The organism is Pseudomonas sp. 3A(2025) (assembly GCF_054589175.1).
Genome location: NZ_BAAILM010000025.1, coordinates 43,674 through 147,873, shown reverse-complemented (window position 1 = coordinate 147,873; position 104,200 = coordinate 43,674). Strand labels below are relative to the sequence as shown.

Annotated in this window: 82 protein-coding genes and 3 pseudogenes; 53 read left to right on the top strand and 32 right to left on the bottom strand. The window is 61.2% G+C overall.

The genetic code is table 11. The features are described from left to right. The 4 genes from ACYP2A_RS09985 to ACYP2A_RS09970 all read left to right on the top strand — a co-directional run. A partial coding sequence (locus ACYP2A_RS09985; RefSeq protein WP_459744811.1) for a GTP cyclohydrolase, FolE2/MptA family occupies positions 1–457 on the top strand: 457 nt, incomplete at its 5' end. Between the two features lie 55 nt (positions 458–512). Continuing rightward, the gene (locus tag ACYP2A_RS09980; RefSeq protein ID WP_459744809.1) at positions 513–1,673 is read left to right on the top strand and encodes a DUF1624 domain-containing protein; all 1,161 of its coding nucleotides are present in this window, start codon (positions 513–515) and stop codon (positions 1,671–1,673) included. Between the two features lie 370 nt (positions 1,674–2,043). Next, entirely contained in the window at positions 2,044–3,564 is a 1,521-nt protein-coding gene (locus ACYP2A_RS09975; protein WP_459744807.1) for a Fic family protein, read from the top strand. Positions 3,565–3,907: 343 nt separating this feature from the next. Beyond that, positions 3,908–4,090, top strand: a complete 183-nt coding sequence (locus ACYP2A_RS09970; protein WP_459744806.1) for a hypothetical protein — start codon at positions 3,908–3,910, stop codon at positions 4,088–4,090. A 23-nt stretch (positions 4,091–4,113) separates the two neighbouring features. Here ACYP2A_RS09970 and ACYP2A_RS09965 read toward each other — a convergent pair whose 3' ends face one another. Further along, the gene (locus ACYP2A_RS09965) at positions 4,114–4,692 is read right to left on the bottom strand and encodes a TetR/AcrR family transcriptional regulator (RefSeq protein WP_459744804.1); all 579 of its coding nucleotides are present in this window, start codon (positions 4,690–4,692) and stop codon (positions 4,114–4,116) included. 118 nt (positions 4,693–4,810) lie between these two features. Here ACYP2A_RS09965 and ACYP2A_RS09960 point away from each other — a divergent pair, with 118 nt between their 5' ends. Beyond that, the gene (locus ACYP2A_RS09960; RefSeq protein WP_459744802.1) at positions 4,811–5,320 is read left to right on the top strand and encodes an HPP family protein; all 510 of its coding nucleotides are present in this window, start codon (positions 4,811–4,813) and stop codon (positions 5,318–5,320) included. 2 nt (positions 5,321–5,322) lie between these two features. On the opposite strand, the gene ACYP2A_RS09955 is transcribed toward ACYP2A_RS09960, so the two are convergent. Continuing rightward, positions 5,323–6,144 carry a hypothetical protein gene (locus ACYP2A_RS09955; protein ID WP_459744800.1) on the bottom strand — a complete coding sequence of 274 codons (822 nt, stop codon included), beginning with the start codon at positions 6,142–6,144 and terminating at the stop codon, positions 5,323–5,325. A gap of 212 nt (positions 6,145–6,356) precedes the next feature. On the opposite strand from ACYP2A_RS09955, the gene ACYP2A_RS09950 reads away from it, so the two are divergent. After that, entirely contained in the window at positions 6,357–6,773 is a 417-nt protein-coding gene (locus ACYP2A_RS09950) for a hypothetical protein (protein WP_459744798.1), read from the top strand. Between the two features lie 6 nt (positions 6,774–6,779). Here the strand turns inward: ACYP2A_RS09950 and ACYP2A_RS09945 are convergent, their stop codons facing one another. From ACYP2A_RS09945 to ACYP2A_RS09925, 5 genes are all read right to left on the bottom strand, one after another. Continuing rightward, complete coding sequence (locus ACYP2A_RS09945; RefSeq protein WP_459744796.1) at positions 6,780–8,069, bottom strand: PQQ-dependent sugar dehydrogenase; 1,290 nt, start codon at positions 8,067–8,069, stop codon at positions 6,780–6,782. Beyond that, the gene (locus ACYP2A_RS09940) at positions 8,066–8,494 is read right to left on the bottom strand and encodes a DUF2231 domain-containing protein (protein ID WP_459744794.1); all 429 of its coding nucleotides are present in this window, start codon (positions 8,492–8,494) and stop codon (positions 8,066–8,068) included. The genes ACYP2A_RS09945 and ACYP2A_RS09940 overlap by 4 nt, the downstream gene beginning before the upstream one ends. Positions 8,495–8,629: 135 nt before the next feature. Beyond that, the gene (locus tag ACYP2A_RS09935; protein ID WP_459744792.1) at positions 8,630–10,066 is read right to left on the bottom strand and encodes an efflux transporter outer membrane subunit; all 1,437 of its coding nucleotides are present in this window, start codon (positions 10,064–10,066) and stop codon (positions 8,630–8,632) included. Continuing rightward, positions 10,063–11,619 (bottom strand): DHA2 family efflux MFS transporter permease subunit, encoded by a 1,557-nt coding sequence (locus tag ACYP2A_RS09930; RefSeq protein ID WP_459744790.1) that lies wholly within the window; start codon positions 11,617–11,619, stop codon positions 10,063–10,065. Before ACYP2A_RS09930 ends, ACYP2A_RS09935 begins: the two co-directional genes overlap by 4 nt. After that, entirely contained in the window at positions 11,612–12,721 is a 1,110-nt protein-coding gene (locus tag ACYP2A_RS09925; protein ID WP_459744788.1) for an HlyD family secretion protein, read from the bottom strand. Before ACYP2A_RS09925 ends, ACYP2A_RS09930 begins: the two co-directional genes overlap by 8 nt. A gap of 102 nt (positions 12,722–12,823) precedes the next feature. Here ACYP2A_RS09925 and ACYP2A_RS09920 point away from each other — a divergent pair, with 102 nt between their 5' ends. Together ACYP2A_RS09920 and ACYP2A_RS09915 are read left to right on the top strand one after the other, a co-directional pair. Next, on the top strand, positions 12,824–13,528 hold the full coding sequence (locus tag ACYP2A_RS09920; RefSeq protein WP_459744786.1) for a CerR family C-terminal domain-containing protein: 705 nt from the start codon (positions 12,824–12,826) through the stop codon (positions 13,526–13,528). Then, a complete protein-coding gene (locus ACYP2A_RS09915; protein ID WP_459744785.1) occupies positions 13,525–13,980 on the top strand; it encodes an Lrp/AsnC family transcriptional regulator in 456 nt (151 codons plus the stop codon). The genes ACYP2A_RS09920 and ACYP2A_RS09915 overlap by 4 nt, the downstream gene beginning before the upstream one ends. A 26-nt stretch (positions 13,981–14,006) precedes the next feature. On the opposite strand, the gene ACYP2A_RS09910 is transcribed toward ACYP2A_RS09915, so the two are convergent. The 3 genes from ACYP2A_RS09910 to ACYP2A_RS09900 all read right to left on the bottom strand — a co-directional run bounded on the left by ACYP2A_RS09910 (position 14,007) and on the right by ACYP2A_RS09900 (position 17,138). Then, entirely contained in the window at positions 14,007–15,233 is a 1,227-nt protein-coding gene (locus ACYP2A_RS09910; RefSeq protein WP_459744784.1) for an aminotransferase class V-fold PLP-dependent enzyme, read from the bottom strand. 165 nt (positions 15,234–15,398) lie between these two features. Further along, positions 15,399–16,193 (bottom strand): hypothetical protein, encoded by a 795-nt coding sequence (locus ACYP2A_RS09905; RefSeq protein WP_459744783.1) that lies wholly within the window; start codon positions 16,191–16,193, stop codon positions 15,399–15,401. 84 nt (positions 16,194–16,277) lie between these two features. After that, positions 16,278–17,138: a LysR substrate-binding domain-containing protein gene (locus ACYP2A_RS09900; RefSeq protein ID WP_459744782.1), complete on the bottom strand. Its 861-nt coding sequence runs from the start codon at positions 17,136–17,138 to the stop codon at positions 16,278–16,280. A 178-nt stretch (positions 17,139–17,316) separates the two neighbouring features. Here ACYP2A_RS09900 and ACYP2A_RS09895 point away from each other — a divergent pair, with 178 nt between their 5' ends. The 12 genes and pseudogenes from ACYP2A_RS09895 to ACYP2A_RS09840 all read left to right on the top strand — a co-directional run bounded on the left by ACYP2A_RS09895 (position 17,317) and on the right by ACYP2A_RS09840 (position 30,446). Beyond that, positions 17,317–18,189 carry a transketolase gene (locus ACYP2A_RS09895; protein ID WP_459744780.1) on the top strand — a complete coding sequence of 291 codons (873 nt, stop codon included), beginning with the start codon at positions 17,317–17,319 and terminating at the stop codon, positions 18,187–18,189. Between the two features lies 1 nt (position 18,190). After that, on the top strand, positions 18,191–19,192 hold the full coding sequence (locus tag ACYP2A_RS09890) for a transketolase family protein (protein ID WP_459744779.1): 1,002 nt from the start codon (positions 18,191–18,193) through the stop codon (positions 19,190–19,192). 10 nt (positions 19,193–19,202) lie between these two features. Next, a complete protein-coding gene (locus ACYP2A_RS09885) occupies positions 19,203–20,045 on the top strand; it encodes an NAD(P)-dependent oxidoreductase (protein ID WP_459744777.1) in 843 nt (280 codons plus the stop codon). 83 nt (positions 20,046–20,128) lie between these two features. Further along, on the top strand, positions 20,129–21,472 hold the full coding sequence (locus ACYP2A_RS09880; protein ID WP_459744776.1) for an MFS transporter: 1,344 nt from the start codon (positions 20,129–20,131) through the stop codon (positions 21,470–21,472). A 148-nt stretch (positions 21,473–21,620) separates the two neighbouring features. Continuing rightward, entirely contained in the window at positions 21,621–22,238 is a 618-nt protein-coding gene (locus ACYP2A_RS09875) for a TetR/AcrR family transcriptional regulator (protein WP_459744774.1), read from the top strand. Between the two features lie 80 nt (positions 22,239–22,318). Then, a complete protein-coding gene (locus ACYP2A_RS09870) occupies positions 22,319–23,419 on the top strand; it encodes an efflux RND transporter periplasmic adaptor subunit (protein WP_459744773.1) in 1,101 nt (366 codons plus the stop codon). Beyond that, entirely contained in the window at positions 23,416–26,469 is a 3,054-nt protein-coding gene (locus ACYP2A_RS09865; RefSeq protein ID WP_459744771.1) for an efflux RND transporter permease subunit, read from the top strand. Before ACYP2A_RS09870 ends, ACYP2A_RS09865 begins: the two co-directional genes overlap by 4 nt. Positions 26,470–26,656: 187 nt before the next feature. Further along, positions 26,657–27,484, top strand: coding sequence for a hypothetical protein (locus ACYP2A_RS09860; RefSeq protein ID WP_459744769.1), 828 nt, complete (start codon positions 26,657–26,659; stop codon positions 27,482–27,484). Beyond that, a complete protein-coding gene (locus ACYP2A_RS09855; protein WP_459744767.1) occupies positions 27,481–28,395 on the top strand; it encodes a hypothetical protein in 915 nt (304 codons plus the stop codon). The genes ACYP2A_RS09860 and ACYP2A_RS09855 overlap by 4 nt, the downstream gene beginning before the upstream one ends. A gap of 51 nt (positions 28,396–28,446) precedes the next feature. Then, positions 28,447–29,007, top strand: a pseudogene (locus ACYP2A_RS09850) (serine hydrolase domain-containing protein); the annotation flags it as partial. 127 nt (positions 29,008–29,134) lie between these two features. Then, a complete protein-coding gene (locus ACYP2A_RS09845) occupies positions 29,135–29,917 on the top strand; it encodes a hypothetical protein (RefSeq protein ID WP_459744766.1) in 783 nt (260 codons plus the stop codon). A 43-nt stretch (positions 29,918–29,960) separates the two neighbouring features. Next, the gene (locus ACYP2A_RS09840) at positions 29,961–30,446 is read left to right on the top strand and encodes a thiol-disulfide oxidoreductase DCC family protein (RefSeq protein ID WP_459744764.1); all 486 of its coding nucleotides are present in this window, start codon (positions 29,961–29,963) and stop codon (positions 30,444–30,446) included. On the opposite strand, the gene ACYP2A_RS09835 is transcribed toward ACYP2A_RS09840, so the two are convergent. The 4 genes from ACYP2A_RS09835 to ACYP2A_RS09820 all read right to left on the bottom strand — a co-directional run bounded on the left by ACYP2A_RS09835 (position 30,406) and on the right by ACYP2A_RS09820 (position 34,982). Beyond that, positions 30,406–31,137, bottom strand: a complete 732-nt coding sequence (locus ACYP2A_RS09835) for a DUF4198 domain-containing protein (RefSeq protein WP_459744762.1) — start codon at positions 31,135–31,137, stop codon at positions 30,406–30,408. The two genes, ACYP2A_RS09840 and ACYP2A_RS09835, sit on opposite strands and share 41 nt — an antisense overlap. Before the next feature lie 158 nt (positions 31,138–31,295). After that, complete coding sequence (locus ACYP2A_RS09830; RefSeq protein WP_459744760.1) at positions 31,296–32,027, bottom strand: DUF4198 domain-containing protein; 732 nt, start codon at positions 32,025–32,027, stop codon at positions 31,296–31,298. Between the two features lie 23 nt (positions 32,028–32,050). Beyond that, a complete protein-coding gene (locus ACYP2A_RS09825) occupies positions 32,051–34,162 on the bottom strand; it encodes a TonB-dependent siderophore receptor (RefSeq protein ID WP_459744758.1) in 2,112 nt (703 codons plus the stop codon). A 76-nt stretch (positions 34,163–34,238) separates the two neighbouring features. Then, positions 34,239–34,982, bottom strand: coding sequence for a GntR family transcriptional regulator (locus tag ACYP2A_RS09820; protein WP_459744756.1), 744 nt, complete (start codon positions 34,980–34,982; stop codon positions 34,239–34,241). 386 nt (positions 34,983–35,368) lie between these two features. Between ACYP2A_RS09820 and ACYP2A_RS09815 the strand changes: the two genes are divergently transcribed. The 5 genes from ACYP2A_RS09815 (at position 35,369) to ACYP2A_RS09795 (ending at position 40,271) form a co-directional block, all read left to right on the top strand. Then, positions 35,369–36,220 (top strand): glycine betaine ABC transporter substrate-binding protein, encoded by an 852-nt coding sequence (locus ACYP2A_RS09815; protein ID WP_459744754.1) that lies wholly within the window; start codon positions 35,369–35,371, stop codon positions 36,218–36,220. A 79-nt stretch (positions 36,221–36,299) separates the two neighbouring features. Further along, positions 36,300–37,418, top strand: coding sequence for a quaternary amine ABC transporter ATP-binding protein (locus ACYP2A_RS09810; protein WP_459744753.1), 1,119 nt, complete (start codon positions 36,300–36,302; stop codon positions 37,416–37,418). Further along, positions 37,415–38,269 carry an ABC transporter permease gene (locus tag ACYP2A_RS09805; protein ID WP_459744751.1) on the top strand — a complete coding sequence of 285 codons (855 nt, stop codon included), beginning with the start codon at positions 37,415–37,417 and terminating at the stop codon, positions 38,267–38,269. Before ACYP2A_RS09810 ends, ACYP2A_RS09805 begins: the two co-directional genes overlap by 4 nt. Further along, positions 38,266–39,117 carry an ABC transporter permease gene (locus tag ACYP2A_RS09800; protein ID WP_459744749.1) on the top strand — a complete coding sequence of 284 codons (852 nt, stop codon included), beginning with the start codon at positions 38,266–38,268 and terminating at the stop codon, positions 39,115–39,117. Before ACYP2A_RS09805 ends, ACYP2A_RS09800 begins: the two co-directional genes overlap by 4 nt. Before the next feature lie 134 nt (positions 39,118–39,251). After that, positions 39,252–40,271, top strand: a complete 1,020-nt coding sequence (locus ACYP2A_RS09795; RefSeq protein WP_459744952.1) for a GlxA family transcriptional regulator — start codon at positions 39,252–39,254, stop codon at positions 40,269–40,271. A 182-nt stretch (positions 40,272–40,453) separates the two neighbouring features. On the opposite strand, the gene fabB is transcribed toward ACYP2A_RS09795, so the two are convergent. The 3 genes from fabB to ACYP2A_RS09780 form a co-directional block, all read right to left on the bottom strand. After that, on the bottom strand, positions 40,454–41,674 hold the full coding sequence (gene fabB / locus ACYP2A_RS09790; RefSeq protein ID WP_459744747.1) for a beta-ketoacyl-ACP synthase I: 1,221 nt from the start codon (positions 41,672–41,674) through the stop codon (positions 40,454–40,456). Between the two features lie 10 nt (positions 41,675–41,684). Continuing rightward, positions 41,685–42,200 carry a 3-hydroxyacyl-[acyl-carrier-protein] dehydratase FabA gene (gene fabA, locus ACYP2A_RS09785; protein WP_056837253.1) on the bottom strand — a complete coding sequence of 172 codons (516 nt, stop codon included), beginning with the start codon at positions 42,198–42,200 and terminating at the stop codon, positions 41,685–41,687. Between the two features lie 234 nt (positions 42,201–42,434). Then, positions 42,435–44,333: a response regulator gene (locus ACYP2A_RS09780; RefSeq protein ID WP_459744745.1), complete on the bottom strand. Its 1,899-nt coding sequence runs from the start codon at positions 44,331–44,333 to the stop codon at positions 42,435–42,437. Positions 44,334–44,591: 258 nt separating this feature from the next. Here ACYP2A_RS09780 and ACYP2A_RS09775 point away from each other — a divergent pair, with 258 nt between their 5' ends. The 8 genes from ACYP2A_RS09775 to ACYP2A_RS09740 all read left to right on the top strand — a co-directional run bounded on the left by ACYP2A_RS09775 (position 44,592) and on the right by ACYP2A_RS09740 (position 50,846). After that, on the top strand, positions 44,592–45,617 hold the full coding sequence (locus tag ACYP2A_RS09775; RefSeq protein WP_459744743.1) for an NAD(P)H-dependent glycerol-3-phosphate dehydrogenase: 1,026 nt from the start codon (positions 44,592–44,594) through the stop codon (positions 45,615–45,617). 86 nt (positions 45,618–45,703) lie between these two features. Then, positions 45,704–45,994: a DUF4389 domain-containing protein gene (locus ACYP2A_RS09770; protein ID WP_459744951.1), complete on the top strand. Its 291-nt coding sequence runs from the start codon at positions 45,704–45,706 to the stop codon at positions 45,992–45,994. Then, positions 45,991–46,446, top strand: coding sequence for a phosphohistidine phosphatase SixA (gene sixA / locus ACYP2A_RS09765; protein WP_459744741.1), 456 nt, complete (start codon positions 45,991–45,993; stop codon positions 46,444–46,446). Before ACYP2A_RS09770 ends, sixA begins: the two co-directional genes overlap by 4 nt. Positions 46,447–46,478: 32 nt before the next feature. After that, on the top strand, positions 46,479–46,922 hold the full coding sequence (locus tag ACYP2A_RS09760) for a hotdog fold thioesterase (RefSeq protein ID WP_459744739.1): 444 nt from the start codon (positions 46,479–46,481) through the stop codon (positions 46,920–46,922). Positions 46,923–47,211: 289 nt separating this feature from the next. Then, positions 47,212–48,003 carry an alpha/beta fold hydrolase gene (locus ACYP2A_RS09755; protein ID WP_459744738.1) on the top strand — a complete coding sequence of 264 codons (792 nt, stop codon included), beginning with the start codon at positions 47,212–47,214 and terminating at the stop codon, positions 48,001–48,003. Continuing rightward, a complete protein-coding gene (locus tag ACYP2A_RS09750) occupies positions 48,000–48,854 on the top strand; it encodes an alpha/beta hydrolase (protein ID WP_459744737.1) in 855 nt (284 codons plus the stop codon). The genes ACYP2A_RS09755 and ACYP2A_RS09750 overlap by 4 nt, the downstream gene beginning before the upstream one ends. A 49-nt stretch (positions 48,855–48,903) precedes the next feature. After that, on the top strand, positions 48,904–49,719 hold the full coding sequence (locus tag ACYP2A_RS09745) for a DUF4892 domain-containing protein (RefSeq protein WP_459744735.1): 816 nt from the start codon (positions 48,904–48,906) through the stop codon (positions 49,717–49,719). Positions 49,720–49,790: 71 nt separating this feature from the next. Then, on the top strand, positions 49,791–50,846 hold the full coding sequence (locus tag ACYP2A_RS09740; protein WP_459744734.1) for an AI-2E family transporter: 1,056 nt from the start codon (positions 49,791–49,793) through the stop codon (positions 50,844–50,846). Here the strand turns inward: ACYP2A_RS09740 and ACYP2A_RS09735 are convergent. From ACYP2A_RS09735 to ACYP2A_RS09715, 5 genes and pseudogenes are all read right to left on the bottom strand, one after another. Beyond that, a pseudogene (locus ACYP2A_RS09735) lies at positions 50,840–50,887 on the bottom strand (hypothetical protein); the annotation flags it as partial. The gene ACYP2A_RS09740 and the pseudogene ACYP2A_RS09735 sit on opposite strands and share 7 nt — an antisense overlap. A gap of 375 nt (positions 50,888–51,262) precedes the next feature. Beyond that, positions 51,263–52,021, bottom strand: coding sequence for a XopAW family type III secretion system calcium-binding effector (xopAW, locus tag ACYP2A_RS09730; protein ID WP_459744733.1), 759 nt, complete (start codon positions 52,019–52,021; stop codon positions 51,263–51,265). Between the two features lie 141 nt (positions 52,022–52,162). Further along, positions 52,163–52,711 carry a hypothetical protein gene (locus ACYP2A_RS09725; RefSeq protein ID WP_459744731.1) on the bottom strand — a complete coding sequence of 183 codons (549 nt, stop codon included), beginning with the start codon at positions 52,709–52,711 and terminating at the stop codon, positions 52,163–52,165. Between the two features lie 140 nt (positions 52,712–52,851). Continuing rightward, the gene (locus ACYP2A_RS09720) at positions 52,852–53,883 is read right to left on the bottom strand and encodes a sensor histidine kinase (protein WP_459744729.1); all 1,032 of its coding nucleotides are present in this window, start codon (positions 53,881–53,883) and stop codon (positions 52,852–52,854) included. Beyond that, positions 53,880–54,629 (bottom strand): response regulator, encoded by a 750-nt coding sequence (locus ACYP2A_RS09715; RefSeq protein ID WP_459744728.1) that lies wholly within the window; start codon positions 54,627–54,629, stop codon positions 53,880–53,882. The genes ACYP2A_RS09720 and ACYP2A_RS09715 overlap by 4 nt, the downstream gene beginning before the upstream one ends. A gap of 319 nt (positions 54,630–54,948) precedes the next feature. On the opposite strand from ACYP2A_RS09715, the gene ACYP2A_RS09710 reads away from it, so the two are divergent. The 3 genes from ACYP2A_RS09710 to ACYP2A_RS09700 all read left to right on the top strand — a co-directional run bounded on the left by ACYP2A_RS09710 (position 54,949) and on the right by ACYP2A_RS09700 (position 61,075). Then, positions 54,949–56,973 carry a hypothetical protein gene (locus ACYP2A_RS09710; protein ID WP_459744726.1) on the top strand — a complete coding sequence of 675 codons (2,025 nt, stop codon included), beginning with the start codon at positions 54,949–54,951 and terminating at the stop codon, positions 56,971–56,973. Positions 56,974–57,247: 274 nt separating this feature from the next. Then, entirely contained in the window at positions 57,248–59,446 is a 2,199-nt protein-coding gene (locus tag ACYP2A_RS09705; RefSeq protein WP_459744724.1) for an autotransporter outer membrane beta-barrel domain-containing protein, read from the top strand. Between the two features lie 156 nt (positions 59,447–59,602). After that, entirely contained in the window at positions 59,603–61,075 is a 1,473-nt protein-coding gene (locus ACYP2A_RS09700; protein WP_459744723.1) for a hypothetical protein, read from the top strand. A gap of 21 nt (positions 61,076–61,096) precedes the next feature. On the opposite strand, the gene ACYP2A_RS09695 is transcribed toward ACYP2A_RS09700, so the two are convergent. From ACYP2A_RS09695 to ACYP2A_RS09675, 5 genes are all read right to left on the bottom strand, one after another. Continuing rightward, on the bottom strand, positions 61,097–62,203 hold the full coding sequence (locus ACYP2A_RS09695) for a fimbrial protein (RefSeq protein WP_459744722.1): 1,107 nt from the start codon (positions 62,201–62,203) through the stop codon (positions 61,097–61,099). Then, the gene (locus tag ACYP2A_RS09690) at positions 62,200–64,758 is read right to left on the bottom strand and encodes a fimbria/pilus outer membrane usher protein (protein WP_459744721.1); all 2,559 of its coding nucleotides are present in this window, start codon (positions 64,756–64,758) and stop codon (positions 62,200–62,202) included. Before ACYP2A_RS09690 ends, ACYP2A_RS09695 begins: the two co-directional genes overlap by 4 nt. A gap of 29 nt (positions 64,759–64,787) precedes the next feature. After that, positions 64,788–65,543, bottom strand: coding sequence for a fimbrial biogenesis chaperone (locus ACYP2A_RS09685; protein WP_459744719.1), 756 nt, complete (start codon positions 65,541–65,543; stop codon positions 64,788–64,790). Positions 65,544–65,622: 79 nt separating this feature from the next. Then, on the bottom strand, positions 65,623–66,174 hold the full coding sequence (locus ACYP2A_RS09680) for a fimbrial protein (protein ID WP_459744717.1): 552 nt from the start codon (positions 66,172–66,174) through the stop codon (positions 65,623–65,625). Positions 66,175–66,427: 253 nt separating this feature from the next. Continuing rightward, positions 66,428–71,470 carry an RHS repeat domain-containing protein gene (locus tag ACYP2A_RS09675; RefSeq protein ID WP_459744716.1) on the bottom strand — a complete coding sequence of 1,681 codons (5,043 nt, stop codon included), beginning with the start codon at positions 71,468–71,470 and terminating at the stop codon, positions 66,428–66,430. Positions 71,471–71,740: 270 nt separating this feature from the next. On the opposite strand from ACYP2A_RS09675, the gene ACYP2A_RS09670 reads away from it, so the two are divergent. The 8 genes and pseudogenes from ACYP2A_RS09670 to ACYP2A_RS09635 all read left to right on the top strand — a co-directional run. Further along, entirely contained in the window at positions 71,741–73,537 is a 1,797-nt protein-coding gene (locus tag ACYP2A_RS09670) for a hypothetical protein (protein WP_459744714.1), read from the top strand. Positions 73,538–73,567: 30 nt separating this feature from the next. Then, on the top strand, positions 73,568–75,964 hold the full coding sequence (locus ACYP2A_RS09665) for a hypothetical protein (RefSeq protein WP_459744712.1): 2,397 nt from the start codon (positions 73,568–73,570) through the stop codon (positions 75,962–75,964). Continuing rightward, on the top strand, positions 75,961–78,348 hold the full coding sequence (locus tag ACYP2A_RS09660; RefSeq protein WP_459744711.1) for a hypothetical protein: 2,388 nt from the start codon (positions 75,961–75,963) through the stop codon (positions 78,346–78,348). The genes ACYP2A_RS09665 and ACYP2A_RS09660 overlap by 4 nt, the downstream gene beginning before the upstream one ends. Positions 78,349–78,373: 25 nt before the next feature. Further along, positions 78,374–80,746, top strand: a complete 2,373-nt coding sequence (locus ACYP2A_RS09655; RefSeq protein ID WP_459744709.1) for a hypothetical protein — start codon at positions 78,374–78,376, stop codon at positions 80,744–80,746. A 62-nt stretch (positions 80,747–80,808) separates the two neighbouring features. Next, a complete protein-coding gene (locus tag ACYP2A_RS09650; protein WP_459744707.1) occupies positions 80,809–83,121 on the top strand; it encodes a hypothetical protein in 2,313 nt (770 codons plus the stop codon). 28 nt (positions 83,122–83,149) lie between these two features. Beyond that, positions 83,150–86,059, top strand: a complete 2,910-nt coding sequence (locus ACYP2A_RS09645; protein WP_459744705.1) for a hypothetical protein — start codon at positions 83,150–83,152, stop codon at positions 86,057–86,059. Positions 86,060–86,131: 72 nt separating this feature from the next. Further along, positions 86,132–90,853, top strand: coding sequence for an RHS repeat-associated core domain-containing protein (locus ACYP2A_RS09640; RefSeq protein ID WP_459744703.1), 4,722 nt, complete (start codon positions 86,132–86,134; stop codon positions 90,851–90,853). A 208-nt stretch (positions 90,854–91,061) separates the two neighbouring features. After that, a pseudogene (locus ACYP2A_RS09635) lies at positions 91,062–91,703 on the top strand (RHS repeat-associated core domain-containing protein); the annotation flags it as partial. Positions 91,704–91,807: 104 nt separating this feature from the next. On the opposite strand, the gene ACYP2A_RS09630 reads toward ACYP2A_RS09635, so the two are convergent. The 3 genes from ACYP2A_RS09630 to hmpA all read right to left on the bottom strand — a co-directional run bounded on the left by ACYP2A_RS09630 (position 91,808) and on the right by hmpA (position 94,038). Next, positions 91,808–92,056, bottom strand: coding sequence for a helix-turn-helix domain-containing protein (locus tag ACYP2A_RS09630; RefSeq protein ID WP_459744950.1), 249 nt, complete (start codon positions 92,054–92,056; stop codon positions 91,808–91,810). A gap of 143 nt (positions 92,057–92,199) precedes the next feature. Further along, complete coding sequence (locus ACYP2A_RS09625; protein WP_459744702.1) at positions 92,200–92,472, bottom strand: DUF6124 family protein; 273 nt, start codon at positions 92,470–92,472, stop codon at positions 92,200–92,202. Positions 92,473–92,856: 384 nt separating this feature from the next. Next, positions 92,857–94,038: an NO-inducible flavohemoprotein gene (gene hmpA / locus ACYP2A_RS09620; RefSeq protein WP_459744701.1), complete on the bottom strand. Its 1,182-nt coding sequence runs from the start codon at positions 94,036–94,038 to the stop codon at positions 92,857–92,859. Between the two features lie 245 nt (positions 94,039–94,283). Between hmpA and ACYP2A_RS09615 the strand changes: the two genes are divergently transcribed. Together ACYP2A_RS09615 and ACYP2A_RS09610 are read left to right on the top strand one after the other, a co-directional pair. Then, positions 94,284–94,982: an RHS repeat-associated core domain-containing protein gene (locus ACYP2A_RS09615; RefSeq protein WP_459744699.1), complete on the top strand. Its 699-nt coding sequence runs from the start codon at positions 94,284–94,286 to the stop codon at positions 94,980–94,982. Between the two features lie 60 nt (positions 94,983–95,042). After that, entirely contained in the window at positions 95,043–95,480 is a 438-nt protein-coding gene (locus ACYP2A_RS09610; RefSeq protein WP_459744697.1) for a YqaA family protein, read from the top strand. A gap of 10 nt (positions 95,481–95,490) precedes the next feature. On the opposite strand, the gene ACYP2A_RS09605 is transcribed toward ACYP2A_RS09610, so the two are convergent. Beyond that, positions 95,491–95,976, bottom strand: a complete 486-nt coding sequence (locus ACYP2A_RS09605) for an Lrp/AsnC family transcriptional regulator (RefSeq protein ID WP_459744695.1) — start codon at positions 95,974–95,976, stop codon at positions 95,491–95,493. 141 nt (positions 95,977–96,117) lie between these two features. On the opposite strand from ACYP2A_RS09605, the gene ACYP2A_RS09600 reads away from it, so the two are divergent. The 6 genes from ACYP2A_RS09600 (at position 96,118) to ACYP2A_RS09575 (ending at position 103,005) form a co-directional block, all read left to right on the top strand. Further along, positions 96,118–97,050: a DMT family transporter gene (locus ACYP2A_RS09600; protein WP_459744694.1), complete on the top strand. Its 933-nt coding sequence runs from the start codon at positions 96,118–96,120 to the stop codon at positions 97,048–97,050. Between the two features lie 99 nt (positions 97,051–97,149). Further along, positions 97,150–97,608: an REP-associated tyrosine transposase gene (locus ACYP2A_RS09595; protein WP_459744693.1), complete on the top strand. Its 459-nt coding sequence runs from the start codon at positions 97,150–97,152 to the stop codon at positions 97,606–97,608. 582 nt (positions 97,609–98,190) lie between these two features. Then, positions 98,191–98,829: a (2Fe-2S)-binding protein gene (locus tag ACYP2A_RS09590; protein ID WP_459744692.1), complete on the top strand. Its 639-nt coding sequence runs from the start codon at positions 98,191–98,193 to the stop codon at positions 98,827–98,829. After that, on the top strand, positions 98,829–99,818 hold the full coding sequence (locus ACYP2A_RS09585) for an FAD binding domain-containing protein (protein WP_459744690.1): 990 nt from the start codon (positions 98,829–98,831) through the stop codon (positions 99,816–99,818). Before ACYP2A_RS09590 ends, ACYP2A_RS09585 begins: the two co-directional genes overlap by 1 nt. After that, positions 99,815–102,031: a xanthine dehydrogenase family protein molybdopterin-binding subunit gene (locus tag ACYP2A_RS09580; protein WP_459744689.1), complete on the top strand. Its 2,217-nt coding sequence runs from the start codon at positions 99,815–99,817 to the stop codon at positions 102,029–102,031. The genes ACYP2A_RS09585 and ACYP2A_RS09580 overlap by 4 nt, the downstream gene beginning before the upstream one ends. A gap of 5 nt (positions 102,032–102,036) precedes the next feature. Further along, positions 102,037–103,005, top strand: coding sequence for an XdhC family protein (locus tag ACYP2A_RS09575; protein WP_459744687.1), 969 nt, complete (start codon positions 102,037–102,039; stop codon positions 103,003–103,005). Here the strand turns inward: ACYP2A_RS09575 and ACYP2A_RS09570 are convergent. Then, entirely contained in the window at positions 102,994–103,593 is a 600-nt protein-coding gene (locus tag ACYP2A_RS09570; protein WP_459744685.1) for a nucleotidyltransferase family protein, read from the bottom strand. The two genes, ACYP2A_RS09575 and ACYP2A_RS09570, sit on opposite strands and share 12 nt — an antisense overlap. A gap of 79 nt (positions 103,594–103,672) precedes the next feature. On the opposite strand from ACYP2A_RS09570, the gene ACYP2A_RS09565 reads away from it, so the two are divergent. After that, the coding region (locus tag ACYP2A_RS09565; protein WP_459744684.1) for a flavin reductase family protein at positions 103,673–104,200 on the top strand (528 nt) is incomplete at its 3' end.

Here is a 104,200-nt window from a genome sequence, read left to right as displayed (position 1 = left end):
TACCTCTTCCTCGACCTGCCCGTGTTCGGCGGCCTTGTCGCGGCAATTGCTCGAGGAGGCGTTTCGCGCGCGCTTTGCCGGGCAAAGCGCGCTGGACCCGGCGCAGGTTGCAGTATGGCTGCGCGAGAACGCCTCGTACGCCACTCCGCACAGCCAGCGCAGCATCGCCAGGGTGCAGGTGCGCATCCCTGAGCAGGCCAGCCGCCTGGAGCTGATGACGCTGATCGACACCACCGAGGCGGCGCTGGGTACCCCGGTGCAGACCGCCGTCAAACGCGCCGATGAACAAGCCTTCGCGCGCCTGAACGGGCAAAACCTGATGTACGTCGAAGATGCCGCGCGCAAGATCCAGTTGGCCCTTGAGGGGCGATTTGCCGCCTCCGGCGTCAGCGTGCGCCACCTGGAAAGTCTGCACCCTCACGACGCCGTGGCCCGGACCTCGAATTACTTGACCTGAAAGCGCCCGTGTAACCGGGCCCATCATTAAACATCGCAACGGACGTTTTCTTTCCATGACCACCGCTGTCACCCCCAAGCCCGCCTCGCGGTTGCGCTCGATCGATGCCCTGCGCGGGCTGATCATCCTTTTCATGCTGCTGGACCACGTGCGTGAAACCTTTTTGCTGCACCGCCAGGTCGGCGATCCGATGGATGTCGCCAACACCGCGCCAGAACTGTTCTTCAGCCGTACCCTGGCGCATTTGTGTGCGCCGTTGTTTGTGTTCCTGACCGGGCTTTCGGCGTTCTTGTATGGCGAAAAACACAGCGGTCGCCGCGATGTGTCGGCGTTTCTGTTCAAACGCGGGCTGTTTCTGGTGTTTCTGGAGTTCACCCTGGTCAGCTTCGCCTGGACGTTCCAGTTCCCGCCGACGGTGATTTATCTGCAAGTCATCTGGGCCATCGGCCTGAGCATGATCGCCCTGTCGGTGCTGGTGTACCTGCCGCGCCCGGCACTGGCTGCCTTGGGCGTGCTGATCGTGGCCGGGCACAACCTGCTCGATAGCCTGCATTTCGGCGTCGAGTCTGCGATGCATATTCCGTGGGCGATCCTGCACGACCGTGGCTGGATCGAGTTCTCGGACAACCTGCGCCTGCGCACGTCCTACCCGCTGCTGCCGTGGATCGGCGTCATCGCGCTGGGCTATGCGGCTGGTCCATGGTTCGGCAGTGCCGCCAGTGCGGCCGCACGACGCACCAAGCTGTGGCTGTCCGGCCTGGGCCTGCTGATCGGTTTTGTGCTGCTGCGTCTGCTCAACGGTTACGGCGAAAAACCCTGGAGCGTTGGCGAGACTGGCGTGCAGACCGTGATGAGCTTTTTCAATATCACCAAATACCCGCCGTCGCTGCTGTTTATCAGCCTGACGCTCGGACTGGGTCTGCTGTTGCTCATCGCCCTGGAACGCTGGCAGGAACGCGCCTGGCTCAAACCGTTGGTGGTCTTCGGTGCGGCGCCGATGTTTTTCTATCTGCTGCACCTGTATGTGCTGAAGTTTTTGTACCTGATCGCGGTGGCTGTGTGGGGCTTGAATCAGGGTAAATACTTCGGTTTCGACGGGGTAGGTGCGGTGTGGCTGTGCTCGGCGGTGCTGGCCGTCGTGTTGTTCCCGGCAGTCAAGTGGTTCGCAGCGCTCAAGGCCCGGCGCCGGGACATTGCCTGGTTGAAGTACCTTTAACGCGGACAATAAAAAACCCGCCGAAGCGGGTTCTTTGTCCCAGACCATTCCAACTCCCTGTCGGCAGTATCCTTTCTCGGTCGATCGTCCTTGATCCTGGTGAGCATCCTGTTCACCAGTGGTTGGATCCAAATATAGGCCTGTGCGGCAGGGCAGGAAATAGCGATCTTGCCCGCCGGCGTGTAAGCCTTTGGCTATAGCGGTGTCAGAAGTGATTCTGGTGTCAAAGACTCGCTGCTGGCCTTTTGACGAGATCAGAAATACTGCTAGTGACTCAAGAAAAAATCGGGATAATCGCTTGGAATCAAGATTTTCCTGGCGCGCTGAAGAAAAAATGCGGTTCGGGACCAAAGACTCAAGGATTTCTGCGATGAATCTCGTTGGATACGCTTGGCTGCAAGCCTCACTGCAGCTTTCAGCTTTTCCTTTGCACCGACCGGCAAAGGTTCAGCCAGTCACACGGATCGAGCGGATCGGAGAGACCTTGGCCGTGCCGCTCAACAGTGCGCCCGCGCCTGACGATTTGTTGGGACATCTACTGTTTGCACTCAAGCATGAAGGCATCAACCTTGCCATCCTGGCTCAAGCGTTGCCGCAAATACCGGCAGCCGTACTGGAAGCTGAATTGCAAAAAGCGCCAAACGGTATTTACATCCGAAAAGCCTGTTTTTTACGCGAAGCTTTTACCGTTGAAGAAATACGTCAGCATTCTCCTGTGCGAGGTGTATTTGTCCCTCTGTTCGACCCTGATCTCTATGTCACCATGCCGGGGGAGCGTAATCCTCGCTGGCGGGTTGAGTTCAATGGTCTCGGAACACTCGCCTATTGCGCCACGGTTGAACGCACACCAGAGATTGCTGCGCTTCTGGCGCACGATATTCTTGCCCGTGCTGAGGACTTTATTCAAAGCCTGCCCTCGGCCATGATGGATCGCGCCATTAACTGGGCTTATCTCCATGAAACTCAGGATTCGTTCGCTATAGAGAAAGAGTCGCCAAGCGAAGACAAGGCACGCAAGTTCATCCAGTTGCTTCGGCAGGCGCATGAACGGATGCCATTGAGCGAGGATTATCTGGTTCATTTACAGAATGCGACGATATCCAATCCTTACGACACGGCTGCGGCATTTCGCCATGAGCAAAACCATCTGGCCAATGGCTTGCAAGGCGCTGCAGGGGTCACTTACGTTCCGCCTGAGCCAGATCTTTGCCGTGAACTGATGGCGCAGTTAATACGCTTGGGGAACGACGCGTCAGAGCGCCTCGACCCACTGGTTGCCGCCGGGATCATTTCATTTGGTTTTGTCTTTCTGCATCCGTTCATGGACGGCAACGGTCGCCTGTCTCGCTTTCTGATTCACCACACATTGTGCCGAGCCGGGGCGCTGGAAAATGGGTTGCTTCTGCCCGTTTCTGTCGCAATGAAGCGCGAAGAACGACTCTATCTTGAAACGTTGCAAATGTTCTCTCGGCCGGCGCGCGAGTTCTGGAGTGTTCAGTGGATTGATCATGGCCGATTTTCATTCGAATTCACTGGTCATCCTGCCATTTACCGATTCTGGGATGCTACGCCTGGCGTCCGTTTCACTCTTGAGATGGCAAAGCGGGCGCTTGAGGTCGAGCTTCGTGAGGAAACGATCTTTCTTGAAAACTATGACAACGTCGTGCGAGCGGTCAATGAGAGGTATGACGTCCGCGGCAGCGATTTGGCCAACCTGGTCATGATGTGTCTGATGAACAATGGAAGCGTTTCCAGGAACCGTCGCAAGCAGTACCAGTATTCGGTTCAGGCTGAGGTATTCGATTACATCGAGCAGGTTGCGCAGGCTTTGCTCAATCAGCAGGAACTGGAAAAACAAGAGGCGCAGGACGAATCAGGGCTGCTGGGTTGACGATGCCCCCGTGCGTTAAACACGAAGCTTACAGGCAATAAAAAACCCGCCGAAGCGGGTTCTTTGTCCCAGACCATTCCAACTCCCTGTCGGCAGTATCCCTTCTCGGTCGATCGTCCTTGATCCTGGTGAGCTTCCTGTTCACCAGTGGTTGGATCCAAATATAGGCCTGTACGGGAGGGCAGAAAATAGCGATCTTGCCCGACGACGTGTAAGCCTTTGGCTATAGCGGTGTCAGAAGGGATGGCCGGATCAACCATTCGTCTAACCCTCTGCACTTGCAGGCTCGTGGCGTTTCCCAGTGGTGTACGCAGATTTTCTGCGTCTGAGCTGGAGAGTGGTCATGGACATAGATGAAAAAGCGCCGGGCAATATTTCCCAGAGTCCGGTCACGCGGTCTACGGACAATGAAACCGGCTTTGACCCCAACGCCTCGAACGAGCCAGACACGGGTAACACCGCACCATTGCCGCCCGACATTCCCCTTGATGAGGATGACGAGCCTTCGCCGGGCAACCGGATTTGAGTCAACCCTCAAGAGCCCGCTGGTTAAGGGGCTCGCTTTTGATCAGGCGTTTTTTTCTTTTCAGTCAGCAGGTTCAGGATCTGCGTTAGAACCGGGTCCACGTACTGGTCGGTCCTGAACATATTGGCATGAATGGTCAGCCCCTCCAGGCACACAAAAATCATCGCTGTCATGCCTGGCACATCGACATCGTCGAGCGATTCCAGGCAACGGGCGATCATGTTCTGGATGGCGATCTTGTGTTCGCGCAGCACGTCGGTGATCGCCGGCACCGTAGTGCTGAACTCCTCCGAAGCCTTGATAAACATGCAGCCATGAAACCCGGGTGAGTTGAACCAGCGGCGGTGCCATTCGAAGATTTCCGTGACCTTTTCGATGCCGCCCTGCACTGCATCGACACTGCCTTGCAGGTCTTCGATGAACAGCCTGTCGCGCAATACCAACACTTCTCTGACCAGCCCGTCCTTGGTGCCGAACTGTTTGTACAGGGTCATTTTTGCGACCCCGGACTCAGCAATGATCCGGTCGATACCGACGCTGCCATAGCCGTACCTGGAAAACAGCGCCAGGGCCACGGCCAGAATCTCTTCGCGCTTGCTCATAATTGATAGCTATTGATTCCAGTAAAACGATAGTGATGGATGATTTGCTGTCATTTTGCAAGCAGGATAAATTTCGCTTGTAGGTAGACAGGTCTGTCTATTTTTTCGGAGATTAGTCATGAATCGACTGTACATCAAGCTGGCAGGCGACCAACCGCTGCCGCCACGTCCCGGCTTGCGGCAGATACTCAATGGTCTGATCGGCGGCACAGTGGGCATCGGCGTGATCGCCTGCCTTACCCAGGTGTTTGGCATGCCGCTGATGATGGCCCCTTTGGGCGCCACGTGCGTATTGTTGTTTGCGCTACCCGATACCCCTCTGGCGCAACCCCGTAACGTGATCGGCGGGCACTTTCTCGCCAGCCTGGTCGGTATTCTGTTCGCCAAATACATCGGCGTCAGCCCGCTGTGCATGGGCCTGGCCGTCGGCCTGGCGATTGCCCTGATGCAACTGACCCGCACCCTGCACGCGCCGGCCGGTGCCAACCCGCTGGTGATCATGACTGCCAGCGCAGTGGGCTGGGATTTTTTGCTGACGCCGGTGCTGGCGGGCTCGGTTATTCTGGTGTCGATTGCGCTGGTGGTGAATAACGCTGATGCCAAACGTAGCTGGCCGCGTTACTGGTAGCGTCAAGTCGCGGACGGCAGTAACGAGTCGGTATTCGATGGCTCGGTGGTCTGCGTTTCACTGGACGATGCCGGACTGGCGAAACGGCCTTCGTCGAACAACTCTTCCACGGTATCCCAAAGGCTCAACAAGACACCCTTCGGCCATTCAGGGGCGTCGTACGTGCTCATGATGATCTTGCTCAGCATCTCGCCTTGATAGTTGGCCGGGTATTGCGCACGCTCGATGGCGGGCAGCGCCCGATAGTGCTCAAGTGTCTGTTTAAGCGTCTCGGTTATCTTGCCAGTGGCGTTGTACTCATCCGTGCCCTGCCTGGAGATCATCTGCCGCCAGGCCTGCTCTTGAGCAGACGCCGCTTCCCAGGCGGCGCGTCGTTCATCGATGGTAAAGGCATCGCTCTCGTCATAAGTAATCAGGGCCAGTTGCTCGCGTGACAAGTCCTTGAACGGATTACTGGCGTTGCCGCTGAGAAAGTCGGTGGCCTGGCGAGCACGTGCCAGGCGCTCGGCGTCATCGCTGTCCGGTACCTGGGCATCGTTCAAGGCTTCATCGACTTTACGGCTGTCGCTGAGCAGTTTGCTGACCAACTCTTTGGCTTTTTGCGTCAACTCCTCTTTATCCAGCGTGTTATCGCGAAGTTCGGCGCGTGCGGCGGCTTCGCTCAACTGACGGGCCAGTGAGGACACAATAGCGGTGGCGGCTGCTCTTCGATGCACCACGTTGTCCGAGCCGTCGCTGTCCGATGCGCGCGAAGAACCGACAGCCGGCGTTGTGGCCACGGCGTTATTGACCGCCACGGTGAAACTGGAAAGAGGACTGAGCATGGGGTTCATCCTTGACGGTGGTAGGTGCATTCCCTTGCGGGCTGGCCCGTATCTCGAGTTTAACGGCAGGAAAACGCGATGCTTGAGCACGCGTCTGACGCCGCCTGACTGTGAGCGCCTTCTCATCCTCGATACGTCCGATGAACCAATGCGCCTATCCAGCAACAAAGCCTCCTGCACATCCCAGTGCCCGTCGATAAGGAATCACGCACATGCTGGAAAAACTGCTGCTGGCGGCTTTGCCGGTCGTCATGACCAATGCCTTTGCCCTTGAACCCCAACAATGGTCTGCCATCGAGCCCGCCGTGAAGGCGGCGGTGGAGTGCCGTCAACCCTTGGCCGTGGACACGCTTAAAGGCATTACCCCGGATTCTCCTGGCAGCTGGACACTGACACCTCCCGGCGCTTTCAGCGTATTTGGCCTGCCGGTGACGCGGGTCGAGGTTTATATCGATCCCGATGGCGAGCTGGGGGCCAGCTATACGGCGGTGATCGAGAAACACAGCCTGCAGAAGGTCCAGCAGCAGGTGAAGGCGGCGGGCAAGAAAGGTCTGGTCGGTGAGTTGGCCGCGGGCCAGGCGCATGGCCCGCAGCAGGTGGAGGTAAACTGTGTGGTGGCCGAGGGCTAGAGCCTCTTAGTTGCGCGTCACGCGCCACACGGTATTGGACAGGTCGTCGGCAATGATTACCGCCCCGCGTGGGTCCACGGTCACACCCACAGGTCGGCCACGGGTCTTGCCTTCGGCGCTGCGAAAGCCGGTCGCGAAGTCTACCGGTTCACCGGCCGGGCGGCCGTTGTCGAACGGTACGAAGATCACCTTGTAGCCCACCGGGTTATCCCGGTTCCAGCTGCCGTGCTCGCCAACGAACACGCCATTGGCGAATTTTTCGCCGATGGCCGTGATCGAGAACGCCACGCCGAGTGCGGCCACGTGCGAGCCGAGGCTGTAGTCCGGCTTGACCGCCGCCGCGACTTTTTCAGGGTTCTGTGGCTGCGCGCGGGTGTCGACGTTCTGCCCCCAATAGCTCCAGGGCCAGCCGTAAAACGCACCTTCACGTACCGATGTCAGGTAGTCGGGCACCAGGTCCGGGCCCAGTTCGTCGCGCTCGTTGACCACCGTCCACAGTTGTCCGGTGCCGGGCTGAATGGCCAGGGCGGTCGGGTTGCGCAGGCCGGTGGCATAGGGTTTATGCGCACCGGTCTGGGCATCGATCTGCCAGACCATGGCGCGGTCGACTTCTACTTCCATGCCGCGTTCGGTGACGTTGCTGTTGGAGCCGATACCGACATACAGGAAACGCCCGTCAGGGCTGATGGTCAGCGCCTTGGTCCAGTGATGGTTAACCTGTGAGGGCAGGTCGGTGATCTTGACGGGTGGCCCACCGGCCTGGGTTTGCCCGGTCTGGTAATCGAAGCGCACCAGCGCATCCTGGTTGGCCACATAGAGCTTGCCATCGGCAAAGGCCAGTCCATAAGGCGCGTTCAGGTTGTCGGCGAACACCGTTTTCAGCTCGTAGACACCATCGCCGTCGGCATCGCGCAGCAGGGTCAAGCGGTTGCCGCCTTTGACCTTGGTATTGCCTTGCGCCTTGATGTAGCTGGCAATCACGTCTTTTGGCTTGAGTTTGGCCGCGCTGCCGCCACGGCCTTCGGACACCAGAATGTCGCCGTTGGGCAAGACCAGGGTCTGGCGCGGGATTTTCAGGTCGGTCGCAATCGCGGTGATGCTGTAACCCTGCGGCACCGTGGGCTTCTGATCGCCCCATTCGGCAGGTTCGGCAATCTTCATGCTTGGCAGCAGACCGCTTTGCGGCGCTGGCAGTTTCGGCTCGGGGCCGCGTGCCTGAGTGCTGTCCGCTTCGCCGCCGCAGGCGCTTAGCAGCACGGCCATGCTCAGGACCGTCAGTGTGCTGGCGTGTCTCATCGTGCACCTCCCGAGCGCAGATTACTAAAGCCTGTCCATGCCGCGACAACGGACAGCAAGGTGACGATCACCGAGAGAGTCAGGCCTGCGGGCATGGCCGCCCAGGCGTCCCTGGCGTGGACAAACGCGTTGATCAGCCCAAGGACCCACGTCACCAGCAGCAACAGCAAATACACCACCGGCCGCCCGGCCTTGGGAGTGGCGCGCAGCAGGTTGGCAATCGCAAACAACCCCGCCAGGCCACAGAACAGCAGCGCGCCGGCAATCAGCCAGGAAGCGAAGTTGCTCCATTGAATCTGGTAAGTGTTGTAGTAGGCGATGTCGTTCAGCAGCGCGCCCAGAAACAGCGCCACGGTTCCGCCAAGCAGAATGGCGTGAAGTGGGCCGGGCACACTTCGGTAAGGGGGATGATCATTCACGGTCACAGCGGCGCTCCTTATCGTTCACGGTCCAGGGCAGACACTGCCCGCGCAGGAAGATGGATCGTGTGATCAGCGCGTTAGTTCAGCGTGATGATGGGGCTGACATATCTTGTAACTCTGATGGGGGATATTGCCTGCTCAACCCTCCCACCCCAACCCCAGCGATTTATGCAGCCCCGCAAAATCCTTCAGCAACTGCGCATCGCCGGCCACCCGGTTCTGCTGCGCCTCGAAGCGGGTCCTTTCGGCGTCTAGCCAGTCCAGGGTGCTGGCGGTGCCAGCGCGGTAGCGTTGGCGGGTGAGAAGGGCTGCGCGTTCGGCGCTGGCCTGGATGTCGCTGAGCATCACCACGTTTTCGCGTTGATGGCCGTAGCGTGCCAGGGCGCTGTCCGCATCGCGCAGGGCACCCAGCACCGTGCCACGGTATTGCGCCAGGGCCAGGTCACGGCCGCCTTCGGCTTCTTCGATGCCGGCTTTTACCCGGCCAAAATCCAAGGCGTTCCAGGTCAGGCGCGGCAAGGCCAGCCAGGTGGCGTTGCTCTTGCGCGCCAGATGGCCGGGGTCGCCGGCGCTGAAACCGAGGTCGCCCATGAGGCTGAGTCTGGGAAACCAGTCGGCGGTCTTCTCGCCGATCTGCGCGGTGGCCGAGGCCAGGTTGCGTTCGGCATTACGGATGTCCGGGCGCGCCTTGAGCAATTGCGCCGGGTTGGCGACCGGTACGTGTTCGGGAATCTGCGGCAAGGGTTGCGTGCTGCTTAGCCGGTTGTCCAGCTCGCCGGGCGGCAGGCCGCACAGCAGGGCGATCTGGTCGAGCGACTCGATGATCTGCGCTTGCAGCGGCAGGCGTTGTGCGCGGGTGGTTTCGCTCTGGGTGAAGACCTGTTCCAGTTGCAGTTCACTGGCCACGCCCTGGCTGCGGCGTTGGCGGGTCAGCTCAAGCACTTGCTGTTCGATATCGACCGAAGCATCGACCAGTGCCAGGCGTGCCTGACGGTCGCGCAGGTCGGCGTAGGCCTGCACCACCTCGGCCACCAGTTGCACCTGAGTATCGGCCAGTTGCGCGGCACTGGCTTCGCTACTGGCATCGGCGGCTTCGATGGCACGGCGGGTGCCGCCGAACAGGTCGACTTCCCAGCTGGCGTCGAAATCCACCAGGTACAGGCTCAGCGGGCCACGGCCGCCGCCACTGCTTTCTCCATCGCTTAGCTGTGACAGGTCGGGCGAGCGCATGCGCAGCATCGTGGCGTTGCTCGACACCTTGGGCCGGGCGGCGGCCTGCTGGCTGCTCAGGCCGGCGCGCGATTGGCGCAGGCGGGCGCGGGCCTGGGCGATGTCGGTGTTATTGGCCAAGGCTTCGCTGACCAGTTGGTCGAGCTGGCGATCATTCAGGCTCAACCACCATTGGGCTACGGCGGGGGTTACCGGCAGGTTGCGGCGGTCGTGGGCCAGGTGCTCGGCAAGGGGCGTGGCCGTCACCTCTGGCGCGCCTTGATAATCGGGGCCGACGGTGCAACCGCCGAGCAGGATCAAGGGCGCCGCGAGGATCAGCGTGGTCAACAAGGTGTTGCGCATCATTTTGCAGCCCCCAATGGCGAGCGGGTTTTAAGCAGCAGGGCCAGCGGCACGCAGGCCGCCAGCGCGAAGGCCAGCACCAGAAAACAGTCGCCGTAGGTCATCACCAGCGCTTGGCGGGCGATGGTGTCGGCCAGTTGTTGCAGGGCCTGGGTTTGCGCGTGGGCCACATCGCCGGTGCTGACGGCAAAGCTGGCGGCGCGCTCGGCCATCTGCTCCTGCACCAGCGTGCTGTTGGCGCTGACCGACTCGCGCAGGGCGGCGTCGTGCAGGTGGTCGCGGCGGTCGATCAATACCCCGATCAGCGCCAGGCCAATCGAGCCACCGAGGTTGCGCGCCATGTTGTAGAGGCCGGCCGCATCACCGGCTTGCTCGTTGCTGACCGCCGACATGGCGGCCTGGTTGAGTGGCATCATCGCCAGCATCTGGGCGAAACCGCGCAGGATCTGCGAGGCATAGAAGTCATGGCCGACACTGTCGGCGGTCAGCGCCACGTCCAGCAGGCAACTGGCGCTGAACATCAGCAGCCCGGCAATCACCATGATCCGCGCCGAATAGCGCGCCAACAATCTGGGCAAAAAAGGAATCAGCAAAAACGCCGGCACCCCGGACAGCAGCATGATGGAACCGGCCTGTTGCGCGTTGTAGCCGGAGACATTGCCGAGAAATTGCGGCAGCAGGTACGACACCCCATACAGGCCCGCGCCGACCACCGAGACAATCAGAATCACGCTGGCATAACGCGGGTTGCGCAGCAGGCTCAGGCGCACGATGGGCTGGCGGGCAGTGAGCTGGCTGAGCGTTACCAGCAGCAGGCCGATCAGTGTCAGGACGCTCAGCCACAGAATCATCGACGACTCGAACCAGCGTTCGCGCTGGCCTTCTTCCAATACCACGGTCAGCGAGCTGAGGCCCACCGACAGGCCGACGATGCCCAGCCAGTCAGCCTTGAAGAAACGCTCCAGATGCGCCTTTTCGGCTTGCAGGCCGACCCACAGCAAGGTCACCAGCGCCACGCTGACCGGCAGATTGAGAAAAAAACACCAGCGCCAACTGGCGTTTTCGGTCAGCCAGCCGCCGACCACCGGCCCCAGAATCGGCCCCAGCAGCACGGTCAGGCCGAACACGCTCATGCCGATCGGCAACTGGTGCGCGGGCAGGCGCGTGCGCACGATGGTCTGCGCCGTGGGAATCATCGCGCCGCCTGCCAGCCCCTGGCCGATGCGGCCGACGATCATCTGCGTCAGGCTGCCAGACAAGCCGCAATAGATCGAAAACAGGGTGAACAGCACCGCCATGCTCATCAGGAAACGGCGCAGGCCAAACACACGGGTCAGCCAGGCGGTCAGCGGAATCATGACGATTTCGGCCATCAGGTAGCCGGTACCGATCCAGGTGCCTTCGGTGCCGGTGGCGCCAATCTGGCCCTGAATCTGCGGCAGTGCCGAGTTGGTGATGGAAATGTCCAGGGTCGCCAGCAGTGCGCCAAGGGAGCCGGCAGCCACGGCGATCCAGTCGCTCAGCGAGGCGTTGGCCGGACGTGCGCTGTCAGCCATGCTGATCGTTTCCGGCGCTGCGGGTGTCGACGTCGACGGTCACCGACAGCCCCGGCATGACCACCGGGCGCAACTCTTCGGGCAAGTCGAGGACGATGCGCACCGGTACCCGCTGCACGATCTTGGTGAAGTTGCCGGTGGCATTGGACGGCGGCAGCAGCGCGAACTGTGCGCCGGTGCCAGGCGACAGGCTGTCGATATGACCGCTCAGTTCATGGCCGGGCAGGGCGTCGATGTGCACCTTGACCGATTGCCCGGCGCGCATCTGGCCGATCTGGGTTTCCTTGAAGTTGGCGACCAGATAAATCGCCTGCAACGGTACGATGGTCATCAGCCGTGTGCCGGGCTGGGCGAACTGGCCGACGCGCACGCTGCGCCCGGCCACACTGCCGGCAATCGGGCTGCGCAACAGCGTGTCGCCCAGGTCGATGTCGGACTGGCGGGCATTGGCCTTCGCTTCGGCCAATTGTGCGCGGGTCTGCTGCAACTGCGCCTTGAGGGTGCCGACCCGCACTTCACTGGCGCGCAATGCCGCCTTTTTTGCGGCCAGAGTGGCCGTGGCGCGGGCCTGTTCGTTGTTGAGGTCGGCCAGCCGTTCTTCGGTTTCCGCACCGGAGCGCGCCAGCGGTGCATAGCGTTTGACCTGGGCTTTGCTGTGGCTCAGGTCGGCCTCGGCACCGGCCACATCGGCACGGTTTTGTGCAATGGTCGCGTCCTGCTGCGCCAGTTCTGCCTCGGCGCGCAACACATCTGCCTCGCGTGCCGCCACGGTGGCAGCGGCTTTCTCGCTCGATACCCGGTAATTGTCAGTGTCGAGCCGCGCCAGTGGCTGGCCGGCTTCGACACGCTGGTTATCGGCCACCAGCACCTCGGCGACATAGCCGCCGATTTTCGGCGATACGGTCATACTGTCGGCCTGCAGGTAGGCGTCGTCGGTGCTTTCGATAAAGCGCCCTTGCAGGTACCAGTGCCCGCCCCATATCAATCCGCCGGCCAGCGCTGCCGCCAGCAGCCCCAGCAATACACGCTTGGGTTTACGCCGATTGGCGGCAGTGGCGGGCGTTGGTGCGGATGACTGATCGGCAGGACGATCGAGGGACATGAATGGTAGGCTCCGGATTTATTCCATGTGGAATAAAATGCGGGGCGAGCAAATTTATGTCAATTGATATAATTTCAAAATGTTTCCATTCAGGACGTGTTCATGGCTCGACACAAACCCACCGCCGAGGGCGGCTACCAGCGCGGTGAAGAGACCCGCGCCCGGCTGATCGACAGCGCCCTGAAACTGTTTGGCGAGCGCGGCTTCGAAGGCGCTTCCACCCGTGATATCGCCACCGATGCCGGCCTCAATGCGCCGGCATTGCAGTACTACTTCGATAACAAGGAAGGCCTTTATCGCGCCTGCGTAGAGCACATCATCGAGCGTGTCTGGGAACGACTGGAATCACCCTTGCGCGCCGCCGAAGTCATTCTGCTGGTTGATAACGTCACCGATGCGCAACTGATCGACGCCTATCTTGAGATCCTGGGGGCATTCATTGCCTTTATCCATGACAGCCCGCGTGCCAGTGAATGGCGCCTGTTCATGGCCCGCGTGCAGGCCGGGCTCGGGCCTGCGGACACGGTGGAGCTGATGAACGAGCGGCTGCACGGGCATATCCGCACGGTGACTTGCGCGATGATCGGCCGCTTGACCGGGGCCGCCGCGGACGACCCGCACACGCTGATCCGCGCCTTGGCGCTCAATAGCCAGGGCATGGTGTTTCGGGTGCTGAGGCATCAGGTCCTGCAAGCCATGGGCTGGGAGCGTATCGATAAGGTGCAGATGGAAATGGTGCGTGACGTATTGCTGGGGCAGACGCGGTTGACATTGCAGGCGCTGGTGGCGCAGAGAGATGCGCCATGACCGATTCAACCCTCGACAGGATGGATGCACGGATCGTTGCCGTGCTCAGAAAAGACGGTCGTATCAGCCATCAACAGCTCTCGACCCAGGTCGGGCTGTCGCCGTCGCAGTGCCTGCGACGGGTCAAGCGGCTGGAGGATGAAGGGATTATTCGTGGCTACACGGCGATCATCGACGAGAGCAAACTGGGCAACGATGTCAGCGCCTGGATTCTGGTAACGCTCGATAAAGCCGCGCGGCCCGGTGCCAGAGAGCGTGTCGCCGTGCTGTTGCAGAACCGGCCGTGGGTGAGGGTGGCGACCGGTGTCACGGGCGATGTGGATTTCATGATCCGCGTGGTGGCGCCCAGAATGGCCGACTTCACCCGGATTCTGGTCGACGAACTCAACGGTCATGCCGATATCAGCAGCACTCAGTCGTTTATTTGTCTGGATGATCTGGTACGGGGCTGATCGGCCAGCCCCGTAGCGTTTTTAACTTACAACGACTCCTCCAGCGCGCCGATCAGCTTTTGAACCTCTTCAGCCGAGGTGTAGTGCACGAACGACAGGCGCAGCACGCCTTCATCGGGATTGACGCCCAGAGCCTCCAGCAGACGCACCGCGTAGAAGTGGCTGGCGCCGGCAATGATGCCCTTGCCGGCCAGCCGTTCGGCGACCGTGCGCGGGCTGGCATTCAGGGTTTGCAACGAGACGGTCGGTGCCCGCTTTGTAGCGTCTGCCGGCCCCAGCAGGCGTACCCGTGAGTCGTTTGCGCAAAACTCCAGCAGCGCTGGCAACCGCTCAAGCTCGGCGTCCCTGAGCAGTTTGCGGACATTGCGCGGCTGCTCTGTGGCGGCGGCATCCGGAAAATGATGCGCATGTATGGCATCGAAATAAGCCGTCACGCCGCTGGCGGCCGCCACCTGTGCATGATCGGGGCCGGCCGGCACAAACCACTTCGCCAGGTGCGCCGAGTTGAAGTAGTGAGCCTGGTTGCCCAGAAAATCCATCAGCGGGCGGCGGATCACCATGGCGCCCAGATGCGGACCAAATGTCTTGTACAGCGAGAACAGGTAGATATCGGCGCCCAGTTCAGCGACGTCCGGCAGGCCGTGACCGGTGTAGGAAACACCGTCGACCACCGCGATGGCCCCGGCGGCATGCACGACCTCGCAGATTTCCCGGACCGGGTTGATTTCACCGAGAATGTTCGAACAATGGGTGAAGGCCACTACTTGGGTGCGTGGTGAGAGCAAGGCTTGCAGCGCGGCGATCTCCAGCGAACCGGTGCTGGCGTTGATCTGCCATTCCCGGATCACGATGCCGCGTTTGGCCAGGCGCCGCCACACGCCGTTATTGGCTTCGTGATCCTGGTTGGTGACGATGATTTCGTCGCCGGCTTGCAGGCGATTGGCAAACGCCTCGGCCAGCACATAGATATTCTGCGACGTCGACGGCCCCAGATGCACTTCTTCAGTCGCAACGCCGAGATAACGGGCGAGTTCGACGTGCGAATGATCCATCTCTTCGCCACCCCGGCGCGACGCCGGGTGCGCGCCGTAAGGCTGCATTTTGGTTTGCCGGTAGAAACGCCCGAGGCGTTCAATCACGTGCTCGCAGACGTACGAGCCACCGGCATTATCGAAAAAAGCCTGATCCTGCAAAGACGCTTCGGAGAAAGCCGGGAACTGGCGGCGGACAAAGGACAGATCGAGTACAGGCATGGTCGAAACTCCGGCGTTGGCGCAAGGATTTGAGGTCTTTTATGCTAATCGCCATGCCGCGCAGGAATTCTGCGAAAACCGTTGGGGCGGCGGGTTTTGTGCAGGAATCTTGTATTTTTTCGGGTGAAAATGAATCAAATCATTCGCCTGGCCGAAACCGACCCCTCAATCCTTGACCCGCACCATCACGTCACTGACCCGCTCGCCATCGATAAAAAACGTATAGCGCAATCGGTCGTCAGGCGTTGGCTGGAGAGTCACTGTGTTCTGCGACTTGTGGTACGGATGGCGGAATAACCATTCATTGTCGGAATAGGCAAAGCTCTTGAAGTGCAGTTCATCACCTTCCCAGCGGACGTTATTGAACAGGTGATGCCAGTTCTCGTCGCCGGCATTGAAGAGGTAATAGCCGCCTTGTGCATCCCGAACGATCTCAAGCAGCATCTGGTTTTCTGCACTCGCCCATTTGCCGACATAGTGGTCCATGCCCGTGTGCGCAGGGATGCTCGGGTCGGCTACGAAGTCGCCGGGTGTGTAAGGCGTGCGCCGGGCCAGCTCGGTAGTCAGGCCAGGGTAGAGCGCGCATAACGGTGCAACCGCGTCGACCCGGGTGTAATCGTATGTCAGCCGGCGGCCGGCCACGTCGCGGCCCAGCTGCATGTGTGAGGGTGTAAGTGCCAGGACCTTGAAGTCGAAGGTGTTCAGCGGCGACGAGAGATGAATCGACTGGCCATCCTCGGCCACCGTGTAGCTGGAAACATCCGCTGGCTGCGGGCGCGGGTCGATGCAATTGAAGGGCTGCAACAGTAACGTGCCGTCAGTGCGGTAGTGAGCGACCGTGGCAGTGCCGTCGTGCAACGGTTGCAGGGCCCAGATGCCGACGATTGCAGGCTCGCTGTGTTGTCGGGCGCAGCCGCTCAGCAGGATGGCGGTCAATACGAGCAGAGGCCTGCCCGACACGCTGTTCATCCATGATCGCACGGTCAATCTCCGCTACTGCGAGCCAGCTCCGGCCCTATCGTAAGCAGTATAGCTATCGTATTGCTACCTCACCCCGATCTCATCCAGCAGCCATTTCTTGAACACCTCCGAAGCCTCGTGTCGGGTGCGGCGCTTGGGGTAGACCAGATAATGGCCGATGTACTGAATCTCGTGGGTCACGCTGCGCAAGGGCGCCACCAATGCGCCGCTTTTCAACTCGCCTTCGGCCAGCAAGGTGGATTCCAGCACCACACCCATGCCGTTTACGGCGGCGGCGATGGCCATGGCGCTGCGGTCGAAGCGCAACCCATAGTGGTGCGGGGCGAACAGGTGGTTGGCTTCGAACCAGCCTTTCCATTGCAGCATCTGCACTTCGCACTGGATCAACGTGTGATGGTGCAGGTCTTGCGGGCTGCGAATGGTCGCGGCGATCTGCGGGCTGCACAGCGGCGTGAGGTGTTCAACCGCGAGCGGGACCTTCTCGTTGAGGCTGCCCTTGGGCTCGCCGTAGACGATGTCGAGGTCGAAATCATCGTTGTCGAAGCGCGCGTATTCGGTGCTTGCCGAGAAGCGCAGGTCGATGTTCGGGTGCGCCGCCACGAAGCGCGCCAGGCGCGGCATCAGCCATTGCGTGGCGAAGCTGGGCGCGGTGTGCAGACGCAGCGGTGGAGGCTCGTCGGCGTTGATCAGAGCAAAGCCACGCTGCATTTCGTCCAGCCCGCGCTGCACATGCTCCAGCAGCAGGCGGCCGCGCACGGTGAGGTTCACCTCGCGGGTGGTGCGCTCGAACAGCACCAGATCGATCGCTTCTTCAAGCTTGCGAATCGAATGGCTGACGGCGCTCGACGACAGGCCCAGCTCTTGCGCGGCCACGGCAAACGAGCCGCTGCGTCCGGCCGCTTCAAAGACCCGCAGCGATGACAACGGGACCTTTCTCAGGCGCGCTATTGCTGAATTTTTCTCATCCATTGCTGTAAAAATGCCCTTTGTAAGCGCTGAATCTCCAGTGATAGCGTGGCTTCACGTTTCGCGCTGATCGTTTGGATGAATATTTAACATCAGTTCAGCACGGGGCCATTTCTATCGCAAGCAGGAAACCATAATGACAATAATTCCTACACGTGCCGCAGCGGCACCCGAGCCGCTCGCGCGCCTGGCGCATCACGCCTGGCGCATTCGTCGCTTCGCCCTGCGCATGGGCGAAGTCCAGGGCCAGGGCTATGTCGGTCAGGCGCTGGGCTGGGCCGATGTGCTGGCCGTCGCCTATTGCCACGCCATGAACATTGATCCCGACAACCCGAGCTGGGAAGGCCGCGACCGCTTTCTGCTGTCGCACGGTCACTACGCGATTGCGCTGTATGCGGCCTTGCTGGAAGCCGGCGTGATTGCCGAAGACGAACTCGACAGCTACGGCGCCGACGACAGCCGGCTGCCGATGTCGGGCATGGCCACTTACACGCCGGGCATGGAAATGTCCGGCGGTTCGCTGGGCCAGGGCCTGGCGATTGGCGTCGGCATGGCGCTGGGCCTGCGCATGAAAGGCAACCCGGCCTGGGTGTTCAATTCCATGTCCGATGGCGAGCTGGACGAAGGCGCGACCTGGGAAGCGGCGATGTCGGCGGCGCACCACAAGCTGGGCAACCTGATCGCGCTGGTCGACCTGAACAAGCAACAGGCCGACGGCAACTCCCACGAAATCCTCGAATTCGAGCCGCTGGTCGATAAGTGGCAAGCGTTTGGCTGGCATGTGCAGCGCATCGACGGCAACGACTTGCCGGCGGTGCTGGCAGCGTTCGACACCGCGATGGCGGTGACCGAAGCCAAACCGCGGGTGATTCTGTTCGACACCTTGATGGGCAAGGGCGTGGACTTTCTTGAGGCGCGTGAGAAAAACCATTTCATCCGTGTCGAGCCGAACGAATGGCAGGCCGCGCTTGCCGTGCTGGATGCCCACTACGACAAGGGAGTGCACTGAAATGGGTAACGAAACCCTGGCAAAACCACGGCTGACCACCTCGGCGATGATTGCCTCTATTGCCAGCGAAGGCCAGCGTACCGAGACCGCGCCGTTTGGCCATGCGCTGGTGGTGGCCGCCCAGCGCGATTCGCGGATTGTCGGCATGAGCGCCGATTTGTCCAAGTACACCGACCTGCACATCTTTGGCCGTGAGTTCCCCGAGCGGCATGTGCAAATGGGCATGGCCGAGCAATTGCTGATGGCCGCGGCCGGCGGGCTGGCCAAGGAAGGCCTGGTGCCGTTCGCGACCACCTACGCGGTGTTCGCCACCCGGCGCGCCTATGACTTCATTCATCAGGTGATCGCCGAAGAAAACCTCAACGTCAAGATTTGCGCGGCGTTGCCTGGCCTGACCACCGGCTATGGCCCCAGCCACCAGGCCACCGACGATCTGGCGCTGATGCGCGCGATTCCGGGGATGACCGTGATCGACCCGTGCGATGCGCTGGACACCGCTCAGGCGGTGCAGGCCATTGCCGACTACAACGGCCCGGTGTACATGCGCCTGTTGCGCGGCAAGGTGCCGATGGTGCTCGACGAGTACGACTATAAATTTGAACTCGGCAAAGCCAGATTGCTGCGCGACGGCAAGGATGTGCTGATCATCGCCAGCGGCATCATGACCATGCGCGCCCTGGAAGTGGCGCAACTGCTGGGCGATGGCAGTGCCGATGTCGCGGTGCTGCATGTGCCGACCATCAAGCCGCTGGACGAGGCGACAATCATCGAGCAATGCCGGCGCAGCGGCCGGCTGGTGATCGTCGCGGAAAACCACAGCACCGTGGGCGGGCTGGGTGAAAGCGTCGCGCTGGCCTTGCTCAAGGCCCGCGTCGCACCGGAGTTTCGCCAGATTGCCTTGCCCGATGCCTTTCTCGATGCCGGTGCGCTGCCGACGTTGCACGATCGCTACGGTATTTCCACGGCCGTGATGGCCGCCAACATTCGCCAATGGCTCGGCTGAGGACATCCCTATGAACGTTGCATTTATCGGCCTGGGCGCGATCGGCTTGCCCATGGCCTTGCAGATCAGCAAGGCCGGCCATCAGGTGATCGGCATCGAGTTGAGCGACGCCGGCCGCGCCCGTGCCCAGGCTCAAGGCATCGAGGCCAGCGCCGACTGGCGTGCGGCGCAGGACGCCAGCGTGGTGGTGGTCATGGTTGCCACGCCAGCGCAGCTTGAGGCGCTGGTCACGCAATTCAGTGACGTTCGCCACGGCCAGAGCTGGGTGATCATGAGCACCGTGGGCCCGGCGGCGGTGCGCGAGCAAGGTGCGCGGCTGACAGCCAAGGGGGTGACCGTGATCGATGCGCCCGTCACCGGCGGCGTGGCGCGCGCGCAGACCGGCAGCCTGCTGATCTTCGCCTCCGGTGCTCAGGCGCATATCGAGGCGGTATTGCCGGTGCTCGGTGCCATGGGCGAGGTCAAGGTCACGGGCCGCGACATCGGTGATGGTCAGGCGATCAAGGTGGTCAACCAGCACCTGTGCTCGGTGCATCTGGTCGCGGCGGCCGAGGCCTTGAACCTGGCGAAATCACTGGGCCTGGACCCTGCACAGGTGCTGGCGCTGGTCGAACGCGGCGCTGGCGGCTCGTGGATGCTCTCCGACCGCGGGCCGCGCATGTTGCAAGGCACCGACACGCAGGTCACCAGCATGGTCGACATCTTCGTCAAGGACAGCGGCCTGGTGGCTGAAGCGGCACGCGCCTGCAAGGCAGCGGTGCCGTTGCTGGACATCGCGCACCAGCGTTTTTCCAGTGCGTCGCAGGCCGGTCTGGGCGCGCGGGACGACAGCCGGGTGATCGAGACCTGGTGATACAGAGCCGGTAATAAAGCACAGGCAACAGGGCAGGCTTCGGTCTGCCTACCCATACAAAAACAATAAAGGCAGGGTTTGTGATGAATCATTCAAGTACGGCGGCGGCCAAGCCGCACGACAAAGCCTCGAAAGTGTCCTTCGCCTCGATGATCGGGTCGGCGGTGGAAAGCTACGACTTCTTTATCTACGGCACGGCGGCGGCCGGCTGGTTCGGTTCGGTGTTCTTTCACACCACCGAACCCATCGTCGGCATCCTCGCTGCGTTCGCGACCATGGCGGTGGGCTTCTTCATGCGCCCGCTGGGCGGCTATCTGGCCGGCCATTATGGCGACCGTATCGGGCGCAAAGCGGTGCTGCTCTGGTCGTTGCTGCTCATGGGCGGCGCCACGGTGCTGATCGGTGCGCTACCGACGTACGAGCAGGCCGGGCTGATCGCGCCGGTGTTGCTGATCTTGCTGCGCATGATCCAGGGCATCGGCTTTGGTGCGGAGTGGGGCGGCGCGGTGTTGATGGCGTGCGAACACGCGCCGCCGCACCGGCGTGGCTTCTTCGGTGCGGTGCCACAGATCGGCATTCCGCTGGGGCTGTTGATGGCCAACGGCGCGTTCCTGCTGTCGGCGGCGTTTCTTGAGGGCGACTGGGTGTGGCGTGCGCCGTTCCTGGCCTCGGTGGTGATGGTCGGCGTTGGCATGTGGATTCGCATGGGCGTCAGCGAATCGCCCGAGTTCGAGAAGATGAAGGCCGAGAACACCCTGATCAAACAACCGGCCCTGACGGTGATTCGCAACGACTGGCGCAAGATCCTGCAAATCGTCGGCTTGCGCCTGGCCGAGACCGGCGGCTATTACCTGGCGACCAGCTTCATGTTGTCCTACGTGCTGTTGGCCGGTGTCGCGACCAAGGAAAACGTGCTGTGGGGTACCATGATCGGCTCGGCGCTGGGGCTGGGCAGCCACCTGTACTTTGGTGCGCTGAGCGACCGTATCGGGCGCAAGAAAGTCTTCCTGATCGGCTCGCTGTTCACCATCGCCTTCGGCATTCCGCTGTTTCTGCTGATCAATACCGGCGTGGTGGCGCTGATCGTGGTGGCCGTGGCCATGTCGCTGCTGCTCAGCCATGACCCGATCTTCGCTGTGGAAGCCAGCTGGTTCACCGAGCAATTCCCGCCCAACGTGCGCTCGTCCGGTATCTCGCTGGGCTACAACGGCGCCTCGCTGGTGGCCGGTGCCTTGCCATTCGTGGCCACCGGGCTGTTCGCAGTGGTGGGCTGGATCGGGCCGGCGCTGCTGTTCAGCGCGTTGGGAGTGATCTCGACCCTGTGCGCCCTGCGCATGCCCGAGACCGCGCCGGCCGTGGTGGGTGAGGAGTGGCTGGACCGGAACGTCAGGAATATGGACAAAGGCATGGCAAAAGCGCTGAACTGATACTCTGCCTAGCCGATTTGCACCCGGCACAGCCTCTGAATGAAAAAATCAGGTGTGCAGGGTGCAATGGCCCTGGCAAGAGTTTGTGACTATATTCAATTATGGTCACTTGTTGTCCATTCAGAACACTGTCGGTAAGCTGCGCAACATGAGCAAAAAAATCCCCCCCGCCGTTTCTGCCCGTGGTCCGGCCGACCATGAGGTGCGCGATCAGATCGTTGCCGCTGCCACCGAGCACTTCAGTCTATACGGCTACGAGAAGACCACCGTTGCCGATCTCGCAAGGTCCATCGCCTTTTCCAAGGCCTATATCTACAAGTTCTTCGAGTCCAAGCAGGCCATCGGCGAGATGATCTGTGCCAATTGCCTTGCCCAGCTTGAAGCCGAGGTGCGGGCGGCGGTGCAGGAGGTCGACCAGCCGCCCGAGAAGCTGCGGCGCCTGTTCAAATCGATTGTCGAGTCCAGCGTGCGGCTGTTTTCCCAGGACCGCAAGCTGTACGAGATCGCCACGTCAGCGGCCACCGAAGGCTGGCCGGCGGCGCTCGCGTATGAGGGACGCATTCGTGAACTGCTCAAGGACATTCTGCTCGAAGGCCGGCAAAGCGCAGATTTCGAGCGCAAGACGCCGCTGGATGAAACGGTCAAGGCGATCTATCTGGTGATCCGCCCTTACGTCAATCCGCTGCTGTTGCAGCATGGCTTCGATTACGTCGATGAGGCGCCGGGTCAGTTGTCGAGCCTGGTGTTGCGTAGCCTGTCGCCCTGAAAATGCAGATTTGTGACTATTGACTAAATTGGTCACTAGACCCAAAGTGAGCGCCATGATCATTCTGGGTGGAAACTCTCATGCCTCGGCGTCGCCTCATTTCATGTGCCTTCCTTTGCACGCTGCCGTTATTGCTGGCCGCGTGCAGCGATAAAACCCCCACCGATCCACGCACTGAAGCGCCGCTGGTGCGGGTTGCCGTGGTTCAGGCAGCGACCTCGGTGCCACGTGCGTTTACCGGCACCGTGGCGGCACGGGTACAAAGCGATCTGGGCTTTCGCGTCGCCGGCAAGGTGCTGGAGCGTCGGGTAGATACCGGGCAAACGGTCAGGCGCGGTCAGGTGCTGATGCGCATCGACCCGGCCGACCTGCAGCTGGCCGCCCGGGCGCAGCGTGAAGCGGTCGCAGCCGCGCGTGCGCGAGCGGCTGTCACCGCTCAGGATGAAGCCCGCTACCACACTTTGCGTGCCAGCGGCGCGGTGTCGGCCTCCACCTACGATCAGGCCAGGGCGGCAGCCGACGCTGCCAAAGCCGACCTCAATGCCGCGCAGGCCCAGGCGCAAGTGGCGTTCAACGCCACCGGTTACGCCGAGTTACTGGCCGATGCCGACGGCACGGTCATGGAAACCCTGGCTGAACCAGGCCAGGTGCTGAGCGCAGGGCAAGTGGCGGTGCGCGTGGCCCATGCCGGGCCGCGCGAGGCCGTGGTCCAGTTGCCGGAAACCCTGCGACCGCCGGTAGGTTCCAGCGCGCAGGCGACCTTGTTCGGCAACTCAGGCATCAGGGTGCCGACCCGTCTGCGCCAATTGTCCGATGTCGCCGACCGCCAGACCCGCACCTTCGAGGCGCGTTATGTGCTGGAGGGTGAGCTGGCTAGCGCGCCACTGGGCACCACCATTACCGTGCAGATTACGGGGGCGGTTGCCGAGACGGGCTTGCAGGTGCCGATTGCCGCCCTGCATGACGCAGGTTCTGGTCCAGGTGTATGGGTGATCGAAGGCGAGCCTGCGAAAGTGCGCTGGCAGCCGGTGCGGGTTCAGCAACTGGACGATGAGTCAGTGCACATTAGCGGCACGCTCAAACCGGGCGAGCGTATCGTCGCGCTGGGCGCACACCTGCTGCACGAGGGCGAGGCTGTACGGTTGGCCGTGCAGACCGCCGTTGCAGGTGCGCAGCCATGAGTGAGAGCCGTTTCAACCTGTCGGCGCTGGCCGTGCGCGAGCGCTCGATCACGCTGTTTTTTGTCTGCCTGATCTCGCTGGCCGGGCTGATCGCGTTCTTCAAGCTGGGCCGCGCCGAAGACCCTTCATTTACCGTCAAGGTGATGACCATCGTCACCGCCTGGCCTGGGGCGACCGCACAAGAGATGCAGGATCAGGTCGCCGAAAAGATCGAAAAACGCCTGCAAGAGTTGCGCTGGTACGATCGCTCCGAGACCTACACCCGGCCAGGGCTGGCCTTCACCACCTTGACCCTGCTCGACAGCACGCCGCCGGCGCAGGTGCCGGAGGAGTTCTACCAGGCGCGCAAGAAGGTCGGTGACGAGGCGCAAACCCTGCCGGCGGGTGTCATCGGGCCGATGGTCAACGATGAATACGCCGATGTCACCTTTGCCTTGTTTGCCCTCAAGGCCAAGGGTGAAGCCCAGCGCCTGCTGGTACGCGATGCCGAGAAACTGCGCCAGCAACTGCTGCATGTGCCGGGGGTGAAGAAGGTCAATATCGTCGGCGAGCAGCCCGAGCGCATCTATGTCGAGTTCTCCCATGAGCGGCTGGCGACGCTGGGCATCGGCCCGCAAGAGGTGTTTGCCGCGCTCAATGACCAGAATGCCCTGACGGCGGCTGGATCGGTAGAAACCCGAGGGCCGCAGGTGTTCATTCGCCTGGACGGCGCCTTCGAGCAATTGCAGAAAATCCGCGACACGCCCATCGTCGCGCAGGGGCGTACGCTGAAACTGTCGGACGTCGCCACCGTCACGCGCGGCTATGAAGACCCGGCGACATTCATGATTCGTAACGGCGGTGAACCGGCCTTGCTGCTGGGCATCGTCATGCGTGATGGCTGGAACGGCCTGGACCTGGGCCGTGCGCTGGACGCCGAGGTCGGGACGATCAACGCCGGCTTGCCGCTGGGCATGAGCCTGAGCAAGGTCACCGATCAGTCGGTGAATATCAGTTCGGCGGTCGATGAGTTCATGGTCAAGTTCTTCGTCGCGCTGCTGGTGGTCATGCTGGTCTGCTTCGCCAGCATGGGCTGGCGGGTGGGCATCGTGGTGGCAGCGGCGGTGCCGTTGACCCTGGCGATCGTGTTTGTAGTGATGGCCGCGACCGGCAAGAATTTTGACCGCATCACCCTGGGCTCGCTGATCCTGGCGCTGGGCCTGCTGGTCGACGATGCAATTATTGCCATCGAGATGATGGTGGTGAAGATGGAGGAGGGCTACAGCCGTATCGCCGCCTCGGCGTATGCCTGGAGCCACACCGCCGCACCGATGCTGTCGGGCACCCTGGTCACTGCCGTGGGCTTCATGCCCAACGGTTTTGCGCGGTCTACGGCGGGTGAGTACACCAGCAATATGTTCTGGATCGTCGGCATTGCGCTGATCGCCTCGTGGCTGGTCGCGGTGCTGTTCACGCCTTACTTCGGCGTCAAACTGCTGCCTGAGGTCAAGCAGGTCGAAGGCGGCCATGAGGCGCTTTACAACACGCCGCGCTACAACCGTTTTCGTCGCCTGCTGGCGCAGGTGATTGCCCACAAATGGCTGGTCACGGGCGCCGTGGTGGGCCTGTTCGTCGCGGCCGTGCTGGGCATGGGCGTGGTCAAGAAGCAGTTCTTTCCAGTCTCCGACCGCCCTGAAGTGCTGGTCGAAGTGCAGATGCCTTACGGCACCTCGATCACCCAGACCAGCGCCGCCTCGGCCGAGATCGAAGCCTGGCTGGCCCAACAACCCGAGGCGCACATCGTCACGGCCTACATCGGCCAGGGCGCGCCACGGTTTTATATGGCGATGGGGCCGGAGCTGCCCGATCCGTCGTTCGCCAAGATCGTGGTACGTACCGACAACGAGCAACAGCGCGAAGTATTGAAGCACCGGCTGCGCGAGGCGATTGCCCAAGGCCTGGCCAGCGAGGCGCGGGTGCGCGTGACCCAATTGGTGTTCGGGCCCTATTCGCCATTCCCGGTGGCTTACCGGGTCACCGGTCCCGACCTGGATACGTTGCGTGAAATTGCCGCGAAGGTGCAGCACGTCATGCAAGCCAGCCCGATGATGCGCACCGTCAACAGCGACTGGGGCACGCGCGTGCCGACCCTGCATTTCAGCTTGCAGCAGGACCGCTTGCAGGCGGTCGGGCTCAGTTCCAGTGCGGTCGCGCAGCAATTGCAGTTTCTATTGAACGGGGTGCCCGTGACCGCCGTGCGCGAGGACATTCGTACCGTGCAGGTCGTCGCCCGTTCGGCCGGCGACCTGCGTCTCGATCCTGCCAGAATCATGGATTTCACCCTGGCCGGCGCCAATGGCCAGCGCATTCCGCTGGCGCAGATCGGCGAGGTCGAGGTGCGCATGGAAGAGCCGGTACTGCGCCGCCGCGACCGGGTGCCGACCCTTACCGTGCGCGGCGACATCGCCGATGGCCTGCAGCCGCCGGACGTGTCGACAGCCATCAGCCGCGAACTACAACCGATCATCGAGCAACTGCCCAGCGGCTATCGCATTGTGCAGGCTGGCTCCATCGAAGAGTCCGGCAAGGCCATGGAGGCGATGCTGCCGCTGTTCCCGATCATGCTGGCGCTGACCCTGATCATCCTGATTTTGCAGGTGCGTTCGATCTCGGCGATGGTCATGGTGTTTCTCACCAGTCCACTGGGGCTGATCGGCGTGGTGCCGACCCTGATCCTGTTCCAGCAGCCCTTCGGCATCAACGCGCTGGTCGGGCTGATCGCGCTGTCCGGGATTCTGATGCGCAACACGCTGATCCTGATCGGCCAGATCCACCATAACGAACAGGCGGGTCTGGATGCGTTCAGTGCCGTGGTAGAGGCCACCGTGCAGCGTGCGCGGCCGGTGATCCTGACCGCACTGGCGGCGATCCTGGCGTTCATTCCGCTGACCCATTCGGTATTCTGGGGCACGCTGGCCTATACGCTGATCGGCGGTACGCTGGCGGGGACGGTGCTGACACTGGTGTTCTTGCCGGCGATGTATTCGATCTGGTTCAGGATCAGGCGCTGAGTTTTTTCACTCAGCGTTACCGTTCGCCTGCTGCTTGGCCACTGGTCGGAGCCCCCCGTGTTTATTGAGGTAAGCACCCACAAGGTCGATGCCTGTGGTGCGCTGTCGACTACATTGATCAAGGTGATTTTCAGCAGTCTCCAGGCTTTCAGGAAAGAGGTGCCGCAATCAAAATCAGGAGGATTTTATGCGCAATCTTCCACTCGTCTGTCTGGCCTGCCTGCTGTTATCTGCCTGCGGCGATACCGGGCAAGCCATCAAAGACATGAACGCCAGTATTGCCAGCGCCAGGCAGGATGCAGCCCGGCAAACAGCAGAGCGTTTAAAACTTCAGCCGGATCTGCTCGCGCAAGGCGATGTGCAGTTGTTTTTGTCCAGCCGGCTGATCGGCGATGCCGCCAGGCTGCTGGAGGGCTTCAAGATACCGGTGCCCGAGCGTGAAGACATAACCGTTGAGGTGACGTCTGTCTCGGTAGAGTTTTCGGCTGGGGTGGCGGGCATCAGGTTGGGACTGCAAGCTGCGAAGGGTGAGCTTCGGCTGGATCTTCTGGGCTTGGCCACGGTGATCCCACAACCGCTTGAGCCGGCGAAGCTGGAGATCACCACCTCAACGATTAGCCTGTTTGGCGTGGCCAGTATTTCCATCCCCGAATTTACCCTTCGCCAGCCAAAGCCCATGCGCCTGAAGGTGTTTGTGTCGCATCTGGCACCGAGTGCAAGCTGGGGCCCATTCAAGACCGATATCAAGGGCTTGGTGGCCGAGATTGCCCAGCTAAAGATCAATGAGGCGTTGAACAAAGCGCTGCCCGACATCCAGATACCGGTTTCAAACATCATCAGGATCGCGCAACCCGCACAAACCAGAGAGTTCCCCATCAAAGAGGGGGCTTACATCGCGACGTTGACAACGCCGCCAGTGTCCTGGGCCGGGACCTTCGACCTGCGTGATGTGCTGATTTTGCCAAGGGGCATGCACCTTATCGGCGATCTGGCCGTCCTGGGAGAGACCCCATGAAATCATCCGTGTCAGGCCTTATTGTGTTAGCGCTGCTGGCCGGTTGCGAGCGTCAGGCTGGCGCACCGGTCGTCGCGGTACCGCCTCTCCCGGCAGAACTTGAAAGCATCCTTGAACGCGCCAATGGGGATGCAGTATGGGACGGTGCCGATATCGGACTGGCGTTGCGTGGCTCGACGCTGGCGAACCTGGTCAGGTCCATCAATCAACTCCCGCCCGAAAGGCGGCGCGTTCTCGTCGAGCTTGTGCGCGAGGTTCGCAAGCTGGAAGACACACCGGATTACTACCTTGAGTTCTATGACCTTGCAGCCAACAAGGCCACTGGCATGATCGAAGAGGTGTATGCCGACTGGACTAACGAGGGCAGGTTGAACGTCGGGGCGCGCCTGGCGGTCAACGCCAACGTCAGGATTCATGGCCACGCCAAGTTGCCCAATGTCGGCGGGCATATTGGCTTGGGCTTGAACGCTGAAACCCTGATAACCGGTCAACTGGTGTTCAAGTCCAGCGAAGCCAGCCTTGTTTCGGCCGCTTTCAGGCTGGAGCCCTCCAGAATCGACTACGGCTTCAAGACGGCTATCGAGGATCAGAAAAAGGTTTGTCCGAGCGCCCATGTTCCCTGTCCCACATGGGGCGAGCCATTACGTTGGTGTTTGAAACAGGCCGATTGCGTGACGCTGTGGGACTACAAGATTCCAATCAATATCAGCGACTCGATTGCGATTGGCGGCTCGATGATTGACCTGCCCGTCGAGCTACAAATCCCAGGTGAATTTCTGGTGGATAGCAACGTTGGCAATGTCCCGTTCAAACGCTCCATTGCGCTGAACACCACGCCGGCCGTTTTCAATGCCGATGCACGTGGCATGTTTCTGAAAGTTGGAGTCAACATTCAGGGTAAGCCGCAATAAAAGACCCATAGCGGTAGGATGTTGTTTTTGATCCTGGGTCTACCACAGACAATGCCGCATATCACCCTTCTGAACGGCAGCTTAATCAGCGCCGATCAGCCCGATCTGATTGTGCCCTGGTGGAGCTTCACCAAGACCGTGTTGGCGGCCGCCGCCTTGACGCTGGTACGCGACGGCTTGCTCGGGCTTTAAGATCCGCTGCTCGAAGGCCCGTTCACGCTGCGTCAATTGCTCCAGCATCAGGCCGGCCTGGCGGACTACAGCGAGCTGGCCGACTATCATGCGGCAGTCCGCGAAGGCGCGCAGCCGTGGCCTGCCGACGAAATGCTGCAACGCCTGGACGCTTACCGGTTGCGCTATGCACCCGGAGCTGGCTGGCGCTATTCCAATGTGGGGTATCTGTGGGTGGGCAGGGTGATCGAACGGCTCGCCGGCTGTGCGCTCGAGCAGGCATTGGCGCAGCGGATTTTTCTGCCTTTGGGCGTGTCTCAGGTACGGCTGGCAACGACCCAGGCGGATTTGCACGATGTCAGTTTCGGCGCGGCCAGCACTTATCATCCCTGCTGGGTCTATCACGGTTTGCTGGTTGGCCCGTTGAGCACGCCGGTGCTGCGGCGACCTGCGCCGTGTTCAGCGAGACGGACGATGAAGGCAAGGTTGAAACGCAGGTGTCGACGCGGCTTTTGGTGGCGGTCGGCCATGAAGCTTGAAGCGCCAACAATGGAGGAAGTGACAGTCGATGGACATTCAGTTTTGCGGCAACCTGACGCGGGATAACCCGGCCGAGGGCATCTGTGACGCGTATCGCCTGAGCGATATCGTCCACATCGATGAGCTGATCGCGGCGCATCGAAAGCTGACTGACGAGCATCCAGGTTGCAGGCTGCTGCTCTCGCTCGATGATGTGCATCAGGCCCGTTACACCTCCGGGCATGCGCGCAACAATCTGGGGCTGGACGATGTGACGCCGCTCGATATCGCCGGGTTGCCGGCCGAGTGCTTCGAAAACGGTGAGTACATCGGCTACATGACCACCAAGGCGGAGTTTCCGATCTGCGTGCGCAACTTCACCGCGCTGGTGGCCACGGTGTCATTTCAGGATGCCTGTGATTTTGGTCTGACCCTTGATGAGGCAGGGCTGCAAGCGTGGATTCGCTACCAGCAAGATCCTGTTTCATTGCTTGAGCAGCCGCTTTCGGCCATCGTCGTGCCGGTTGAAAATGCAGCGTTAGCGCTGGCGGCTTTTCCAAATGGCTATTTCGAGCCCGATCTGGGTCCTGAGCAAAACCATGCTGTGGCGCAGCATTTTGCGCTCAGGCATGGCTATGAGTTGATCGGCGTCGGCGCGTCTTATCTTGGCTTTTTGCGGGCAGAGCCTGCCGACGCATCGGTCGCCCAGGCACTGGCAGATGATCTGTGCGCGCTGTACAACACCACCGATGAGCAACGTGCCTTGCGCGCGGCAACGTTCGCCAGGGCCATCGAAGGTCGTCGTTATCTGTGGCTGCGCTACGTGGAATAAGCTACGTGGAATAATCGGCCATTGTTTTTTCAGGAGCCCGCTTATGGCGACCTCACTCATACGACCCGATCCCGCGCCACTGCTGGCGCCGGGCGAAACCGTGGTGCTGTTCGATGGCGTGTGCAAGTTGTGCAACGGCTGGGCGCGCTTTCTGATTCGCTTCGATCATCGGCGGCGTGTACGACTGGCCACGGTGCAGTCGCCCGAAGGCCAGGCACTGCTGGCCTGGGCCGGTTTGCCAGTGGACCATTTCGACACCATGGCGGTGATCCGCGACCGGCACTATTGGGTGCGTTCGGATGCGTTTTTCGAGGTGGTCCGGCAGCTACCCGCCGCCTGGCCGTTGTTGGGCCTGCTGCGGGTACTTCCACGACCTGTACGTGACTGGTGCTATGACCGGGTGGCGCTTAATCGTTACCGGATTTTCGGCCGGTACGACCAGTGTTTGCTACCCACGCCGGACCATGAAAAACGCTTTCTGAAAGCCATCAATCGTGATGCTCGGCGCCCACAAACGTCAGTGAGGTAAACAGACCGCGCTTGGTGTAATCGGCGTTGTCCTTGACCGGGACGCTGGTCTGGGCGGCGATGACGTTGAGGCCTTCGTTGCGCACCACCACAGTGGCAAGACCGTTGGTGTCGGTTTCGGCGCTGACCTCATCGGGCGCGCTGCGGTAGTCGCCCAGCAGTTTGATACCGGCTGCCGGTTTGCCATCGAGCAGTACCAGAACAGGCAGCGGCTTGCCGACGCCGACTTCCAGCGGATCGGCCTGGGGCACAATCACCAGTTTCAGGCTGTCCAGCGCGGGCAGTTTTACCCCGTGTTCGTAGATGGCCAGGCTGTATTTGCGCGTCTGGATCGACTCGCCGCCACCGGTCACCTTGCTACGGGCTTCGTTGATCCATTTGTTTTCCGGGTTGCGGGTCCAGATGCCCAGGTCCAGTTCGGCGGCCACGGCGGCGGCCGGGCTGGCGGGTTTCAGGCGCGCGTGGTCGGCCAGGCGTTCGATGCTCACCTGTACCGGCTTGCCGGCCTGATCCCAGGCCCAGCCGCCGGTGACTTTTTCCGGCTTGTAGGCGGTGTCTTCGGCGCCTTCGCCGAACACCACTTCAATATTGCCGCGACGCTGTTCGGTCCACAGGCCGTGGGCGCTGGCCTGGTTGGCGAACAGGGCGGTGGCAAGCAGGCTCAGGGCCAGGAAGGAAGGGTTGATGCGCATGGTGATCCTTGTTGTCGATCAAAGGGGGAGGGGTGCTACTGATAATTAGTCGCATTTATCCCGATGAACGGATGCAGGCACAACACTATCTTGCGGCGGGTTTGTAACAGTTTGAGTCGAAGGCGGGCGAGGCATTGCACCCCGCCGCGCCTTGGGGATCAATCGTGGTGTTCGGCACCGACAAATGTCAGCGAGGTAAACAGCCCGCGCGCTTCGATGTCGGCGTTGTCCTTGACCGGCAGGGTGACTTCGGCGGCGATGATGTTCAGGCCGCCGTTGCGCACCACGACACTGGCGCGCCCTTCGGCGTCGGTTTCGGCGCTGACTTCATCGGGTTCACTGCGGTAATCGCCGAACAGCTTGATGCCGGCGGCCGGCTTGCCGTCGATCAGCACCTGCACCGGTAGCGGTTTGCCCGGACCGACTTCCAGCGGGTCGACCTGCGGCACGATGACCATTTTCAGCTTGTCCAGATCGGGCAGTTTTGCGCCGTGCTCGTAGATGGCCAGGCTGTATTTGAAGGTGTGGATCGACTCGGTGCCGCCAGCCACTTTGCTACGGCCTTCGTTGATCCATTTCTTGTCCTTGTTACGCGTCCACATACCGTTGTCCAGCGCCACAGCCATGACGGCTACCGGCTTGATGGGCTTGAGACGTGCGTGGTCATCCAGGCGTTCGACAGTGACCGGCACCTGCTTGCCGGCCAGGTCATAGGCCCAGGCACCGCTGACTTTCTGGGCCTTGAAGGCGTTGTCTTCAGGGCCATGGCCGTAAACCACTTCGATATTGCCGCGCCGTTGCTCGGTCCACAGACCGTGTGCGCTGGCTTGGCCTGCATACAGGGCAGCACCGATGACACCGAGGGCCAGCAAGGTAGAGGTAATGCGCATATTGGATCCTTTGTTTTTATTTATCAGAGGTTTAGGGTGAGGCTGACGGTGAAGTTACGAGGTTCGCCGGGGGCAATCCAGTAGTTGCTGTAAGAGCGCTCGTAATATTTTTCGTCAAAGATATTGTTCAGGTTCAAGCCCACGGTGACGTTGTCGGTGGCCTTGTAATGGGCGAGCAGATCGACGGTGTGGTAGGCCGGCAACTCAAAGCCTGTGCCCGACTCGCCAGAGCGGTCGCCGACGTAGGTGAAGGCCGCACCGAGGTCCGAGCCACGCAGCGGGCCTTCCTGAAACTCGTACACACCCAGCAGGCTGCCGCTGCGCTTGGCCACGCCGAGGATCCGGCTGCCGGTGGGGATCGTACGGTCGCCCTGAGTGACTTCGGCATCGATGTAGGCGAACGCGCCGATGACGCGAACGGCGTCGCTGAGCTGGCCGGTCAGTTGCAGGTCCAGGCCCCGGCTGCGCGCCTCGCCGATGGCGCGGCTGGTGTCGGTGCCCGGATCCAGAGCCAGAACGTTTTCCTTCTCGATATGGAAGGCTGCGAGCGTGGCGCTCAGGCGCTCGTCGAGCAGTTCGGCCTTGATCCCGGCTTCGTAGCCGATGCCTTCTTCGGGGTCGAAGCTTTTACCGGCCGCATCCAGGCCGTTGTTGGGCTTGAACGAGGTCGAGGCATTGGCGAACAGGCCAATCTGATCGGTCAGTTGATAGAGCAGACCGGCGCGCTGGGTGAAGGCATCGTGGCGCTGGGTCTGGCGGCTATTGCCGGCGTAGTTGTCGATCTGCTGGTCGAAGTGCTCGTAGCGGGCGCCGATCATGCCGCGCAGTTTTTCGGTGAAAACAATCTGGTCCTGCAGGTTCAGCGCCCGGCTTTCGACGTGCTCGAAAAAGTCGGTGCCGGAACGCGCGCCATTGGGACGGGCCTGGCCATACACCGGGTTGTAGATGTCGATGGCGTACGGGCTGCCGGCAATCGTGGTGACGCGCTCGTTCTTGCGGTAGTTCTCGTATTCGGTGCCGATCAACACTTCATGCTGCAAGCCTGCGGTATCGAAGAAGCCGCGCAGTTCCAGCTGGGTAGTGCTGTCGTGCCAGTTCATGTCGCGCTCGCGGTAGCGGCGGTTGACGGTATGGCCGTCAGCATTCAAGGGGCGGGATTCGCTGGCAAAGCCCGACAGCTCGCCTTGCTTGTAATGGCTGGCCAGGCGCAGCGACCAGGTGTCGTTGAACCTGTGGTCCAGTGCGGCCTGAATCAGATTGTTGTCGTTGTCGATCTTGTCGTTTGGCTCGCCGAGAAAGGTCGAGCGCGACACGCTGCCCAGACGGTTGTTGGGCGCGACGATGCCACGGTCGAAGATCGAGTCGTGACGCACGAATTCAGTCTGCACCAGCAAGGTGGTGTCGGTGTCCAGTTCCCAGCGCAGCGACGGCGCGACGAATACCCGGTGGCTTTCGACGTGATCGCGAAAGCTGTGGTTGTCTTCCACGGCCAGATTGACCCGCGACAGCAGTTTGCCTTCGGCGTCCAGCGGGGTGTTGACGTCCAGTGCCGTGCGGTAGCGGTCCCAACTGCCGGCGCTGGTCTGCAAGGTGGTGAAGGCTTGTTGTTGCGGTTGTTTGGTGACGATATTTACCGTGCCGCCAGGGTCGCCGCGGCCATACAGGCTGGCAGCCGGGCCTTTGAGCACTTCGATGCGCTCGACATTGGCGGCATCTGGCGTGGCAGGGTAGCCACGGTTAGCGCTGAAGCCGTCCTTATAGAACTCCGAGGTGGTGAAGCCGCGAATGCTGTATTCGTACAGGGTCAGGCCGCCAAAGTTGTTCTGTTTGGACACGCCTCCCGCATAGTCCAGCGCGCGCTCGACCTGCGTGGTGCCCAGGTCCTTGAGCACCGAGGCGGGTACCACGCTGATCGATTGCGGGATGTCCTTGATCGCGGTGTCGGTCTTGGTCGCCGTGGCTGACCGGGTAGCGCGATAGCCTCGCACCGGGCTGCTGGCGGTTTCATATTCGTGATCGGCGGTGACGGTCACGGTGTCCAGCTCGATGGGTGAAGCGGCGTCAGCGGCGTAGGCCGGCGCACCCAGTACGCTCAGGGCGAAACCGGCCAGGGATGCAATTTTGCGGGACGACATGGGAGGGTTCCTGATGGTGATGGTTACAATATAACATCACTATCAGGAATTGTTGCTATTTGTATGCCGCCGCCGCTCAATACACCAATGCCACCTCGACGCCCATGGGGGCTGCGTATTCGGCCATGCGTCGGCGCGACAGCTCGAAGTGCGCGCGCACGACCTCGGCGGCCGTGTCGGGATCGCGGCGTTCGATGGCCTGAATCATCTGGTCGTGCTGGTCGCAGGCGAGTTCAAGGTCGCGCTGCATGTCGCCGGTGGTGGGGTGGCGATAGAAGGTCTTGCCCAGGCGGGCATGGTCGATCAGCAGCCGGCGCAGGCTCGGCATCAGGTAATCGTTGTGCGCCATCTTGCCGATTTCGAGGTGAAAGTCGTCGTTGTAGATGATCCGCTTCTCGACATCCTGATCGACGATGGCCTGGCGGAAATTGCGCTGAATGCCCTTGAGCACTTCGATTTCAGCCGCGCTGGCGTGCAGGGCAGCCAGTTGTGTGGTCGCGATATAGATCAATGGCGCCGACAAAAAGAAGCTGTGCAGCGACTCGTGGCTCATCGAGGCCACGCGCGGTGCGCGGTTGGCTTCCAGGTCGATATAGCCCTCGGCGGCAATCTGGCGCAGCAGCTCGCGCACCGGCGGACGTGACAGTCCGAACTCATCACACAGCGACAACTCATCGACGACAGCGCCGGGTGCCAGTTCCATGCTCAGGATGCGCCGGCGCAGCGTATCGCCCAACACCACTTTGCGATCCAGCGCTGCATCCGTGCCGGGTTGTTCAGTCTCGGACTGGGCCTTCAAGGCGGTTTTTCTACTGGTCATGAGTTTTGTCTACAGTGTGTATAACGAAATAGTGGGAGCTGCCAGACAGTCTGTCTACAGGTATTTCTGCGGCCTATTTCAGCATATTCCTCTCGCCCGTGCCCGACAGCAGAAAAAGCCGGCCAGGCACTCGATAAAAACGACCAGCCCCTTGTCTGTTTGCGACAAGGTCGGTCATGCGGCCTGTCTCATAACCCATTGAAATATAATAATAAAATTATTAAATATAGTATTACCAATGAATTCCGTTGGTATACACAAAGAATACATTTTGATTGACCGCCCCCTGACTGCATGCGAGTCTCGACCCATCAGCCCTTGGCTGAATCAAAAACAGGACTGCACACAAAAAGTCCTGACAACACATGTCTATCAGGGGATTCACCATGAAACGTTTGTTCAAAGCGCTTTGTGCAATGACCATCGTCGGCGTCACGGCGGCGCCCGTTCAGGCTGAAGAAAAAGTCATCAACATGGGCACGATCTCGTACGAGGACGTGACCCCGATCACCGGCATCACCAAGAAGGTGCTCGAAGACTCCGGCTACACCGTCAAGGTCACGACCTTCTCCGAGTGGGGCATTGCCTATGCCGCCTTGAGCAAGGGTGATATCCAGATTCTGGCCTCGCAGATCGACTACGTCGCTCAGGACTACTGGAACAAGAACAAGAACCGCCTGGAGAAAATCTCGCCGGTCTCCCATGGCCTGTATCAGGGCGTAGCCGTTCCCAGCTATGTGCCGGTCGACACGCTGGAGCAACTCAACGACAACGCCGAGAAATTCAACAACCGCATCGTCGGCATCGAGCCAGGTTCAGGCCTGATGAACGAAGCCAGCACGGCGGTGAAGGAATACGGCATCAAGCTGAACCTGGTCGAGGGCAGCAGCGCTGCGATGAGTGCCGCGCTCAAGGCGGCGGTCGACCGCAAGGAGTGGGTGGCCGTGACGGTCTGGGAGCCGTCCTGGATGGCGCAGAAATATGAGCTGAAATTCCTCAAGGACGCCAAAGGCATCTTCGCGCCGCCACAAAGTTACTACTGGATCGGCCGCAAGGGCTTCTCGGCCGAGAACCCGCAAGCGCGTGAAACCCTGGCCGGTATCTATGTGCCGCTGTCGGTGATTACCTCGATCAATGGCGAAGTCAAAGACGGCAAAACCATGGATCAGGCGGTCAACGACTGGACCGCCAAAAACGCTGACCTGATCAAGCGTTGGGAAAACATCAAAAAATATTAATTACGCTTTGCGTCTTGATGCCTCTGCCGAACTCGCTATCAATAAATAGACCAGAAGCTTCTGGTTCGCCGGGTGTGATATGAAAACAGTAAAAAATGACACTGATGAAGCGTTGGTCAGCTGTCAGTCGGTGTGGAAAGTATTCGGTGAACATGCCGATGCTGCCATGCAGGCTTATATAGAGCGTGGCTTGAGCAAGAAACAGATCCTGCAGGACTTTGGCTGTGTCGTCGGTGTCTCCGATGTGAACATGCAACTGCGCCGTGGCGAGATCTTCTGCATCATGGGCTTGTCCGGCAGCGGCAAGTCGACCTTGATCCGCATGCTCAACAAGCTCATCGCACCCACCGCCGGGCAGATTCTGGTCAAGGGCAAGAACCTGGCAAACCTGGACGGTGCCGAACTGCGCGACATTCGTGCCCGGCACATCGGCATGGTGTTCCAGAGCGTGGCCTTGCTGCCGCACCGCACGGTGCTTGAAAACGCAGCGTTCGGCCTGGAGGTGCGTGGCGTCTCCAGGGCCGAGCGGCACAAGGTGGCCGAGCAGGCGCTGGCCAAAGTGGGTTTGTCTGACTGGCTGCAGCGCTATCCGTCCGAGCTGTCGGGCGGCATGCAGCAGCGGGTCGGCCTGGCGCGAGCGATCACCTCCGACCCTGAGGTGATCCTCATGGACGAGCCGTTCAGTGCGCTGGACCCGTTGATCCGCCGCCAGTTGCAGGACGAGTTCCGCGAACTGACCAAGTCGCTGGGAAAGTCGGCCGTCTTCATTACCCATGACCTCGAAGAAGCGATCCGCATCGGTGACCGCATCGCGATCATGAAAGACGGCATGATTATTCAGGAAGGCACTGCCGAAGAAATCATCCTCAACCCGGCCGACGACTATGTGGCTGACTTTGTGGCCGGTATTTCGCGGTTGCACCTGGTCAAGGCCGAGTCGGTCATGACTCCGGTTCAGGTCTGGCGCGCTGCGCATCCGGCGGTGGACATCGCGACCTTGCCGGTGGCCGGCGTCGAGGCAGACCTGGATGCCTTGATCAACCTGCTGATCAGCTCCGGGCATGATGCCTTGGCGGTCCAGGCCGGCGGCGTGGTGCTGGGGGTTATCACCCAGCGCGATCTGTTGCGTGGTGTGCAGGGCACACCGAACGAGTATCAGGCCGCCGCACCGGACGCTGTGCTGGAGCCCACACCATGAACCCCGCCGATTTCGCTTCTGCCTTCGATGCGCGCATCGATGCGACGCTGGAATGGGTCGCCGACAACTGGTCGACGGCCTTCGATGCGCTCAACGACGGGCTCAAGGCCGTTTATCAGTCGGTGTACTGGCTGCTGGGCGTGGCGCCTTTCTATGTCGTTACGCTGCTGATCGGCGCGCTGGCCTGGCGCCTGACGGCCAGCTGGAAGTTTGCCCTGGCGGCGATCGTGGGCCTGACCTGCTGCGAGTTCATGGGCTTGTGGGCTGAAACCATGAGCACCCTGGCGCTGGTGCTGACCGCCACCAGCCTGGCGCTGCTGGTCGGTGTGCCGGCCGGTGTTGCCGCAGGGTTGATGCCGGCGCTGGACCGGGTGACCGAGCCGGTGCTGGACCTGCTGCAAACCCTGCCGCCCTATATTTATCTGCTGCCGGCCATCGCGCTGCTCGGCTACGGTTCCGGCACCGCGTTGGTGGCGACCTTTATCGTCGCCGTGCCGCCGGTCCTGCGCTTGACCTCGCTGGGCATCCGCATGACACCCAGGCAGTTCATCGAGCTGGGCGAGTCCAGCGGCACCACCGGTGTGCAATTGTTCTTCAAGATTCGTCTGCCGTTTGCCCTGCCGAGCATCATGGCCGGGGTCAACCAGAGCCTGATGATGGCGTTCGGCATGGTGGTGATCGCCGGTATCGTCGGTTCCGGCGGGCTTGGCGAGGCCATCTATGGCGCGATCCGTACGCTGGACATTGCCCGTTCGATCGATGCCTCGATTGCCATCGTGGTGCTTACCCTGATTCTTGACCGTCTGGCGCAGAGCCTGACCCGCAGCACTGAAAAAGGAGACCAGTCATGAGTCTCGTCGATTTCAAGTTTTCGCCGGGGCACTACCTGGCGCCCGCCGTCGATTGGTTGAACACCCATCTGCACCCACTGTTTGCGGCCATCAGCCGGGTGATCGAGTTCATTCTCGGCGGCTGCGAAGCGGCATTGCTGGCGGTGCCGGCCTGGTTGCTGATCAGCCTGGTGGTGCTGCTGGCGTACTTTTTCATCAATCTGCGCACGGCCTTGCTGTCGGCCTGCATGCTGGGCTTTTGCCTGATTTCCGGGCTGTGGTCGGCGTCGATGCAGACCATTGCGCTGGTGACGGTGTCGGTGCTGATCTCGGTATCGATTGCCTTCCCGCTGGGTATTCTGGCCGCACGCTACAAGCGCATGGACGCAGCCTTCGGACCATTACTCAACGTGATGCAGACCGTGCCGCCCTGGGTCTATCTGATTCCGGCGGTGATGATCTTCAGCCTGGGCAAGGTACCGGCCATCATCGCCACGATCATTTACGGCATTCCACCGATGATGCGCCTGACCACCCTGGCCTTCAAACAGATCCCCAAGGACCTGCTGGAACTGGGGCAGGCCATGGGCGCGCCGCCACGGGCGATCCTGTTCAAGATCGAGATTCCGGCAGCCACGCCGACCCTGCTGGTCGGGCTTAACCAGTGCATCCTGTTGTCGCTGGCCATGGTCGTATTGGCAGGCCTGGTCGGGGCGGGCGGACTGGGGGCGGAAGTGACGCGCGGCCTGACCCGCATGGAAATGGGCCTGGGCTTGCGTGCGGGCCTGGCGATTGTTGCGGTGGCGTTGTTGCTCGATCGTCTCTCGCGCGACATCTTGAAGCGTGGCAGCGTCATCAAGGCCGGGTAAGCAGATCCTGAGTCTGGCGAGCGGGGTATGATGTCCGGTCACCGGGCCACTGTTCAGTGGTCCGGTTTTCTTCATGAAAACAATAAGCAATGCAGAGGCCGCGTGTGGTCGAAAGAAGACAGTTCAGCACAGGGATGCAAGGGCAAAACCTGCGGTATGTGGGCGAGAAGGGTGACGCACCACGCCAGGCTCGGGTCGGCTTTCTGCTGCTCGAGCATTTTTCGTTGCCGGCCTTTACCCAGGCGCTGGATACCCTGGTCACCGCCAACCTGATTCGCGCAGGCGTGTTTGCGACCCGCACGTTCAGCCTCGATGGCGAGTCGGTGACCAGCGATCTGGGGCTGGTGATTTGCCCCAATTCGGCGCTGGAGCCGCTGCACTTGCAAGACCTCGACCTGTTTGTGGTCTGCGCCGGCCTGCGCACGCCGTTGCGCGCTTCCCCGGCACTGACCCAGTTGCTGCAGGCGGCGGCCGAAAAGGGTATTGCCCTGGCCGGATTGTGGAGCGGGGCGTGGTTTCTGGGGCAGGCCGGGCTGCTCGATGGCTACAAATGCGCCGTGCACCCCGAGCACCGCGCTGCTCTGGCCGAGACCGCGCGCGAGAGTCAGGTGACCAGCGAAAGCTACATGGTCGACCGCGACCGGTTGACCGCCGCCAGCCCCACGGGTGCATTCACCATGGTGCTGGAGTGGATCAACGCCCTGCACGGGCGCAGCCTGGTCGATGCCGTGGTCGATATCCTCGCCTTCGAAGAGTCGCGCTACCGCCGTGCGCGGCCGTCGCTGCATGAAAAGATGAGCGAGCCGCTGCGCGAAGCCATCAACCTGATGAGCGCCAATATCGAAGAACCGTTGAATCAGGATCAACTGTCGGCGTATGTCGGGCGCTCCAAGCGGCAGATCGAGCGCTTGTTCAAGGACCAGCTCGGCACCACACCTGTGCGCTACTACCTTGAACTGCGCATCACCGAAAGCCGGCGCCTGTTGCAGCATTCCGATCTGCCGATCGTCGAAGTCGGCGTGGCCTGCGGCTTTGTCTCGCCCAGCCACTTCAGCAAGTGCTACACCTCGTTCTACGGCTATCCACCGTCGCGTGAAGTGCGCTTCGGCTGCGTCAGCGGCCTGCGCTCGGGACGGCTGCGCGCACCGATATAAACCTGAAGCCACACGCGTCGTAGGAGCGGCTTTAGCCGCGAACAGCATCGGCACCATTCCCGACTAAAGCGGATCGCCGCCCGGTCGGTCCTGCGAACGGTTCGCCGTGCAGCCGGTCTCGCGAAAACAAAAAGGCCAGTCTCAGACTGGCCTTTTTGTTGTTCAGCGAATAGCGGGGCGAATTACTTGCCCTGCCAGCGCTTGAGTACCAGCGTCGCGTTGGTGCCGCCGAAGCCGAAGCTGTTGCTCATGACGGTGTCGATCTTGGCGTTCTCGCGGGTTTCGCGCAGGATCGGCAGGTCGGCCACGGCCGGGTCCAGTTCGTCGATGTTGGCGGAACCTGCGATGAAGTTGCCTTCCATCATCAGGATGCAATAGATCGCTTCGTGAACGCCGGCAGCGCCCAGCGAGTGGCCCGACAGGCTCTTGGTCGAGCTGATGGCCGGAGCCTTGTCGCCGAAGACTTCGCGCACGCCCTTGATTTCCGCGACGTCGCCGACCGGGGTCGAGGTGCCGTGGGTGTTCAGGTAGTCGATTGGTGTATCGACGGTGGACAGCGCCTGCTGCATGCAGCGGATGGCACCTTCACCGCTTGGCGCAACCATGTCGTAGCCGTCGGAAGTCGCACCGTAACCAACGATTTCGGCGTAGATCTTCGCACCACGGGCCAGAGCGTGTTCCAGCTCCTCGACCACCACCATGCCGCCACCGCCGGCGATGACGAAGCCATCACGGTCGTTGTCGTAGGCGCGGGATGCTTTTTCCGGGGTCTCGTTGCGCTTGCTGGACAAGGCGCCCATGGCGTCGAACAGGAACGACTGGCTCCAGTGCTCCTCTTCACCGCCACCGGCGAATACGATGTCCTGCTTGCCCATCTGGATCTGCTCCAGCGCCGTGCCGATGCAGTGCGCGCTGGTGGCGCAGGCCGAGGCGATGGAGTAGTTCAGGCCCTTGATCTTGAACGGGGTGGCCAGACACGCCGACACCGTGCTGCTCATGGTGCGGGTAACACGGTATGGGCCAACGCGCTTGACGCCTTTTTCGCGCAGGATGTCCAGCGCTTCCATCTGGTTCAGGGTCGAGGCGCCGCCGGAGCCAGCGATCAGGCCGGTACGCGGGTTGGACACCTGCTCTTCGGTCAGGCCCGAATCCTTGATGGCATCGGCCATTGCCAGGTAGGCATAGGCGGCGGCGTGGCCGACGAAACGGAACACCTTGCGGTCGATCAGTTCTTCGAGGTTGAGGTCGATGGAGCCGGAAACCTGGCTACGCAGACCCATTTCGGCATATTCCGGGTTGAATCGGATGCCAGGGCGGCTAGCACGCAGGTTGGCGGAGACGGTCTCTTTGTCATTGCCCAAGCACGATACGATGCCCAGACCCGTGATAACGACGCGGCGCATGCGGGTACCCTTAGAAGTTTTCAGTAGAAGTGAACAGGCCGACGCGAAGACCTTCGGCGCTGTAGATTTCGCGACCATCGACGCTGACGGTGCCGTCGGCAATTGCCAGAACCAGCTTGCCGCGCATGGTGCGTTTGATATGAATGTTGTAGGTGACCTTTTTCGCGGTGGGCAGTACCTGGCCGAAGAACTTCACTTCGCCCGAACCCAGCGCACGGCCACGGCCGGGATTACCCTGCCAGCCCAGATAAAAGCCAACCAGCTGCCACATGGCATCCAGACCCAGGCAGCCCGGCATTACCGGGTCGCCTTCGAAGTGACAGGCGAAAAACCACAGGTCAGGGTTGATATCCAGCTCGGCGACCAACTCACCCTTGCCGTACTTGCCGCCCTCTTCACTGATGTGAGTAATGCGATCGACCATCAGCATATTGGGGGCGGGCAGTTGCGCATTTCCTGGGCCGAACAGCTCGCCTCGACTGCAGCGCAGCAGGTCTTCCCGGGTAAAGGCGTGTTGTTTGGTCATGCGAGCTCCTCAAAATATTCTCTTGCGGCGATGGACCTGAGGGTCCCTGCGCCAGTCCTGGCAGACTGATTCGCCAGGACATTGTCCGGCAGCCTAGTCGTAGACTATTGCGTTGTCATGAAAGTCACAGTGCAGGCAAAACGAATGTACACCTGTTCACTGAAAAACGTCGCCCAGCAGCTTTAGCGGTCGGGCGAGCTGACAAGACTGCCGTAATTTAGCATTTCTTGCCAGTCACAGGTGCCTAAAGGCCAGCCAGCGCTGCAGAACCTGCAGCAATTGTTCATGTTTGAATGGCTTGGCCAGGTAATCGTTCATTCCTGCTTGCAGACACGCATCACGGTCGCCCTGCAGTGCATTGGCGGTCAAGGCGATGATCGGCAACTGCTGCAGCCCCTCGATCTGGCGAATGCGCCGCGTGGCTTCGTAACCATCGATGACCGGCAGCCGGCAGTCCATCAGAATCAACGCATGATGACCGGCGCGGGCTTTGTTCACCGCCTCTGCACCGTCTACCGCCACCTCCACGCTCAGGCCCATACTGCTCAGCATGGCCTTGACCACCGTGCGATTGACCGGATTGTCTTCGACCAACAGGACGCAGCGCTGATTGCCTTCAGGATCGATATCGCTCAAGACCGGACTTTGCGCGGCGGGGCGATGAACGGCACGGTGCAGCGGCAGATTAAGGGTAAATACCGAGCCTGTGCCTTCTTCACTGTGTGCATGCAACGTACCGCCCATGCGTTCGGCCAGGGTGCGGGCAATCGGCAGGCCCAGCCCGGTGCCGCCATAGCGGCGTGAAATGGAGCTGTCGGCCTGCTGGAAGGCATCGAACATCGATTCGAGCTGGCCGGGATTGATGCCGATGCCGCTGTCGTGCACGGTGCAGATCATGTGCAACTGATCATCGTCCAGGTCAACCCAGGTGGCTTCGATCCTGACCCCGCCGATTTCGGTGAACTTCAATGCGTTACCGATCAGGTTGACCAGAATCTGGCGGATACGGGTCGGGTCGCCGATGACGTCCAGGTGCTCCATGCCGTCCTGCAACGTCAGGTCCAGTGTCAGGCCACGCAGCTGCGCGGTGGGATTGAAGGCCTGGGTCGAGGCCTGGATCAGCTCGGCCAGATTGAACGCGATACTTTCGATCTGCAGGGCATCGCGCTCGATGCGCGAGAAGTCGAGGATGTCGTTGATGACCTTGAGCAGGTGTTCGGTGGACTCGGTGGCCAGCGCTGCATATTCGGCCTGCTCGGGCGTCATGGGCGTGGTTTCCATCAACTGCAACATACCCAGAACACCATTCATGGGGGTACGCAGCTCATGGCTCATCATCGCCAGAAAGTCCGACTTGGCCTTGTTGGCCTGTTCGGCCTGCTCCCGGGTCTGGATCAGTTGCGCCATCGAGTGCTGTTGCTCGATGCTGGCTTGTTCGAGGTTGGCAGCCAGGTTGTTGATGTGCCGTGCCAGAGCGCCCAGATCGGCATCGTCGGTCACGGGCAGGGGCGTGCGGTAGTCGCCTTTCTGAATGGCCTTGAGCGCTTCGCCCATCTCGCTGATCGGTCGTGACAGGCTCAAGGCCAGGCCGCGCGCCAGCAGAAAGGTGAACAGCAACGCGCCAAACGCCAGCAACCCGGCCTTGAGCAGGATTTCTTGCTGGCGCTGGCTGAAGGTGTCGCTCGACATGCCGACCAGTACACGGCCCAGATAGCCTTCGCTGCTGGCGGTGAACAGATGACCGGCCTGGCTGCTGGCAGCGGGGTAAGAGGCGTTGATCGTGGCCTGGAAAATTTCCAGCTGACGCTTGGGCTGGGTGTTCTCCGGGCTTTGTTCGACATAGGTCAGCAGGCTGTTGCTGCTGTCCTGAATCTCGACATATTGCACGCTGGGCATCGACAGCGTGGCGCGCATCAGCGCCTTCAGCGACTCTTCATCGCCGGTGAGCACGCCGCGTTCGGCGGCGGGCGCCAGCTGGTTGGCGATCAGTTGCCCGGTATGGTTGAGTTCGTCGCGCAGATCCTGCAGGCGCACAAAGGTAAAAAAGGCGGTCAGCAATACCGTCAACAGAAGGGCCGGGCCCAGGCTGATGATCTGGGTACGGGTATGAATGTCCCAAGGCCGCAATGTCATGGCCGGCACCTCTGGCGCAACGGGCAAGGGCCCCGAAAGTCGATTGAAACGTCCATGTGTCTGTGCTCGCGGCAGTCTCCTTTGCCTGTGTCATGTCGTGGCCGATTGTTGCATCGGCCGTGCGATGGAGGCGCATGTTAACCAAGATTCAGCGGATTATCATGGAACTTGTGCGTTGCTGCGTTTGGCGCTGGCCGATGCGCCAGCGCTCCGTATAATGCGTCATTGCCAGATCGATGGCCCTTGATGGATAGGTATATGAGCACACTGCAACCTGTAGCGGTTCTTGGTGGCGGCAGCTTCGGCACCGCCATCGCCAACCTGTTGGCGCAAAACGGTCATCAGGTCCGTCAGTGGATGCGCGACCCCGAGCAAGCCGAGGCGATCCGCGTCAACCGCGAGAACCCGCGCTATTTGAAGGGCATCAAGGTACTGCCCGGTGTCGAGGCGGTCACCGACCTTGGCGCCACCCTCGATGCCTGTGAACTGATCTTCGTCGCCTTGCCCTCCAGCGCGCTGCGTGCGGTGTTGTCCGAACACGTCGAACGCCTGACCGGCAAGATGCTGGTGAGCCTGACCAAGGGTATCGAAGCGCAGACCTTCAAGCTGATGAGCCAGATCCTTGAAGACATCGTGCCCAAGGCGCGTATCGGCGTGCTTTCGGGGCCGAACCTGGCCCGTGAAATCGCCGAACATGCGCTGACCGCCACCGTTGTTGCCAGCGAAGACGAAGCCTTGTGCCAGACCGTTCAGGCCGCGCTGCACGGTGCGACCTTTCGTGTGTATGCCAGCAACGACCGGTTTGGTGTCGAGCTGGGCGGTGCCTTGAAAAACGTTTATGCAATCGTCTCTGGCATGGCCGTGGCGCTGGGCATGGGCGAAAACACCAAAAGTATGCTGATTACCCGTGCACTGGCCGAAATGACCCGCTTTGCGGTCAGCCAGGGTGCCAATCCGATGACCTTTCTGGGACTGGCCGGCGTCGGTGACTTGATCGTCACCTGCTCTTCGCCCAAAAGTCGCAACTATCAGGTCGGTTTCGCCCTGGGTGAGGGGCTGAGCCTGGACGAAGCGGTGGCCCGTCTGGGTGAAGTGGCCGAAGGGGTCAATACCCTCAAGGTGCTCAAGGCCCGCGCCCATGAACTCAACGTCTATATGCCGCTGGTGGCGGGACTGCACGCGATTCTTTTCGAGGGCCGCACCCTTGAACAGGTCATTGGCGCGTTGATGCGGGCCGAGCCCAAGACCGATGTCGATTTTATTTCAACTACCGGCTTCAACTAACGTGAAGCCCATTGCGGGTCAGGGAGAAAATCTTGAACGATTCGAAATCAAAATCCAGTGAGTCCATCGTGCTGCGCATTCTGTGGATGCTGGTGTTTCTGCTGATCTGGCAATTGGCTGAAATCGTCCTGGCCGGCGTGGTGTTGCTGCAACTGGGCTATCGGCTGTTCTACGGCGCGCCCAGTGCCAGCCTGATGAACTTCGGTGACAGCCTTAGCCAGTTCCTGGCGCAGATTGGCCGTTTCGGCACGTTTCATAGCGAGCAAAAGCCTTGGCCGTTTGCCGACTGGCCAACTCCGCGTGCCCCCGAAGGCGAAGCGCCGCACACCATTCCTGCGGCCGCGCATCCCGTGCGTGACGAGGAACCCAAGCTATGAAGCTGTGGGTCCTGCGTCATGGTCAGGCCCACTCGCACGCTGCCAGCGATGCGGCGCGTGAGCTGACCGATGTCGGTCGTCAGGAAGTTTCAAACAGTGCAGCACATCTGCAAGGCCGGCCGCTGCAACGCGTATTGGTCAGCCCCTATGTGCGTGCGCAACAGACTGCCGCCGTGGTGCAGGATGTGCTGCAAGCCGATATAACCCAGTTGACCGTCGACTGGCTGACCCCCGACAGCGACCCGTTCGAGGCACTGCGCCAGCTCAACGCGCTGGGGCTGGACGACGTCCTGCTGGTCAGCCACCAGCCGCTGGTTGGCAGCCTGATCGGCCTGCTGGCCCACGGTAACCTGCAACAGGCGCAACCGATGAACACCGCCAGCCTGGCTGAGCTGGAGGGCGAATTTGTACTGGCTGGCGGGATGCAGTTGCGCGCAATCCGGCATGTCTGACACCACAAAAACCACAAGATCAAGGACTGAATATGACCCTATGGCGTGAAACTCCCCGGCTCGATCTGCTCAACGCTGCCCAGACCAACACCATCGGTGAAGTGCTGGACATCCGCTTCGAGGCGTACACCGAAGACTCGCTGACCGCCAGCATGGCGGTGGATAAACGCACCCATCAGCCATTTGGCCTGTTGCACGGCGGAGCTTCCGTAGTGCTGGCCGAATCGCTGGGCTCGATGGCCAGTTACCTGGTGGTCGACCAGAGCAAATTCTTTTGCGTGGGCCTGGAAGTCAACGCCAACCACGTGCGTGGTGTGCGCAGTGGCCGGGTCACCGGCGTGGTTCGCCCGGTGCACATTGGCCGCACCACCCACGTCTGGGACATCCGCCTGAGCAACGAAGAAGGCAAACTGTCCTGCATCTCGCGCCTGACCGTGGCAGTAGTGCCTCATGGACAGGAACCGCCAGCACGTTAACGCATGACACTGCGCTGTCGCACAGCAAACATTGAACCTGTAGGAGGCAGCTCTGCTGGCGAAAGGGCCAGTGTATCCGACGCCTCTCAGCGTCTGTAATGCCGTCATCGTCGGAGTGCCGCCCACAGCAGAGCTGCCCCCTACAGGTCAGCGTCCGGCGCAACATCGGTGGCTGGATCGCACGTTTTTTGGCCAGAGTGCCGCTGCCGATGGCGCTTTCGTTCATTGCTCCACGGCGGCCCCGGTGAGCACAATCAGCGCTGTTCGCCGGGTCACGGGGTTTGCTTAAATGTCGCAACAGGTGTTTTTCGCTCATGCCAACGGCTTCCCGTCGGCCACCTACGGCAAGCTGTTCGCGGCGCTGGCGCCGGAGTACGGCGTCATGCACCTGGAGCAGCATGCCCATGACCCGCGCTTTCCGGTCAACGACAACTGGCTGAGCCTGGTCGATGAACTGCTGCACCATTTGCGCGAGCAACTGGGGCCGGTCTGGGGAGTAGGGCATTCATTGGGCGGCTTGCTGCACTATCACGCGGCCTTGCGCTGTCCTGAACTCTACCGTGGCGTGGTAATGCTCGACTCGCCGGTGCTGGGCCTGACGGATCAGTGGGTGATCCGTGCGGCCAAGCGCTTTGGCTTTATTGATCGCATCACCCCGGCCGGTCGGACTCTGGGGCGCCGTGAGGCGTTCGACAGTCTTGAGGCGGCGCGCATCTATTTCGCCAGCAAAAGTCTGTTCCGTCGTTTCGATCCCGACTGTTTCGATGCCTACCTGCAACATGGCCTGCGCGTCGACGGCGAGCAACTGCGCCTGCGTTTCGACCCGGCCACGGAAATCAGTATCTACCGCAGCATCCCGCACCTCAGCCCCAGGCCCGTGCAGCCGCTGGATGTGCCGCTGGCAATGGTGCGTGGCCAGCAGAGCCGGGTGGTCATGCCGCGCCACGGCCTGCAGGCCCGGCGCCTGAGGCGCGGCGAATACCTGTCGATGCCGGGCGGGCACATGTTTCCGCTGGAACACCCCGACGAGACCGCACACATGCTCAAGACCCTGTTTACCCGTTGGAGCCAGCCGACATGACGGCGCTGGTCGAAGAAGTCCGCCTGAACCTGGGCCATATCGAACTGGCCGCGCACCTGTTCGGCCCACAAGACGGCCAGCCGGTCATTGCCTTGCACGGCTGGCTCGACAACGCCAACAGCTTTGCCCGTCTGGCCCCGGCCTTGCACGGGCTGCGCATCGTGGCGCTGGACCTCGCAGGCCATGGCCATTCCGGTCACCGCCCGCCGGGCGCAGGTTATGCGCTGGCCGATTATGTTTACGACGTGTTGCAGGTGGCCGGGCAAATGGGCTGGCAGCGTTTTTCGCTGCTCGGCCATTCATTGGGCGCGATCATCTCGGTGCTGCTGGCCGGTGCGGTGCCTGAGCGGGTCGAGCGCCTGGCACTGATCGACGGCCTGGTACCGCTCACCGACGAGGCCGACGCTGCGCCTGAACGGCTGGGCGAGTCTTTGCGGGCGCAACTGGCACTGGCCGACAAGAAAAAACCGGTGTACCACGACCCGGAGCGTGCGGTGCTGGCACGCATGAGCGGGCGTCTGGCGGTCAGCCGCGAGGCGGCAGAATTGCTCGCCCAGCGCGGCCTGATGCCAGTGCCCGGTGGCTACACCTGGCGCAGCGACAGCCGCCTGACCGTGCCGACGGCGGTGCGCTTCACCCCGCAACAGGCCATGGCCTTCGTGCGTCGGCTGGCGTGTCCGGGCCTGCTGGTCGTGGCAGAAGGCGGTCTTCTGGCCACGCGTACAGAGCTGCTGAGCGACCTGCCGATTCAGATCCAGTACCTGCCCGGCGGGCATCATTTGCACCTGGATGACGCGGCGGGTGCCACCTCTGTTGCAGACTGTTTCAATCGCTTCTTCGCCATTTCTTGACTTGCAGCGGGCAACTGTCGAGGCTGGGCGACTTGAGACAGGAGTCAATATGCATTCATTCAACATTCCACTGCTGGTTTTATGCCTGGCGCTGCCGGCTGGTGCATGGGCTGCGGATGTGTCCGGCAGTCGTGATCTTGAGATCGTGCCGCGTCCGCTCGACACTGAAATAGTCGACTACCGGCCTGAAGCCGAGCAAGAGCGCATCTACCCGCTGGGTGCGTTGCGCAAGATCAGCGGCCAGTTGCGCTATGACGGGCAAGTCGCCGCACGTGGCCCGGTGCAGTCGGTGACCTACCAATTGCCGCTCGGCCACAGCGCCGACGACGCCTTTACCGCCGCCCGCGAAGCCTTGCAGGACAAAGGCGCCGAGTTGCTGTTCTGGTGCCAGGCCCGCGATTGTGGCGAAAGCAGCCTGTGGGCCAATCAGGTCTTCGGCAATGCGCGGCTGTATGGCGCCGACGAGCGTCAGGCGTATCTGCTGTTGCGTCTCGCCGAGCCTGCGCAAGACACCCTGGTGGCGCTGTACAGCATCACCCGTGGCAACCGCCGCGCTTACCTGCATGTCGAGCAACTGGCCGCCTCTGCGCCGCTGGGCGACATCCTGCCGACCTCGGCCACACTGGTTCGCCAGCTCAAGACCAGCGGCAAGCTGGTCCTGGCCCGGCTCAAGGGCGAGCCGCAAGACCTTTGGGTCACAGCGCTGGCCCGTGGCCTGAATCTCGACAGCAGCCTGCGCGTCACCGTCTCGGGTGCGCAGGCCGAGGCCTGGCGCGATGCACTGGTCGCCAAAGGCGTGCGCGCCGCGCGTCTGGAGGCCGGCACCTCGGACAAACCGGGGCTTGCCCTTGAGGTCATTCGCTAAATCAAGGCGGCGGGCTGTCATGCCCGCCCGCTATGCTGCACCTTGTCTGAACCTTTCTGGTAAGTGAAACGATGTTCAATAACGACCGTATGCTGGTGCAGATCCTGCTTCTGGCGCTGCTGGGTGCCTGCTTCTGGGTGATGGCGCCGTTCTGGTCGGCGCTGGTCTGGGGCGCCGTGCTGGCCTTTGCCAGCTGGCCGTTGATGCGCCTGCTGACCCGCCTGTTCAAGGGCCGCGAGACCATTGCCGCCTCGGTGATGTGCCTGTGCTGGCTGATCCTGGTCGCCGCACCGCTGGTATGGCTGGGCTTCAACCTGGCCGATCACGTGCGCGATGCCACCAATCTGATTCGCGATGTGCAGGTCGATGGCCTGCCGGACCCACCCGACTGGCTGGCCGGCATTCCGATTGTCGGTGAACGGCTGGTGGGGTTCTGGAACACCATCGACGAGCAAGGCGCGGCGATGATGGCAGCGATCAAGCCCTACCTGGGTCAGGTCGGCAACTGGCTGCTGGCGCGCAGTGCGCAGATCGGCGGCGGCATTCTCGAACTGACCCTGAGCATCGTTTTCGCGTTCTTTTTCTATCGCGATGGTCCGCGTCTGGCGGCCTTCGTGCTCAGCCTGCTGGAGCGGCTGATCGGCGACCGTGCCCAGTATTACCTCGACCTGGTGGCGGGTACTGTGCAGCGGGTGGTCAACGGCGTGATCGGCACCGCCGCCGCCCAGGCCATTCTGGCGTTGATTGGTTTCCTGATTGCCGGCATTCCCGGTGCGCTGGTACTGGGTATTCTGACCTTCCTGTTCAGCCTGATCCCCATGGGCCCGCCGCTGGTTTGGATTCCCGCCACCGCCTGGCTGGTCTGGCAGGGCGAATACGGCATGGCGATTTTTCTCGGCATCTGGGGCATGTTCATCATCAGCGGTGTCGACAACGTGCTCAAACCCTACCTGATCAGCCGCGGCGGCAACCTGCCGCTGGTGATCGTGTTGCTGGGCGTGTTCGGCGGGCTGCTGGCGTTCGGCTTCATTGGCCTGTTCATAGGCCCGACCCTGCTGGCAGTGGCCTACAGCCTGCTGACCGATTGGGTGCAGGAGGGCCGTAGGACCGACCGGACGAGCCCGTAGGACCGACCAGCTCTGCTGGCGATTGAGCGCGAAGCGCTCACGGAAATCTATGAAACGCTGAACATTTACGACTGCTAACGCAGTCGATCGCGAGCAGAGCTCCCTCCTACAGGTTCCATGTTTGCTGCGCGACAGCGCGGCGCCAAGGCGACGGGCGATCTCTCATCAAACATAAAATAACTCATTGATTTTATTCAATTAAAAACACCACCCTGTAGGAGGCAGCTCTGCTGGCGATTGAGCGCGAAGCGCTCACAGAAATCTATGAAACGCTGAACATTTACGACTGCTAACGCAGCCGATCGCGATGGTCCGGCATTCCGGCAGATCGGGACGCCGACCGGCCCCTCCTACATCCAATGTTTGCTGCGCGACAGCGCGGCGCCGTGGCGCCGGCTGATCTCCTACGGGTCAGGTCATGCGGCGGTATCGAGGTGCCTGCCCACCGGGCGGCTGCCTTCGGTGTCGTAACGCTCGCCCAGTGCTGCAATCATCTTGCTCAGCGCCTGGGCGGCGATCTGGTTACTGTTGGTCTGCTCGCTGTTGCTGTCGCTCTGGCTCAACGCCGCCGACAACTCGCTGGCACTGATGGTGCTGTCGCTGTCGGTGTCCAGTGCGCTGAACAGAGCGGCACTGTCGGTCTCGCTGACGGTGGCGGTTTGCGCAGGCGGCGGGCCGGCAGGCGGTTGCTGCGGTTGCAGGCTGGCGGTCAGCTCTTCAAGGCTGACGGTGCCATCCTGGTTGGTGTCCAGTGCACTGAACACCTGGCTGCTGTCGGCGCTGCTGCCGGCATTGGTCAAGCCAACAGTCAACTCATCGCTGCTGATGGTGCCGTCACCGTCGGTGTCCAGCGACGTCAACAGTTCGTCGGCAAGGTCGGTGGCCGGTTGTTGCGGGGGTGGTGGGGGAGGCGTCAGCGCGGCCAGCTCGTCGGCGTCGAGGCTGTCGTCTTCGTCGCTGTCCAGGCTGCTGAAGGCCTGGCTGAGGCTGACCGTGATGCCGTCCTTGCTGTCGCTGCTCAGGGCGGAACTGAGCTCTTCCTTGCTGATGCTACCGTCTTCATCGGTGTCCAGCTTGCTCAGCAAGGCTTCCTGAAAGCGCTGGCTTTGCGTGCTGGAGGTGCTGCTGGTGCTGGTATAGCTCGAATAACTGCTGCTGCCGATTCCACTGATCATCGGACTGACTCCCCTGGTTGGCTGGGTGCCGATGACGGTGCATCGGCCTGTGCAGCCTCAGGGTGCGATTTGTCCTGGGGATGTGGGCTGTGTATCGCAGGCGTTACACCACTGTCGCGCCAACCAGCACAGCCTGGGTTACTAAGGCGCGGGCGATAGCTCCATCCTGACGCACGTCAGCTCGCCATTGACATTGTCGCTGTTGGGTCCCTTTTTCCACATCATCCGGACACCGGCTACCAAAATGTCGCCTGGTTCTTTCTGGTGCGCGGTCTTAAGGTTGTAAGGTTCAAGCATGGTGGTGGGATTGATATAGGTCATCAGCTTGATGATGAAGCTTTCAATATCATTGTTGTCGTCACAGTTTCCTGAGTCATAAAAGGTGATACGCGATGCTGATGGGACATTGGTAAGCTTGAAACCGTAGATTTGATCGTTCATGCAGCCAAACGTATCGGAATCGTTGTCGTTGAGAACGACCGTTCTGGTGGTGAACGGAAACGAGCAATTATACGGCCACACACCATTGTCCTGTGCAGTGTAAAGCGTTACGGTGCCTCCCGGGTCTGCAGTCTTTACACCAGGTGCTGAATCATCAGCCCTCAATGGCCCTGCGCACCCGCCCAGCAACACCCCGGCCATCAGCGCGACAAGCACTGTCCGAAGTTTCAAGTATTCAATTGTCATCATGGCTCCTCCGTGAGCTTTGAGCGTACGAGTAACCTGGCAACCTCCGGATGGCCGGGTCGTCGCAAGAAACTGCCACCTGCGGCGCACGGTGGCAACTATCACAACTACCAGTAGACAAGTAGCGAAAGAGCAGGGCGACCTTATGCCCTGGGCAGGCTGAGCACGGCGGTCAGGCCGCCGCCGGGGGTTTCGCTCAGTTTCAGGTCGCCGCCCATTCGCCACGCCGCTTCGCGGGCAATGGTCATGCCCATGCCGACGCCACCGGAGTTGCGATTGCGCGAACCTTCAAGGCGATAGAAAGGCTCGAACACCGTCTCATGAAACTCCGGGGCAATGCCCGGCCCATTGTCGATGACCGCGATGCGCACCCGGTCGGGCTCGTCGAGGATGTCGACATGCGCGCTGCCGGCATAGCGCAGGGCATTATCGATCAGGTTGTGCAGGCACGAACGCAGGGCCATCGGCTGCGTCTTGAGCGGCCGGCAAATACCCTGATAGGTCACATCGTCGCCATTTTCCTGGGCATTTTCGGCCAGTGACTCGATCAGCGCCTGAATATCGAACTGCTGCATGGCTTCGTTCTGGCGGTTCTGATTGAAGTAGCTGAGGGTCGCGTCGATCATGCCGATCATGTCGTTCAGGTCCTGGCTCATCTGATCGTGCAGACGCTCGTCTTCAATCTGCTCGATGCGCAGTTTCAGCCGCGACAGCGGCGTGCGCAGGTCATGCGACACTGCTGCCAGCATGCGCCCGCGCTGTTGCAACTGCTCGCGGATGCGCTCTTGCATCAGGTTGAAGGTCTGCGCCGCCTTGCGCGCTTCACGCGGGCCGGTAATGGCCAGCGGCGGGCTGTCGAGGTTTTCCGACAAGCGTTCGGCCGCTTCGCTCAGGTTTCGCACCGGACGGCTCAAGGCCTTGGCGCCATACCAGGCCGCGATCACCAGGGTAATCAGCTGAAACACCAGCGGCACCACCGGGCCGCCGATCAGCGGCGGCTTGGGCCGCTGTGGCGGCGCATTGGTCCCTGACTGTGCCGCAGGTGGTTCAGGCCTGGGCGGGGGCGGCGGGCCGTAATGGGTGAACCAGGCAAACGCCAGCAAGTGAGCAAGCAAAATTGCGGCCAGCGCGCCACCAAACAGCCGGGCAAACAGGGTATCGGCAGCGCGGATCAAGCCAGCTCCCGTGCATCGAACAGGTAGCCTTCACCGCGCACGGTCTTGATCAGTTGTGGATTCTTGGGGTCCTCACCGAGCTTCTGACGCAAGCGCGACACCAGCAGGTCGATGCTGCGATCAAAGGCTTCGATAGAGCGGCCACGCGCCGCGTCGAGCAACTGTTCACGGCTCAGCACCCGGTGCGGACGTTCGAGAAACACCCGCAGCAGGCGAAATTCGGCGTTGGACAGCGGCACCACCAGGCCATCGGGGGCGATCAACTGGCGCAGCACGCTGTTCAGGCGCCAGGCGTCGAAGCGAATGGTGGTGCGCTGGTCGTTGCGCTCATCGCGCACCCGGCGCAGCACGGTCTGGATCCGCGCTACCAGCTCACGCGGTTCGAACGGCTTGGCCATGTAATCGTCGGCGCCCAGTTCCAGGCCGATGATGCGGTCGGTGGGTTCGCAACGGGCAGTGAGCATCAGAATCGGAATGTCCGAGGTGCTACGCAACCAGCGGCACAGCGACAGGCCGTCCTCGCCGGGCAGCATCAGGTCGAGCACCACCACATCGAAGGTGTCCTCGGCCAGCGCCTGGCGCATCTGCACGCCGTCGGTAACGCCACGGGCCTGGATATTGAAGCGTGCCAGGTAGTCGCACAGCAGTTCGCGGATCGCGACATCGTCGTCGACGATCAGCGCACGGGTGGTCCAGCGTTGTTCGGGGGTTATGTCGTCGGCGGGCGTGTCGGTGAGTGCTTGCATATGCGTCGGGTGCCTGGAAGTGCCGCCATGACTGGCTGCCGGTGGAGATCAACGGTTCGCCCGGCACAGGGGCAGCGAGCGGTGCGCAAGCTTGCCGTCGGCGATTGTCACGGGCATGTCGCCAATGTATCAGAGCTGACACATGGCGCCACGACCGTCGGCGCAGAGACCACAATTGTGCATTTGTCTACCTAGTAATCCTGAGAGTGTTCCAGCAGCACCAACCGGTGTTCAATCGAACGTCGGCGATCCGGCCAGCAGTCGATGGACCGCCACGCAATGTTCAGGAAGAACAATCAATCGGCAGGAGCATAGACAGATGGCGAATGCAAAGACACAACATGACCTTGAAGAGGCACGCAGGGTACGCGACGAGTACCGGCTGGAGAAAACGCGCAGAGCGGCGCAAAGTCGCGCAGATCTTGCGGATCCGGTCGTGGATAGTGCCTGGGTTCGGGATACAGGGGATGGAACCCTGGATGGCCCGAAAATCAAGGCTGGCGACCTTCCCGTGAATATACCGGAATGGGACCTGCTGCCTACGCTTCCCGGCAAGACCCAGATACTGACCCTGCTGTGGGCCGCCGGTGACAACCCCGCCGACGGTGAGTATGAGCCGGTCGATGAGGCCGATGTGTCAATTGACACCACTTTTCCATTGTTGTTAAGCGTACCTAATGCAGCGCTCAAACCGGATGGCCCCTACCACTTGCGTTACACGGTACTGACCGAAAATGATGTGGAAAGGCCGTCCGGCAAGATTTCCCTGATTTGCGACACGACGCCACCCTGGGACCACCTTGAGCCGGAGGCGATGAGCCTGCCGACCGCCGAACTGACGGAAGAGTACCTGACGGCCAACCCCGGTAATCTGCAGGGCACATTGCCGGCGTACGACAATCCTGCTGTCAGTGACAAGGTCGCGCTGTATTGGTTGGCTACGCCGCTGCCCTCTGACCCTGTGGATCTGCCGGATCCAGTGTATTTTGGTCCGCTGAATGCGAACCGAGTGGTCGATTATCCACGCGCCCTGATCAGTGCGTCTCTGGACAAGGACTACTACGCCTTTTACCTGCTGTTCGACAAGGCCGGTAACCGCTCGCCCATATCGGGTTATGCCCGGATTGATGTCGCTCTGGGCGTCCTGCCCGACAACTTGCAGGACCCTGTCGTGCCCCTTGCCATTGCCCCTGACCTGCTGGACCTGGCCGATGCGCGAGAAGGTGTCACAGTCGATATACGCAGTTTCGATAACCATAAAAGCACCGACCGCATCGAGGTGACCTGGGGTAGCACTGTTCTGGGCTCCGTCGAAGTAGGATCATTACCCAGATTTCCGATCCAGGTACCAGTACCCCGCCTTGTGCTGCGCGATGAATATAACCGCGTGGCCGGTGGTGAGCAGTCCACTAATGTCAGCTATCGCGTGCTGCGTGGTCACAAGCCTTCCGAGGTCAAGTCAACGTCTATACAGGTCGATTTTTCAACGATTGGTCCCGACCCGCAACCCGATCCCGATCCCGACTGGCCCGATCCGGAAACGCCTGAGCTGACGCCTGCCAGGGTCTTTGGCAGAAGCGGCACGCCAGCGCTCAATACACTGGTGCGCGCAGATGGGGGACTGCCCGCCGACCTCAAGTTCGATTTGTATACCCCGCTTAACGAGGGTGAGGTCGTCGATTTTTTCTGGGGGGCTGAAGAAGTCGTTGAAGCGGTTCATATAATCCAGGACACCGATGTTTACCCCGACGAGATCAGCGTTGTAATTCCCTGGAAATATATCGAAGTGGCGGGTAATGACCCGGAAGTGCTCGTGCACTACCGTATTCATGCGCCAGGTTCTGACAATTACCAGCGTCCAGTCTACACAAAGGTCAATGTCGATGCCGTTACCTTTACGCCTGATGCACCCGAGTTTCAAGGGGTTTCACCTCGTGGTTTTCTGAACTGCAACTCGTTGTTTATCGATCCTCTTGTGCCTTTGCGTCAAGAGCCCGCTGTGCGGGTAAGTGTTCCTGATCTGTCGAAGTTTCGGGCTTTGGGAGAAAAAGTTACTCTGGTATGGGTCGCATTAAAGGGGGAGACAGGCGAGGACGTGGTCGCCAGTGCTGGAAAGCGCCAGACCTTCACTCTGGGCACTGATAAGCCATTGACCGGATTTACCTGGTTTGTCGAACCCTACACCACTCATTTACTCCCGACCTATGATGGCCCGCTTAATCCCACCGGGCGGGGGCGTGCGTATTATGAATATGAGGATGCCCAAGGCGAGACGATTACCTCTGAAGTCAAGGAGGCCAGAGTGGGCATGTGGGATGCCGCCGGTACCTGTCCGCTTCCTTGAGCAGTGGATTGAAACGTAACAACTATTTGACAGTTCATGTAACGAAAGTGAATCGCTGGGTATTTATTGAAGAATGATCGGTCGCTCGCCTTGGTGGCTACAGGCAATCAAGACAGGCACTCTTTGTCGGAATAGTCCTGCCTACTATTAGGAATATTCCTACACTGGTAATAGTCTTGAGCATGTAGTATCCCGGCCGCGCTCCAGGGGCGTCAGTTTTAGTGTGTGCATGTGCACCGACTTACTTCAATGTAGTGCTCAGAAGGTTCTCGATATGGTTGTCAAACACGGGGTTATCTTGAATCCCATCGCGCGGGCGTTAAAATTTGCCGTCTGTCTGCCGGTTGTCGTCTGGAGTGCCCAAGTCTGGGCTCTCCAGATCAGAGAGCCTGTGACGGTCGATGCAAATACACTGACGCAGAGTTATCAAATAGACAGCACGGGAACGCTAACGGCCAATAACGCCACGGCCTATGACATCACTACAATCAGCGGCGCCAGGCTCTTGCTCAATGACAGCACTGTCAATGCACTCAGCCGTCGAGCCGTGCAGTTGAATGGCAGCGAGGCTGTTATCACCAACAGTGTGCTCAACGGTCAGACTCATGGTTTGTCGCTAGTTTATAACTCAGACCTGCTGGTGCCCTCCAGGGCGCAAGTCAACGGCGGCACTATTACCGCGATGGGCATTGGGGTCTCGATCAGTTCATTCAGCATCCTGAGCCTGAACGGCACCACAGTGTCGGCCACCGGTCCGCAGGGCATCGGCATGGTAATGAGCGGCACTGCCAAGGCGCAGACGAACGCCAGCAGCATCACCGGCCAGCAGAGCGGTATCCAGATACTCGGCGATGCGGCGCGCCCAGGCTTCAGTGAGCTGGCGCTGGATGCGAGCCACGTCACAGGTATTGAAGGTGCGGCCATTGTCTTTCAAGCCAATACCAACCCCGCCCAGGCCAACCTCCATATCGGCAACGGCTCGACCCTGACCGGTGGCAACGGCAATATCCTCGAGGCCGACAGCGGTTCGACCGTCAACATGACCGTCGATAACAGCCACCTCACCGGTGACGTGCGCGTCGCCGAGGGCGGCAGCGCCAGCCTGACCCTGCAAAACCGTGCCAGCCTGACCGGGCGTCTGGAAAACGTCGCGCAATTGGCGCTGAACAGCCAGGGCCAGTGGAACATGATCGAGAACGGTCAGGTACAAAACCTGAGCATGGACGGTGGCGCCATCCAGTTTGGCGGCGCCACGGACTATTACCGCTTGAGCGTGGCCAATCTGTCCGGCAATGGCATCTTCAAAATGGATGTCGATTTTGGCCAGGCGCAAAACGACTTTCTCGATATCACTGGCAGTGCGACCGGCAACCACACCCTGTTGATCGCCAGTACCGGCAGTGATCCGCTGGTCGACACCCGTCTGCAGGTGGTGCATGCCGCCGCCGGCGATGCCCGCTTCAGCCTGGCCGGCGGCGCGGTCGATCTAGGCACCTGGTCGTACGACCTTGTCGAACAGGAGGACAACAACTGGTACCTGGACACGACCACGCGCACGGTCAGCCCCGGTGCCGCTTCGGTGATCGCCCTGTTCAATACCGCCCCGACCGTCTGGTATGGCGAGCTGAGCACCTTGCGCACGCGCATGGGCGAGCTGCGCCATCACGGCGCCCAGCCTGGGCTGTGGATGCGCTCGTATGCCAACCGCTTCGATGTCGACACCGCCTCGGGGGTGGGCTACCGGCAAAACCAGCAAGGCGTGTCGCTGGGCGCCGACACGGCGTTACCCCTGGGCGACGGGCAATGGCTGGCCGGGATCATGGCCGGCACCAGCCAGTCGAACCTGAATCTGGGGCGCGGTACCTCCGGTGAAGTCGACAGTTATTACACCGGTGCCTACCTCACCTGGCTCGACAGCGCATCGGGTTATTACTTCGATGGCGTGCTCAAGATCAACCGGTTCGACAACGCCTCCGAGGTCAACCTCAGTGACGGCAAACAGACCCATGGCGACTATAAGGCCTGGGGCGGCGGTGCCTCGCTGGAGTTCGGTCGGCACCTGAGCCTGAATCGGGGCTGGTTCGTCGAACCCTATGCGCAGGTGGCGGCACTGGCCGTGCAAGGCAAGACATACACCCTCGATAACGGTCTGAAAGCCCAAGGTGACAGCGCACGCTCCCTGTTGGCCAAGGCGGGCGCGACCCTGGGACGCGATATTGCGCTGGGGCAGGGCAGTACGCTGCAGCCTTACGTGCGTGCAGCGCTTGCCCATGAGTTCGTGAAAACCAATCAAGTGCGTGTCAACGACAACACGTTCAACAACGACCTGTCCGGGTCGCGGGGCGAACTGGGCGCAGGTGTAGCGCTGGCCTTGAACGAGCGTTTATCGCTGCATGTCGACTTCGAGTACAGCCACGGTGAGCGCATCGAACAACCCTGGGGTGCCAATCTGGGACTGCGTTACGACTGGTAGCCGTTAGCCGGCCGCGCTGTGCCAGCCACACAGCGTGGCCGGTCGGCCATACCTGTCAGTACAACCTCGCAGATCTGCCAGTAGCGAGTCTTTGGCTTCGGGTGTGTACTGCCGGGTACAAGCGCAAACACACTTATTCGTCACGGAGGACGACCCATGCACATCTTCACACTGATTGACTGGTTCAAGCGCCGCCTGGCTGGCGGCGACACGTCACTGGACCTGCTTGATCCGCCGACAATCGAGGGGCTGATCGAGGCCATAGACGAGGGCGACCCTGCTTTTTTGCGCCTTGATGCCTGGAACGATTCTCTGCAGGTCGACGTTCCCATGTGGGACAACTCGTCGCCCAGCCTGCAGTATCCTGAGACCCTTACCCTGTTCTGGGGTAATGAGACACCCCTGAGCAAGACCTGGAACGATGAGGTTCAGCCTCAGGATCTGTACTTCATGGTCCCGAAAGCCTACTTGCAAAGGGAAGGTGAGCACGCGTTGTGCTACACCGTGATCACCTCCAATGAAGTGACCACGCCCTCGGAAGTCCTGACGATCATCATCGACAAGACAGGACCCGTCTTGAATGCCAATTCTCAATTGATCTTCGATGCCGAGGTCGTCAGTGGCGGCGTCAGCGACGCCTGGCTCAAACGCAATGGCGAGAAACTGACTGCCCGTGTGCCCGTGTATACCACTCCCCAACCCGGTGATGTGATCACCTTCTACTGGAGTACCCGTATGGACGGCAGGGAAACGGCCGGTACCTGCACGCTGATCGGAGATGACATCGGCAAGCCCATCGACATTGTGTTTCCCGGGCTGTATATCCGTGAAAGCCGGGATGGCAAGCGCTATGCGAGCTATGAAATTACTGATCGTACCGGCAACGCATCAAGCCTTGCGACACCAATAGAACTGACCGCAAGGGTCGCTCCTTTGCAAAGGACACCTCCCAGTATCATGCATGCAGCAGGCAGCGGTGCTTACTGGACCCTGGATCCTGCGACCGCACCCAATGGTGCGACAGTGGTGGTACCGACAGAGGCACTGGACCCTATCGAGCAGGCCTTCGTTCAGTGGGATGAGCCGGGCACGCCGGGCGCTTATTGCAGCGTTGCACCCGAGCCTGCCGGTACGCTCAATTACAAGATTCCCAAAGACAAGCTGGCTTTCCAGCTTGGCAAGACCGTGAAGGTGTATTACGAGATCGTTGACCCCGGCGCACCCACCCCGCCACAGTCTGTCAAGTCGGAGTTGACCGTCTCCGTGCCGGACGGGATGCCAACCTTGCAATGCGACTGCGTGCAAGGCGGCAGCATCAGCCTGGCCTATGTTGCAAGCAAAGGCGGGTATGCCAATTTCACCCTGCCCAGGTGGCCGTTCATGGGCGCAGGGCAGTTTATCAGGGTCACGGTGGAAGGCTATGGTGGCGGGCAGACACACAGGATTCAGGTCGTGGTCTCTCAGGCTGTGGATGGGGCCAGCGCAAGCGTGCCCGCCGGACGCATCGCCGGGACGGAACTGGCGCGCATCGACAGAGGCGAGACGGCGAGTCTGATGGCCGAAGTCAGTTTCGATAACCAGCAGAAGTGGATAAGGTGCCGCATCCCCAAACCCACCATCACGGCCTAGCGCCTGACCTGCCGCTGCCGTTCATTTATAGGTCACCGTGAAACTCAAGGCGCCTTTGGCCAGGCCCGGTCGCAAGTCCCGGGTAGCCGCCGTCTGGTAGAAGCGGGCATTGAAATGCAAGGCCACATTGCCGGGTGTAACAGGCAGGATCGGAACGTCGGTATTCAACGCCACCGGGGTGATGCCATCGGCCTTGAGCACCTGGATGCCCATGCCTGCGGCGATCGAATCGGTGGTCAGGCTGAACACCCCGCTACCGGCCGGACCAACAGGCTGCGAGCCGTTGATGCCGTCCAGGCGAATATGCGCCGTGGCGACATTGCCGCCGCTGGCGTCGGCTTCGCAGTTGCTCAGGGCAATACTGAAGGGTACGGCTGTGGTGGTAAAACCGGGGCCTGTGAAGTCACTGGTATCCCATTCGCCGAGTTGTACCGGGTCGGCGCTGACCGGATTGACGCCAACACTGCACTGCGCCTGGATCACAGTGCCGGTCAGGCCCAGGCCCCAGACCTTGTCAAGGGTCGTGACATACCCGCTGACCAGCTCACTGCCGTCCAGCTGATGAGGGCCGGGGGCAATCGGCCCGGTCTTGATCAGCGTGTACCTGTGGATTGCACCGGCAATCCGCACCGCAACAAGCATATTGGGTAACGGCGGCCGTTCGGCACTGAACGGCACAGTGGGCGTACTGGTCGGAATAAAGGCGTTGGAACCCGAGGTCCCGTCATAGGGGGCGAGCAGTTTGATCCGCACGCCGATCCCCGGAATATTGGTTTGCAGCACCTTGCCGGTCACGTCCTCGCCATTGATCGGTGGCAGGGGCGAGGGAAAAATCGGCGCTGTGGCCCGTGCATGGAATTCCAGAGTCCGGGTGCTGGGCAAAATGTTCCAGCAATGGACTTCGTTGGGCGGGCTGGTAGCACCACCATGCACATCCACTTGGCCGATGATCGCGCCTGGCGCCGCATCGCGTGGCACGTAGACAGTGCCTGTGTTTCTCACCAAAACCATAGGGCCGCCGCCGTAAGCCCAGTGGCAATCGTCAGTAGGGTGCGCCATTACCCACGAAGCCTGGCTGGCCATGGCCACGGCCAGGCAGCGCAGAACAAGGCGTTTGCTTGATTTCATGGATGATTTCCTGGCGTGTTGTCGTTCGTGACGCTGTGAAGCGGGTGGCAGGTCAGTGTTTGCAAGCGATAGCCGTCACGCGGCTGCATGGTCTGCGGGTCGATGTGCAAGCGACACTGCGGGTGTGGGTCATCGCCCCAGCGCGCATCGAGCACCTGGGGCTGGTCGCCGGTGGACAGCATGATCTGTCCGGCTTGCCCGGCCATGCCGAGCACTTGACCCTGTGCATCGCTGATCTGCGCGCCGAAGGGCAGGGCAAGGCCTGTGGCCGTGCGGGCGGTGATCACCAGCCGGTTGACCTTGCGCGCATCGAATGTGGCTTTGACCACGGCGCCACGTCTGGGCACCACCTGGGTAACGCCATTGTCGATCTCGACCTCGGGTCCCAACTGATCGGTGCCCAGCACCAGCGCGTTGCTGCGATAGGGGCGCAGGTTCGGCACCAGGGCAAAGCCTCGGGGGTTGGTCCGGGCACCGATTGCATTGTCCACGCCTATGCCTGCAATGCCGGGTACGTGCACCAGGGCGTTGGTTTCGCCCAGGCTTGAACCCAGTTCCAGGCCGTCGGCATGCAGCAGCAGGGCACCGCTGGCATTGAGCGATGCGCTGCGGTAGTCACTGCCTTGGGTCAGGCCTGCACCGACGCTGGCCAAGGCGCCTTGATAACCCACTGCAAGCGAGGTCGATCGGGTTCTGTTGGCATCATTGTTGACACCGACCTGATAGCTGAGGCGGTTTTCGTCCAGGCTGCCACTGACCCGGGCATGCTGGCTGTAGCGCTCGCCATCGTTGCGCAGGTCGAAGGTGGCGTTGCCGGCGTGCTTCCAGTCCAGTGGCATGGAGAGGCTCAGACCAAATTGCCGGTCAGTGCCGCGTAGCGTGCTTAACGACTGCGAGGCGTAAACGTTGTAAGTCACCTTATTGTGGCGGGTGCTGAAATTGAGCTGGTACTGGCGTTGACGGTAGTCGGTGCGCCAATAGTCCTGCTCGGACAGCGTCAGCCCCAGGTTGCTGGCCTCACCCAGCCGTTGATACACCGAAGCCTCCAGGCGGCTGCGGCGGCTGCCACGGAACCGCTCAGGGTCATCGCGTTGACGTACGGCCTCATCGAAATCCCGATAGCCCTCGGTCGAGTAACGGTAGCCGGCGAAACGCAGGGTGGTGTGGCTGGCAAAGGCCTTGCCGTAACGCAGGGCATAACTCATGCCCTGCTGAGAAGAACTGTTCGCGGTGCCTGTGTCGGCATCGGAGCGGGTGACATCGAACGCCACGGCGCCTATCGAACCCAGGTCGCGGGCCAGCCCCAGGCTGGTGGCGCGATAGAAGTCGCTGGCCAGAAGCCCGCCGTACACGGTCGAGTCCCCGCCCAGCCCCATGGCCAGTGTGGCTTGCCAGAGCAGCGGGTCGGCTGCATCGCTGGCGCCGTTATAACGCCCCAGGGCGGCGCTGTACTGCCAGACACCCTGGCGCAACAGATTGCTGATGGTCGAAAAGGGCTGGGTAAAACGCCGTACCTGGCCATCGTCCTCGGTCAGGACGATTTCCAGTTCACCACTGCCCGAGGTGGCCAGGTCGTTTATTTCATAGGGGCCTGCGCTGACCCAGGTCGAGTAGATCGGGTAGCCGTTTTGCAGGACTTCGAGCCTGGCCCGGCTCAGTGCCACACCCCGCACCACCGGTGCGTAGCCTTGCAGGTTGTCGGCCAGCATGCCGGGGTCCGACCTGATCATCAGGCCCTTGATCGGCAGGCTGCGAAACACCTCGCCGCCGGTGAACGCCTCGCCCACGGTCAGGGCGGCCCGGGTACCGGGCAGATCGCGCCGGGCATACGCATAGGCCCGGCTCCAGGTGCGCTTGTCATATTCGTTCTGGCGCAGCGACTGGTTGCTGCGCAACTGCCAGGCGCCCAGGTTGATGCCGGAATTGAGATACACATCGTCGCTGGTGCGTGTGTCGCCCTTGCGGTTCACGCCTTGCATCGCCGAGACCTGATAATGGATGAACGCCGTATTGATGCCTTCATCCCATTGAGCGGGGTCGACCTGGCCGGCCATAGTGCGGTTCATGTGAATCTGCGGGACGGAAATCGACAACGCCAGTTTGCCGGCATCGAAGTCGACACGGGCCTGGGGCATGCGCAGCGGCAGGTCCAGGCACGGAGCGTTTGGGTCAAGTGGCTCGGCCAGGCTTTGCAGGCGCAGGCCCATTTGTTCCAGCAGCGCAGGCTTCAGGCACGGCAGCAGGTGTTCGTCGTTGTCGCTGTGTTCAAAGTGCAGTTCATGCTCGCCAACGTACTCACGATTGACGGTGATGCGCACCCGATACGGCCCCGGTGCCAGTTCATGGCCGCGGCCCAGGCCACTGAGCGCCTGAATGCCTGCGTTGGGGGCATGGGCGGTGCCCTGGCGCATGAAGCCAGACTGGAATTCGAGTTTTTGCGTGGCCTGCGCCGCTTTCGCTTCGAGCAGCAGCGTGGTCGCACTCAGGCACAGCCAGTGAACCGGGCGCGGCCAGACACGCAGGCGCCGAGGAGCACATCCGAGGAAAAACATCATGAGGTATTCCTGAAGATCGATTGTGTCGATCAGGGGGTGACTTGAATCGGCAAGGTCAAGGGCAGGCTGTAGCCGCCATAGTCATTGATTGCCGTATACACGACGGTAAGCCCGGTGCCGGGGCGGGTCGTCTCGAGCGGGTATGAGCGGGACGTCATGGGCTCGAGCATGTCGGCCGCCTTGAGCCTTTCGTGCTTGCCGTGGCCGGTGACCTCCAGGTGTGAGAACGACACATGAAACGGCGTGGGGTTGTGTGCCACCAGAAGGGTCTGGCCGTTGGTCTTGCGGATCGACCATTGCAGGTCCTTGAGGCGTGCCATCGGGCTGTCCTTGAGCGACACCGGCCGATAGAACAGCTTGATGCGGGTGCGCAGCGCGATGTTCAGAACATTGCCGTCTTCACCATGGGCCTGGGGTATTTCCTGAACATTGAAATAGAACAGCGATTCACGGTCGTCGGGCAGTGCATTGGGCAGGCCGTTGATCTGCACCTGTTGCTCTTTGCCGGGGTCGAGACGAAACAGCGGCGGGGTGGGGATGAACGGCACGGCGGTGGTGTCGTCGTCGGCCTGGGTATTGACCCAGGTCTGTACCGCGAACGGACGGTTGCTGGGGTTGGCGACCACCAGCGAGACGCTGCGTTTGTCGCTGTGGAACACCGCCCGCGTGGCACTGATGGACAAGGCTGCGACGCTGGCAGGCATGTCGGCGACCAGCAGTGCGAAAGACAGGCAGAGGCCGGGCAAAAGCTGACCGCAGGTCAGCAGTCTGGGCTGGGCGAACATAGTGTACGTTCCTTGCAACAGGCAGGATGCCCATGCACAGCGGGCCAGTGGCGCGGTGTACATGGGCGTTGGTCAAGGGTCAGTTGATGGCGACGACGAATTGCACGTCGGCCGATGCTGTGCCGGCACCCACCGAAGCGGTCAGCGAACGGTAGTAAGCGTTGAAAATCATGTCGGTAGTGCCGTTCTCGATCAGGTCATAGGCGGCCGACTGGCTGCCTGGGTCCAGGGACACGCCGGTTTTGTCCTTGATGACGATGGCCACGCCGGTCGCGCCATCGGCCGTTGGAGTAATGGCAAAATACTTGTTGGAAATGTCACTCAGTCCGTTGAAGGTCACCTTGGCCGCACTATTGGCACCGGTCAGGCCGCAGTAGCCATTGTCGGTCACCCGTAAGGCAAAGCTTTTGCCGCTCAGCTCGGTGCCGATGGCGGTGAAACGAGTCACGTCGATCGAACCCATTTTCACCAGGCCGCCAATGGCGCCGTCGCCCGGGTTGACGACTTCGATGGGGCAGGTGCTGCTGGTGATCTGTCCTTCGAAGTTGATGGTGCCCGTATTGGCGAACGCCGAAGTACCGCCCAGCGCAGCGGCCAGACCGAGAGTCAGTGCATGGATATTTTTGATCACGATAAATCCTTGGCAATATGTCTGGTGACATCTGCAAATGATGTAACTATTTATGTTAGTTGGAAGCGTTATCTGTGTTACGTCATGACGGGGCGGGAGTTTAGAGGGCAAGGTTTGGTTGAGATAGGCATTGAATAGCCATGTAAGCCGCCACGCTATGTAGGAATATTCCTATAGTTTCTGTCGGAATGACTGACCCTGCAGGAGAGCGCGCGCCGCCACGGCGCGCGCAGTCGCCAGGTGATCCTGCTTGTTAGCCACGTACGTTGGCTGGATTGGAATGAGAAGTTTTCATCATGTATTTAAACTTCCGAAACACTTTTTCACCGCCTACGGCTGGAAGCATTAGGTCGGTGTTTCTCCATAATCTCAAAGGTCTGGCTCCTATGGCTTGCGTCCACTGTGGTTGCGCTGCAAAACTTGGGACACCAGGTGCCGAGCGCAAATCACGGAGCACACTGGCACTACCCCCTACGTTCATGGGAATTATTACAGTCCGGAGTGAGGAACTCATCGGCTTGGCGTTGGCCGCAACTTCATCGGCAATACCTTTACTCAAACGCTTCATTATCCCTTTGCCAATACCAACGGCCATCGCTGACAATCCAAGCGCCATTGACGCATAGCCCAGATGATCGCCAAACTGCATGAGCTGCCGATTCCTCATGGCCATCCCGGCGGTACTCAACCCGAACGAGGCAACGCCAGCGGCTTCGGAAGCCGCCAGGGAGGCGAACGTGACAACCGCCGCCAGCGTTCCGTACGTTGCCCCCGTGCCCGCAGCCGCTGTTGTTGCACCTATCACCGATGAAACGACTGCGGTTGCCGCTACGCCTGCGGCTGTAGAACCGGTCGCGCTTGCCGTGGCGGCCCCTACCGTCCCGGCGATCGCACCCGACGCATACGGGAAGGCTTCACCGAAGGTGATAATCGTGGCAGCGATCCCCCCCACGGTAATGATCGCCGCGAACCCGATCAGCGCCCACGTCAAGATTCCCCAACCGCCGCCGCCGCCGTAGTTCTCCATATTGCGGTTGTAAAGCACGGCGCTGCCCCCCATGCCCACCCCGCTCAATCGCACGCGTGACCCGGTGACCCGATGCCCGGTCGGGTCGCGCAGGGCAATCGGGTTGCCCAGGCAATAGGTATAAGGGTTGAGCCCGCCGCTGCCGAACGGGCTCAGCGAGTCGGGGCTGTGAAAGCGCATCAGGCCCGGCTCATAAGCCCGGTAGCCCTTGCCCAGCAAATACCAGCCACTGGCCGGGTCCTGCACTTCGCCGTTATAGCCGGTCAGGCTCTGCAAGGGCTGCCTGCTGTAACGCTCGCCATAGGCGCTATAAACGGCCGTGCGCACGGCATCGACCTGCTGTTCGACGCGCACGCTGCCATTGGCATCGCCCATCAACAGCAGGTTTTGCGAATCGTCGCCGACCTGTTGCTGTCCTGCCACCCCTTGTGGGCCGTGCAGCAGACGAACCTGCCGGTCACCCTGCACGGCGCAGCTCAGATCGTTGTCCTGATAAAAACGCAGGGTTGCCGCCGCATTGCCTTGTTGTGACGTCACCAATTGATCGTGACTGTCATAGCCATAGCGGCCCACGGCCTGGCCTTCAGGGCTTTGAATACCGGTCAGCCGGCCCAGAGTGTCATAGCTCAGGGCCTGGCCCTGGCGGTCATTGAGCTGGTTGCCGTTGTCGTCATAGCGGAACAGCGTGTTGCCCTCGGGGCGGGCAGGGCTGTAGCGCACCCCCGTCAACTGGCAAGGCGCCCCGGGCTCGTCATAGTCGAACGAGGTCAGCTCGGGGCGATCGATGCCCTCCAGTGTCGTACCTACCATCAGCAGATTATCCAGCGCATCGAAGTGGAATGCCTGCTGGGTGAATGGCCGGTTCAGTTCGTCCCTGGGTAACTGGCTTCCTGTGCACGTATGGATCTCCAGACGTCCCCGCATGTCGTACTCGAAGGTTTCGCTCAACAGATTCACTGTGCCCTGTAACCACTGCCGACTGTCCAGCAAGCCATCGACGCGCCAGCTTTGCGTCAGGGTTTGCAGAGGGTGATGGGTGCCTTTCAGGGTTCGCTTGATTTCGCGGCCCTGATCGTCATACGTCTGTTCGATCACCACACGGGTATCGGCTGCCAGATCCTGGGTGGTGGTACGCCACACCTGGCCCAGTGTGTTGTACGCCAGCGTGGTTCTCAGGACGTCCTGCTTGACCGTCTCGATCCTGCCGGCCGTGTCGTAGGTGTACTCCGTTTCCAGGCCATTGCTGTCGGGGCGCTTGAGTTCGGTGCGCGTGTGTGGCCGGCCTTGCAGAGAGTTTCCATACAGGGTTTCCCAGCGGTCCCCGGCGGCGTCGATCCAGCGTTCGACGCGCAACTGGTTCTGAATGTCGTAGGTGTATTCGCGCTGGCCCAGAGCATTGTGCGCCGAGGTTATCCGCGCGCTGGTAGGGTCATACTCAAAGCGGGCGCTCGGTGCGTTGTCAGCGATGATGGCCGTCGGTTCGCTGGTCAGTTGCAGGTTGTAGGTGTAATCCAGCACGGTGCCGGCAGCCGTGATGCGCTGGCTGATCGGGTCTTCGCCGGCGTTATAACTGAAGCGCTCGGTGCGCGGGCCGACGCTCAGGCGGGTCACGCGGCCCAACCCGTCGAAGTCCTGCTCGCCCACCGTGATGAGTGTATCGACCGTATCCCCGGCCTCGATCTTGACGGGCAGTTCCTCTGCGCTGTGCAACGCGTAAGTACGACGCACCAGGGTCTGGTCCGGCAGGCGGGTCTCGGTCATGCGTGACCACTCGTCATAGGTGAACCGGGTCACCAGCCTGAGCTCGTCGTGTTGCTCGATGCAGCGCCCCAGGCCGTCATAAATCAGGTCCTCGCGGCTGACTTCGACCTCCACAAGTGCCCGGCTTTGTGCCTCTTCAACACGACTCAGGGCGCGGATTTTAGAGGGTTTGCCAAACAGGTTCATCCAGGTCTCGGTCAGGCTGCTGATCTCGCCCTGTGCCCCCGGGCTTTGTATCCAGGTGCGCTGGATCGGACCGTTTGACCCTGGTGTGCCAGTCGGGTAGGTGACCTTGTGATGGGCGATGCCATCGGGGCCGGTTTCACAGCGCTGTTCGTTCCAGTCGTCGTAGGCAAATTCTGTGTCCAGTGCAAGCGACTGGCCGTCATGCCAGTCGTAGTGGGTCTGTTGTTGCAACTGGCCCAAGGCGTTATACCTCGCTTCGTAGACTGTGCGCATCTGGGTGGAGGCGTCGCTGTCGACCCTGTCGCGGGCTTCAAGCACGGCCCGCCCCAGGCCGTCCAGCACCGTGCGGGTACGGACCTGGCGAGCATTGCGTACGGTTTGCTCGGCCTTTTCGCCGGTGTTGGCGCACAGAAAGTAGCTATAGGTGCGGCTGGCCGCATCCGGAGTTTCAGGGGCGATGGTCTCCTCGATCACCCGACCGAGCGGGTCGTAGCGATAAACGATGTTCACCCCGTCGACCAGGGTCGAGGTTTCCAGCCCGGTCAGGGTAGATTGCTCGCGGACCATAACCTTGCTGGTAGCGTCGAAATCGCAGGTCACCGTCTGCGTGGTCTCTACCCGCGGCTGGCTCAGGTCCGGGTTTGCCAGTTTGCGCCAGCGGTAGTCGCTGAAGGTCGACAACCCGTTCAGCGTCACGGTTTCACGGCTCACCTGGCCGTGGGTAAGCGGATTGTCAGGCGTGTCGCTGTAACTGAAGGCATGGTGTTGCAACCGTTTTTCTTCGCCATCCACGCGCCACTGGCTTTCGCTTTCCCGTGTCAGCCATGAGGGCCGCCGGCTGCCGGTCAGCACCGGTAAAGCCGTGTAGCGGTACCGGGTACACAGCGTCGGTGTGGCTTTTGTGCTGTTTGCCGGGGTTACGGTGGTGCTCTGCCGATAGCGCACGAAGTTGTCAGCGTACGCCGGGCAGCCGTCTTCGCTGCCGTCAGCGGGGTACCAGGTATGGACTTCTTCAATGCCATTGGCTTTCAGCTCGCGGATCAGATTGCCGTGTTCGTCAAACGTGGTGGCCACGATCTCCTCACGAAAGTGCCCCGTATCGTTGCTCAGTTTCCACTGGGTCTTGATCTGCCTGGGCAACTGGCACTGATTTTCCTGGTCACGGAAAAGCGCGTTCGGGTCCATGTGGTACTCGGTTTCAATGGTCTGGATCGTCGTGCCCTGGGTGGTCTCTTGCAGGATCAGCAAATGGAACTGATTGAACGTGCGTTCGATACGGCGTACCTCGGTGTTGTTCTGATACAGACTTTCGGTGCTCTTGTAGAGGTAGACACCCGGCTGTTGATACATGTTGTCCAGGCCGCTGTCGTCCCAGATCACATCCATACCCGACCCCAGGAAGTTATGAGAGCCCGGATAGCTGTAGCGCACCTGCACCGCAGGCTGGTCTGCGCCCGGTGTCAGCACATGACGGGTCACTCTGGGCAATGAAGCACGGCCACTGTTGCGCGGAAACTGATGGCCTTGATCCCCGTTCTCCAGGTAGTAAAGGTCTTCGTGGGCGCCAGTGGGGGTGTCCACCGATGTGATGCACCAGTGCGCCAGCACCTCGCTGTACTGAAAACGCCAGCAGGCCTGGTTTTCCGTGGGCAGCACCAGGTGGGTCACCTGTTGCCTGCCATCGAGGCGCATGACAAAGCTCGCCAGGGGCGTGCCTGCAGGCCCCGCGTAGGGCTGCACTTGCACTTCCACGTCGTATGTGGTGCGCCTTATCCGCAGCACCGTGTTGTCGGCGGCGTCCTTGATCAGATTGAGTAGCGGGTAGCCTGCGTGGCTCGAGTACTCGAGCGTGACCCGGTGGCCAATGGGCGAATGGATTTCCACCGGCACGAACAGGCCATGCTCGTTGTCGCCTCTCATGCCCAACACCTCGACCACCCCCGACTTGTGCACTACCTCGTAGCGGACGGCGTTGATCATGTACAGGCGAAAACTGTCCAGCTTTTGCTCTGGCATCAGCAGCCGGCCGTTATCACCGTCGATGGAGGCCTTGAAGGTTTCGCCGGTGCTCAGCGCGATGACCCGGTTCCTGGGGTCGAACTGCGAGAGTTGCAGATTCCAGCCCACCCCGAAACCGGTGTCGAGCCGGTTGAGCGGGTCGTAGCCCAGTGCCAGCGGCACATGAGGGCCGCGCAAGTCATTGGTGGCCAGCTCCGGCAGCTTGATTGAAACCGTGTACTGACCGGTGCGCGGGTCAACGGCATTGTCCAGCAGGCTCATGAAGTTCAGCGCATTGGAGTGGACAGAGGTGGAGGCAGTCATGGAAGAAACCCTTGCTTGAGTGGGGCGCGCCTGCGCAGGCCAGCAACTGTTGCCGGCTACAGGCCTGCCATCACGACTCAATAGGACGGGGAGCCATGCCGCTGGCGCCGGCACGTGTGTAGATCCACACCATACCCGCCCCCCGCCCCCCGGAAACCTAGCGTTTGTACTAGTACCCCAGGCGGCCTCTCAGGCGTACAACTCTGCTTCTCTGCCCCTGACGCATCAGTGGGGGCCATGCATGACACCATTGAAAAAGGAGGCTTCCCCATGCCTTTACCTGCCCCGACCGTCATCGGTCTTGAACCGGAAAACTGGATTGACCTGGACAAGCTGGGCACCGAGGCACTGGTGACCTGGATCAAATATCCCGGCCTGGACCAATACAGCGAATTCTGGCCCAACTGGCGCGGCTGCAGTGCGCTGGGTGAGGCGCTCGATTTTGCCGACAGCAAGCATACCGTGGAGGATCCTGTCAGCCCCAATGGCGAGCGCATCGAGATCGGCAATGACCTGCTTCGACGACTCGATCAGGGATGGGTGTTTTATTCGTACCTGATACCGGACGTGGCCGACCCGAATCTCCCCGGTGAAGAGTCGGAGCGGCTTTTTTTCTATGTCGGCAAGCGCGATGTGCCCAACCCGCCCGACCCGACCGGTGGGCTGGGGGTTGCCCAGTTCAAGGAGTCCCATGACCTGCAGATTGCGCTGAACCAGATTGTCGGCCATGCCACCGTGGTCGCCCCGGCGTACGCGGCCATGTCCGTAGGTGACAAGGTGACGCTGCGGCTCGAGTTTTCATACGACGAGAACAGTGACCCGGGATATGAGCATGAATATGTCCTCACCCTGGAGGCCCACCACCTGAACAGGCCTCTGGAGTGGAAAATGCCGAAAGGCCAATTTGTAATCTTTGACGGCGGTCTGGTTGATGCCCGCTACAGCATTGTCTATGCCAAGCCCACCGTCCCAACCACAAGCCCGGTACAACGTTTGAGGATCGTAAAAGACGTCACCGGCCAGTTGCCGCCCCTGGCCATCAAGGACTTCCCCGATCCGGTGCTGGACCCTGAGCGCTTTCAGGACGGTGCTATCCTGCAAGTGCCACTGTACCCCGGCATTCAGGCGGATGACGTGGTGGTGCTGTATGCCGACAGCGACAGCCCCCAGATCCAGTCCCTGCGCGTCGACCCCAGCACGCTGGACAGCCGGGTACTGGAGTTCTTCCTGCCGTACGCCTGGCTTGCCGCCAACAACGGCTACTCGATGAAACTGACCTATCAGTATGCGCGGGCGGCGGCGACCGGCCGCGCCGAAGCCCTTGAGATGCCGCTGCGGCGCACACCCAATCTGAAAACCCCTATCGTCGAAAATGCCACTGCCGATGGCCTGGACAAAGGCCATCTGTTGGCCGTCAACCAGACGGGCGGTGTCTACGTGCGCATTCCTGACGATGCAGAAATCGGAACCCCTGAAAGACTCGAGATGCACTGGCAAGGTCATGCCAGCACCGGCAGCGCGGTGGTGGATCGCCCAGAGTCCGGCACGCCCCGGCGTTTTCGCATTCCCTCCACAGCGGTGCCTGCCAACATGCGCAAGCATGTCGAGGTGTTTTATCGGCTATGGGTAGACGGCGAGGGGCCTTTCACCTCCGGTAAATATGACCTGGAGGTCCGCGCCCCCATAATGCCCGGTGCCGGCTGGCCGACCATCCAGGTCAGCTTGCCAGCGAACGCGCCGCCCATTTCTCTGGCAGCGGCCCAGACCCAGGGGGCGCGGCTGACCCTGGGTGCGTGGATGTTCATGGCACCGGGGCAACGGGTCAATGTTCGCCTGAACGGTGAGGATGCCGACGGCGGCGATGTCTGGCACGACGTGCGTAGCGGCGATCAGGAACTGGTCACCCAGGCTGAAAGCAGCGCCAGAAAAGTCGATGTACCCGTGCCGCTCGAGGTGTTGAGCGCCTTCAAGTGCCCCTCGCTGTTGACCGTGTACGTGAAAACCAGCTTCGACGACGGCGGCCATTACGAAGACTTTTATTCTCTTCCGGTTGATTTGATCGTTTGAAACACCGGACGGATGACAAGGAGGTCAACTATGTCTACGTACTCGCTTGAAAGCCTGCTGCAATGGATGCGCGCCCCGAACAGCAATGTGTTGTGGGGCTGGGACGCCATTGCGGCCATGGACCGTAGCAAGACCAACCTGATACTGCTTCAGGAGTACATTGCCCGCTTCGGCTCGGACCGCTATTTGCCCCTCGTCAATGGCGAGGCGGAGTTGGTCAAGGGTTACGCCCTGGAAGCCCTGCATGACTTCCAGCTGGATATCCCGCGCCTGTCTTTCGAAAATACCGACCTGAGCCGTTCAAAGGCCAGGTTGTCGATGGCCTTGCTGGGCGGCATGCAGCTCAGCCAGCGCAGGGGGGTCGATAACTGGCACATCGTTCAGGTCGTCGAAAACGATCCGTTACTGGGTCCCTGGTTGTATCTGGACCTGAACCTGTATGACGTGCCCGGCACCGTGGGCCAGCAGGGCGATATCAGGCTGGATTTGAGCAAGAGCAGCGATTTCAGATTGACCTTTGGTCCCACTGAGTACGAGCAGCTTCGGGGCGGTGAGGTTATCCAGGAGCTGTTCGAAAACCTGGAGGATGATCAACGGTTTTTCGTGTTGGGCAGCATCCAGGCGGGCGACGATCCGCTGCTTCGCCCGCAATCGTTCAAGCTGCGGACCCTGAGCAAGGGCTCCGCCAGCGAGCCAGGCGACGGTGCGCTGCTGATACTGATACGTGCTCAAGGCAGTGACGAAGGTGAACTGATCGGTGAGTCGTTTCGTTATCCGATTCCCGATGATGCCGGCAAGGATTACTCGGCCACGGTGTTGCTCGATGGCCCAAGCGTCATAAAACGCCTGGACCTCGCACAGCGGCTGCTGGAGGCGGTGAAAGAGCGGCTGACCGATGAGCAGTTCACGGTTCGTGAAGAAAATGGCCGGCTGATCTCTGCCGAAGCCACTGCCGGGCATCTGATATTCGAGGTCTCTTCGACGCAACTGCCGAAGGAGCTGGTTGATGGACGTTGGCTTACCACAACGATCTCGCGTGCGCAGGTCAACATACCGGCCTGGTACACCCTGAGCTTTTATCTCACGCTGAGGCGCGAAGCCGATGACCGGATATCGATCAAGTGGGTCACGGCGGTACTGCCTGCGTACATCGTGCACTTCGAAGATTCCATTCCCTGGGTCGAACACCCCAATTACGTTTGGATGGATGGTTACATTATTGAGTTGTGGAGTGTTTATGACCTTGTAGAAACCGAAAGTGACCTGATGTACAAGCCTGTCGAATGGGACCTGGATGTCAGACGGATGCCCGATGCTGACAGCGAGCCCGCCGACACAAGGGTCGACTGGGGACCCTATATCGAGCGATTGAAGGCCGATGCCCGGGCCAGAACCCTCGAAGCCATAGAGCCATTGATGAGTCATGCAGTCAGTCACTCACTCATCCCCCAGATCCCGGCAGGTGACTTCATCCGCGACTGCATCAAGCTCAATTTCGGCCAGGCGATCGAAGCCGACGTGCTGGCCGTGCCTCGCGACATCGGCGCCTTCGGCCGGATCAATCCGGTGCGCAGCGCGTTCGTGATAGACCCCTTGCAGCCGCTGATACTGGCAGGCGGCACTCAGCGCTTTGCCACCCTGCCGACGGTAACGGGACTGGTCTGGACGGCAGAGGACTCGCTGCGCGGCACCGTCGATGTCGATGCCGGAACGTTCATCTCGGACGGCCGTTACCAGGCGCCTGCGGCGGGCAGTTTCCCGGGCCGCTTTCTGCGCGTGCGCATCACCGCCACCGATCCTGCCAGCGGCTATCACAGTTCGGCGCTGGTCACCGTGGTGGCCAATGGGCTGGTGCTCAACCCGTTGTTTTACGAGTGCGGGTTCGAGGATGAGGTTGAGCTTCAGGCCGGGGTACTGGGCGCAGGCACCTTGAGCTGGTCGGTCAAAAATCCGCTCGAGAATGAGAAGGGCAGCGTCGAACCGGACGGGGCATCTGGCGCCACCTACCGTACGGCGCTCAAGAAACCGCGCAAGACGTATGTGCTCGACGAGGTCGAAGTGGCCAATGACATCACCGGGCAGCGCCAGTCCATGCATGTGCTGGTGCTGATGTGGGCGCCCACGGTCACGGTCGTCGTGGTACCCGACCCCTCGCTGGGCGAAGGGCGGGTACGGCTGCAAGCCTGGTTGGTCGGAGAGCTGTGCGACATTGCCGACTGGGCGGTACTGCTGGGGCCAGGGCAGATCGATGACGACGGCGTCTACACCCTCGATTACGCCACGACCGAACGTTTCGTCGTCATCACCGTAGTGGCCAAGACGGTCGACCTCGACGGTGAGGGGCACATTGTGCTGCCATTGCCGCTGGCCGCTTTTGCAACGCAATTGGCCGCTTTCGGGCTTGATGGCATGGAGGCTATCAAATGAGCACACAGACTCTGCAACGCTTGCTGGCATGGATGGGTGACCCCGACACCAACGTCATGTGGGGGTGGGACGCTATCGTGGCGCTGGCGCGTAGCCCGCTCAACCGCACCCTGGCCCGCGATTACCTGGCCCGCCTGGGCACCGAGCGCCAATGGCCGGCGTTCAGCGGCGAGATCATGACGATTGACGAGCAGTTCAAGCAGGTGCTTCACGGCTGGGTGCTCGATGCACCCGAGCTGTCCTTTCAGGGCAGCGCGATCAATGGTCAACGTGCACGATTGCAGGTGCCTGTCATCGCAGGCCAACAGATCGGCCTGCGCAAGCAGGTCGATACCTGGCAAGTGGTCAGCCTTGCCGGGTTCGATCCGCTGCTGGGGCCAGGCCTGGCGCTTGACCTGCACCTGGAGCAATTGTCTGCCACTGTGGGTGACTCCCTGCACGTCAGCCTGGACTTTCAGCACAGCGACAACTGGCAACTTGATTTTGCCCCGACATCCAGCGAACGAGCCAAAGGCGGGGCGTTTTTTCAGACGCAGTTCGAACGATTGCTCACCTCGGCGCAGCGGCAGTTCAACCTCGCCCTGATCGAACCGGGCGAAAATCCGCTGCTGCGCCCGCAATCGTTGCAGCTACGTGCCCAGAGCCGTGACGCGCAAGATGCAGAGGGTGCAGACGGCGCCCTGCTGGTGTTTGTGAGCATGGCGGGCAATGAAGAGGGCGCAGGCATCGACAGCACGTTCCGCTACCTGATACCCGATGACGAACCACTGGACTGTTCCGCCACCGTGATACTGGGCCAGCGCAGCGCGTCCGAGGCCTTGCAGCCCGGCACGCTGCTGGCCGCCTGCGCAGAGATGATCGGCAGTACCGATTTCGCCTGCACCCATGATGCCGACGGCGTCTTGCAATCGGCCGTGGCGCAAGCCGGCGCGCTGACAGTCGAGCCGCGCCCTGCGACATGGCCGACATTCACGTACGAGGCCCAGCCGCTGACGGTCACCCTCGACAGCCCGGCCCTGAAACTGGCGGCCAACAGCAGCGAGCCTCTGACCATCGACTACCTGGCAGACGGGCGGGTGACGGTCGAGTGGACCACTGAGCAATACGTCGCCACCACGCTGCGCTTCAGCTCACCGAGTGGTGCCGATTATCCAGCCTTTGCCGTCAATGAGCGCTGCGCTCTGCACCTGTCGGCCAGCTATAAACCCGCCACGGCGGACGCTGATACCCTGACGCTCGAGCACTGGCGTGTGTACGTCGGCCCGCAGGCCCGGCCAGCGACAGAACAGGCGACGTTCTATTTTGAGTCCGACATGGCCAGGTGGGCCTGGCAGGCGTTTGCAGGCTATGTCAGTAGCCGGCTGGTCGCATTGCTCCAGCCGGCCGTCGACAGCGCTGTGCGCAGTCGCCTCAAGCAGGATTTCAAGGTTCATACCTCGACGGCGGCGCAGGCCAGCGAGCTGTTTACCCTCGGCTTCGGCCAGGTGCTGCACGCCGATACGGTTGCCAGACCTCGGGATCTGGCTGTTTTCGGGCACATCGATTCGCTGCCAGGCACCTTTGTGCTCGAGCCTGCACAGGTGCTGATCAAGGCCGGCGCCAGCCAGGCGTTCAACGTGCTGCCCGCTGTCCAGGGACTGGCGTGGACGGTCGAGGCGCTGCCACCGGGTGCTGGCGATCCAGGCTGCATCAGCCTCGCCGGGGTTTACCAGGCACCGGTGGCCGAGGCCATCGAAGGGCCGTTTATCCGGGTACGGGTTACTGCCAGCCAGGCTGGCCGTGCGTTTCAGGCATCGGCGCAGGTCACGGTGCTACGTGAAAGCCTGACGGTCAATCCGCTGATTCAGGTGTGTGAACTGGATGAGCAGGTCGAGCTGCGTGCCGGCGGGCTGGACCCGGGCCGTCTTGAGTGGTCGATCCGCAACCCCGTGGACGGTCAAAGCGGTCGCCTGACGGTGCATGACGACAAGGGCCGTACCTGCACCTACACCTCGACTGCCCAGACGGTTCCTGGCCAGACCTACGTGCTGGACGAAATCCTGCTGCGCGACAGTGACGGGGCCAGCCGTTCGGTGCATGTGCTGGTGGTGCTGGACCTGCCGCGCCTGAGCCTCAGCGTGGCGCCGGACGCTGCACTGGCCGCCGGGCAGATCCAGTTGCAGGCACACGTCAACGGCACGTCGCCGCAAGGGGTGCAATGGCACCTGCCTTTGGGCGGCCCCGGCGAACTTGACGCCGATACCGGGGTGTACAGCATCGACAGCAGTGCCACACAGCCTTTCTTACTGGTCATGGCCAGGGTCGAGATCGAGGCGGTGAATCTGGTCCTGGAAGGCCACTTGCTGCTACCGCTGCCCTTTGCCGACCTGGCAGTGATTCGATAGCAACGTTTGCCAGGGAGGCAACGTCATGACGAACCCTACGGTTGAAAGTCTGTTGGCATGGATGCGCAACCCTGCGCACGAAATGCTCTGGGGCTGGGATTGCATCGCAGCGATGGCACGCGGCAAGACCAATCAGATCCTGATTCAGGATTATGTGGCCCGGTTCCATTCCGGCAGTTACCTGCCGGCCATCAGTGGCGAGGTAATGATGGCGGGCAACGATTTCAAGGAAGCCATCCACGACTTCGTGCTGGATGCACCGCACCTGTCCTTCGCCGCATCGGGCCTGAATGACGCGAAAGCCAGCCTGACCATGTCGGTCATCAGTGGGGTGCAGTTGGGCCTGCGCAAGGATGGCAATGTCTGGCAAACGGTCAGGCTCAGCGAAATCGACCCGTTGCAGGGGCCAGCGTTGTCACTGGACCTGGACCTCAATGAAGTGCCCGGCATCGTCGGTGATAACGGCCAGGTGAGGCTCGACCTCAGGCACAGCGATAACTTCAACCTGAACTTTGCCCTTACCGAAGAAGCGCAACGCCAGGGCGGCGAGTTTTTCAAGGAGAAGTTCAATCAGCTCCCCGACGAGCAACGCGTATTTGTGCTGGGCGTGATCGAGCCGGGCGGCGAAGCGGCACTGCAGCCCCAGTCGTTCCGCTTGCGCGCCCAGCGCAAGGCAGGCCTGGCGCTGGCAGCGACCGCCGAGGAGGACGCCGAAGGGGCGATTCTGGTGTTTATCTGCATGGCCGGCAGCCTGGAAGGCGGCAGTCCGGACAGTGCTTATCCCTACCTGATACCCAGCGATGCCGCCAGGGACTATTCGGCCACGGTGTTATTCAGCAAGAACAGGCTTGAACATGCAGCGGTGGCAAGTGTAGTGCGCAGTTGCATGCAACTGGTGGGTACGAACGATTTTGACTACGTACACGATGCGAACGGGAAACTGCTCTCGGCGTCGGCGAACGCGGGTGCACTGTTCATTGAACCCTTTATTAAAACGCTGGTGCCGGTCGAGTGGAATGGCAAACGATTGATGACCCGGTTCGAGTGCGGCAGTGCGTCATTGCCCGCCCACAGCAGGGTGCCCCTGACGCTTGTCGTGCACGAAGGCAACAATTTTTTAATTGAGTGGGACACGAACGGATCGATTGAAACGGCTGTTTTAATGAGCACCGAAGGCCACCCGGAGCAGCGCGTCGACCTGGGCAGGCAGGAGATTTCAGTGCATCTGGAAGCCGGTTACAGGTTGTCGGAAGTTGAGGGAAACCTGGTATTACAGCCGACAGCCTGGAAACTGGATGTTGACCGCGAAGAGCCTGGGGCAGTTGCCGGTGCTTACCCTGACGAGATGGTGGTCTTCGTCATATTGTTTGTGCTCGCGCAAGTAGCGTTGACCATGGCAACCCTGATTGAACCCAGGCTCAAACAGGTCTTGGGGCGTGAGTTTAAACTGGACGCGCCCATCGGTGAATTCCTAAAAGACAGCATCCAGCTCAATTTCGGCCGTGCCATCCAGACCGATACGTTGCACCTGCCGCGCGATGTCGCAGCGTTCGGGCATATCCATCCTGGGCTCAGCACCTTTGAAATAACGCCCTGGAAACCGATGATCCGGGCCGGCGGTCGTCAATTGATTGCCGTGCAGCCCGACACTAAAGGACTTGACTGGGCCGTCGAAGGTCTGCAACGCAGCGCCCTCGACCCCGGCGGTATCGATCGCTACGGCGTGTACAGCGCGCCGTCGGCAGAGGCGTTCGAAGGTCGTTTTCTGCGGGTGCGGATCACGGCCACCGACCCTGCCAGCGGTTATCAGGCCGCCGCCCTGGTGACCGTGGTGCGCGAGCCGTTGGCGATCAACCCGTTGATTCAGGAATGCGCCAAGGGCGGCGCGGTGCAATTGCAGGCCGGTGTGATCGGCGAGGGCAGCCTTGAGTGGTCGATTCTCGATCCGGTGGCGGAGCAAAGCGGCCGTCTGACCGTGCATGACGATAACGGCCGTACCTGCACCTACACAGCCACCAGCCAGTCGATACCCGGCCAGACCTATGTGCTGGACACCATTGAGGTGCACGTCCTTAACAGCGGTGCGCGTCGCTCAGTACAGGTGCTGGTGGTGCTGGCGCCCCCGAGCCTGAGCATCAGCGTGGTCACGGACGCCACACTGCCTGCCGGGCAGGTGCGCCTGCAGGTGGGCCTGGAGGTGGGCACCGCCACCCCCAAGAACGTGCACTGGTACCTGCCGCTGGGTGGCCCCGGCGAACTCGACCCCATCACTGGGGTGTATATCCCCGACACCGCCGCCTTGCCGCGTTTCGTGCTGGTGATGGCCAGATATGAAATAGCGGGTCTGATTTTAGAAGGTCACCTGCTGCGGCCGCTGCCGCTGGCCGAGCTTACATAATCCTTAGCGGCCCTGATGTTTGAACAGTGATGCATCACAACGATTGCCAGGGAGGCAATGTCATGGCGAACAATTCTGTTGAAAGCCTGTTGGCGTGGATGAAAGAAGGCGCCCAGACCTACGAGTGGGACGCGATCATTGCGTTGTCGGGCGACAGCGTCAACGAATCGCTGCAACGCGAATACACCCGGCGTTTGAGCGAAGGTCGCGAGTGGCGGCTGGCGGATGCCGTCATCGAGATTCCCGACACCCAGATTTCCTATCATTTCCAGGGCATCAGGATCGGCCCGCCGCTGCTCAGCTTTGCCCTGACAGGTTTCGAGCAGCCGGACACCGCCCTGCGCCTGCCCATTCAGGGAGGAACGGCCCTGATGGTGAGCCGCTTTGCGGGCATCGACAGCATCGTCAAGGTGACCGCGTATGATCTGCGCAATGGCCCGCAACTGCGGCTGGAGTTGCAGCCGAGTGTTGACGGCAGCGGCGTGTCGCTGGACCTGGCAGAGGGCAGAAATGCGCGGCTGGATTTTTCCGGGTCCGGTTATGAACAGCAAGCGGGCGGCAGTGTCTTGCTGGACGCCTTGAAGGCGCTGCAAATCGAACAGCGTCGCTGGGCGGTGGCCAGCTTTGCGCAGCCAGACAACCCCTTTCTGCTCAACACACAAATCAGTGTGCGCAGCCAGGCCCGCCCCGATCAGTTGCCCGATGCGCAAACCCTCGACAGGCAGGGCGCGCTGTTGCTGTTCACCACCCTGCAGTACGGGGTGGGCGGTGGCTACCCTGGCAATGAATCGTCATTCCGGTACCTGATTCCGGACGAGGATACGCAGACCTATTCGGCGACTGCCTTGTTGTCGTCGCACCTGCTGCACCGTGCGGCGCTGGGCGTGTCGATGCAAAGCCTGCTCGATGAGGCAGCGTTCGACTATGAGCCAGCCAGCTCGGCGCACTTTGGTCGGATGGTGGCCCGTAGCGGCCGGCTTGAAGTCCCGGCAGGGACCTGGCGCGGACCTGACCTGGAATTCGAGTCCGATGCTTTCACGCTTCAGGCCGTCAACGGGGCGCGCGCCTTGACCGCCGAGTTTCAGGACGCTGCCGCCGTGCAGACCTGGCAATGCCCGTGCGAGCTGACCGTTCGCTACCGCCCCCTGGACGGTGGTGACTGGAGCAGCCATACCGGGCTGTTCGACCTCAACATCGAGTATGACTTTCACCTGGCCCACGAGTCGTCGGCGCCCGCCGCCATTCAGGGGCATCTGTTCGTGCCCTATGCGCTGCGTGAAGAGGCTGTGCAAGTGCATGGCACCTCGGTGCTGGCGGTCGACACACTCGAGCAGATCGAAGGATTCGCGGCCTATACCGTCAAGCGTGCCCTGTTGGGGCGTTTTGCCCGCGCACTCAACGTTTCGGCGTGCAGCGCTTTTATCGGTGGCTTTCAGGCTGGCGGTGGCCAGGTGCTGCAGCCTTTGGTGCAGGCATTGCCCTATGACTATGCCGCATTCGGCCGCCTGGCCTCGCCCCAGGCGTCGTTTCATATCGTCGAACGCGAGCCGCAGGTCAGCGCCGGTGCCAGTGTGCCCCTGAGCACGGAGCCGGCCGTCACCGGGCTGGTCTGGGCGGTACAACATCCTCCGGGCGGTACGGGTAACCCGGGTCATATCGATGACAGCGGTGTTTACCACGCGCCGCGGGTGAACGAGATGGTCGCGCCTTTGCTTCGTGTACTGCTCAGCGCCACAGACCCTGCCACCGGCGAGCTGGATGTCGTGGTGTTGACCGTGCTCAGTGTGCCGGTGTCGATCAGCCCGCTGATAACGGTCGTGGGCCGTCAAGACACGGTGAACCTGTTCGCCCACGCGCCGCCGGGTCAGTCCCTGACCTGGTCGATCAAGAATCCGGTGCCCGGTGAAAGCGGGTTGCTGGAGCCAGGTGACGACCCGGTGCGTGAGCGTGTGTATCAACCCACTCGCGATATCGGCGACAAGGCCGTGCTGCTCGATGAGATTGAGGTTCGCAATCCGGGGATCGGCCAGACCGGCTCGGCCTGGGTGCTGGTGCGCCACCGCGAGCAGGACCTGATCATCCTGCCTGATGAAGAACAGACCGGGGGGGCTGACGAAATACAACTACAGGCCTTTTTCGGCCCCAGACCGCAGGACGTGACCTGGAGCCTGCCACTGGACGGCCCAGGTTCCATAACGCCTGAAGGGCTGTACAAGGCCGATCCTGCATCGAGCGCATCATTCGTACTGATCTACGCCGCACGCACCGCCGGAACGGCGACCCTGCACGGCGACATCATCTTGCCTTTGCCTTTGCAGAACTTCCCTGACGTACTCAAGCGGCTGGCCCGCCGTCCCGTAGCGCAGTCCGATTGACACCATGACCTTGTTGAGGGATCAACCCATGTCCAACACACTGCAACAAATACTGGCCCGTCTGAGCCAGGGAACGGTCACCCAGGGGTGGGGCGCCATCGCGGTCTTCAGCGGCGAGCGACTCAATGCCCTGCTGGAGCAACAATTCGTGGCGGCCTTTGCCCGGCCAGGCAGCGACAAGCTGCTCAATGCCGAGACCTTTCTGGGGGACGACGACGGCCTGGTGGCCACCCTCGAAAATGTACAACTGGGCCCGCCCGTGCTGTCCTTTCCCAGCACCCCGCTGAGCGATGCCCGCGTGCGCCTGACCTTCAAGCTGCTCAGTGGCCGTTATCAGGTGCACAGCCGCAACCGCAGTGTGCCGCGCACCGTGCACACGACATTCACTATCAACGAAACGCAAGGGCTGGTCGTGGAGCTGGATATTGCGCTCAAGTGGGTGCTCAATGCCGCCGACCGGCTTGGCCGGGTGAGGCTGGACCTGGCCGACACCCTGACACTGAGCTGCAACCTGGCCGGCAGCGACACCCAGGCCAATGAGCGGCTGGCGGTCTTGCTCAAGGACACCCTTGCCCAATTGCCCTCGCACCAGCGGGTGTATGTGCTCGGCCTGATCCATGTGTGGCGCGATGGCCCGCTGGCGGTCCAGGAGGTTCGGATCCAGACCCAGGCCGCCCCCGGCTCAAGAATCCGGGGTGCGGTGAACCACGGGGCCGGCGCGGTGGTGGTCATGCTGCGGTTATGGGCCGACAGCACGGGTGGCACTTATCCGCTCAACAGCGGCTTTCCTTACCTGATTCCCGACGATCCGCCGCCCGGCGGGGGCCAGCCATGGTCGGCGTCACTGATTCTCGGCGCCCACCTGATCGAATATGTGGTCAGTGCCGAGCAACGGCTGCTGGACAGTGTGCAGTTTTCAGGTGGCCAGGTGTTGGAGCGCCTGGTCACTGAAAGGCCTTACGATCATGTCCTGTTCGGCAGGATCAGCCCCGGTCTTTCCACCGTCACCCTTGAGCCGGCTTTTGCCACCGTCCACGTTGGCGGTTCGCAGGACTTTACCCTGCGCGATGGCGCAGGCCAGCCGGTCGCAGTCAGCCACTGGCAGGCCGCCAGCTTTGAAAGCAGCCGACCGGTCGGGCACGGCAGCATCGTCAATGGGCGCTACACAGCGGTCAGCCTGGCCGATATCGGCCATGAAATGCTCCACGTGACCATTACCGCCGACTATGAGCAGGACGGGCAAACGCACACGGCCTCGGCGTTGGTCACGGTGGTGGTGTTTGACGACTTGAGCGTGTCGCCACGCCTGGGTTCTTACCTGAAACCGGTCCGTGCACAACCGATCGACCTGGCGGCCTTCACGATCGGGGGCGAGGCGGTGCAGTGGTCGCAGCGTGGCACGCATTACGGTGAGCTGGCCGAGACCGGTGCGCGCACCGCCCTGTTCGAGGTCGAAGAACAACAGGTCGAACGCAAGGCCCTGGTGGCCCAGCAGATCGAAGCCACAGGCCGTGAAACCAGCCCGGCGACCTTGCTGTTCGTCAACGGCCAGTCATTGCTGGGCCTGGAGCCTCACTACACGACGCATGTCGGGCACGCCTCGCAGGTTGCGTTGCACGACGACCCCAGCGTATTGCCCGGCCTGCCCAGGCGCTGGAGCGTGATGGGCGGTCCTGGCAGTGTGAACGATGAGGGGGAATTCACCTCGCCAGCCGACAAGCGCGCCGCCAGCAGCATTGTCCAGTGCCAGGTCGTGCACAACGACGTGGTGTTCTGCAATGGCTACAGCGTGGTCGACCTGCTTGACACCGAAGAAGACCCTGCCTGGATAAGCCTTGAGAAGTTCACTGTCGAGGTGAGGTCGGGAGGGGAGTCGCAGAAAGGGACGCTTTATGGCAACGGTTATCAGCAACTGGAGGTCGTCGTAAAGGTGCAGAGCACACAATACCTGGACCATGACAGCGACGTGACAGATGCCGAAATGCGCACCCTGAAGCTGGCCATCGCGGGGAGTCATCTGCCTTTCATCGGTGAAGACGGTGACGGCCAGCCCGTCGAAGGCATCCCCGAGGATGGCCTCCCGGGGCAACGGTGGCAGGTCAATCGCCAGGCAAACACGTACAAGCGTGCCGGTGCACAGTCTTCCCTGGAAGACCCTTCTGCTCCGGGAACGACAGTCAAGTCGCGTACGTTCTACCTGCAGGCGCGTGCGCCCGACAATGTGGTGGCGAAAATTACGGCTACGTTCGAGTCGGCTGATAACGGAACGCAGTATTCAGAGCGCAAGACCGAGAGTACAGGCACCATTGAGGTCACCATAAAACCGGCACCCGTGTTCGGGAATAACGATTACACGCTGGAGCGTACCCGGATTCCCGACAGCGCCGCGCAATCGCTGGCAGAGCCGGATGACGAGGATTTCGACCTGTACCTGAACACCACGGACTACTGGCAACTGACCTGTGATGGCAACAGGCATGGCCTGAAGAGGTTCAAGACCCTGGAGTTCTTCGCCACCGATGCCCTGGCCGTCAGCCGTTCAATGATCCGCTGGGAAAGCGAGCTGTTGTGGGAAACCATGTTCAGCTACACCGGCTATATCTTCGACCCCGAGAAAAAGGGGCAGGAAAAACAAGTGCTCTTCGACGAAGCGATCAAGGACGTCGTGGAAAATAAAGGCCTGCTGGAGTGTACGGTGAACACGGCTTTCTATGACGAGGGCAGCCTGGTCATCACCCTGCACCGTCACGACGAGGTCAAGTATGTACACGGCACCAAATCGCGCGACAAGCTGTACCGGCCTTTGCACGTAAAACTGCGCGATGAAGAGGGCAGCCTGCACTACCGGACCATTTCGTTCAACACCAGGGCCAGCGGTAGCCCGGACCGTAACCGGATAGGCAGTACCTCCGCCACGCCCCCTGTTCCACAGCCGTAACTGGGCGTTATCGCCGAAACAGCGTATCGACAACCTACAGCAGTACCTTCCACGGATGAGAGGTATAGCAACATGGCCGTTTCCACTTCAGTGCACTCCAACGCCTTCAACTTCATGAGCTTCCTGAAGAACGGTGTTGACCCCCGCACCGGGCAATACACGGTGTCGATCACCTTGCCCGATGTAAAGACCAATGACCTGCGTGGCCCGGGCGTCCCCCTGGCACTGGTCTATAACCCGCTGAACACGGTCGACAGTGGCCTGGGCCTGGGCTGGAGCCTGCAACTGTCGCAGTTCACCCCCGGTAACCGGGTCATTTCACTGAGCACCGGTGAAAGCTTCAAAGCCTCCATGGACGGTGACAATGGCGAGCTGAAGATGCCGGAGAAAAAAATCGACAGCTTTCACCTGTACCGCGAGAGTTCCAGCCGCTACCGGGTCATGCACAAGTCCGGGCTGGTGGAAGTGCTTGAAGTGCAGGGCGGTGCCAGCCAGCCTGTCGCGTTGCCCGTTTTGATCCAGGCACCGGAAGGCCACTCGGTGACGCTGGCATACGCGCCTTTCAATTCGACCTGGCCGTTATTGAAAACCGTCACGGATGCCTCAGGCCAGACGCTGCTGAGCATCGTGCGCACCGATTACCAGGTCCTGATATCGCTCTACCCGTATGCGGGGCCTGAAGGCAAGCCGTTGGCGGTTTTCAGCCTGACCCTGAACGATGCGCACGAGGTCACGCGTATCAGCCTGCCCACTGACAACCAGGCCAGCTGGCGCTTTGCTTATTCACTGATCGGCACAGAAAGGTATTCGCGCATAACCTCGGTACAGACCCCGACGGGGGCCAGCGAGCAAATCGTTTACGCCGACCAGGGGCACCTGTTTCCGGCCAGAAGCGGGTTGCCACGATTGCCCAGGGTGGAAAAACACCTGATCGACCCCGGCAGCGAACAGCCGGTCGTCGAGGTGCACTACAACTACCTGCTCGATCACGGCGAGCATAATTTTCTGGGCGCCGGGCTGGACATCGGCTGGTCGACGGAGGGCGAGGACAATCTCTATCAACACTCAAGCCAGTACCTGTACCAGAGCGCCGAGATCCTGTACGAGGCAGGCCGTGAAGTACGCCGTATCATGCGCACCTTCAACCAGTTCCACTTGCTGATCGAGGAGGTCACCACCCGGGGCGATACTATCCAGACCGTCCAGACCGTATACCCCTACACCAATAGCTTGCCCTTCATCAACCAACGCAACGATTGCCAGTTGCCCAGTGAAGTCACCACCCGCTGGGTGATGAAGAATGGGACTGACCCGCGCGATGAAACCGTGGTCACCGAATACGACACCTACGGCAATCCGGTGCTTGAACGGCAAGCCAACGGGGTCGAGCAAACCAGCGTCTGGTACCTGGGCGACGGCACCGAAGAAGGGTGCCCGCGTGATCCTGAAGGCTTTGTCCGCCACCTCAAGCATCAGACCGTGACACCGGCGGCCGGTGACGGAGCGGCCCAGACCCTGAGAACCGAGTACACCTACGTGGCGCTGCCTGCCCTGACCGACAGCCGCCTGGCCGAGTGGCTGACGGTTGAACAAGAGGTGCTGTGGCTGGTGCTGGCCACCCCGCGTGAGCAGCAACGCACCACCTTCAGTTATTACGACACACCCGCTGTGAGTCTGTCGCATGGCCAGGTGCAGCAGCAAACCGTGACCCTCAACGGCAAAAGCACGGTCACCGAGTACGCCTACAGCCTTCACGACGGCACCGGGCTGGCCGAAAGCGTGCTGGGCACCGTGCAGACCCTGACCGGTTTCGATGGCACGACCAAAGTCATCACCCTGGAGCATTCGCTGCTCAACGGCGAGCCATTGCTGACGCGTGACGACAATGATGTCGAGATCCGCTACCAGTACGACGTGCTCGGGCGTGTCACCAGAGAAACCGTCGCCCCTGGTTCCCCCTTGTATGAAGCGTCCCGCGTGTACACCTATCGGTTGTGCGCGACCCCGGGCGACCGGGCCGAGCAGACCATGCTCGACGTCAAGCAGGTCAAGACCCTGACCCGTCTCGATGGTTTGAACCGGGTGATCTACGAAGAGCGTGACGACGCTGACAACCTGAGTCGTGCAGGCGTACCCCGGCAAACCTACGCAGCGACCTATGACGTCTGGGGGCGCCTGGTTTCCGAGACCGAATATGACTGGCTCGACGACCGGCAACTGCCGTTGACCCGCCGCCTGGACTATGACGAATGGGGCGAACAGTACCTCGAGACCGGCCCCGATGGCGTCAGCAATTACCAGCAGACCAACCCGGTGGGTACTGCGCAGTGGAGAGGGCCTGTCCAGCGCAGTTGGCGTGAAACCGCGGTTGGCAACCGCAGCGGTGTGACTGAAACCTGGCTGAACCTGTTCGAACAACCGGTGCATGTCGAGCGCTTCCTGGCCGGGCAGGACTCCCCTGTCCGTGTCAGCCTCAGCGAGAGCACCTACGATGGCCTGGGCCGGCTCCATAAAGAGCAGCAGAGGGTCGACCAGGCCCAGCGCAGCACCGCTTACAGCTACGATGCCTTCGATCGTACGGTCATGACGACCCTGGCAGACGGTGTGCTGGTACGGCGCTGGTACGCCGAACACAGCAGCGAAGACTTGCCGGTCCGTATCCGCGTCGACGAAAACAACGACCAAAAGGTGCTGGGCGAGCAGGTGTTCGATGGCCTGGACCGACGCATCGAGGCCACTACCGGCGGTCGCAAGCAGACCTTCAGCTATGCGCCCGGACAGCGCCAGCCAGAGTCGGTGACCACCGCCAGCGGTCAGGTCATTGCCTACGAATACAACCCGCAACTGGGCGAAGAACCCTCCAGGCGGACGTTGCCCGGCCTGGCGGCGGGCATCTACAACTACGATCCGCAAAACGCCCGTCTGCTCGATTGCCAGGAGCAGGACGAGCACCTGACGCGCACGTACTTCAGCACCGGTGAGCTGCAAAGCGAAACCCGACGCTTCGGTGCAGGCCCCGACTACAACATGCACTACCGCTACAGCCGCCTGGGTCGGTTGCTGAGCTACACCGATGTGCTGGGCCAGGAGCAGACCTGTACCTACGATACGTACGGCAGGCTGGGCTTGACCCAGTTGGGCAGCCTCAGGTCGGTGTTTACCTATGACCCGTTCGGTCGCACTGCCACCATCACCACCACCGACACTGCGGGTGGGCAGAGCCTGGGCATCACCCTGGAATACGATGATTTCGATCGCGAGACCCTGCGCGTCTTCGACCTCGACGGCGTCGAACAACGCATGGTGCAACACTGGAACGCGGCCGATGAACTGGTGCAGCGCACCCTGACCGAAGGCGCTGAAGTCTTGCGTGATGAACACTACAGCTACGACGACCACGGCCGGCTGGAAATATATGAATGCACCGGCAGCCAGCCACCGGTAGACCCCTATGGCAAGGCCATCGACAGGCAGGTCTTCATCTTCGATGGGCTGGATAACATCAGAACCGTCAGTACCTCGTTCAAAGAGGGCGGCATCGGCTCTTCCAATCGCGCAACGTATGCCTACACCGGCCAGGACCCTGCACAGTTGACCAGCATCACCAACAACCATGCCGACTACCCCAACCTGATCAGCCTCAGCTACGACCCGGATGGCAACCTGCTGCAGGACGAAGCGGGCCGCACCCTGGTCTATGACGCCCTGAGCCGCCTGATCGAGGTCAACGGTTCGGGCGGCGGTCCCGGCCACTACCGCTATGACCCGCTGGACACACTGAGCGGGCAGGACGGCGGCGACACACCCGAACACCGCTTTTACCGCGACGGCGAACTGACCACACGGATCACCGGTACGCAGAACAGCACCTACCTGCGCGGTGCCGACCAGGTGCTGGCCGAGCGCAGCGGTAACCACAACCGCCTGCTGGCCGGCGACCACAACAACACCGTGCTCAACCAGCTCGACAACGGCACCGCGACGTCCAATCGCTACACCGCCTACGGCCACCGTGACGCGGCACCGGCGAATGGCGGTGTCGACTTCAACGGTGAACTCTCGGAGCCTGACACGGGATGGCAACTGTTGGGTAACGGCTACCGGGCGTATAACCCGGTGCTGATGCGCTTTCACAGCCCGGACAGCTTGAGTCCGTTTGATGAGGGCGGGGTGAATGGCTATATGTATTGCATGGGGGATCCGGTGAATCAGGTGGATCCTGAGGGGCATATGCCATTGAGGAATCTGGTGCCATTGAAGGATCTGACAAAACTGGCCGGCGCGCTGGATGAGGCTGGCGAGGCGGTAGGGCAAGCCGTCAAGAAGCCGGCGGGTTCTGTTGCAACACAAGCAGTGCCGCCTGTTCAGGTCCGCCCCGGGAATGTGTTCGGCCCCGGTGATATGTCATTGTCGAGTGCTACCTCCAGCCGGCGTGTCAATGAAACGCTTGGGGCGGCCGCTGCCTCTCTTTCTTCGCAGCCGGGCACCAGCAGGGGGGCGAGTGCGGGATCAAGTGTTAGTAATAGCAAGGCTCAAATGATGGCTGCTTGGAGGCAGAGATACCAAGAGGCCAAGAGGGCACAGCAAGCGCAGCAGGCACAGCAGTCCACGAGCGTGGCGACATCCTCTACTGTAACCAGAACGGGTCAAACAGGCCGTACAAAAAGTATCGTTTCAAAAGATATAAATGATCTGGTGGAGAAACTTAGGATTACTCGAGACCCTGATAAATATGAAAGGCTCGAAAGGAAACTTGTAGCCTTGAGGACGGAATATCAGAGCTTCAAGCGCTGAAGGATGTATTGCATAAGTTTCTGATCATCAGGAGGGCAGAAAGAGCCGTACTGCCCCCCGAACGACGACGTGTTACTGGACCGACAGGTGAATGCCTATGACCTCCGAATCTACTGTGAACCGCGTCAGTTCCGGTTCATCTTCAAACCGCAGCACCGCTTCTGAAAACGTGGCCCCTTCACAACGTGCCGGTGCGCGGACGTGCACGGGATTCAAGGGTGAGTTTCACGAGCTGGCCACGGGCTGGCAACTACTGGGCAATGGTTATCGAGCCTATAACCCGGTGCTAATGCGTTTTCACAGCCCGGACAGCCTGAGTCCGTTCGATAAGGGCGGGTTGAATGCCTATATGTATTGCGGCGGGGACCCGGTGAATCAGGTGGACCCGACGGGGCATGGATTCGTGTCGGAGTTTTTGCGGGCTATCAAGGTTCGTCCGACAGTGACCACGCTGTCGGAGCAGGCGGCTGAAATACCTGAGCTATTAACCTTCACACCAAGTTATAAAGTGCAAGGGGCCACTCTGAAAACATTGAAACACGCGGATTCAAGTAATCTCAGTAAGGTTGAGCAAAGCCTGTCTGATGATATTTTGGCTTATGAGTTCTTTAACGGTGGGAGAAGTTCTTTGCGTCCGCTGCGTGATGCTTATCGCGCTGCTGGACAGTTTGCAAAAAATCATATGGGACAGCCAGGTATCACTAAAGACGCTCGCAAACTAATTAAGAAAAAGCTCAAAGAAATCAGCGCACAGCCAGTGAGGTCGGCAGAAGGCGTGAGTCCCGATTTGAGAAATATCGAGGCCAGCATCAGGGGGCAAGGCCCAAGGCCACAGAATCTGTACCGGTAATCGTGGCGGTGCGGACTGAATACGATGAGGCGGGTACAAGGCGGCCAGGCAACGCATGACCGCCTTGATTACACGTGCCTGGCAAGCAATCAGGGCCGTTACTGTCATCCCACCCGCACCACCCGCAACTCGATCGCCCGCATCAATGCCGCGCACAAGGTATTGACCCCAAACTTGCGGCGGATATTGCACAGGTGGAAATTGATCGTCGCTTCACTGCGGCCCTGAATACGGGAAATCTCCCAGGCGGTCTTGCCCCTGACAGCCCACTGCAAGGTTTCCATTTCCTTCGGTGTGAGCTTGATCGGTAAGCAGGGCTCATGACCCAGGCAGGTCACTGCACCGTTGAACATCGTTGTGTGGCTGCGATCCATCGTCATTTCCTCATCCATGGAAATCAGCCCGCAGCATAGCGCCGCGTACCCGGCCTGAAACCTGACAGAAATGACACTGGCGTTGCAGGAGCGCCCGGACGACGCGCTCCTGCGCTGCGGCGTTACTCGTTGGCGGGCGGTGCCGCAGGTGGCCTGACCTGAAGGTGATCGATGATCAGATCGATCAGGTCCTGGGCCTGGATAATCAGATGCGTGGTTGCCATGCCCAGGGCACGCTGCTGGCCGTGCAGGTTATCGGCGCTTTCATAGGCGGTGGCATGCGCGCTGTGCAGCAGGTCCGAGACATGGATCAACGCATCTTCGAAGACGAGCATGGACGGTTGAGGGGGTGGAACGAGGCTGAGGACAGGTGGGTCGGGGACGATTTTTTTCATGGTGTGACTCCGTGTTGTTGATTGAAGTCGCCACTGATCCGCGGCCAAACGGATCGGGTGGCAACTGCACAAGGGTTGGCCGACCGGGTATGGAGTCAAAACCGGCACACCCGAAGGTGTCCCTTGCACAGTTGCCATAACACGCAGGCGCGGAAAAGCAGCATCCGCGACGACGTCTTACGCAACTCCATATCCACAGGCGGCCAAGCCCTTGTCACGGGAAAAACCCCGTGACGGCAGGCAGCCTAGTGACCGAAACGGAGGTGCGCAAGCGGCCGGGATTTTCTCGGAAATTTCCTTCAATGGAAAGAGAGGCTTCTTGCAATCTTGTGTCGGATTACCGTTAAAAAACGTGTCAGTCAGTCCAGAACCCACCCGCCACCCTCAAACCGGCAATTGCCCGGCCGGCCCGAAAAACTCGTAATGGCTCTGCGCTTCAGGCACGCCCAGTGCCTCCAGGTCGCGTTTGACACTGGCCATGAACCCGACCGGCCCCAGAAAGTAAGCGTCCACATCACGGTTGGCCGGCAGCCAGTTTCCCAGCACTTCCCGCTTCAGGCGGCCTTGCGCATCGAAGCGGTCGCCGCGCTCGGGCTGGCTGTAGCAGAAGTGGCAAGCCAGTTGCGGATGCCGGGCTTGCAGCGCTTCCAGCCATGGCCGGAACGCCTGGGCACTGGCATTGCGGGCGCTGTGGATGAAGGTGATCGGCCGGCCGCTCGGCAGGGCAGCTTCGAGCATCGCCAGTGTCGGGGTGATGCCAACCCCCGCGCTGATCAGCACCAGCGCCCGCGTTGATGCCTGCAAGGTGAAATCGCCGGCGGGCGGGAACAGCTCGACCCGGTCGCCGACCTGTACCTGGTCATGCAAGTGGCGCGATACCACGCCCCGTTCATCACGCTTGACGCTGATGCGGTAGCTGCGTCCGTTGGCCTGCGCCGACAGTGAATAATTGCGCCGCACTTCCTGGCCATCGACAGTCAGTTTGATGCCCAGATACTGGCCCGGTGCGTAATCGACCACCGCACCACCGTCTTCGGGCTCGAAGTAAAACGAGGTGATCTGCGCGCTTTCCTGCTCTTTGCGCGCCACCTTGAACACCCGCGCCCCGCGCCAGCCGCCCTTGGCGCTTTCGTTGTGCTGGTAGGCGGCCTCTTCGGCACCGATCAGGATACCGGCCAGTTGGCCGTAGGCCTCGGCCCAGGCGTCGATCACCGCATCGGTGGCGATCTCGGCCCCCAGCACTTCACGAATCGCGCGCAACAGGCAGGTGCCAACGATGGGGTAGTGCTCGGGCAGAATCTGCAACGCCACGTGCTTGTTGACGATCTGGCCCACCAGCGGCCCCAGGGCTTCCAGACGATCGATGTGGCGGGCGTACATCAATACCGCGTTGGCCAGCGCACGGGGTTGTGCGCCCGTGGCCTGGTTGGCCTGATTGAACAGCGGCCGCACCTCGGGGTATTCGTCGAGCATCATTTTATAGAAGTGGGTGGTCAACGCTTCGCCACCCGATTCCAGCAGCGGCACAGTGGCCTTGATGATCGCGCGTTGTGAGTCGGTGAACATGGAATAACTCCTGGGCAGTGAACGGTTGCCAGTACAGAGTCAACATCCGTGCCAGAGCGAAAAGGCCCGTGAATCAAGGGTTGCAGGAGGTTGATGTCATAAAGACCATGGAGCAGTTGTGGTCGAAATGACCTGGAGTGGTCATTTCGACTCTGGCCGCCCGAACCTGTCAGATTTGCCAGTGATGCTGGCGCCCTGAAAGGGATAACCTCTCTTCTTGCGCTCCACGTTTGCAGAGGCTCCTCATGTTATTGGCGACCGATGCGAGTAACAGCGTGCTGGCTGAACTGAAGTCCGGGAGCGCCAATCGACTGGCGTATACGCCCTATGGTGTTCAAAGCGCACAACGGCCTGTCGACGCCACCCTGGGTTTCAACGGACAACGGCGAGAAACACCGACGGGCTGGTATCACCTGGGCAATGGCCACCGGGTCTACAACCCGGTACTGAGGCGCTTTCATACGCCGGACACGTTGAGTCCGTTTGGTAAAGGCGGATTGAATGCGTATGCCTATTGTCAGGGTGACCCTGTCAATTTTTCAGATCCGAGCGGGCGATTCATTCACATGCTTCCCGCCGCGTTCAGCCTGTTTAAAACAGCCGCTCGGCATACGAGAAAACTGGTGCAGGCTTTTTTCAGTTCACGGCCACCGACCCTGACAACCCGGTTTTATCAGGCGGCCTACCTGACGATGGGGACGGGGGTTGTGATGCACACGGCAGGCTTTGCATCCGGCGCTGTGGTGATAAAGGCGGGAGCCGCAGTATTAACGGCAGTAGACACGACCCGAAAGGCTTATAAAACGTTTAAAACCTTGAGGGATTCCCGTCTGGGCATCGCCATCTCTCGACGCCTGGCCCCCCTGAATGTGCAGTTGAACGACGTAGAGGTTATACCGCGGACTTCACCCTATTTATCAGCGCAGTCAATCAGAACAGACTGAATCTCACCGGCAGAAACACGCTACGATGCCCACCCTCTATCGTGCTGTGGCATCTTCCGGATGTTCGAACTCTCCAGCTATCTGGGCCTGTTTTTCGCAGCTTTCGGCGCCGCGACCCTGCTGCCCATGCAATCGGAAGCCGTGCTGGTCGCCATGTTGCTGTCTGGGCACTACCTGGCCTGGCTGCTGTTGCTGGTCGCCACGGCAGGCAATGTACTGGGTTCGATGCTCAACTGGCTGATGGGCCGCTCGGTCGAACGCCTGCGCCACAAGCGCTGGTTTCCGGTCAGCGAAGCACGGCTGGACCAGGCCCGCGTGCATTACAGCCGCTACGGCTACTGGTCGTTGCTACTGAGCTGGGTACCGGTGATCGGTGATGCATTCACCGTGGTGGCCGGCGTCATGGGCGAGCCGCTATGGCGCTTCACCCTGATCGTCACTGTTGCCAAGGGCGTGCGTTATCTGGTCGTTGCCCTGATCACGCTGCACGTGATTTAACGCGGCGGCGTCAGCGCAGCGTCAACCCGTCCGGTGGCAAGGGCAGGGCGGTCTTGTACAGCACCTGCTTGAGGGCAAAGCTGGAGCGGATATTGGCCACCCCCGGCACCTTGGTCAGGTGCTCAAGAATGAAGCGCTCCAGCGCATGAATGTTCGGCACCAGAATGCGCAGCAGGTAGTCGGCGTCGCCGGTCATCAAGTAGCACTCCATCACTTCCGGACGCCCGGCCACGGCGGCCTCGAAGCGTTGCAAGGCGCCTTCGTCCTGCTTTTCCAGGCTCACGTGAATGAACACGTTGAGGTCCAGGCCCAGCACTTTCGGGTCCAGCAGAGTCACCTGGCCCTTGATCAGCCCGGCTTCCTGCATCGATTTGACCCGGTTGAAACACGGCGTGGGCGACAGGTTCACCGAGCGGCCCAGTTCGGCGTTGGTGATGCTGGCGTCACGTTGCAGGCTGTCGAGCAGGCTGATGTCGGTACGGTCGAGCTTCTTCAAGAGAATAAACCTCTGCAAAATCGTAATTGTGCAGATGGTAATGCTTCAAAAGGCTTGGCTGGCAGGTAAAGCAGGAAAAAAACTCTCCCGGTGCTTGCATAAAATTCCCCTCTGACAGTAATCAGCCGTTTAGAGGGCAGCATGATCAACGCAAGCAAAACCGGCGCTGCCGTGCATGTAACCAGTGGCCTGTGGGCCTCGCCGCAGGTCAAGGGCGTGGCACTGCTGGTGCTGGCAATCGTGATCTGGGGCGCCAACTGGCCGGTGATGAAAACCGGTTTGCAGCACATCACGCCCATCTGGTTCTCGGCGCTGCGCTTTGCGGCCGGCGCCTTGTGCCTGTTCGCCTTGCAACTGGCCACCGGCACGCTGCGCATGCCGACCCGCCGCGACCTGCCGTTGATCCTCAGTGTCGGCCTGCTGCAAATGCTCACCTTCACCGTGCTCGGTGCCATGGCCATGACCGAGGTGCCGGCCGGGCGCTCGGCGGTGCTGGCCTACACCACGCCACTGTGGGTGACGCCGATTGCCGTGACTCTGTTTGGCGAGCGGCTGTCCCGGCGCCAGTTGGCCGGCACGCTGCTGGGCGGCATCGGCGTCGGTGTGCTGTTCAACCCGTTGACGTTGGACTGGAGCAACACCGCGCTGCTCAAGGCCAACCTGATGCTGATCGGCGCTTCGCTGTGCTGGGCGCTGTGCATCCTGCACCTGCGCCACTCGCGCCCCGAAGCCAGCGCCTATCAACTGGCACCGTGGCAGATGCTCACCGCGACCCTGCCGTTGCTGGTGCTGGCGTACTCGGTAGAAGGCGCGTTCACCGGCGACGGTTCCTGGACGCTGTGGCAGATCATGCTGTTCATGGGGCCGCTGGCCACCGCGTTCTGTTTTTGTGCGGTCAATGCCGCAAGCATGTGGCTGACCAGCACCAGCATGTCTACGGCCATGCTCGGCGTACCGGTGGTGGGGTTGCTGATGTCGGTGGTGTTCATGGGCGAACAACTGACCGGCGCACTCATCGTCGGCCTGCTGGCGATTCTCGGCGGCATCCTCATCGTCACGGTCAAGCGCCGTTAGAAGGCCGCTCTGCAATACCTTGCCAAACCCTGACCGCGCAAACCCTGTTGCAAGGCCTTACATTCGCCTCCTCATATCAAGCACTACGGGGGCAAAGGAATGCTCAAAAAATCACGATTATCCGATCTGCGTATCGGTCGCTTTTCGCAAACAGGCCAAATATACCTGGTGACGGCTACAACCTTCGCCAGAGAGCGTGTATTTGCCCAATGGTCGACAGGACGCTTGCTGGTGAGCGAGCTGAAACAGGCGCATGAATCGGGGCTGGTTCGCTCGCTGGCCTGGGTCGTCATGCCCGATCATCTTCACTGGCTGTTCGAATTGCGTTCCGGCTCACTGGCCAGCGTCATGCAAAGAGTGAAATCGAAAACGGCGAAGGCCGTGAACAAGGCAAACAGCCGAAAAGGCAAGGTCTGGCAGGATAGCTACCACGACAAGGCGGTTCGTCAGGAAAAGGATCTTGTGCACTTTGCGCGCTACATCATCGCCAACCCTGTCCGCGCAGGCCTGGTTAAAAGCGTACGCGACTATCCGCTTTGGGATGCGGCCTGGCTCTAGCTCTTCGCTTGCAGAGCAGCCTCTCGTCAAAAATAAAATAAGTTATTGATTTTATTAATTTAAAAAACACCACTTGACTTGTAGGAGGCAGCTCTGCTGGCGATTGAGCGCGAAGCGCTCACAGGAATCTGCGAAACGCTGAATATTTACGACTGCTGCGCAGCCGATCGCGAGCAGAGCTCCCTCCTACAGGCCCGTGTTTGCTGCGCGACAGCGCGGCGCCAAGGCGACGGGCGATCTCTCATCAAAAATAAAATAAGTTATTGATTTTATTGAATTAAAAACACAACTTGTAGGAGGCAGCTCTGCTGGCGATTGAGCGCGAAGCGCTCACAGAAATTTCTGAAACGCTGACATTTTACGAATTGCTAACGCAGCCGATCGCGATGGTCCGGCATTCCGGCAGAGCTCCCTCCTACTGCGCGACAGCGTTGCCACTTGGCAGGCCATGTATAACTTTCGCTGAATCTATTCACCGACGTCAGGTCGACTCAAGGGACCGGTTACTGGACAGGTGGCGACACGTATCGCCGCCCGCCGACCCTATGCGCCCCGTGAGCGCACCCTTGAACGGTGATCCTGATGAAAGAACCCATAACCCTGCAATCTTCTCGTCGGCGCTTTTTGCAGGTCGGTGCCTCGGGCCTTGCTGCCGCCGGCATTGGCACCTGGGTGCCGGAACACAATGCCCAGGCCGCGCAAACACCGCCCGCTACCGGGAGCAACCAGGCCCCGGCCCCCGGCGAGCAGACTATCGTGCTCAAGGTCAACGGCCAGTCTCATCGCCTGAACGTGCCGGCCAACGCCATTCTGCTCGATGTGCTGCGCGACCGCCTGCAACTGACCGGCACCAAGAAAGGCTGCGACCACGGCCAGTGCGGTGCCTGCACCCTGCTGGTCAATGGCGTGGCGATCAATTCGTGCCTGTCGATTGCGGTACAGCACGACGGTGACGAGATCACCACCATCGAAGGCCTGGCCGAAAACGGCAAGTTGCACCCGGTGCAGGAAGCCTTCTGGGAGCACGATGCCTACCAGTGCGGTTATTGCACCTCGGGGCAGATCATGAGCGCGGTGGCGATTCTCAACGACCCGAACATTCCCGCCGATGACGCCAGCGTGCGCGAGGCCATGAGCGGCAATATCTGCCGTTGCGGCGCCTACAAGAACATCCTCGCCGCCGTGCAATCGGCGCGGGGCAAGCTGGGGAGGGCGGTCTGATGCGTACCTTTGACTATGCCCGCGCCGCCTCGCCGGCCCAGGCCATTACCGCCGCCGGCGAGCATAGCGTCTATCTGGCCGGCGGCACCACGCTGCTCGATCTGGTCAAGCTCGATATCATGCAACCCGCGCAACTGGTGGACATCAACCGCCTGGCGCTCAAGCAGATCGAACCATTGAGCGACGGTCGCCTGCGCATTGGCACGTTGGTCAGCAACACCGAGCTGGCCAACCACGCGCGGGTGCGTGAGCACTACCCGGTGCTGGCCCAGGCGATTCTGCAAGGCGCCAGCACCGCCTTGCGCAACAAGGCCACCACCGGCGGCAATGTCATGCAGCGGGTGCGCTGCAATTACTTTCGTGACGGTATTTCGGCTTGCAACAAACGTCAGCCGGGTTCCGGCTGCGCCGCCATCGACGGGCTGAATCGCAGCGTGCACGCGGTGCTGGGCACCAGCGACCAGTGCATCGCCAGCCACCCTTCGGACATGTGTGTGGCCATGGCCGCACTCGGTGCGCAGGTCACGGTGCAGGGCAAGCAGGGATCGCGCGACATTCCTTTCGCCGATTTTCACCTGCTGCCGGGTGACACGCCGTGGCGCGAGCATGCACTGCAACCTGGCGAACTGATCACCCACGTGACCCTGGATGCACCGCTGGCCGGCAGCCGCTCGGCCTACCTGAAACTGCGCGACCGCACCTCTTACCAGTTTGCCCTCGCATCCAGCGCGGTCGTGGTGGTGCTCGACGGCAAGAAAATCACTGACGCCCGCGTGGCTTTGGGCGGTGTCGGCACCAAGCCCTGGCGAGCGGTGGAAGCCGAACGGGCATTGATCGGTCAGCCAGCGTCGCTGCAACTGTTCGAAAAAGTCGCGCAACTCGCCTTGCAGGGCGCCAAGCCCTACGAGCACAACGCATTCAAGATTCCGCTTGGCCAGCAGGTCATTGTTCGCAACCTCCGTGATCTCACGGCCAAGGAGTTGTCATGAGTCAGTCCCCGATTGGTAAAGCCCAGAAACGCATCGACGGACGACTGAAAGTCAGTGGTCAGGCGCGCTACGCGGCGGACTATCCGCAGGACGGCATGCTGTTCGCCTATGGCGTCTACAGCACAGTGGCCCGCGGTCGTATTCTGGCGATCGATGACGCCGCCGCGCGAACCCTGCCCGGCGTGGTCGAGATTCTTCACCATGGCAATGTCCCGCGTTTGCATCGCACGCCGGAAACCGCCATGAGCTTCGACACCATTCTCAGCGCCAGCAAGACCGATGAGCACCGTCTGCCGTTCGAAGACGATCAGGTCTATTACCCCGGCCAGTTCGTCGCCCTGGTGGTGGCCAACACTTTTGAGCAGGCCCGCGCTGCCGCCCGTGCGGTGAAGGTGCGTTATGAAGCGCAGGACGCGGTCAAGTCGCTGGAGCAGGGTATGCGCCTGCACGGTGCCAAGGAAGCCGAAGGCACGCATAAACGTGGCCAGCCGGATGACGCCTTCAAGGACGCGGCCAAGCGCATCGACGTGACCTACACCACGCCGGTCGAAACCCATAACCCGATGGAGATGCACGCCACCACGGCGCGTTGGCAGGATGGCCGGCTGTACGTCGAAGAAAGCACCCAGGGCGTGGTCAATCACCGCAACTTTCTGGCCAATGTCTTCGACCTGAACCCGGAGCAGGTCGAGGTGCGTGCACCGTTCATTGGTTCAGGCTTTGGCGGCAAGCTGTGGCCATGGCCGCATTCGATTGCAGCCTGCGCGGCGGCGCGGGTCACCGGTCGCCCGGTGCAGTTGATGCTGCCGCGTGCGCAGATGTTTAGCACCGTCGGCCATCGGCCCGAGACCCGGCAACGCCTGCGTCTGGCCACCGATGCCGCCGGCAAGCTGGTGGCGCTCAGTCATGAGTCGTATAACAGCACCTCGACCGTGGATGTCTACACCGAAACCTGTGGCAGCGTGACCAAGAGCCTTTATAGCTGTCCCAACGTGCTGGTCAGCCATCACACCAGCCCGGTCAATCGCGGTACGCCCACCTCGATGCGCGCACCCGGCGCAGCGCCCGGGCTGTTTGCCCTGGAGTCGGCGATCGACGAAATGGCCCTGGCGGCCAACATGGACCCTCTTGCCTTTCGTCAACTGAACCTGGCCAACCGCGATGAAAGCAGTGACCTGCCGTGGTCGAGCAATCACTTGCCCGAAGCCATCGAGCAGGCCGCCAGGCGTTTTGGCTGGGAGCAACGCAAGCCGCAGGTCGGCGCCATGCGCGACGGTGACGAGATCATCGGTTACGGCATCGGTGCCTGTAACTGGGAAGCCTTTCAGGTGCCAACCGAAGCGCGGGTCAGCCTGCAGGCCAATGGCACGGCACTGGTGCAGTGTGGCGTGCAAGACATCGGCACCGGCACTTACACCATCGTCGCCCAGACCATCAGCGAGCTGACCGGCCTGCCGATGGACAAGGTCGAGGTGCAACTGGGCAATTCGTCCTTTGTGCCGGGCCCGGTGTCGGGCGGCAGTTGGGTAACCGCCAGCATCATGCCGGCGCTGGCCGGTGCCACCCGTCAGGCACTGGACAAACTGCGCAGCTACGCGGTCACCGAGAAAGGCTTTTTTGCCGGCGAAAAACCGGACAGCCTTGAGGTGCAGGACGGCCATCTGGTCAAGGGTGAGCGCCGTATCAGCTTTGCCAAGGTGCTGGAGCAGCAACGCCTGGCCCGTGCCGATGGCACGCATCACAGCGAACAGAAGAATGCCAAGCAATTCTCGTTCCGCTCGTTCGGCGCGCACTTTGTCGAGGTGCGCTGGGATCCGGGCATCTCGCGCCTGCGCGTGTCGCGGGTGGTCAGTGCCATCGATGTCGGCAAGGTGGTCAACCCGCTGGCGGCACGCAATCAGGTCGAGGGCGCTATTGTCATGGCCATCGGCATGTCGCTGTTCGAGGCCACCGAGTACGACCCGCGCACCGGCATGGCGGTCAACGACAACTACGCCGAATACGTGGTGCCGGTGCACGCCGACCAACCGGAAATCGAGGTGATCCTGCTCGATTATCCAGACCTCAATCTCAATGAGTTCGGTGCCCGTGGCATTGGCGAAATTGGTATTACCGGGCTGGCCGCCGCTGTCGCCAACGCGGTGTACCACGCCACCGGCAAGCGCATTCGCGACCTGCCGATCACCAAGGAAAAACTGATGGCCGGAGTCTGACGCCGATGAAACAGCTCGACTTGCAAGTCGTGCAACAGGCCCGCGACTGGTTGGCCGCAGACAAGCCGGTGTGGCTGTGCACCGTGCTCTCGACCTACGGCTCGGCGCCGCGGGGTCCGGGCGCGATGCTGGTGGCGTTATCCAGCGGCGAGCATCGTGGCTCGCTGTCGGGTGGTTGCATCGAGGAAGACTTTCTCGAGCGGCTGGCGCAGGGCGCGTTTGCGCCCAGCAACCAGCAGGTGCGTTATGGCGTCGGTGGCCTTGCCCCGAATCTGGCCTTGCCGTGTGGTGGGGTGCTGGATGTGCTGGTCGAGTACCTGACGCCCGGCGACGCGATTCAGGCGCACCTGGCTCAGGTTGAACAGGCCTTGAGCGGTCGCGGGCTGCTGCGGCGCGTGGTCGGGCCGGGCAGCGTGCAACCCGGCTTGGTCGCAGGAGAAATGGGCCAGGCACGGGTTCAGGTCGACAACGATACCGCGACCATCCGCATTGGCGCGGTGCAGCGGCTGTTGCTCGCCGGGCTGTCGCCGGTGGCCGAGTTTTGCGCAGGCTTTGCCCTGAGCATGGGCTATGAAGTCATCGTCTGCGACCCGCGTCCCGAGGTCCTGGCCGGTTTTTCCTTGCCCGGTGTCGAGGTCTGCCCGGTGCTGCCGGCGGTGTTTATCGCCGACGGCGGCTGCCATGCGTCGACGGCGGTGGTGGCGTTGACCCATGACCCGCGCCTGGACGACCTGACCTTGCTCGAAGCGGTGCGCACCGAGGCGTTCTACATTGGCGCCATGGGCTCGCGGCAGACCAGCCACAAGCGCCTGGAACGCCTGACCCGCATTGGCAATCTGGATGCAGCGGCACTGGCGCGCATTCATGCGCCCATTGGTTTGAATCTGGGCAGCAAGACACCGGCCGAAATCGCGCTGGCGGTGATGGCCGATGTCTTGCGTACCGCCAACGGCGTTGACCGCTTACAGCTTTGAAGCAGCAGCCAGGGCGGCCGGTGTGTCGGCATCCAGCAGCACACCGGGATCATCGGTCTGCAGGCGGATGCACGCCTGCGGATGAGCGCTGATCACGGCTTTGGCGCCCTTGTCGCCGCTCAGGTGTTCAAGCAACGGCCAGAATGCCCGGCCGATGATCACCGGATGGCCTTGCTGCCCGTCATGCATCGGCATGACGATGCGCTGCGGGTCAGCGTGCGCGGCCAGGGTCAACAGTGTCTCGGTTTTTAACCACGGCATGTCGGCCAGCAGAATAGCGACCGCCTGCGCACCCGAATCGCCCAGTGCCGCCATGCCGCTCGCCAGGCTGTGGCCCATGCCCAGTTCGGCCTGCGGGCTGCGCACCACCGGCACCGTCGCGGCGATGCCCAAGGCGTTGGCATCGTCTGTTTCGCGCAGCACCACACGCACTTCGCCGAACACGCGCAATGCCGTGTCCAGGCTCACCTGCAATACGCTGCGGCCACACGGCAGGCGTGCCTGACGCTTGTCGCTGCCAAAGCGCCGGCTGCTGCCAGCCGCCAGCAACAGGGCAATTACCGGCGGGGAAAGGGTGTCATTGTTCATGTTTGAAACGCTCTGATAGGGCCGCAACTGTGGCATCTTTGCAGGTCTGAACAAGCCTGCACATCCCGAGAGCGTATCGATGAACCCGCACATTCGCCCCGTTGAACTGGAAAAGGCCTACCGCCTGCTCAACCATGGCCCGACCGTTCTGGTGTCGGCCACCCACGCCGGCGTCGACAACGTCATGGCCGCCGCCTGGGCCTGCGCGCTGGATTTTTCCCCGCCGAAAGTCACCGTGGTGCTGGACAAGATCGCCCGTACCCGCCACCTGGTCGAAGGCAGCGGCTATTTCGCCTTGCAGGTGCCGAACCTGGCACAGTTGCAACTGACCCAGGCCGTGGGCACCCAGAGCCTGGCCGATGATGCAGACAAACTGGCGCGCTGTGGCGTGGAGTTATTGCACATGGAGGGTTTCGACACGCCGCTGGTGGCCGGTTGCTCAGCCTGGCTGATCTGTAAAGTCATCCCCGAACCGCACAACCAGCAAACCTATGACCTGTTCATCGGCGAAGTGGTCGCCGCCTGGGCCGATGACCGCGTGTTCAAGGACGGCCACTGGCAGTTCGAACACGCCGACCCGCAATGGCGCAGCTTGCACTACATTGCG

What these genes read in the sequence shown, in the direction of transcription:
- ACYP2A_RS09595 (WP_459744693.1), top strand. Translation starts at nt 97,150, where the DNA reads ATGCTCAAAAAATCACGATTATCCGATCTGCGTATCGGTCGCTTTTCG.
- ACYP2A_RS09645 (WP_459744705.1), top strand. Translation starts at nt 83,150, where the DNA reads ATGTCCAACACACTGCAACAAATACTGGCCCGTCTGAGCCAGGGAACG.
- ACYP2A_RS09810 (WP_459744753.1), top strand. Translation starts at nt 36,300, where the DNA reads ATGAAAACAGTAAAAAATGACACTGATGAAGCGTTGGTCAGCTGTCAG.
- ACYP2A_RS09745 (WP_459744735.1), top strand. Translation starts at nt 48,904, where the DNA reads ATGCATTCATTCAACATTCCACTGCTGGTTTTATGCCTGGCGCTGCCG.
- ACYP2A_RS09710 (WP_459744726.1), top strand. Translation starts at nt 54,949, where the DNA reads ATGGCGAATGCAAAGACACAACATGACCTTGAAGAGGCACGCAGGGTA.
- ACYP2A_RS09625 (WP_459744702.1), bottom strand. Translation starts at nt 92,472, where the DNA reads ATGAAAAAAATCGTCCCCGACCCACCTGTCCTCAGCCTCGTTCCACCC.
- ACYP2A_RS09570 (WP_459744685.1), bottom strand. Translation starts at nt 103,593, where the DNA reads ATGAACAATGACACCCTTTCCCCGCCGGTAATTGCCCTGTTGCTGGCG.
- ACYP2A_RS09815 (WP_459744754.1), top strand. Translation starts at nt 35,369, where the DNA reads ATGAAACGTTTGTTCAAAGCGCTTTGTGCAATGACCATCGTCGGCGTC.
- ACYP2A_RS09580 (WP_459744689.1), top strand. Translation starts at nt 99,815, where the DNA reads ATGAGTCAGTCCCCGATTGGTAAAGCCCAGAAACGCATCGACGGACGA.
- ACYP2A_RS09775 (WP_459744743.1), top strand. Translation starts at nt 44,592, where the DNA reads ATGAGCACACTGCAACCTGTAGCGGTTCTTGGTGGCGGCAGCTTCGGC.
- ACYP2A_RS09725 (WP_459744731.1), bottom strand. Translation starts at nt 52,711, where the DNA reads ATGATGACAATTGAATACTTGAAACTTCGGACAGTGCTTGTCGCGCTG.
- ACYP2A_RS09880 (WP_459744776.1), top strand. Translation starts at nt 20,129, where the DNA reads ATGAATCATTCAAGTACGGCGGCGGCCAAGCCGCACGACAAAGCCTCG.
- ACYP2A_RS09705 (WP_459744724.1), top strand. Translation starts at nt 57,248, where the DNA reads ATGGTTGTCAAACACGGGGTTATCTTGAATCCCATCGCGCGGGCGTTA.
- hmpA (WP_459744701.1), bottom strand. Translation starts at nt 94,038, where the DNA reads ATGTTCACCGACTCACAACGCGCGATCATCAAGGCCACTGTGCCGCTG.
- ACYP2A_RS09585 (WP_459744690.1), top strand. Translation starts at nt 98,829, where the DNA reads ATGCGTACCTTTGACTATGCCCGCGCCGCCTCGCCGGCCCAGGCCATT.
- ACYP2A_RS09650 (WP_459744707.1), top strand. Translation starts at nt 80,809, where the DNA reads ATGGCGAACAATTCTGTTGAAAGCCTGTTGGCGTGGATGAAAGAAGGC.
- ACYP2A_RS09860 (WP_459744769.1), top strand. Translation starts at nt 26,657, where the DNA reads ATGCGCAATCTTCCACTCGTCTGTCTGGCCTGCCTGCTGTTATCTGCC.
- ACYP2A_RS09935 (WP_459744792.1), bottom strand. Translation starts at nt 10,066, where the DNA reads ATGATGCGCAACACCTTGTTGACCACGCTGATCCTCGCGGCGCCCTTG.
- ACYP2A_RS09715 (WP_459744728.1), bottom strand. Translation starts at nt 54,629, where the DNA reads ATGCAAGCACTCACCGACACGCCCGCCGACGACATAACCCCCGAACAA.
- ACYP2A_RS09610 (WP_459744697.1), top strand. Translation starts at nt 95,043, where the DNA reads ATGTTCGAACTCTCCAGCTATCTGGGCCTGTTTTTCGCAGCTTTCGGC.
- ACYP2A_RS09800 (WP_459744749.1), top strand. Translation starts at nt 38,266, where the DNA reads ATGAGTCTCGTCGATTTCAAGTTTTCGCCGGGGCACTACCTGGCGCCC.
- ACYP2A_RS09980 (WP_459744809.1), top strand. Translation starts at nt 513, where the DNA reads ATGACCACCGCTGTCACCCCCAAGCCCGCCTCGCGGTTGCGCTCGATC.
- ACYP2A_RS09665 (WP_459744712.1), top strand. Translation starts at nt 73,568, where the DNA reads ATGTCTACGTACTCGCTTGAAAGCCTGCTGCAATGGATGCGCGCCCCG.
- ACYP2A_RS09925 (WP_459744788.1), bottom strand. Translation starts at nt 12,721, where the DNA reads ATGTCCCTCGATCGTCCTGCCGATCAGTCATCCGCACCAACGCCCGCC.
- ACYP2A_RS09575 (WP_459744687.1), top strand. Translation starts at nt 102,037, where the DNA reads ATGAAACAGCTCGACTTGCAAGTCGTGCAACAGGCCCGCGACTGGTTG.
- ACYP2A_RS09895 (WP_459744780.1), top strand. Translation starts at nt 17,317, where the DNA reads ATGACAATAATTCCTACACGTGCCGCAGCGGCACCCGAGCCGCTCGCG.
- ACYP2A_RS09600 (WP_459744694.1), top strand. Translation starts at nt 96,118, where the DNA reads ATGATCAACGCAAGCAAAACCGGCGCTGCCGTGCATGTAACCAGTGGC.
- ACYP2A_RS09615 (WP_459744699.1), top strand. Translation starts at nt 94,284, where the DNA reads ATGTTATTGGCGACCGATGCGAGTAACAGCGTGCTGGCTGAACTGAAG.
- ACYP2A_RS09690 (WP_459744721.1), bottom strand. Translation starts at nt 64,758, where the DNA reads ATGATGTTTTTCCTCGGATGTGCTCCTCGGCGCCTGCGTGTCTGGCCG.
- ACYP2A_RS09760 (WP_459744739.1), top strand. Translation starts at nt 46,479, where the DNA reads ATGACCCTATGGCGTGAAACTCCCCGGCTCGATCTGCTCAACGCTGCC.
- ACYP2A_RS09930 (WP_459744790.1), bottom strand. Translation starts at nt 11,619, where the DNA reads ATGGCTGACAGCGCACGTCCGGCCAACGCCTCGCTGAGCGACTGGATC.
- ACYP2A_RS09955 (WP_459744800.1), bottom strand. Translation starts at nt 6,144, where the DNA reads ATGCTCAGTCCTCTTTCCAGTTTCACCGTGGCGGTCAATAACGCCGTG.
- ACYP2A_RS09780 (WP_459744745.1), bottom strand. Translation starts at nt 44,333, where the DNA reads ATGACATTGCGGCCTTGGGACATTCATACCCGTACCCAGATCATCAGC.
- ACYP2A_RS09755 (WP_459744738.1), top strand. Translation starts at nt 47,212, where the DNA reads ATGTCGCAACAGGTGTTTTTCGCTCATGCCAACGGCTTCCCGTCGGCC.
- ACYP2A_RS09835 (WP_459744762.1), bottom strand. Translation starts at nt 31,137, where the DNA reads ATGCGCATCAACCCTTCCTTCCTGGCCCTGAGCCTGCTTGCCACCGCC.
- ACYP2A_RS09910 (WP_459744784.1), bottom strand. Translation starts at nt 15,233, where the DNA reads ATGCCTGTACTCGATCTGTCCTTTGTCCGCCGCCAGTTCCCGGCTTTC.
- ACYP2A_RS09590 (WP_459744692.1), top strand. Translation starts at nt 98,191, where the DNA reads ATGAAAGAACCCATAACCCTGCAATCTTCTCGTCGGCGCTTTTTGCAG.
- ACYP2A_RS09830 (WP_459744760.1), bottom strand. Translation starts at nt 32,027, where the DNA reads ATGCGCATTACCTCTACCTTGCTGGCCCTCGGTGTCATCGGTGCTGCC.
- ACYP2A_RS09970 (WP_459744806.1), top strand. Translation starts at nt 3,908, where the DNA reads ATGGACATAGATGAAAAAGCGCCGGGCAATATTTCCCAGAGTCCGGTC.
- ACYP2A_RS09795 (WP_459744952.1), top strand. Translation starts at nt 39,252, where the DNA reads ATGCAAGGGCAAAACCTGCGGTATGTGGGCGAGAAGGGTGACGCACCA.
- ACYP2A_RS09915 (WP_459744785.1), top strand. Translation starts at nt 13,525, where the DNA reads ATGACCGATTCAACCCTCGACAGGATGGATGCACGGATCGTTGCCGTG.
- ACYP2A_RS09640 (WP_459744703.1), top strand. Translation starts at nt 86,132, where the DNA reads ATGGCCGTTTCCACTTCAGTGCACTCCAACGCCTTCAACTTCATGAGC.
- ACYP2A_RS09870 (WP_459744773.1), top strand. Translation starts at nt 22,319, where the DNA reads ATGCCTCGGCGTCGCCTCATTTCATGTGCCTTCCTTTGCACGCTGCCG.
- ACYP2A_RS09655 (WP_459744709.1), top strand. Translation starts at nt 78,374, where the DNA reads ATGACGAACCCTACGGTTGAAAGTCTGTTGGCATGGATGCGCAACCCT.
- ACYP2A_RS09675 (WP_459744716.1), bottom strand. Translation starts at nt 71,470, where the DNA reads ATGACTGCCTCCACCTCTGTCCACTCCAATGCGCTGAACTTCATGAGC.
- ACYP2A_RS09885 (WP_459744777.1), top strand. Translation starts at nt 19,203, where the DNA reads ATGAACGTTGCATTTATCGGCCTGGGCGCGATCGGCTTGCCCATGGCC.
- ACYP2A_RS09700 (WP_459744723.1), top strand. Translation starts at nt 59,603, where the DNA reads ATGCACATCTTCACACTGATTGACTGGTTCAAGCGCCGCCTGGCTGGC.
- ACYP2A_RS09695 (WP_459744722.1), bottom strand. Translation starts at nt 62,203, where the DNA reads ATGAAATCAAGCAAACGCCTTGTTCTGCGCTGCCTGGCCGTGGCCATG.
- ACYP2A_RS09945 (WP_459744796.1), bottom strand. Translation starts at nt 8,069, where the DNA reads ATGAGACACGCCAGCACACTGACGGTCCTGAGCATGGCCGTGCTGCTA.
- ACYP2A_RS09820 (WP_459744756.1), bottom strand. Translation starts at nt 34,982, where the DNA reads ATGACCAGTAGAAAAACCGCCTTGAAGGCCCAGTCCGAGACTGAACAA.
- ACYP2A_RS09805 (WP_459744751.1), top strand. Translation starts at nt 37,415, where the DNA reads ATGAACCCCGCCGATTTCGCTTCTGCCTTCGATGCGCGCATCGATGCG.
- sixA (WP_459744741.1), top strand. Translation starts at nt 45,991, where the DNA reads ATGAAGCTGTGGGTCCTGCGTCATGGTCAGGCCCACTCGCACGCTGCC.
- ACYP2A_RS09920 (WP_459744786.1), top strand. Translation starts at nt 12,824, where the DNA reads ATGGCTCGACACAAACCCACCGCCGAGGGCGGCTACCAGCGCGGTGAA.
- ACYP2A_RS09660 (WP_459744711.1), top strand. Translation starts at nt 75,961, where the DNA reads ATGAGCACACAGACTCTGCAACGCTTGCTGGCATGGATGGGTGACCCC.
- ACYP2A_RS09670 (WP_459744714.1), top strand. Translation starts at nt 71,741, where the DNA reads ATGCCTTTACCTGCCCCGACCGTCATCGGTCTTGAACCGGAAAACTGG.
- ACYP2A_RS09840 (WP_459744764.1), top strand. Translation starts at nt 29,961, where the DNA reads ATGGCGACCTCACTCATACGACCCGATCCCGCGCCACTGCTGGCGCCG.
- ACYP2A_RS09975 (WP_459744807.1), top strand. Translation starts at nt 2,044, where the DNA reads ATGAATCTCGTTGGATACGCTTGGCTGCAAGCCTCACTGCAGCTTTCA.
- ACYP2A_RS09950 (WP_459744798.1), top strand. Translation starts at nt 6,357, where the DNA reads ATGCTGGAAAAACTGCTGCTGGCGGCTTTGCCGGTCGTCATGACCAAT.
- ACYP2A_RS09875 (WP_459744774.1), top strand. Translation starts at nt 21,621, where the DNA reads ATGAGCAAAAAAATCCCCCCCGCCGTTTCTGCCCGTGGTCCGGCCGAC.
- ACYP2A_RS09825 (WP_459744758.1), bottom strand. Translation starts at nt 34,162, where the DNA reads ATGTCGTCCCGCAAAATTGCATCCCTGGCCGGTTTCGCCCTGAGCGTA.
- ACYP2A_RS09890 (WP_459744779.1), top strand. Translation starts at nt 18,191, where the DNA reads ATGGGTAACGAAACCCTGGCAAAACCACGGCTGACCACCTCGGCGATG.
- ACYP2A_RS09865 (WP_459744771.1), top strand. Translation starts at nt 23,416, where the DNA reads ATGAGTGAGAGCCGTTTCAACCTGTCGGCGCTGGCCGTGCGCGAGCGC.
- ACYP2A_RS09845 (WP_459744766.1), top strand. Translation starts at nt 29,135, where the DNA reads ATGGACATTCAGTTTTGCGGCAACCTGACGCGGGATAACCCGGCCGAG.
- ACYP2A_RS09750 (WP_459744737.1), top strand. Translation starts at nt 48,000, where the DNA reads ATGACGGCGCTGGTCGAAGAAGTCCGCCTGAACCTGGGCCATATCGAA.
- ACYP2A_RS09685 (WP_459744719.1), bottom strand. Translation starts at nt 65,543, where the DNA reads ATGTTCGCCCAGCCCAGACTGCTGACCTGCGGTCAGCTTTTGCCCGGC.
- ACYP2A_RS09960 (WP_459744802.1), top strand. Translation starts at nt 4,811, where the DNA reads ATGAATCGACTGTACATCAAGCTGGCAGGCGACCAACCGCTGCCGCCA.
- ACYP2A_RS09965 (WP_459744804.1), bottom strand. Translation starts at nt 4,692, where the DNA reads ATGAGCAAGCGCGAAGAGATTCTGGCCGTGGCCCTGGCGCTGTTTTCC.
- fabB (WP_459744747.1), bottom strand. Translation starts at nt 41,674, where the DNA reads ATGCGCCGCGTCGTTATCACGGGTCTGGGCATCGTATCGTGCTTGGGC.
- ACYP2A_RS09740 (WP_459744734.1), top strand. Translation starts at nt 49,791, where the DNA reads ATGTTCAATAACGACCGTATGCTGGTGCAGATCCTGCTTCTGGCGCTG.
- fabA (WP_056837253.1), bottom strand. Translation starts at nt 42,200, where the DNA reads ATGACCAAACAACACGCCTTTACCCGGGAAGACCTGCTGCGCTGCAGT.
- ACYP2A_RS09770 (WP_459744951.1), top strand. Translation starts at nt 45,704, where the DNA reads ATGCTGGTGTTTCTGCTGATCTGGCAATTGGCTGAAATCGTCCTGGCC.
- ACYP2A_RS09855 (WP_459744767.1), top strand. Translation starts at nt 27,481, where the DNA reads ATGAAATCATCCGTGTCAGGCCTTATTGTGTTAGCGCTGCTGGCCGGT.
- xopAW (WP_459744733.1), bottom strand. Translation starts at nt 52,021, where the DNA reads ATGATCAGTGGAATCGGCAGCAGCAGTTATTCGAGCTATACCAGCACC.
- ACYP2A_RS09630 (WP_459744950.1), bottom strand. Translation starts at nt 92,056, where the DNA reads ATGTTCAACGGTGCAGTGACCTGCCTGGGTCATGAGCCCTGCTTACCG.